This is a genomic window from Bacillus sp. SIMBA_005, assembly GCF_046535585.1.
Lineage (GTDB): Bacteria > Bacillota > Bacilli > Bacillales > Bacillaceae > Bacillus > Bacillus pumilus.
In genome coordinates, this window is sequence record NZ_JAWRWI010000001.1 from 170,822 (window position 1) to 286,164 (window position 115,343).

Below are 115,343 nucleotides of genomic sequence, written 5' to 3' on the forward strand. Positions count from 1 at the left end.
CATATCGCGAGCTTACCAAACGGGGCATGGAGCTTAGTCAAATAGGCTTTCGCTTTTTCATGCTCTTCAATCGATGCTTGAAAATCAACGAGATCCCCTGTGAATACAATGAGGTCTGGAGACTCAGCGTTGATTTGCTGGACGACGGATTCTAATTCCTTCGCAGGAAATGTATCACTTAAATGAACATCACTAAATTGAGCGATTTTAAACTGGTCAAATGAAGCTGGAAGCTGAGCATCCCGAATGGTCATTGACACGGTATCGATCATGCGTGGTTCGATGTATCTGGCATATCCGTACCCACATGTTGTAGCTAAAAAACCGAGAATGCTCGCGCCGGCTGCTCCTTTTAAAAACTGTCTCCGAGAAAGTTGCTTCATATAAGACTCCTTTATAAATAAAATTAAGTATAGCATCATATTTAAAGAATCTCCCATATGGTGCATCTAGGGTCAATCATGATATGATAGAAAATAATGAATGAATAGTCATTCAAAACCACAGAGGGGGAGAACAAATGACGAAACAAACAGTGATTGTCACAGGAGGATCAAGCGGAATGGGGAAGGCGATGGCTGTCCATTTGGCACATGAAGGCTGGAATGTTGTGATTACTGGAAGAACAGAAGAAACGTTAGAAAAAGCGGCAAATGAAATAAAACAAAATGGCGGCTCGATCGCTTACTTCCAAATGGATGTGCGAAACCCAGAAGATGCTGATCAAATGGTCAAGTTTGCCGTAGATACATTTGGCGATGTGGATGCTCTCATTAACAATGCTGCAGGAAACTTTTTAGTTCCAGCAGAAAAACTATCTCCTAACGGCTGGAAGGCTGTCATTGATATTGTATTAAATGGAACATTTTTTTGCAGTCATGCAGTGGGCAATTACTGGATTCGTCAAAAGAAAAGCGGAAGTATGGTCAATATGGTGGCGACCTATGCATGGGGTGCTGGTGTAGGTGTGGCGCATTCAGCGGCAGCAAAGGCAGGTGTTTTATCTCTCACTCGAACGCTTGCAGTGGAATGGGGAAAGCAATATCGAATTCGCGTCAATGCCATCGCGCCAGGTCCAATTGAGAGAACAGGCGGTGCGGATAAACTATGGGAATCGGAAGAGGCAGCGCAAAGAACATTAGATAGTGTTCCTCTTGGCAGACTGGGCACACCAGAGGAAATTGCAGAGCTTGCAAGCTTTTTATTATCTGAACAAGCGTCTTATATAAATGGAGATTGTATCACAATGGATGGAGGACAATGGCTCAATCAATCCCCATTTTGAATGACGATGTAAGACCTGCTTTTGATGTGTTATAATCACACAAAGAGAGAAGCAGGTGATGAAAATGGTCGATCCATTGGATATTTTAACGAATATTGAAGATGTTTTCCCGCACTATCAAGCGATATTCAGTGCGGAAGAGCAAAAAGTGATAGGCTATGAGATTTTAGGAAGAATGAAGCTCGAGTCTGAAACAGTTAGCCTAGGCTCCTTCTTTACGGATTCATCTATTCCTGACGAATATAAAGTGGAAGTAGATCATAAAGTACTGACGCAAGCACTTGATCTTTTCACAACAGCAGATGATGATTTGCTCATTTTTATTAATCATGATGCCAATATCCTGATGCTTGATCATGGTGAAAGCTTTTTAGAACTCTTGAAGCAATATGAAGCAAGGGGCATTCAGCTTAATCGGTTTGTTATCGAATTTACAGAGCATACGTTTAGCGGCGATATTGAACAGCTTTACCATACGTTAACGTATTTTCGTACATATGGTATTAAAATCGCCATCTCGAATATTGGAAAAGAAAGCAGCAATCTTGACCGGATTGCCTTGCTCTCACCCGATCTATTAAAAATAGATTTACACGCATTAAGGGCATCGGCTCCTTCACCTTCCTATGAATATGTCTTGTACAGCATTTCATTGCTTGCGAGAAAAATAGGGGCGGCTTTAATTTATGAAGACATTGAAGCAAATTTTCAGTTGCAATATGCTTGGAGAAATGGCGGCAGATACTTTCAAGGATTCTATCTTCACGAGCCGGCGGCGGAATTAATCGACCGTAATAAACGAAAAGATCAGCTGAGAGAAGAATTCCAGCAATTTATTGCTCATGAGAAAAAGAAACTACAAACTGTCTACGAACATTCTGAAACATTTTATAAACGAATTCACCAAGCTGTCACGACCTTAAAAAAATCATGCAGTACAAATGATGAACTCATCCAAAAGCTGGCATTAGAATTAACGGATTGCAGCTTTCGGATATATATGTGTAATGAAGAGGGATTTCAAATCACTGGAAATGTGTTTAAAAAAGAAAAAGAATGGCTGTTTCAGCCTGAATATATTGAGAAAAACTGGAGCTGGCGTCCTTATTTCCTAGCGAATATTCTCCAAATGAGAATGAGCGGGAAAGGATTTTTCAGTGATATATATAGCGATTTAGAAACTGGTGAGAGGATACGTACGTTTTCTTACCCGTTAGAGGGAGATATGTATTTATTTATAGATCTTCCGTATGCCTATTTATATGAGCAAGATGGATTAATTTAAACGCACAGAGTGAAGATTATATTAGCCATTTATTAACAATCAAAGCAGCCTTTTAGGCTGCTTTTTTTGATTGAAAAAAAGAAATAAAAAATGGTTGACAATGAAACTGATAATCATTATCATTTAGTTATAGAGAGAAGCTACTCTCTGTTCCCCAACCCCTCTATCAGATCAAGATCCAAAAAACTTGGCGCTACCCCCGCCAAGTTTTTTTTGTGCTTTTCATCTTCGCCTCATGCATAGGACAGCCCAATCACTCCATACATCTTAAGTGATGACAGTTAGACGGTAGGAGGGAACGTCATGATCAAACGTGACAAGCGGCTGCTGATTGATTTGCCAAGGCCAGATCACCCACATGCAAATGGTGCTGCTGCTGTGCAAGAATTACTCGGCGGAAAATTCGGTGAAATGTCCACATTAAATAATTACATGTTTCAATCCTTTAACTTTAGAGGAAAACGAAAACTCAAACCGTTTTATGACCTCGTATCCAGTATTACGGCTGAAGAATTCGGTCATGTAGAACTTGTGACAACAGCAGTGAATCTCATGATTACAGGGACCACCCATGGCGGAGATCCAGATACGACACCGATGAAAGCGGCTGTCGATAAACGAAATACACAGCATTTTATTCAAACGGCTCAAACAGGCTATCCGTTTGATTCCATGGCAAAACCTTGGACCGGAGAGAATGTGTTCTCAAGCGGAAACCTGATTCTTGACCTCCTTCATAATTTCTTCCTTGAATGCGGGGCTCGTACGCACAAAATGCGCGTATATGAAATGACAGATCATCCTACAGCAAGAGAGATGATCGGTTATTTACTTGTGCGAGGCGGTGTGCATGTTGTGGCATATGCAAAGGCGCTTGAGGTAGCTACAGGAGTAGATGTAGGGAAAATGCTCCCGATCCCAAACCTCGACAACAAATACTTTGATTCAGCAAGGAAATTTGAAGAACAAAATATTCATACAAAACTGTACACATTTAGTGATACGGATTACAAGGATATCAATAAGATTTGGAAAGGCAGCCATCCGATTGATGGAAAACCGCTCACAGTGATTGAGGGAACCCCGCAAGGAGCACCTGTGCCAGATTATAGAGAATTACCGGAAGAGTTTGCCCCAGGCATTTCCAAAGAGGATTTTGACGAAATTGCCAAACGGCTGATGAGATCTGCGGGTTTATAAAAACATGGTGCATGAGATCAGAAAAAAGACTCAAACTAAAAAAACAGATTCTTTTTCTTTTTTTGAATTCAAGAGGAAAAATATCATCTGAGAACACTTTATGGTATGATGCTTTGTAGGACTTGTGTATAATCAATACGGGTTCATCTTGAGTTGTTTTTTTGAAAGGAGTCTTTTTTTAGAATGTCACAATTAATGGGTATCATTACAAGGCTGCAAAGTCTTCAAGAGACAGCAGAAGCTGCAAACGAACCGGCACAGCGTTATTTCGAAGTGAACGGTGAGAAAATCTGTAGTGTTAAGTATTTCGAAAAGAATCAAACGTTTGAATTGACTGTTTTTCAACAAGGGGATAAGCCAAATACTTTCCCATTTGACAACATTGATATGATTTCGATTGAGATTTTTGAGCTTCTACAATCCTAAGCTGAATCGTATGAAATGTTTTTTCTAAGAATTCCTTCGTTGATTGCGGAAGCATACACTTCATAGGTGATAAGCAAAAGGAAGATGATCATTCAGCGCAATATTCGGATAAGAGACCATTAAAAAGGAGTTCCTTTCTGTGAGTGATTCTTTTTACTACAATCTTTCTGAAGATCATTTAGCGTTTTCTGATGTCGTCATGAGAATGAAAGACTTTATTCGAAAAGACCCTAGATCCGCCTATGTGTTATCAATTGGTACGGACTCGCAGGTCAATCAAAATGTCACAAGATTTATGACTGCAATTCATCTCCACCGGATTGGCAAAGGGGCTTGGGGCTGTCTTACGCAACAAGTGATCAGCAGGCCTGTGCAAAGCCTTAGAGAAAAAATTTCATTAGAGACAGCGTTTAGCCAAAAGGTATGTGCAGACATCCTTGAGGGGCCTTTAACAGAACTGATGGATTTGCTTCTTCCCTTTGCTGAGGAAGGGGCAGACCTCCGTTTTGAAGCTCATCTAGATATTGGCAAAAAAGGAAGTACAAAAGAGCTGATTCAGGAAATGACCGGAATGATCACAGCTATGGGAATTGAAGCTAAAATAAAACCCGACTCATACGCAGCATTTTGCTATGCCAATCGATACACAAAATAAATTCCGTCATTTTTCTCCAAACCTTGTCGAAACGTGCGGTTGACGATTCGATTCTAGTTCCTTATTCTAGCTGTATAGAGAGGAAGCAGACATTCAAAAGCCTGCTAATCAATATAAAAGCATATATGAAACAGGGGGCCTGATGTTGGATGAGCGTCATCGAAAATCGTTTTAATGAAGAAGAGAAAAAGCTATTATTAAACGTATTGCTGAATCAGGAATATGCTGTCGAATTACTAAGCAGTGAGATCAATGATATAGAATGTGGAACAAAAAATGTCGATGACAATACGTATAAGCAATTGATCACATTGTATGACAGAGTAAGGTTTGAGAATTAATATTGATTGAACATTCTATTAGATACTCGGGAGCTGAGTATCTTTTTTATGCAGAAAAAATCTTTCGACAAATTTCGTTTTAGTTTATGCTTAATGGTAAAGGGGAATGTATGATTGATGATTGAGAGAAAAGGGGTCGAAGAAACATGATAGAGATAGAACCAACTCAATTGCTTGAGTCCACAGTAGCTGAGCATATGATTGATGCAGATAAAGTGGCACATGTTCAAATTGGAAATAATCTTGAGCATGCCCTATTGGTCCTTACAAAAACAGGATATACAGCCATTCCAGTATTAGATCCTTCGTATCACCTGCATGGGTTAATTGGAACGAATATGATTATGGATAAGATCTTTGGTTTAGAACGAATTGAATTCGAAAAGCTGGACCAACTGAAGGTAGAAGAAGTTATGCTCACTGATATCCCAAGGCTTAAAACAACGGATCCTGTGCTAAAAGGCGTTCACGCTGTAACGAATAATGGATTTGTTTGTGTCGTAAATGAGGAGCAAGTCTTTGAAGGAATATTTACACGACGTGTTGTATTAAAGCGCTTAAATGAAGTGATTCATGCCGCGAAAAAATGAGCTGAAGCCCAGCTTATTTTTTTTGCCTTCATAAGCTATAATTTATATAATGACCATATGGAATAAGAAAAACTTATAGAGAGAAAGGGGACGCCCATGCAGCTTCAAGAGTTACATATGCTTGTTGTGCTAAGTGAAGAATTGAATATGAGAAAGGCTTCGGAGCGGCTCTTTGTCTCTCAGCCTGCTTTATCCCAAAGATTGCAGACGATCGAAAAAGAGTGGGGTACCAAAATCTTTTTTCGTTCTCAGAAAGGGCTCACCGTAACTTCGGCAGGTGAACAGATCATTCAATTTGCAAAAGAGGTGACGGTTGAGCAAGATCGAGTGAGAGAGAGAATCGATGAACTTGAAGGGGAAATTCACGGTACACTAAAGCTTGCAGTGGCCTCCATTATTGGACAGCACTGGCTGCCGAAAGTGTTAAAGCGATATGTCGAAAAGTACCCAAATGCGAAGGTATCACTTGTGACCGGCTGGAGTAGTGAAATGCTCAAAAGCTTATATGAGGACCATGTGCACATTGGGATCATTCGCGGAAACCCTGATTGGAAGGGAACAAAGGAATATTTGATGACAGATCATTTATATTTAGTCGATTCTGTTATCAAGGACGTGGACGAGTTAATCGAGACAGAACGCCCGTTTATTCAATTTAAAAGCGACAGCACGTATTATCAGGAAATCCAGCACTGGTGGCATCAAAAATTCAAAGTGTCTCCAAAGCAGACGATTCTAGTGGACCAGATTGAGACGTGTAAACAGATGGCCTACCACGGCATCGGCTACGCCATTTTGCCTTCGGTCACCTTATACGACCACGAAAAAAGTGTTCATAAAACACCGCTTGTTGACGTGAATGGAGAACAAATCGGACGTGACACATGGCTGCTAGGCTATGAAGCTTCTTTTCAATTAAAACAAGTGCAAGCATTTGTTGGTGTGGTCAAAGAAATGCTTGAAAGTGATGCGGTGTAAGCACCTTCTTGGAAGAGGAAGGTGCTTTTTTTAGGTAAATAATCAGCTTGATTCAATTTACTTATTGTACGCATATCAAAGCAATAGATAGATGGAGCGAATCATAGAGGAGACCTCGATTTTATGAAAAACAATCAATTAATCAAAATGAACAAACCTGAATGGGGAGATCATTTGCGCGCCAGGTGGCGTGAACGTTTTGCTAGTCATCTTTCAGTTAAAGAACAAAACGATATATCAGTAGATGATTTTTTATGGCATTTATGCAGTTTTGGAATGGTTACATGCCTTGAAAAGGCTGAGGCGATAGACGCATTTCTTCAACAATCAAAGGATAAGTGCACTGTTTTTTATCAATTTGTTGACGAGGCGTATCTTTTCGAAAATGCTAGCTCTCTTTTAATCAATGATTTACCATATCAGTCTAATAATATGGATTATAACGATATGTATGTGATGGATTGGAATGAAAAATGGACATTTGTGATGACGCACGAAACGGATTATGGTCCATATTTTATTCGAATAGATGAAACGAACGAATGAGGAACCGATGATCTCTTCGATACGAAAAACCCGCCTTCCAATTGGATTGAGCGGGTTTTTCATTGGGTTAGAGTATTGATTGGTCAAAGCTTTTTTATGAAATCATTTGACAATGAAAATCATTATCATTTAAAGTGTACATATAATAATTGAAAATGATTATCATTTAGATGAGGTGACCGATAGATGAAAGCACTAATTGCATTTGCGAGTATGTCTGGTAATACAGAAGATATGGCAGCGATTATAAAGCAAACACTAGAAGGAAAAGGGATCGATACTGAGATGATGGAATTTGATGATACAAGCGCAGAGGATCTTTCTTCATACGATTATGTGTTCATCGGTTCTTATACATGGGGTGATGGCGATTTACCTTATGAAGCAGAGGATTTTTATGAAGAGGTCTCCACGCTTGAACTAAGTGACATCAAAGCAGCTGTGTTCGGATCAGGAGATTACAGTTACCCGAAGTTTTGTGAGGCTGTCCATACATTTCATGACATGCTCAAATCAACCGGTGCATCTGTGTTTCCTGAAACATTGAAAATGGAGCTTGCACCTGATACAGATGAGGATGTGGCGTGCTGTCAGGAATTTGCGACAAGCTTTTTAACATGGGCGGCGCTATCTGTGAAACGAGTTGAAAACCATGTTTCATAAAGGAGCGACGGCCGTTGCTGCCTCTAAAAACGGTGGATACTTTGTTGCTGTAAAACGTGAAGGTATTTTTCACTACAGTGTGGAGAGCGGATGGCAGCAACTGTTTAAGCTCAAGCATAAAATTCATGCCATCAGCTATATTGGACCTTATTTATTCGGTGTTGGTGAAAATGGCACAGTGATTAGATCAGGAGATGAAGGTCATACATGGGCGCTATCATCATTTCCAACAAATGCAGTCGTTTGGTCGATTACAGGACGCGAAGACGGGTTTGTGTGTGCACATGGAAAACATAGTATATATGTGTCAAATGATTTCGGGATTTCCTGGGAAATTATGAAGCCGTTTGCTCATGTGAACCATCCGCCTGTCATTCGTTCCTTATGTGCTGCAGGTGATCACCTTTATATTGGAACACAGATTCATGAGGTTCACGGAGGAGTATGGGTGTATGACTTGGAGAGTGAACAGGTTTTCCTTCTAAACAGAGAGGAGCACCGGATGACAGCTTCTATGCTGCTCTGTCAAGAGCATCTGCTTGTTTGCGCATTGGGATCAAAAAAAGGCAAAAAGGGATCTGTTCAAATTTTAGATTTACATACCAATATGCTGCATGATATTCAATCACAAGCCTTTGATAGAGAAGAATCATTTTTGGATGTGTCAGAGGATAATGGCATTGTGTATGTGACTACTTCACAAGACGAATACGGGTTTTCTAAAGTGTATCAGCTTGATATAGAGCAAAAAGAGCTCAAATGGTTTGATACGATCAAAGGACACGGTTTTCGTGTAGCCAATCAAAATGAAAACTTTTTCTGTGCTGGTTTATATGAAAGCAAGTTTGTAAGGCCATATGAGGAGCCGGCATTGATTCATTGATAAGGAGGAAGAAAAAGTGACAGAAAAGGTTTTACTGGTGTATGCCACGATGTCTGGGAATACAGAAGCGATGGCGGATCTAATTGAAAAAGGAATAACAGAAGCAGGAGCTGGCGTGGACCGTCATGAAGCGATGGATATTGATGCAGAACTTCTCAATGATTACAAGCACATTATGTTAGGTGCGTACACATGGGGAGATGGTGACCTTCCTGATGATTTTATTGATTTATATGAAGAAATGGAAGAGCTTGATTTAACGGGAAAAGCATTTGCTGTATTCGGTTCCGGGGATACATCTTATGAGCATTTTTGCGGAGCTGTTGATCTAATCGAAGAAAAAGTGAAGGAACTTGGCGGGGACATTGTCCTGCCATCAGTCAAGATCGAGCTAAATCCAGAAGGAGAAGAAGAAGAGAAATTGATTTCTTTTGGTAAACAATTTGTTCATCTTCACCAGCAGGAAGCGGGGTAATCAGTCCCGCTTGTTTTATTTTCCATTGAAGAGTCAACTCTTTCACTTGTCATTAAAACTCTCCTTTGGTACAGTAATGAAGTATAAATTAAGAGGAGGACATACATACATGAAACAAATGGACGCTAATGAAATTATTTCATTTATTCAAAATAGTACAAAATCAACACCTGTCAAAGTCTACATCAAAGGTGATCTAGAAGGCATTGAGTTTGGTGAACATGCAAAAACGTTCATCACAGGAAACACTGGAGTTGTTTTCGGTGAGTGGAGCGACATTCAAAAAGCGTTAGAAACGAACAAAGACAAAATTGAAGATGTTGTCGTGGAAAATGACCGCCGCAACTCTGCAATTCCAATGTTAGATTTAAAGAACATTAAAGCACGTATTGAGCCAGGTGCGATCATTCGTGACCAAGTTGAAATCGGTGATAATGCAGTCATCATGATGGGGGCTTCTATTAATATCGGTTCTGTGATCGGCGAAGGTACGATGATTGACATGAACGTGGTGCTTGGCGGCCGTGCGACAGTAGGTAAGAACTGTCATATCGGTGCTGGATCTGTTCTTGCAGGTGTCATTGAGCCGCCATCTGCTAAACCAGTTGTCGTAGAAGATGATGTTGTCATCGGTGCGAACGCTGTTGTTCTAGAAGGTGTGACAATTGGTAAAGGTGCAGTTGTAGCTGCAGGTGCGATCGTTGTGAACGATGTAGAGCCTTACACAGTTGTAGCAGGTACACCTGCAAAGAAAATTAAAGACATTGATGAAAAAACAAAAGGTAAAACAGAAATCAAACAAGAACTGCGTCAGCTTTAATTCATATAATTCGCAGCTGAAGACATAGACGTGGATATATATCCACGTCTTATTCGTATAGAGGAAAGGAAGCGAATTCACTTGTTAAATCGTGAGCAATTGATATCCATTCGAAGAGATTTACATCAAATCCCTGAGCTTGGTTTTAAGGAATTCAAAACACAAGCATACCTCATCAAGCATCTTGGTGCTTATTCAAAAGATCGAGTTGAGATAGAAACATGGCGAACTGGACTTTTTGTCAAAGTAAAGGGAACAAATCCTGAGCGCGTATTTGCGTATCGTGCAGATATGGACGGCCTGTCTATTCCTGAGGACACAGGGTATCCATTTCAATCAGTACATGAAGGGAAGATGCATGCGTGTGGACATGACCTTCATATGACCATCGCACTTGGGGTCATTGATCATTTCGTTCATGAGCCAATCAAAGAAGATCTATTATTTATGTTCCAGCCGGCAGAAGAAGGTCCAGGCGGAGCTGAACCGATGCTTACAAGTGATGTGCTGAAAAAGTGGACGCCAGATTTTATTACAGCACTGCATATTGCACCTGAATATCCTGTCGGAACGATAGCCACAAAGCCAGGGCTGCTTTTTGCCAATACGAGTGAGCTTGTGATAGATCTTGAAGGAAAAGGCGGACACGCTGCTTACCCTCATTTAGCGAATGATATGGTTGTGGCTGCGAGTGCACTTGTAGGTCAACTGCAATCGGTTATTTCTCGTAATGTCGATCCTCTTGATAGTGCGGTCATTACGATTGGCACGATTACCGGGGGAACGGCTCAAAATATCATTGCGCAGCATGCAAAGCTTGATGGCACCATTCGTACACTTTCACCAGAGTCTATGGAAAAAGTGAGAAAGCGAATTGAAGCACTAGCAAAAGGGATTGAAATTGGCTACGAATGCAAGGTAACCGTGCGATACCCTTCATCTTATTACGAAGTGGATAATTCAAAGGAACTGACAGAGGAATTTATGTCATATGTTTCTGGAGAAGGGCTTGCGAATGTGGTTGAATGCAGAGAGGCCATGACAGGAGAAGATTTTGGCTACATGCTGAAAAAGTACCCTGGATTTATGTTTTGGTTAGGGGTCGATTCAGAATATGGCCTGCATCATTCAAAACTCATGCCTGATGAAAAAGCGATAGAAACAGCTGTAAACGTTATGACGGCTTATTTCAAAAAGCAAGCAGGTGAATGAATAATCAAGCTGCCTCCTGTACACCTTATGAACAGGAGGTGTTCTTGATTATGACAAGAATTGGTGTAGAACCATCTTTATCCGATGTAGAAGAACTACTGAAGCAAAAAGGGTATGACGTCGTACGTATTCAAAATGAACAGCAAATGGATCAGTGTGACTGCTATGTTGTCACAGGACTAGATTCAAATGTTCTTGGCATTTCAGACACAACGACAAAGGCATCTGTGATTACCGCGTCTGGTATGACGGCTGATGAAATTTGTCAAGAAGTAGAACAGCGTGTTCAATAAAACAAACAAGAAAAAGAACCGGTAGCTTATCATCCCGGTTCTTTTTGCTCTTTTTCTATATCGAGTACTTCTTTCATTTTTTTGCGCAAAATACGTTCTACCCGCCATTGCTCCATTGTTTCAGTTTTTGCAATGATGCGCAGTACAAGGGAAGAGGATCCGAACGCCTCCACCCCGACAACTTGAGGTCCTTCGATAATTTGAGGAATGTCCTCTCGTACCTCATCACACGCCGCTTGAAGGGCTGTAATCATTTGATCCACATTCTCTTCTGGAGACAGCTCGATATCAACGAGTGCCTGCATAGTCCCTCTTGAATGGTTGCTCACGTTCAATATGCTTCGATTTGGAATAAAATGAAGGGTGCCGTCAAAACTTCGAAGCTGCGTGGTCCTAAGTCCAATTTGTTCTACGATCCCATCAAAACCAGCAACTGTTATATATTCTCCCACATCGAATTGTTTCTCTAATAGGATAAAGAATCCTGTCACAATATCACTCACTAGTCCTTGAGCGCCAAAGCCGATCGCAAGCCCCACGACGCCTGCACCAGCTAACAATGCGGTCGGGTTATAATGAAATAAGTCGAGGATCATGACGACTAGAATAAAAATCAATAAGTAGGCGAAAATATTTAACGTAAGACTTTGCAGCGTTTGAGCTCTTGATAAAGAGACATCATGCTTTTCAGAGAATGTAGAATAAGCACGCTTAATCATCTTATTTCCGATGGCTCTGATGATAAAATAAATCGCGAAAATAGCGATGAGCCTTAGCAAAATCATACTGCTATTCAGGATAATGGAAACCCAATCTACTTGTTCAAATGCTTTCATGATCTTCAAAACCTTTCTATGTATGCTCTAATAGAGAAGCTAATCATTTGTTCCCTTCTGCAAGACATGTTAAACTTTCGTTAAGTGGAGTAAGAGATTGTGACAAATCGTTAATTAAATTTATTATTAATTAATATTGACTAAAAACCGCTTAAGTATTATAATTGTAATTGTGAAGTTATTAACTAAATGAGAATTTCAACTTTTGATTCTCATTTTATATACAGCTTAGAAGTCTGTATAAAGATATTATTTTTGGAGGGATTTACATATGGCAGAGCGTTTTGTAGGAAAACAAGCTCCACGTTTTGAAATGGAAGCAGTACTTGCTAACAAGGAATTTGGTAAAGTGAGTCTAGAAGAAAACATGAAGAATGACAAATGGACAGTTCTTTTCTTCTACCCAATGGATTTCACATTTGTTTGCCCAACTGAAATTACAGCAATGAGCGATCGTTATGATGAGTTCGAAGATTTAGATGCTGAAATCATTGGTGTATCTACTGATACAATCCATACGCATCTTGCTTGGATCAACACAGACCGTAAAGACAATGGTCTAGGTGAATTGAAATATCCGCTAGCTGCTGACACAAACCACACAGTATCTAGAGAATACGGCGTTTTAATTGAAGAAGAAGGAATTGCACTTCGCGGTCTATTCATTATCAACCCAGAAGGCGAACTTCAATATCAAACAGTATTCCACAACAATATCGGTCGTGATGTAGATGAGACATTACGTGTTCTTCAAGCATTACAAACTGGTGGACTTTGCCCAGCGAACTGGAAGCCTGGTCAAAAAACACTTTAATTGATAACTGAAGAAACAGGAGGGTCTAACTGATGTTAGACCTTTTTGTTTCGACACATACAATGGATGGAGGCGCTTCATAATGAAATTACGTCAACCAATGCCAGAACTAACTGGTGCAAAAGAATGGTTAAATGGAGAAGTAACAAAAGAAGATCTAATTGGTGACAAACCAACATTGATTCATTTCTGGTCAGTCAGCTGTCATCTTTGTAAAGAGGCAATGCCTCAAGTCAATCAATTCCGTGATGAATACAAGGATCAACTAAACGTGATAGCCGTTCATATGCCGCGTTCAGAGGATGACCTAGATCTGGATAAGATCAAGGAAGTTGCGAAAGAGCATGAAATCACCCAGCCAATTTTTGTGGATAGCGATCATAAACTAACAGAAGCCTTTGAAAATGAATATGTACCAGCATATTATGTGTTTGATAAAACAGGTGCTCTACGCCACTTCCAAGCTGGCGGAAGCGGAATGAAAATGCTTGAGAAACGTGTCAATCGAGTGCTTTCTGAGTCTGAAAAGGCTGCAGAATAGGCTTTCCCCCATAATTGGGGGTTTTTTCATGGACAAAAATAGGCGACCTATTGCACGGAATGGACTTGTCCTTCTTAAGAAAAGAGAAATTGAGGGAGTTTATTAAAAAATATTCCTGAAACAAAAAGGTATAACGACCTATTTACATTTTTGTTTTGAAATGAAAATGTAAAGATTTTAACTTTTTACTATTCAGAACGTTTTTGCACAAAAGAAATTTCAGTTTGGTAAATAACGATGTAAATCAAGTAGTATAAGTGTTTATTCAAATTTTTTACAATATTTTAAGGTTTGTCAAAAGCCTTTAGTGGCAATGAAATGGATGCCGATTGTTCCTCTTTGGCAAAATTTTAGTTGAAAATACCTATCTGATAACAAACTGTAAAATGATAAAAAAATAGTTGATAAAATTAGTTTTCTAATCTAATATTTACTATAGAATATTTTTTATATGATGAGGGGGAAATCCATTGTTTAATGAGAGGGAAGCGTTACGATTACGATTGGAACAATTAAACGAAGCAGAAGTAAAGGTCATCCGTGAATATCAAATTGAGCGAGATGCGATTTATGCAAAATTAAGAGAATTAGACCGTCAAGGAACAGGTCTAGTGTCAGATACAAAAAAAGAAGTGCGTGCAGAAAGAAAAACGGATTCACTGCCTGTATTAGCTGAACTGGCTGCACAAGAAATGAGAAGCTACCAGCCGCCTGCACAATCACAATCAAATTCTGCATCAACTTTAGGAACAGGACAGCTAAACGGTGCACCTGTAGGTATTCCTGAAGGATCTACAAGACGCAGAAGAGGCACAGCTCGCCCTGGTTCAAAGGCAGCTAAGCTTCGTGAAGCTGCGATTAAAACGTTAAAGCGTCATAATGCAGCGATTAAAAGCTCTGAACTTCAAAAAGAAATTGAAAAAGAGAGCGGTCTTGAAATTCCAAATATGACAACGTTTATGCAAAGCTTAATTAAAATGTATCCTGAAGTGAAAAAGCCATATCGCGGACAGTATATTTTAGAAGGCGATATTCAAACAGAAGACGAATAAATAAAAAAGAAACTGCTGACGTCATGCCAGCAGTTTTTTTTATTGCGATAATTACTTTTTTTGATCAACTGTATAGACAATTTTTCGTTCCTTTGACAGGCGATCACGCTGTTTTTTGAAGCCATCAATCTTCACTGTCATGACATCTCCATTTTGGTGCACCGCATCGACTTGTGCTTGTAGCGTTTGAACTTGTTCGTTCAGCTTTTTCAAGATGGGTTCGATTTCTTCCGTTGTTTCCAGGATGCTGTCTCGTGAGAATGGCTGTGAATTTGTTTGGGCTGACTGGTCAATATCAGCAAAATGAGATGCGATCCATTCCTCGCTTTCGGCTAACTGCTTTTGATAGCTTATGAGCGTTTCATAAAAAATCGCTTCCTTTGCTTTTTCGATTTGCAGTAATTTCTCTTGTGTTTCATAAAACCGCTCTTGTAGGTGTCTAACGCCTTCCTGTAATAGATTGAGCTCTGCGTTTTTATGACTTAATGTTTGCTGCAGTTTCTCAATCACAGCGGATAAAGTATTTCCTTTTTTCTCCTCTTTTGCAAGCCGTTTATCTTGATCCTGCATCCGTTCATTTAATTGTTGAGAGATTTCTTTATATTTGATGACTTTTAAATGCAGCCGGTGTTTGTCTTCCGTTTCTTTCCTTCTATGAAAGGTTTCTTTTTGGAGCATTTCATGAAGAAGGACTATTTTATGTAATAATTCAGATTTGCTGTAGGAAAGATCCTGTATTTTTGAGGCTGCATGATCTTGATCAATGGTCAATTCATCCAATTGTTGCTTTAATTGCGTGTAATCCTTTTTCATCTCGTGATATTCTTGAGTTAACTTCTTGTTTTTAGAATACGTATATGAGGACTGTAACTCAGAGATCATTTGTTGATATTTGGCTGTTTCTGCTTTTAAGTATAAATTCTCTTGAGATAGATCATGGAATAGGGGAGAAGCATGGCGCCTGTTCATCGATAGACCCTCCTTATTCATGTTACCAATAAAGTATGCGAGATGAGAGTGATTAGAACAACCATATCAAAGGAGGGTGAGCGGATGGACGTAGTCAATGTCATTTTAGCTGGAGGAGCATCGAGACGTTTTGGAGAGCCAAAGGCAAGTTATATGTATCAAGGAAAACCACTATATGAGCATGTGAAAAAGCAGCTTTTGAAAGGACAGATGGTGATCATCAGCCATTCAACACTTCTGACCTTTTTTAAAGAAAGAGGTGAACGAGATGTATGGTTGGATGATGAACAGGTGCGCGGATGCGGGCCGCTTGCCGGCATCTATACGGCGATGCAAAAGAAAGAATCAGCATGGTATTTAGTGACGGCATGTGACATGCCTTTCATCCGGAGAGAGACCGCCGAAGCATTATCGTCCTATTGCAGCGAGCACGTAGATGCAATTATCCCACTTGTTCAGGGAAGGTTACAGCCTTTATTTGCACTTTATCACCGCCGCTGTCTGCCGTCCATTGATGCGTGTTTAAAAGAGAATCAATTAGCCATGAAAGAGTTACTTCAAAGGCTTAAGGTGCGTATCGTTCCAGAGGAGGAACTGAACGTAACACCAAACGAATTTCGAAATATCAATAAAAGAAGCGATTTACCTGAAAACGGTATGATATGATACATAAAAATGGTGAGGAGAGAGCAGCATTGAATGACCGATATTCAAGACAAATTTTGTTCCCTCCGGTTGGGGAAAAGGGTCAGCGTGCGCTTGCTGACAGTCATGTGTTAATTGTTGGAGCGGGTGCACTTGGAACGGCCTCTGCGGAAGGGCTTGTCCGGTCTGGGATCGGCACGTTGACGATTGTCGATCGTGATTATGTAGAATTTTCAAATTTACAGCGGCAGCAGCTGTACACAGAACATGATGCAAAGGCACATGTGCCAAAAGCAGCTGCGGCAAAAAAACGTCTCCAAGAGATCAATCATGAAGTGACCATACACGCCCTGATTGAAGATGCAGGGGTTGAGCTGTTAAGACCGTTATTTCACAGTGCAAATATTGTCATTGATGCGACGGATAATTTTGAGACGAGAATGGTTATGAATGATTTATCGCAGGAAACGAAGACGCCGTGGATATATGGTGCTTGTGTGAGCAGTCAGGGGATGTATATGACCATTTTGCCGGATAAAACGCCGTGTTTATCGTGTGTCTTTACAGAACTGCCTGTTGGCGGCTTGACGTGTGATACAGCGGGGATTATTTCTCCAGCAGTTCAGATGGTTTCTGCTTATCAGCAAACAGAGGCGCTAAAATATTTAACAGGACATGAAGATCAAATCGAACGGAAATTTGTCACATTTGATCTTTGGCAGGCGACATCGTTTAAAATGGATTTGTCTCTTACTAAGCAGAAGGACTGTCCATCTTGCGGCAAAGATAGAACCTATCCTTATTTACACGAGCAACGTAAAAAAACGACGATTCTTTGCGGGCGAGATACAGTTCAAGTCGTATCTAAGGATTTAGCTAATCTATCATTTCAGCATGTGAAAGAGCGGCTGTCATCTATTTGTGAGGTGGAAGTGAATGACTTCTTAATCCATGTCCGCTATGAATCTTATCGCATTGTCTTTTTCAAAGGTGGACGTGCATTAATTCATGGGACAAATGATGAAAAAGCAGCCAATTCATTACTAGCAAAACTGCTAGGGATATAGGAGTGAAGTGTGATGGAAAGACGTCAGCCAATTCCAGTACAAGAAGCCATTCAGAAAGTCCATCAATATGAAAAGCATGGAGAACAAGAATGGGTGCCCTTAAGAAATAGCCTTGAAAGGTTCATTGCAGAAGACATTTTGGCAGACCATGATGTGCCTGCATTTGATCGGTCCCCGTATGATGGTTTTGCACTTCGGGCAGAAGATACAATAGAAGCGTCAAGTGAGCATCCGATTGAATTTGAGGTCATTGATCACATTGGGGCAGGAGTGGTCTCAGCAAAAACCATCGGTCCCTTTCAAGCCATCCGTATCATGACAGGAGCAAAAATCCCGGATGGAGCAAATGTCGTCATCATGCTTGAGCTCACTAAGTCCTACGAAAAAGAGGGCAAATTATATATGTCACTTAAAAGATCGCTGAAAAAAGGGGACAATATTTCTCGTCAAGGAGAAGAGGTATTTGAAGGGAATGTGATGCTTAAAAAAGGAACCAAAGTAACTCCGGGCGTTACGGCCCTATTGGCGACATTTGGATATGCGGTAGTCCCAGTTGTCAAAAAGCCAGTGATCGGCATCATCTCAACAGGTACAGAGCTTCTTCAAGTGAGTGATGCGATGATGGACGGGAAGATTAGAAACAGTAACCTTAGTATGGTTTATGCCCAGATCCTTAAGGCTGGGGGAGAGCCGCTTGATTTAGGCGGTGTGTCCGATGATTTTGACAATAGCTTTCATGCAGTCAAAGCAGCTTTAAGCAAGGTAGACTACTTAATCACAACAGGCGGAGTTTCAGTAGGTGATTTTGACTTTCTCCCCGCGATTTATGAGAAGCTTGGAGCTCAGGTGCTATTTAATAAAGTGGCTATGAGACCTGGAAGTGTGACAACGGTTGCTGCAATGCCAAATGGTCAACTGCTCTTTGGTCTGTCAGGAAATCCTGCTGCCTGTTTTGTTGGCTTTGAATTATTTGTGAAACCGATGATCTATAAATGGTCTTTGAAGAAACAGCCGTTCCCCGATTTTGCTGAGGCGAAGCTGACACACGATTTTCCAAAAGCCAATCCGTTCACTCGATTTGTCAGAGCAGCACTTCAATTCACGGGGAGTCAGCTCAGTGTAACCCCAACAGGTCTTGATAAATCAAGTGCCGTAACCTCAATTGCAGAGGCTAACTGTTTCATCGTGCTGCCAGGTGGAACAAGAGGTTTTAAGGCCGGTGATCAGGTGCATGTTCTGCTGTTTCAGCCCGAAGGCGAGGGTTCCCCATGCTGGATGACACATTAAGTATATTACAGGTGGTCGGCTATCAAAACAGCGGCAAGACGTCGTTGATTGAAAAGCTCTGTCAGCTGGCTGTACTTGATGGGCTGAAGCTGGGCTGCTTTAAACACCATGGACATGGCGGTAAACCAGATCGTCTTTTGAAAGAAAAAGACACTGATCGATATGTAGGGGCGGGTGCATTTGCCGCTGGCGTAGAAGGAGAGGGTGAATTTCACTTTTCAATGCAGCACATTACGTTAGAGCAATTGCTCAATATGTGTGAGCATCTTCCATTAGACGCGGTCTTGATAGAAGGGTATAAACAGGCACCATACCGCAAAATCGTTTGTGCAAAGAATGAAGAGGAGCTCATTGATCTTTCAACACTTTCCAATATACAAGCAGCTATTTATTTTTCTCAAGAGTTTCAGTTAGCCGAAAATTATTCTTTTCCAGTGTTTTCAGCCTTTGAAAAGGATGCGAACTCATTTTGTTATAACTTATTGAAGGGAGGCGGCTCTATTTGAGTGAACTTTTTAAAATAACAAAAATGCCGATTGATGTGAATGAATTGATTCAGCATGTGACAAAGCGGAAGGCAGGGGCCATTACGACGTTTATCGGGACGGTCAGAGAGTGGACAAACGGTAAGAAAACGCTGCGCTTAACTTATGAAGCTTACATACCAATGGCAGAAAGCATGCTAAGTCAAATTGGACAAGAAATCAAAAAACGGTGGCCTGATACTGAAGCTGCCATTGTGCATAGGATCGGGACACTTGATATAACGGATATTGCTGTTGCGATAGCCGTTTCATCTCCTCATAGGAAGGCTGCATACGAAGCGAACGAATATGCCATTGAGCGAATTAAGGAAATTGTGCCGATTTGGAAAAAAGAATATTGGGAAGACGGGGAAGCCTGGATAGGTGATCAGCTTGAAACAGTTTCATATCCAGAGGGGAAACCTAGTGATCTTCAACTTGCAAAGAAAGAAGGTGATCAGGTTGATTAGTGTATTATTGTTCGCCGGCCTTGCTGAGAAGGCCGGTAAACAACAAATCATCATTCAAAAAGATCGAACAACGGTTGATGAGATTAAATTAGAATTACAGGAGGTATATGGTGTTGATGCTGCACAAAATGTGATGGTTGCAGTCAACGAACGATATACGAGGGGAAACGCTGAAGTGTGTAGCGGGGACACTGTTGCATTCATTCCTCCTGTAAGCGGTGGATAATAGATATTAGAGGATTTGGTTATGGCCAGCGGCTGTAACCAATTTTTTATGTGTGAAAAGATTGTAGAGGTATTTGGGTGTGATCTTCGTAAATAAAACATCCCCTTCGTGCTTTAGAAATGTGAGGATCGAGCTGCTGTATTAGATCATACAATTCGCTAATTCGTCTCACATTGAAATCTGTCTGGGCTTGAAGTTGTTCTTTTAATTCTTTTGTGCTCACAATGCTTCCCTTTTTCTCTTTAATAATATCTACACATCTAGCAGCGTAGTATATTTTGTCATTTGAGGGTCTGCTTTCTTTCATATCAAGTAATTTGAGCTCATGATAAATCAGTTCTCTTTCCTTTCGAAAGTATTGCCATGCTTCTTGTTCCTTTTCATAAAGTAAAATCAATTGCGTTTTCAATTTTTCTCTTAACATTCACTTGACTCCATTTCCACTATCATTTAACCTACCTCTATTTTACATTATATGAAAAAATAACTTTTGATCAAGTAAAATCATTATATTTTTAATTTTTTAATATGAAAGTATTGTTACTAAAGGCTCATTTGTTCTATAAAAGAAACCAATCGTAGTCCTATAAAGCCGGGATTTGTTGAAATTACTAGGATTATTTTAACAAAAAATTGTTGTGTCTCTCAAAGACCATCCGAATTCAAAGGAAAAGGATATTTATTCCGAAAGACATGTGTTTTTTTGATAAAATGTTTTTAGGTCAGAAAAACCTTTATTTATTGATATGAATATGGTCTAGTCATGGTGTCATTTGGAGGATTTCATCCATGATAATAGAATAATAGATAATTTTTCCCTCAATGAAAATAAGAAAATCAAATCATCCATCACTTATTGGCAATCTTTTGATAAAATAGAAAGAATAAGAGAGAGCATGTGCGTTTGCATACTTGCATGACATAGAGAGGATGACATTTGATGAAAGAAAATATGCAAAAGCCTACGATCATTGGAGTGAGCACAAGGCCTTCGGAGCACCTGAAAAGAGTATGGGAAAATCCGGTGGTTTGGTGGCCTTTATCCTGCGTACTTCTTTTAACAGTGATTGTGACTTATTTGTCAGAGCTGGTGAATGAAGGAATGTGGGCAGATTTAAGCTTGCCGGTATCGGTCGTTTATGTGGTGACGCTAATTGGTCTACTTCTCGGGCTTGTGGTTAATGCTGCAATCTATAAGTTCATCGTTTTTTTAGCAAAGGGTGATGCATCGTTTCAGCAGCTGTTTTCAGCGGTCCTGTTTATTACACCAGTTACGATCGTTGGTACGATTATTTCTCATCTGTCCATCATTCTGTTCCATGTACCAAAAAACATCACAATCACCTCATTAAATGCACTCATTCAAACGTCTGGTCCATGGCATGCTGTGCTTGCCAATATTGATCTATTTGTGATCTGGAACCTTGTTTTAACAGGCTTTTTATTGATGAAAGTTGGCCATATATCGCCAAGAATAGCTTGGACCATTATAGGAGTCTTTTATCTCTTATCTATCATTTTTCAATATGTAGGAACTGCAATCACCATATCAGTAAGCTGGGGGTAGAATGTCTTTATGAGAAAGAAAATCATCATCGGATCCATTTTTATTATTGTTATCGGTCTATTTATTGGCTTTAACATTGCGAAAAATCAAGCAAAGCCTGCTTCAACAGCAGCGATCAAAACAGTAAAACCCTCGCAAAAAGAAATCACCACTAAGGTGATGACGCCAGGGATACTTTCATTCTTTGAAGAACAGTTTATTTATGCAGAAGAGGAAAAGGGACACTTGAAGGGAATTTCTGTAAAAGAAGGAGAAAAGGTAAAGCCTGGAACGCCGCTTCTTACATATGAAAATAGAGAGCTGGAGCTTGAAGAAGAGCAGCAAGCTCTTGCGGCTGAATCCAGTACTTTAAAACGCGAACAATTACAAAATAGATTGAGCGAATTAGACAAAAAACAAGAAGGCGAATCCGCCACCAATTCTAGAAACGAGCGAGACCAGCTTGAATTAGAGCTGAAAGCGGCTGAATTAGAACAAAAACAAGCAGAGATCAGCCAAGAAAAAGTAAAAGCACAAATAGAAGATTTAATCGTACATAGTAAAATTGATGGTACAGTGATTTCCATTGAGCAAGAAGAAGGGGCAGGAAAGCCGGAAGAGAGGCAGCCGATCATTCATATTGGCAATGAGAAAAAAATGGTTGTGCGAGGATTGATTTCTGAGTATGACGCCATAAAAGTGAAAAAGAAACAAAAAGTAAAGATAACGTCTGATGTCATTCGCGGAGAGAGCTGGCAAGGAGTCGTGAAAAAAGTGGGGGTTGTACCTGCTCAGGCAGCATCCGAAACACCTGCAGGTGATCAAACGGTGCAATATCCAGTTGAAATCGAAATAAAGGGAAAAAAACCTGAAGCAAAACCTGGTTTTAAAATGATCATGGAAATTGAAACAGATAAGCGTCAAGCCCTAACGATTCCTGAATCAGCTGTAAAAAAAGAGGATGATGGACAATACGTTTATGTTGTCAAAAAGAATGTACTTAAAAAAGTAAAAGTGGTGCTAGGGGAAACGTCAGGTCATGATCTTGAGGTGACAAAAGGTGTCGTAGCAGAGGATCAAATCATTTCTCATCCATCAGATGACATGTATGACGGAATGGAAGTGAATGCTGAATGATTCAGCTTTCAAACGTGACAAAAAGCTATGAGGTTGCCGAGGAATCATTTGATGTATTAAGTGAGATCGATCTTGTCATTGAAAAAGGCGAGTATATGTCCATTATGGGCCCCTCCGGCTCTGGAAAATCGACGTTAATGAATATCATTGGCTGTTTAGACCGGCCAACTACAGGACAATATCATTTTCAAGAAAGAGAGTTGTCAGCAGCAAAGGATCAAGACCTCGCAGTGATTCGAAATCAATTCATTGGATTTGTCTTTCAGCAATTTCATCTGCTGCCGAGGTTAAATGCAAGGCGTAATGTTGAGCTTCCGATGATTTACGCTGGTATCAGTCAAAAGGAAAGAAAAGAACGTGCAGAGATGGCACTTGAAAAGGTTGGTTTGTCAGACCGAATGAAACACATGCCAAGCGAGTTGTCGGGAGGGCAAAAGCAAAGGGTGGCAATTGCCCGTGCAATTGTCAATAAGCCGCAGCTTATCTTAGCAGATGAACCGACAGGCGCTCTTGACTCAAAAACAAGCTTCTCAATCATGGAACAGTTTACGAAGCTGAATGAGGAAGGAACAACGATTGTGCTTGTTACCCATGAAGAAGAAATAGCTGCGTATACAAATCGGACGGTCGTTGTAAGAGATGGGCGACTCGTTGAAGATAGATTGACACAAGGGGACGCTATGAATGAAACTCTTTGAAAATATCAAAATAGCGATGAATTCTGTTTTAGCTCATAAATTACGTTCTATTTTAACGATGCTTGGGATTATTATTGGTGTTGGATCAGTCATTGCGGTCGTGGCTATCGGTCAAGGCGGCGAGCAAATGCTAAAAGGGTCGATTTCAGGTCCAAACAATACCGTTGATATGATGTATACGCCCTCTGACGAAGAGTTAAATGCAAATCCCAACGCTTTATTCGACGCCGCATTTACTGAGGAAGACATCAAAAGCATTAAGACAATCAATGGGGTGAATCAGGTTGCATCTTCGACTGCGCAAGGAATGCAGCTGAGATTTCAAGATACGACAGTGGATGCGACAGTTAACGGTATAAATGAAGGGTATACGAATGTACATTCATTACAAATAGCCGAAGGACAGAATTTAAGAGATATTGACTTTAGAAGCGGCAGAAGAGCCGCCCTTATCTCTGAAGGCTTACAAAAAGAATTATTTAATGGACAGAAGGCATTGGGCGAAATGATTTGGATGAACGGACAGCCGGTTGAAGTCATCGGTGTTTTAGCCAAACAAAAAGGGATGCTTTCATTCGATATGAATGAAATATATGTCCCATTCGCCATGCTCACCTCCACATTTGGGATCAGTGAATACGATAAGTTGTCAATTCAAGTCGCACATGCTGATCAAATGAAGGAAGTAGGAAAGAATGCGGCTGCATTATTAAATGAGAATCATCATACAGAAGATGCTTATGAAATGATCAACATGGAAGAAATCGCAGAAGGCATCGGTCAAATCACGTCTGTCATGACAACAATCATTGGCTCAATAGCTGGAATTTCCTTACTTGTCGGAGGTATCGGCGTGATGAATATTATGCTTGTTTCTGTGACAGAGAGGACAAGGGAAATCGGTATCCGAAAAGCGATTGGAGCAACGAGGGCTCAAATACTCGTTCAATTTTTAATTGAGTCTGTCGTCTTAACCTTGATCGGCGGGTTGATGGGGATTGCACTAGGTATAGGCGGTGCCTCGTTAGTATCACTCATTGCCGGCTGGCCGTCCTTAGTATCTTGGCAAATCATCTGTGTAGGTGTTCTGTTTAGTATGCTAATTGGGATTGTTTTTGGGTTAATTCCTGCGAATAAAGCAGCAAGACTAGATCCTATTGATTCTCTTAGATATGAATAATTTCGAGAAGAACCAAAAGCATACAAACAGTGTGAATTCCGCTGTAATCAAGGATTAAAAGCTTTTATGCACATTGCATAAAAGCTTTTTTTAGTTCTATTGAATGAAATGAAAAATGATAGAAATGCTAAGATCATGACTTTCATCTTAATGTCACATATTTTTCAGTTTACAAATGGTACATATAAAGGTAAGATGACCATGGTGAAAGATTTTGATAGTTATTGAATGTATTTGATTGTTTTATATTGATAATGTTGAAAAAAGCGATTACAATAAAGGTGCGCGCAAAATGAATACGTTTTCAAAAGGGGGTGTTTCCATGTTAACACCGGAAAGACATCAACTCATTATTGACTGTTTAGAAGAAAATGATGTCATCAAAATACAGGACTTAACGATTATGACGGATGCGTCTGAATCTACTATTAGAAGGGATTTATCAGCCCTTGAAGAAAAAGGATTTCTAAAAAGGGTCCATGGGGGAGCAGCCAAGATATCAAGTATCCGTCTTGAACCAGATGTATTTGAGAAATCTGCCAAAAACCTTCAAGAAAAGTCATTGATTGCGGAGGCAGCTGCTTCACTTTTAAAACAGGGAGATTGTATTTATTTAGACGCTGGTACGACCACACAGCAAATGATTGAATATATCGATCCAGATCAAGATATAGTTGTGGTGACAAACGGTGTTATGCACATTGAAGCACTCATGAGAAAAGGCATTTCTTTTTACCTGATAGGCGGATCAGTGAAACATCGAACAGGAGCCATGGTCGGTGCCGCAGCTTTGACGGCGATGGAAAATTACCGTTTTGACAAAAGCTTTGTTGGGACGAATGGCATTCATCCCGAGGCAGGATTTACAACACCTGATCCAGAGGAAGCGCTCATGAAAAAAAGAGCCATGAAGCAGGCAAAAAAAACCTATATCTTAACAGATGCCTCCAAGTTTGGCGAAATATCGTTTTCAACCTTTGCTAGTTTACAGGAAGCCACCATTATCACAAACAACGCAAAAGAAGATTCATTCGATAATTACCATGAAAAAACGGTTATAAAGGTAGTGAAAACATGATTTATACAGTTACTTTAAACCCATCAGTTGATTACATCGTACACGTGGAGGATTTCGCAGTCGGCGGTTTGAATCGTTCAACCTATGACAAAAAATATCCGGGCGGAAAAGGGATCAATGTCTCAAGGCTTTTAAAACGTCACGGTGTGGAATCAAAAGCGCTTGGATTTATAGGCGGATTTACAGGCAAATATATTCAAGACTTTTTACAAAACGAACAATTACAAACAGCCTTTCACGAGGTGTCAGAAGATACACGAATTAATGTGAAACTAAAAACAGGTGAAGAAACCGAAATCAACGGACTCGGCCCATCCATTACTGAAGCACAATTTGAGTCGTTTCTGTCTCAATTTACTTCATTGATTGAAGGAGATGTCGTTGTGTTAGCTGGCAGCATTCCTTCTTCATTGCCTCATAACACATATGAACGTATTGCTGAGGTATGTGAAAAGCAAGGCGTTAGAGTTGTCCTTGATATTTCTGGAGAAGCCCTAAAAAAAGCAGCAGGCTTGAAACCGTTCTTAATGAAGCCAAACCATCATGAACTAGGTGAAATGTTTGAGACGAGCATCTCTACTGCAGAAGAAGCTATTCCTTATGGAAAGAAGCTGTTAGAACAAGGTGCTGAACATGTTATTGTATCCATGGCTGGTAATGGCGCTCTCTTATTCAGTAAGGAAGGGATTTATCAGTCCAATGTTCCAAAGGGTACACTTGTTAATTCGGTTGGTGCAGGGGATTCAGTCGTTGCAGGATTTTTAGCCGGCGTTTCGAAAGGCCTTTCGATTGAAGAATCATTTAAGCTTGGCGTCACATCAGGCAGTGCTACAGCATTTTCTGAGGAGCTTGGGACAAAAGAGCTTGTTGACACACTATTACCACAAGTAAAAGTCACACGCATTTAAAGGAGGAGTCACCATGAAAATAACAGAACTACTCACAAAGCAGACCATTAAGCTTCAATTAGACAGCCAGCAGAAAGAAGCAGTCATTGAAGAACTAGTCACTGTTTTAGATACAGCTGGCAAGTTAAATGATAAAGAGGGCTACAAAGAAGCGGTGATCAACCGTGAAAAACAAAGCTCTACTGGTATTGGAGAAGGCATTGCGATTCCTCACGCTAAAACAGCAAGTGTCAAAGAGCCTGCTATTGCATTTGGCCGCTCGACAGCTGGTGTAGATTATGAATCACTGGATGCGCAGCCGAGTCATCTTGTCTTTATGATTGCAGCAACTGAAGGCGCAAACAACACGCATTTAGAAGCCCTTTCTCGTTTATCAACACTTCTGATGCGTGAAGAAATCAGAAAGCAGCTTCTTGAAGCGGCTACTGAAGATGAAATCATCGATATCATCAATACGCATGACAAGGACGATGAAGAAGAAGAGGAAGTTCAAGAGGAACCAGCTCCAGCAGGTAAACCTGCTAAGATTTTAGCAGTAACAGCTTGCCCAACGGGTATTGCACATACATTTATGGCAGCAGATGCTTTGAAAGAAAAAGCGAAAGAAATGGGCGTTGACATTAAAGTCGAAACAAACGGCTCTGGTGGTATTAAACACGCTCTTACCGCAAAAGAAATTGAAGAAGCACCAGCCATCATTGTGGCAGCGGACAAGCAAGTTGAAATGGAACGCTTTAAAGGCAAACATGTCATTGAAGTGCCTGTGACAGCAGGAATCCGTCGTCCGCAGGAATTGATTGAAAAAGCAGTCAATCAAGATGCACCGATCTATAAAGGCTCTGGCGGCAGTTCTTCAAAAGACGAACATGAGTCATCTGGCAAAGGTAGAAGTGGTTTCTACAAGCACTTAATGAGCGGTGTAAGCAACATGCTTCCATTTGTTGTCGGAGGCGGTATCCTTGTTGCAATTTCATTCTTCTGGGGAATTAACTCAGCAGATCCTAAAGACCCTTCATTTAATTCATTTGCAGCTGTATTAAAAGGAATTGGCGGAGATAATGCGCTTGCCTTAATCGTCGCTGTATTAGCCGGATTTATTGCGATGAGTATTGCAGATCGTCCAGGTTTTGCGCCAGGTATGGTCGGTGGATTTATGGCGTCAGCAGCAGGTGCAGGATTCCTAGGTGGACTCATTGCCGGTTTCCTTGCTGGTTATGTCGTTGTGTTACTTAAAAAAGTATTCACATTTGTACCGCAGTCACTCGACGGGATTAAGCCGGTTCTGCTGTATCCATTGTTCGGTATTTTCTTCACAGGTATCATCATGCATTACATTGTGAACACACCAGTAAAAATGGTGATGGACGGATTAACTCATTGGCTTGAAACTTTAGGTACTGGAAACCTTGTCTTAATGGGCATTATTTTGGCAGGTATGATGGCGATTGATATGGGTGGTCCAATTAACAAAGCGGCTTACACATTTGGTCTTGCGATGATTGCTGCTGGAAACTATGCACCGCACGCTGCCATTATGGCAGGCGGAATGGTACCACCACTAGGTATTGCACTTGCGACAACAATCTTTAGAAATAAGTTCTCAAAACGTGATCGAGAAGCAGGGATTACATGCTACTTCATGGGAGCTGCCTTCATTACTGAAGGGGCAATCCCGTTTGCAGCGGCTGACCCTCTACGCGTGATTCCTTCAGCTGTCATTGGAGCAGCTGTGGCTGGCGGATTAACGGAATTCTTTAGAGTCACGCTTCCTGCACCGCACGGCGGACTATTCGTTTTCTGGGTAACAAATCATCCAATTCTTTATATCATCAGCATCTTAATCGGTGCCGTTGTAACAGCGATTTTACTTGGTATTTTGAAAAAACCAGTGAAACTAGAAGCGTAATTCAGAGGAGAAGCATCGTGAAAAGCGGTGTTTCTTTTTGTTTAATTACGAACAAATTAGGAAAAAATATCTAATTGAATGGTTGTCTTGTGAATTTTTAAATGACATGTGATAAAGTAAAGTTATTCAATTCACGTTTCAAGTCTTTTAGCAGAAAGTCTTAGGAGGAAGCAGTATTTTGAACGAAGAAAACAAACAAAACGAAAATGATATTCAATCTGATGCAAAGCAAGCCAAAACAGAGAAGAAAAGTTCACTGTTTGAATGGATCAAAGCCATTTTAATTGCACTTGCGCTCGTCTTGCTCATCCGTACGTTTATATTTGAGCCGTATGTGGTGGAAGGAGAGTCGATGGAACCGACCCTTCATGATGGGGAAAAGCTGTTCGTCAACAAAACCATTAACTACCTAGGTGGTGTCAAACGAGGTGACATCGTGATTATTAATGGAAAAGACGGCCAGAAAATTCATTATGTAAAACGATTGATCGGTCTTCCGGGAGACACGATTGAAATGAAGGATGATACGCTTTACATTAATGGTAAAAAAGTAGATGAGCCTTATTTAAAAGAGAACAAGGCACATGCGAAAGAGTATGAAGTGCATTTGACAGGGGATTTTGGTCCAGTGAAAGTACCGAAAAACGATTACTTTGTGATGGGGGACAACAGGCTCAACTCCATGGACAGCAGAAATGGACTTGGACTCATTGAAAAGGATCGGGTTGTCGGGACATCAGAATTTGTTTTCTTCCCATTTGGCGACATTCGGCAAACAAAATAAAAGCACCCTTCTCAGATGCATGAGAAAAGTGCTTAAATGGGCGGCCCTTAAAAATAGGGTCGTTTTTAATTTGGCGTGAGCACTGTAACAATGAGCACAATGGCCAGCACAGAAGCGAAGACAGAGCCAGTTATAGCTAAAACGGACCGAAACAATCCGATCTTATGATTTTCTTTCCCTCGCTTTTGTAAAAAGCGTTTCGAAAAGATGTGTACCAGTGTGTAAATAAGCACAAGCCCAATATAAAGGCCGAAATCCCTCGCATTAAATCCTGTTGCAGATAAATAAATACCCATAAAGAAAATCAATAAACAGTATTCCATCAGTGTAAGTAATCTCAAATCGCACGAACTCCTTCAATAAATCATTCCCACTTATTATACCATATTGGACAATTTGCCTTCGTTCTTAGTGAGAGACGTTTCTATCAAACGTTATTCATGTTATACTTCATAATGATGAATGAGTGATGGAGGATTAATAAATGATTGCAGTAAATAATGTTAGTTTACGTTTTGCTGATCGTAAACTATTTGAAGAAGTAAACATTAAATTCACTCCTGGCAACTGCTACGGTTTAATTGGTGCCAATGGAGCTGGGAAATCAACGTTTCTAAAGATTCTTTCAGGTGAAATTGAGGCTCAGACGGGCGATGTTCATATGAGCCCTGGTGAGCGTTTAGCGATCTTAAAACAGAACCACTTTGAATACGAAGAATTTGAAGTATTAAAAGTCGTCATGATGGGTCATAAACGTTTATATGATGTGATGCAGGAGAAAGATGCGATCTATATGAAACCTGATTTCTCAGATGAAGACGGGATTCGTGCAGCAGAGCTTGAAGGTGAGTTCGCTGAGTTAAACGGCTGGGAAGCAGAAAGTGAAGCAGCGATCTTACTAAAAGGTCTTGGCATTCCAGAGAGCCTTCAATCGAAGAAAATGTCTGAGCTTGGTGGTTCTGAAAAGGTTAAAGTACTACTAGCCCAAGCTTTATTTGGTAAGCCTGACGTCCTTCTTCTGGATGAGCCAACAAACCACTTGGACTTACAAGCCATCCAGTGGCTGGAAGAGTTCCTTATTCATTTTGAAAATACCGTCATCGTCGTTTCGCATGACCGTCACTTCTTAAACAAAGTATGTACACATATTGCGGACCTAGACTTCGGAAAAATTCAAGTATATGTCGGAAACTATGATTTCTGGTATGAGTCCAGCCAGCTAGCGCTGAAACTCAGCCAAGATGCAAATAAGAAAAAAGAAGAGCAAATTAAGCAGCTTCAAGAGTTCGTTGCCCGGTTCAGTGCGAATGCTTCTAAATCGAAGCAAGCGACGTCAAGAAAGAAATTGCTTGATAAAATCTCTTTAGACGATATTAAGCCATCTTCACGTAAATATCCGTATGTCCATTTTGCGCCAGAGCGCGAAATCGGGAATGATGTCCTTCAAGTAGAAGGTCTATCGAAAACAATTGACGGTGTGAAAGTACTTGATAACGTCAGCTTTATTATGAATCGCGAGGATAAAATTGCGTTCCTAAGCCGTAATGAGCTTGCTGTGTCTACTTTATTTAAAATTCTTGCTGGTGAGATGGAGCCAGACAGCGGGACATATAAATGGGGCGTCACAACATCTCAAGCCTTTTTCCCGAAAGACAATAGTGAATACTTTGAAGGAAACGATGTCGATCTAGTGGATTGGCTTCGCCAGTATTCTCCTAATGATCAAAGCGAAAGCTTCTTACGCGGATTCTTAGGACGTATGCTTTTCTCTGGGGAAGAAGTAAAGAAAAAAGCAAGCGTCTTATCAGGAGGAGAAAAGGTTCGTTGTATGTTATCAAAAATGATGCTGTCAGGAGCGAATGTACTGCTTCTAGATGAGCCGACGAACCACTTAGACCTAGAATCCATTACGGCGCTGAATAACGGTTTAATGAGCTTTAAAGGAGCGATGCTCTTCTCATCTCATGACCATCAGTTTGTTGAAACAGTGGCAAACCGTATCATCGAAGTGACGCCAAATGGCATCGTCGATAAACAAACAACATATGATGAGTTCTTATCAGATCAAGAGATTCAAAAGAGACTCGTTGAGCTTTATGCGTAAATAAGAAAAGACATCCACTTGTGGATGTCTTTTTTTCGGTTAAATCGCCCAGTTTCCATTACGGAAGATCGGTTCGCGTTTCCCGTCTTTTGTAATACCGTCAATATTCATTTCCTTTGAACCAATCATGAAATCGACGTGTGTAATACTGTTGTTTACACCAGCTGCATCCAATTCTTCACGATTCATCTCTTTTCCGCCTTCGATATTGAACGCATATCCGCTGCCGATGGCAAGGTGGTTCGATGCGTTTTCATCATAAAGGGTATTGTAATAGAGAATATTCGAGTTTGAGATTGGTGAATCATCTGGTACGAGAGCAACTTCACCTAGATAATGAGAGCCTTCATCTGTTTCAACGAGCGAAGTTAAAATGTCTTCGCCTTCCTTCGCTTTCACATCGACAATTCGGCCATTTTCAAATGTTAAAGTAAACTCATCAATGATATTTCCTGCATAGCTGAGCGGTTTTGTGCTTGAGACAGTCCCATTTACACCATCTTTTTTAGGTACGGTAAAAACTTCTTCTGTTGGCATGTTGGCCATGAAAGAGACGCCGCGCTCACTCACGCTGCCGGCACCTACCCAAATGTGCTGCTCAGGGAGCTCAATCGTTAAATCAGTACCAGGAGCATCATAATGAAGCTTGTGGTAGTGGCGCTCATTTAGGATTTTGACCTTTTCATTTAGCGACTCATCGTGCTTTTTCCAAGCTTCCACAGGATCTGCTTGATCAGCGCGAGCGACTTTAAAGATTTGTTCCCATAATAAAGCGACAGCTTCTTCATCTGTATGGTCAGGGAAAATCTTTTTCGCCCAATCTTTTGATGCAGCGCCTACAACCGTCCAAGCCACTTTGTCTGATTGAACGTATTGGCGATATGTATGAAGGGCAGATCCAGCGGCTTTTTGCTGTGCAGCGATTTTTTTCGAATCAATGCCTCGCAGAAGGTCAGGGCTTTCTGACAAGATCGTGATAAAAGCGCCGCCGCGTTTTGCGATGGTTTCCATCATCTGTGCTTCCCATTCAGGGAATTGCTCAAACACATCCTGCGGTGCGTGCTCATATTTTAAACGAGCAAGAACACCGTCAGCCCAGCGGATATGTACGTTTTTCGCCCCGCGCTCATATGCATGTTTCGCGACAAGACGAACAAGGTCTGTAGATTCAGTAGATGCAGATACGACGACTTCTTGTTCTTTTTGAACATTCACACCGACTTCAACGATGGTCTTCGCATATTGATCTAGTTGATTTTCAAATGAACTCATAAAAAAACCCTCCTTTAGTCATGTTCATCATATCAGATTTAAGACCGAAAAGGAAAATGGGGAGCACGCGAAAAGCCAAAATAAAAAAGCCGCTTTCATGCGGCTTTTTTAGCGGTTCAGTTGTTTCACAGGCTGTGCGTTAGAAGGGGGCATATGTGAAAATGACAGGCTCATTCCTCCTAAGATAATACCCGTTAAAATGACTGTGACAACAACCCGTTTACCTAAATCAAGCAACATGTTCTTCCTCCTTCACGTTTATCCATTCCTCACGATATGATCGAAATGATAAAAAAAGAAGTAGAACAAGAAGATTATTTTAATGTTTTTTGCAATTTATGAATGACTTCTAGTGAACGACCTGTTCCGATTGCGACAGATTCAAGTGGATTTGCTGCAATATGAACTGGAACGACAATTTCCTGTGAGAGCCATTCTTGAATCCCGTTTAACAAAGCGCCACCGCCAGTTAAGATCACGCCGCGGTCTACGATGTCACCACTAAGCTCTGGAGGGCTGTCCTCTAATGTGGCACGAATCGCCTCTAAAATATGAAGAAGTGACTCTCGCATGGCTCCTTGAATTTCATGAGATTCAAGTGTGATCGTTTTTGGAAGACCTGTCACTAGATCACGTCCACGTACTTCTAATGACTCTGGCTCATGCTCAATGAGACCATAACCAATTTCCATTTTCACCTGCTCAGCTGTCCGTTCGCCGATTAATAGGTTATATTTCTTTCGCACAAACGTAATGATATCTTCATCCAGCTGATCTCCGCCAATTCGAATGGAATGACAAGAGACAACGCCGCCAAACGAAATGATAGCAACTTCCGTTGTTCCTCCGCCAATATCGACTACGACGTTTGCAACAGGCTCATCTACTGGAAGATCAGCGCCGATTGCGGCTGCAACAGGTTCTTCTATTAAATGCACGTGCTTTGCTCCGCAGTTTTTCACAGCATCACTGATGGCACGGCGCTCAACAGCTGTGGAACCAGAAGGTGTACATACGACGACCGTTGGTTTTCTGAAGGTAAACCCGATATTTTTTCCTGCTTTTTTCATGATTTGTTTGAGTAAATCTGTTGTCATATCATAATCAGCGATGACACCGTCTTTCATTGGACGGATCGCCACAATTTTCCCAGGTGTTTTCCCAATCATTTCTTTTGCTTCTGTTCCGACAGCAAGTACAGTTTTTGTTTCTGTATCGACTGCTACGACGGACGGTTCATTTAAAATAATCCCCTTATTTTTACTATAAACCAATATGTTAGCTGTTCCTAAATCAATTCCAATTTCGGCATTTTGAAACATGTTTTCACCCAATCTCTATTTTTGCTGTTTTAAACAATTTTACATTTAAAAGTTCAGAGGGTTGAGGTCATTTGTGGGGGTTTGTGATGACCTTGAAATGAACTTGTAAAATTCGAGTATCATTTTGACAATCACAATAAATTTTCCCTTTGTTTTTTCTTTTGTGAAAAAAATTTTTATAGAAGAGAAACCTTTTGAGAATCTCTTACGTCTACGATATATCAATTGGTGAAAAACAGATTGATCTTGAGCTAATGAAAGAAAGAGGGAACGAATTTGAAATCTATCGGAGTCGTAAGAAAAGTAGACGAACTAGGGCGTATTGTGATGCCAATCGAATTAAGAAGAGCACTTGATATTGCTATTAAAGACAGTATGGAATTTTTTATAGATGGGGATAAAATCGTCTTGAAAAAATATCAGCCAGAGGGCGTTTGCCTCATGACTGGTGAGATTACATCAGAGAACCATGATTATGGAAATGGTCAAATTACATTAAGCGCTGAAGGCGCAGAATTACTGTTAAAAGAACTTCAAGAAGCTCTTCAGCAGTAATGAAAAAAGCCTGATCTCTTCCTTTGTGCTGAGAACAGGCTTTTTTTCTGAAAAAGTTCTTTAAAAATGCCCCATCTCCCTCAAAAAACAAGTGGAAAATGGTACAATTGACAAAGAATCTCAGGGCGGCAGGTGGAATCATTTGAACAAAACATATCAAGTGCGGATCGTGTTATCTGTTCTTGCATTTATTTTAATTTTAAGCTGGGATTTCTTTTATTATCTAGGTGGCTATCAAATTAATTGGCCGCTCGATCTAGCCTTTACAGTCCTTGTTCTAACAGGAATCTGGGTTGTCTCAGGCTATGTAGACCGCTTAAATCTACTTGTGTCAGACTTAAATACGAGAGAGAAAGAAGCACACGAACTGACAGAGCGGCTGAATCGAATCACAGATAACTTGCAAGAAATCGTCTTTGAAACAAACGAAAAAGGTGAAATTATTTTCTTAAATCAAGCATGGACACAAATGACGGGCTATGACATCGATGAATGTCTAGGCACCATGTACAATCAGTACTTTGATCAAGAGGAACGCGTGGTCCAGCATTTATTGTCTGTGATCAAGGAACATAAGGATGCGGGGCGTGTAGAACTGCAGCTTCTCCATAAAGAGGGAAAGAAGGTATGGGGAGACGTTCATTACAAGCTCTATTTTGATGAGCATCACCAGTTTACCGGAGGAATTGGAACGGTAGCTGATATTACGAAACAAAAGCAGGCAAAGCTTGAGCTTGAAAGATCCAATCAGCAATTGCAAATGCAGGCGCAAAAGCTGGCCGTCGCTGGACAAATAGCCGCTGGAATCGCCCATGAAGTCAGAAATCCACTGACATCAGTAAATGGTTTTTTGCAGCTGATGAAGACTCAATATCCTGAAAGAACCGATTATTTTGACATTATCTTTTCTGAAATTAAACGGATTGATTTTGTTTTAAGTGAGCTGCTTGTATTGGCTAAGCCTCAATCGGTCCATTTTCAAGAAGTCCAGCTTCATGAGCTTCTAGAACAAGTGATTACTTTATTAAAAACAAATGCCGTTCTTTCAAATATTGATCTCAAGCAGCCATTTAAAAGGCAGGATGCCGGCGCAATCCTAGCAGACGCTAACCAAATGAAGCAGCTGTTCATTAATTTAATCAAAAATGCGATTGAGGCAATGCCTGAAGGTGGCAGCATATACATATCTACAGAAAAAGTATTGAATGAATGGAAGATTACCATTCAAGATGAAGGAAAAGGGATGTCTGAAGAAGATATTCAAAAAATATATGATCCTTTCTTTTCCACGAAAAAAGAAGGGACAGGGCTTGGTCTGACCATCTGTGCGACAATTTTAAAAGATCATCACGGAAGGATGGACGTGTCAAGTGAGCTTGGAAAAGGCACAGCTTTTCATATTTATTTGCCTGTGTGTCAAAAAAGCAGACAGCAGCAAGTTGAGAGGACGTGAAGTCATGACGGTAAAAGCTTTATTTGTATATGGGACGCTATTGCAGCATGAAGAGCACCACGAAACGTACTTGAAGGAAAACAAACTATTAGCTAAATCCGCTTGGATGAGTGGAAGGATTTACGATACAGGTCAAGGATATCCAGCGTGTGTTCCTGCAGAAAAAGGCACTGTATTCGGGGAATTGTACGAGGTAACCGCTGACACGTTGAATAAGATAGATGTACTAGAGGAAGGGTATGACAAGCAGGAAATCAATATCATGACGGATCAAGGTCAGGTAGCAGCCGTGACATACACTTTGCCAGAGCAGAAGGCATCAGCGCTGAAAGAAATAAAAAGAGGGTGCTGGAAAGCTTATCAACTTTGGCAGCAGAAGCCATCAACCTTCTATTATTTTGCCTATGGTTCCTGCATGGATGATGCTAGGTTTAAGCTCGCAGAAGTCGATCATCACTTTAAACAAATCATCGGCGGTGGTGTACTAAATGGTTTTACTACGAGATTTACATTGGTGAGGCCAGATGGATCAAGAGCTGATATGGTAGAAGACGGCGGCGAAACAGAGGGTGTTTTATATGAAGTTCCTTTTGATGCCATTCGTTATTTGTATAAACGAGAAGGAGTATATGAAGGTACATATCGTCCAGCATTTGTCGATGTCAAAATAGGTGATCAAATTTATGAGGACTGTTTAACCTTTCTTGTGCTTCAAAAAAGCGAAGAAATCGCTCCGCCAGCTCATTATCGCAGTGAAATCGAAAAAGGAGCAGACCTTTACTTAAGTGAAGCGTTCCGCAAAAAAATTCGTTCACATATGGATTCATTAATCAAACCGTAGTAAAATGCATGGTAAGTGAGATAAAAGGAGTCTGAACATGAAAAAGGAATATGCAGTCATTGGTCTTGGACGCTTTGGTGGAAGTATTTGCAAGGCGCTGAGCGAAGAAGGACTTGAAGTCATGGCAATGGATATGAATGAAGATCGAGTAAACGAGTACGCGAAAATCGCCTCACATGCGGTGATTGGTGATTCGACGGACGAAAACGTTTTAAAAAATCTTGGTATTCGCAATTTTGATCATGTCATCGTTGCAATTGGCGAAAACATTCAGGCAAGTATTTTAACAACGATTATGCTGAAAGAGCTTGGCGTCAAAATGGTCACTGTGAAAGCGCAAAATGATTACCATGAAAAGGTGCTCAACAAAATTGGAGCGGATCGCGTCGTTCATCCAGAGCGAGATATGGGGAGACGGATTGCACATAAAATCATTTCAAATAACGTGCTTGATTACCTTGAGCTGTCAGATGAGTACAGCCTGATTGAGATTGTTGCAAACAACAGGCTTGCAGGGCATTCTCTTTTAGATCTTGATATTAGGGCAAGATACGGTATCAATATTGTTGCGATTAAGCGCGGAAAGGAAGTCATTGTTTCCCCGCTGGCTGATGAAATGATTCAAAAAGAAGATATCCTCATTGTCATTGGGGCAGTAGCCGATATAGGACGCTTTGAAAAACGAGAAATGCAGAACGATTATTAAACACTCCGATGACGGGGTGTTTTTTTATATGAATGTGTTCATGACAGGTGGACATTGAGATGGAAATAGACACTGAAAAGGGCTGCGTTGTTCTGTATAACCGCAAAAATAAGCCTTGATATTTTTCATGCAATTATCACTATTCAGAAATAAAAATCAGTGTTTTGATATGGTTGATTTTCTCTAAATGTCATTGACTGGGGAAACAGATTCGTTTACGATAAGAAACATTATATTGTTTACTTGGAGGAGGCAGTGTCGTTGGATAAGGAGCTTTTCAGACATCAAATTGAGGTAGCAGCAAAGAGAAAAAAAGCAGCCCTCGTGATTAAACATGCGAAAGTCATGGATGTGTTTAACCAGGAATGGATAGACGCAGATGTCGCTGTTGAAAATGGACAAATCGTTGGGATAGGAGAGTACGAGGGAGAACGGGAGCTAGATGCATCAGGTCAAATGCTTGTGCCTGGTTTTATTGATGGCCACGTTCATATCGAGTCTTCTATGGTGACCCCTGCTGAATTCTCCAAAGCTGTCGTTCCTCACGGCGTGACAACTGTCGTAACAGATCCGCATGAAATCGCCAATGTGTCAGGTATAACAGGCATCCGTTTTATGCTGGAAGAAGCGAGGAAAGCTGCCTTACATATTTATTTCATGCTGCCATCTTGTGTACCGGCAGTCAGTTTTGAACGATCAGGTGCTACGTTAAAAGCGCAAGATTTAAAGCCTCTTTATCAAGAAAAGGAAGTGCTTGGTCTTGCTGAGGTGATGGACTATGTTGGTGTGGAGCAGGCAGAAGAAGATATGCTTCAAAAGCTGCTTGATGCTCAAAACGAGAATAAACTGATTGATGGCCATCTAGCAGGCTTAACAGATCGATTAATCAACGTCTACCGGACAGCGAGTGTCCAAACAGACCATGAGGTGACAACAGCACAGGAAGCCCTTGAGCGTGTGAAAAGAGGCATGTATGTGATGCTGAGAGAAGGATCTGTTGCCAAAAACGTGAAAAATGTTTTACCCGCAGTGAATGAGAAGAATGCGAGACGCTTTTTCTTTTGTACAGATGATAAACATTTGGATGATTTAATGGCACAGGGAAGTATTGACGAGCAAGTACGGATGTCCATAAAAGAAGGCTTAGATCCATTTTTAGCCTATCAAATGGGAAGCTTAAATGCCGCAGAGTGTTTTGGTCTTAAAACAAAGGGAGCCATTGCACCAGGCTATGATGCTGATTTTATGCTTGTCTCAGACTTTCATCATGTAGACATTACAAGTGTATTTATCGCAGGTCGATTGGTTGCACAGAACGGAGAGTATAAGCCGAGTGTCGAAAAGATCGCACCGAGCCCAGCATTATTACAATCTGTTCATGCCGTAGATGTTCAAAAGGAAGACATTGCACTACCTATCACAAGCGATCAACCTATGAATGTCATCCGTATTATTCCGAATCAGCTTGAAACAAAGTTAGAACAAGTCTCTCCTTCAGAAATGAACGGACAATTTACAAGTGATACAGGCAGAGATGTATTGAAAATGGTGCTTGTTGAACGTCATCAAGGTTTATCTGAAATGGGCGTAGGGATTGTCAGCGGCTTCGGCATCAAACAGGGCGCCATTGCAACAACAGTTGCACATGATTCACATAACTTAATTGCAGTTGGTACAAATGATGCTGATATCATCAAAGCGATTGAGGCGTTAAAAGAAGCAGGCGGCGGTTTGACTGTTGTGAAAGAAGGGCAGTCACTTCATACGCTGCCATTACCAATCTCTGGTTTGTTGTCAGATCAGCCGGCACATCTCGTCAATGAAAGCCTTCATACACTTCATGAAGCGCTAAAAGAAACTGGTTTTTCCTTAGACTTTAATCCGTTTTTGACGCTGTCCTTCTTGGCACTTCCAGTCATTCCTGATGTGAAAATGACGACAAAGGGCTTGTTTGATGTCAGAAGCTTTCAGCACCTCCCAATTCAATCATAAAAAGTGAGAAACCGTATGTGTACGATGTATATATGCGGCTTTTTTTAATACTTGATGAAAAAAAGAGACACAGCCAGTCGGCTTGTGTCTCTTTTTTGATTACACTTCCATAATAATCGGTAAGATCATTGGGCGGCGTCTTGTTTTTTCGTAAAGGAAAGGAGCAAGTGTGTCCGTAATTTCGTTCTTAATTTCAGACCACTGAGTTGTCTTACGTTCCATTACTTTTTCAAGATGCTTTGAAATGAGATCTTGTGCGTCGTTAATGAGGTCGCCAGATTCTCTCATGTAGACAAAGCCTCTTGAGATGAGATCAGGACCAGCAGAGATTTTGAATTCTTTCATGTCCATGCTGACGACTACAATGACAAGACCTTCTTCTGAAAGAATGCGGCGGTCTCTTAAGACGATATTCCCGATATCGCCAATTCCGCTTCCGTCGATATATACGTTACCTGAAGGAATTTTGCCAGCGACACTTGCTTCGTCACCTTTTAGTGCAAGAACTTCACCATTATCCATGATAAAGCAGTTTTCCTCAGGAATTCCGCAATCATTCGCCAGTTTAATATGCGTTTTTTGCATGCGGTATTCACCGTGAATCGGCATAAAGAATTTTGGTTTAATTAAACGGAGCATCAGCTTTTGTTCTTCTTGTCCGCCGTGACCAGATGTATGAATATTATTAAGTGAGCCATGAATGACCTCAGCGCCAGCACGGTACAGCTGGTTAATGGTGCGGCTTACACTAATATTGTTACCCGGAATCGGTGAAGATGAGAAGACAACAGTGTCTCCAGGATTAATCGAAATCTGGCGGTGAGTGCCGTTTGCAATACGAGAAAGAGCAGCCATCGGCTCACCTTGGCTCCCAGTACAAAGAATCGTCACTTTGTTTGCTGGTAGACGGTTGATTTCATTATGTTCAATGAACGTGTTTTTTGGACATTTAATGTACCCAAGATCTTGTCCAATATCAATGGCAGATTCCATACTGCGTCCAAACACCGCAACTTTTCGGCCATTGGCAACAGCGGACTCGATCACTTGCTGAAGTCTGTGAATGTTTGAAGCAAACGTAGCAAAGATGATACGGCCGTCGACTTTTCTAAAGATGTCATCAATGCTTTCACCTACGCGTCTTTCAGACATCGTAAATTCTGGAATTTCACTGTTTGTACTATCGGATAAAAGACATAGAACGCCTTCTTTCCCGATTTCAGCCATTTTTGTTAAGTTGGCAGGCTCGCCAACAGGCGTAAAGTCAAACTTGAAATCACCTGTATGTACGATGTTACCAGGAGGTGTCTTCACGACAATTCCATAAGAATCTGGAATACTGTGTGTTGTTCTAAAGAAAGACACAGCTGTTTTTCTAAATTTAATGGTATCTTCTTCTTCAAAAATGTGAAGTTTTGTCTGTCTCAAGAGACCATGCTCTTCCAATTTATTACGAAGTAGGCCGATTGCGAGTTTGCCGCCGTAAACTGGAATATTCACTTGCTTGAGAAGGTAAGGGATACCGCCGATGTGGTCTTCATGTCCGTGAGTGATGAAAAGACCTTTGATTTTATCTTCGTTTTTAACTAAGTACGTATAGTCAGGGATGACGTAGTCAATTCCAAGAAGCTCATCTTCAGGGAACTTAATACCAGCATCAATTAAAATGATTTCATCTTGAAATTGAACGCCATACGTGTTTTTACCGATCTCGCCTAAACCGCCGAGCGCAAAAACTGCCGCCTGATCGTTTTTTACAAATTTCATTCCTCTCATAGCTCCAATACTTTAAAATTTTCACTTTCTCGTTCATAGTCTAAAAAAGCACCGTCTACAGGCTGAATGAATTCAATGTTGTAGCTATGTTTTTTCAACTTATCGCGTACGTCTCTTTCAGAAACTGCTTCAACGTATAGTGAATCTGTGTGTTCTCTTACAGGTACCTCAGTAGTAGTTGCCTGAAAAAATACCTTATATATCATCCAAATCTCTCCTTAAATACCGTATGTTACACTCGCTATTTCTATTATATTAAAAAAACGCGCATAAGAAAAGTCTCTGAGAAAAAAGGACCCTCAGCAAATGTGCGGAAGATCCTTTTAAGCGATCGATTTTTTACGAAGCATGTCCTTCCATTGTCTTCTAATTTTCTTGCGCAGACGACGAAGCATCGCAGGTCGCCTCCTTTCGAATTGAAGTGAGATTAGACCTTGTATTCCGTTCTCTCTTTATACTTGTATTATATGACGTTTCCAATGAATGTTACATGGTTATATGTGGGAAATGGGCGTTTTCATCGGAAGTGGTTTCGAAAGCAGAAATCTTTCTGTATGATGAAAGGGAGAGGGTATACATAACAAGAGACAGGAGACGGGATATGAATAAAAAAGTCATCTTCTTTGATATCGACGGTACTTTATATGATCATGATAAAAAAATACCTGAATCAACGAAGAGAGCAGTTCGTTTATTAAAAGAAAAAGGCCATCACCTCTTCATTGCATCTGGGCGTTCACCTTTTTTAATTAAGCCTATTTTAGGGGAATTAGGGCTTGACTCCTTTATTGCTTATAACGGTCAGTATGTCATGTATGAGGGAGAAGTCATTTACGGCAATCCGCTTAAACTGGAGCTGATGGAGAAAATTTATGAAACGGCAGATCGTCATGATCATCCGCTTGTTTTCATGGGGGAAAAAGCGATGAAGGCTTCTGTGCCAAATCATCCGTTTATCCATGAGGGGATTGGGACTTTAAAAACAGAGCATCCTGAACATGATTTGTCTTACTTTAAAGAAAACGAGATTTTTCAAATGCTGTTATTCTGTAAGGCAGAAGAGGAAGTCCAATACGAGGCGTTCCGCGAAGAAATTGATCTTGTCAGGTGGCACGAGTTGTCAACAGATGTCTTGCCAAAGGGCGGTTCGAAAGCTGAAGGCATTAAACGAGTTATCGAAAGACTGCCTTACGAGCAAAAGGATACCGTTGCCTTTGGAGACGGTCTGAACGATCGAGAGATGATTTCGTTTGCTGGTACAGGTGTCGCCATGGGAAATGCTGTGAATGAACTAAAAGATTTGGCTGATTTTGTGACAAAGCCAGTAGATGAAGACGGCATTTTCTATGCAGTGACCCATCTTGGCTTGATTGAAGAATAAAAAAAAGAAGACCCTGAGGTTATTGGGTCTTCTTTTTAATTTATGATCTGCCGATCGCAACAGAGTTGTCTGGCTCAGCGAATGGCTGATCCTTTTGAATATGATCATAAAACATAATGCCGTTTAAATGGTCGATTTCATGCTGAAATACAATGGCTGGAAACCCTTTTAGGCGAATATCAATGTCTTCTCCTTCAAGCGTTGTGGCCTTCACCCTGATCTTTTGATATCGCGGGACAAATCCAGGAATGGCTTCATCAACAGATAAGCAGCCTTCACCTGTCGTTAAATAAGCTCTTTTGACGGAATGACTGACAATGCGCGGGTTGAAAAGGGCATAGCTGTATTCCTCTCCATCTTCATCCTCACAGTGAACAGCGATCATTCGCTTACTGACATTAATTTGCGGAGCCGCGAGTCCAACGCCAGGTCTGAGTCCATACTTTTCAGCCAAGTCAGCATCTTGACTATTTTTGACGAATTCAATCATGTCAGCTAATTGCTGTTTTTCCTCTTCTGTCGGCGGGAGCTCGACCGCTTCAGCTGTTTGTCTTAAGACGGGATGTCCGTCCCGTACGATATCTTCCATGGTAATCACAAATCTTCACTCCTATTTCCTTTGTATGTAAAGTATATAAAATGTTACACAACATATGCAATGAAATAAAGAAGACCGGTCTATGAGACCGGTCAGAGGCTTAAACAGCCATTAGCAACAGCCACCGCCGCCTAAGAATGCTGCGCCAACGATGATTAATAGGATGAAAAGGACAACGATTAAAGCGAATGTGCGTCCTCCACCGTATCCGTAACCACCGCCATAACTTGGGTAACAACAGCCACCACCATATCCGCCACCGTATCCATACCCGTAACCGCCGTATCCACCATACATACTTCCATGACTATAATTAGACATACTTTTGACCTCCTTTGGAAATACACTCGGCCTCTCATAAGTGAAGGCGAAGCGTGTAATATAAACTATGTATGAATGCACTATTTGTATAGTCATGCGCCTATCACTTGAAAAAAATCTTCTTCTGCTCATCATAATGACCTCTTTCCTTGTCACAAACGCCTATAAAAATTATAGTTGTATGTGGAGATATAAAGGGGGAACCTTGTGATGAAACAAATAAGAAGAAGCATGAAAGCAGGTGCTGCTTTAGCGGGGATATGTACCCTTTTGCTGACGGGATGCGGAGGTCAAAGTTCATTTCATGACATGCAAGATGCGATGACGAAAATGAGCGAAAAAGAGGCGTCTTTTGAAAAAGAGCAAGGCACACTGCAAAGCTATGAGAAAAAAGAACAGCAGCTCTATATAAAAATGATTCAAACCACAAAGGATCACACAAAAACAGTGTCAAGCCTTTCTGATCAGGCGTTAGCATCTGCAGCGAAACGAGAAGAACATTTGAAAACAGAAAAAGACAGTATGGATGAATCGAAAAAAGAATTGAAAACGGTCAAAGAATCTGCGGGACGTATACAAGATACGGATTTAAAAGAAAAAGCAGATGAAACGGTCAAATCGCTCGAGAAAAGATATGCGTCGTATGACCAGCTTTACAAGGAATATCAAAAGGCGCTGAAACAAGATCAGCATTTGTATCAATCTTTAAAAAAGAAGGACTTAGGATATAAAGAGCTGAAATCCAAGTTGAAGACAGTGAACCGTTCTTATAGCAAAGTCAGAAAAGAAGGTAAAAAGTTCAATCAATATACAAAGCAATTGAATGAGCATAAACAGGCTTTGTCTGAAGCGGCAGATCAAGAGTCCAAAGAGAGCTGAAAAAACAGCTCTTTTTTTATTTTTCGACAAAAACAAACATTTTCTATTGTAGTACAGTAGTACACTCTATACTAGTACAGTTAGAGTTGTTTGTTAAACAGATTGATACAGCTCACCATAAAAAGTAAAGCGAATACATTTATTTAAATAAAGCCGTTAAATCAATTGACGGACTATTTTTCTTGTTGTAAACTAGTCCTTGTTAACAGAAGTTGTATTAGTTATTTGTGAACTATCGTTAATACAGTTAGAAGAACTCAAAAACGAGTGATCATTCAATGTTTCGACAACGATCCCAGTGGCTATTATATACAGGAGTCATATGCGTATTTTGGGTTATCCTATATCTGTATGTATAAATGGATTCACGACAAATTGACTGTTAAAAGAAAGGAAGAGGTGACTTTAGAATGGCTGCAAAAACAAAAAAAGCAATTGTTGATAGCAAAAAGCAATTTGATGCCATCAAAAAGCAGTTTGAAACGTTTCAAATTTTAAACGAAAAAGGCGAAGTCGTAAACGAAGCGGCAATGCCGGATCTCTCAGATGACCAATTAAAAGAATTAATGCGCCGTATGGTGTTTACACGAGTATTAGATCAACGTTCAATTTCATTGAACCGTCAAGGACGTCTTGGCTTCTATGCGCCAACAGCTGGACAAGAGGCTTCTCAGCTTGCAACTCACTTTGCACTTGAGAAAGAAGATTTCATTCTTCCAGGATATCGTGATGTACCACAATTAATCTGGCATGGCCTTCCATTAACAAAAGCGTTCTTGTTCTCTCGTGGACACTTTGTTGGTAACCAAATGCCTGAAGATGTGAATGCACTTTCACCACAAATCATTATCGGTGCACAAATCATTCAAGCTGCTGGTGTAGCTCTTGGTTTGAAAAAGCGCGGTAAAAATGCTGTTGCAATCACTTACACTGGTGATGGCGGAGCTTCACAAGGTGATTTCTACGAAGGTATTAACTTTGCAGGGGCTTACAAAGCGCCAGCGATTTTTGTTGTCCAAAACAACAGATATGCGATCTCTACTCCTGTTGAGAAGCAATCTGCTGCGCAAACAATTGCACAAAAAGCGGCTGCAGCTGGTATCGTAGGCGTACAAGTTGACGGTATGGATGCATTAGCTGTATATGCAGCAACTGCTGAAGCTCGTGAGCGTGCTGTTAATGGCGAAGGTCCAACATTAATCGAAACTCTTACATTCCGTTACGGCCCACATACAATGGCTGGTGACGATCCAACAAGATATCGTACAAAAGAAGATGAAAACGAGTGGGAGCAAAAAGATCCATTGGTACGCTACCGCAAATTCTTGGAAAACAAAGGCCTATGGTCTGAAGAAGAAGAGAATAAAGTCATCGAAGATGCAAAAGAACAAATCAAACAAGCGATCAAAGAAGCTGACGAACAGCCTAAGCAAAAAGTCACTGACTTGATTGAAAACATGTACGATGTAAAACCATTCAACTTAGTTGAACAGCTTGAAATTTACAAACAGAAGGAGTCGAAGTAAGCCATGGCGCAAATGACAATGATTCAAGCGATCACTGATGCGTTACGCACAGAACTGAAAAATGACGAAAACGTTCTCGTTTTCGGAGAAGACGTTGGTAAAAACGGCGGCGTATTCCGTGCGACTGAAGGATTGCAAAAAGAGTTTGGTGAGGATCGTGTATTCGATACACCACTTGCTGAATCTGGTATTGGCGGTCTTGCAATTGGCCTTGGACTACAAGAATTCCGCCCAGTAATGGAAATTCAATTCTTCGGATTCGTTTACGAAGTATTAGATTCTGTTTCTGGACAAATGGCTCGTATGCGTTACCGTTCTGGCGGACGCTGGCATTCTCCAGTGACAATCCGTTCTCCATTCGGTGGGGGAGTTCACACACCTGAGCTTCACGCTGACAGCTTAGAAGGTCTTATCGCACAACAGCCTGGTATCAAGGTGGTTATTCCTTCAACACCTTACGATGCAAAAGGACTATTAATTTCTGCAATCCGCGACAATGATCCGGTTGTATTCCTTGAGCATATGAAACTTTATCGCTCTTTCCGTCAGGAAGTTCCTGAAGAAGAGTACACAATTGAAATCGGTAAAGCTGACGTGAAACGTGAAGGTTCTGACCTTTCAATCATCACTTACGGTGCAATGGTTCACGAATCACTTAAAGCTGCTGAAGAGCTTGAAAAAGAAGGCGTTTCTGCTGAAGTAATCGACCTTCGTACAGTAAGCCCGCTTGATATTGAAACAATCATCGCTTCTGTTGAAAAAACAGGTCGTGCGATCGTTGTTCAAGAAGCACAAAAACAAGCTGGTATTGCTGCAAACGTAGTAGCTGAAATCAATGACAGAGCAATCCTTAGCCTAGAAGCACCAGTACTTCGTGTAGCTGCACCTGATACTGTATTTGCTTTCTCTCAAGCTGAGAGTGTATGGCTTCCAAACCATAAAGACGTGCTTGAAACAGCTAAGAAAGTTCTTGAATTTTAATTAAATGACTGAGGGGAAAAGAATTTATTTCTCTTCCCCTTTATCAATTACAAGACCGTGTAAACATACACAACAAGGATTCAACAAAATCTAGGAGGCGAAAAACAGTGGCATTTGAATTTAAACTTCCGGACATCGGAGAAGGTATCCACGAAGGTGAGATCGTTAAGTGGTTTGTAAAACCAAACGACGAAATTAATGAAGATGACGTTTTAGCAGAGGTACAAAACGATAAAGCAGTTGTAGAAATTCCTTCACCTGTTAAAGGAAAAGTATTAGAATTAAAAGTTGAAGAGGGAACAGTTGCAACTGTAGGACAAACAATCATTACGTTTGATGCACCTGGTTACGAAAATCTTCAATTTAAAGGCAGCGAAGAAGAAGGCGAAGCAAAAACTGAAGCTCAAGTACAAGGTACTGCTGAAGCTGGTAACGAGCCAGAGAAGAAAGAAGTGGCACAAGAAGAAGCGGCAGCAGCAACTGGTGCAGGCGCACAAGAGCAAGTAGATGCTGATCCAAACAAACGCGTTATCGCTATGCCATCTGTACGTAAATATGCTCGCGAAAAAGGCATTGAAATTTACAAAGTTGCAGGTTCTGGTAAAAACGGACGTGTGTTAAAAGAAGATATCGACAGCTTCGTTAATGGTGGTTCTGCAGCTCAAGAAGCAGCGCCTCAAGCAGCTGAAAGTGCGAAAGAAGAAGCAGCTCCTAAAGCGGCAGCAGCAGCTCCAGTTCTTGAAGGAGAATTCCCAGAAACTCGCGAGAAAATGAGCGGAATCCGCAAAGCGATCGCGAAAGCAATGGTGAACTCTAAGCATACAGCTCCTCACGTAACATTAATGGATGAAGTTGATGTAACGAACCTTGTTGCTCATCGTAAACAATTCAAACAAGTTGCAGCTGATCAAGGAATCAAGTTAACTTACTTGCCTTACGTTGTAAAAGCTCTTACTTCTGCTTTGAAAAAGTACCCAGTACTTAACACTTCTATCGATGATAAAACAGATGAAGTTGTTCAAAAGCATTACTACAACATCGGAATTGCAGCTGATACTGAAAAAGGCTTGCTCGTTCCAGTTGTGAAAAATGCAGATCGCAAAGCAATTTTCGAAGTGTCTAACGAAATCAACGAGCTTGCAACAAAAGCACGTGATGGTAAATTGGCTCCAGCTGAAATGAAAGGTGCATCTTGCACAATCACAAACATCGGTTCTGCTGGTGGACAATGGTTTACTCCAGTCATCAACCACCCAGAAGTAGCGATCCTTGGTATTGGCCGTATCGCTGAAAAAGCGGTTGTTCGTGATGGCGAAATCGTTGCAGCTCCAGTCTTAGCTCTTTCCCTAAGCTTTGACCACCGTATGATTGACGGAGCTACTGCGCAAAATGCCCTTAACCACATCAAGCGTTTATTGAATGATCCACAATTAATTTTAATGGAGGCGTAATGTCATGGTAGTAGGAGATTTCCCAATCGAAACAGATACTCTTGTCATCGGTGCAGGTCCTGGTGGATATGTAGCTGCTATTCGTGCTGCACAGCTTGGACAAAAAGTAACAATCGTTGAAAAAGGAACACTTGGCGGTGTATGTCTAAACGTTGGTTGTATTCCTTCAAAAGCATTAATCAATGCTGGCCATCGTTTTGAAAATGCTAAGCATTCTGAAGGCATGGGTATCAAAGCTGAAAACGTAACAGTTGATTTCACAAAAGTTCAAGAGTGGAAAGCTTCTGTTGTAAACAAATTAACAGGTGGAGTTCAAGGTCTTCTTAAAGGAAATAAAGTAGACATCGTTAAAGGTGAAGCTTATTTCGTAGACAGCAACTCTGTACGTGTAATGGATGAAAATTCAGCACAGACTTACACTTTCAAAAATGCAATTCTTGCAACTGGATCTCGTCCAATTGAATTGCCTACTTTTAAATACACAGACCGCGTGATCAACTCAACTGGTGCTTTAGCGCTTAAAGAAGTACCTAAGAAGTTAGTTGTTATCGGTGGTGGATATATCGGTACTGAGCTTGGTACTGCTTATGCAAACTTTGGAACAGAAGTTGTCATCCTTGAAGGTGGAGACGAAATCCTTCCAGGTTTCGAAAAGCAAATGAGCTCATTGGTTAAACGTAACCTGAAGAAAAAAGGAAACGTTGAAATCCATACAAACGCTCTTGCAAAAGGCGTTGAAGAAAAATCTGATGGTGTCACTGTTACGTTCGAAGTAAAAGGTGAAGAAAAAACAGTTGATGCTGATTACGTACTTGTTACTGTTGGTCGTCGTCCAAACACAGATGAGCTTGGTCTTGAGCAAGTTGGTGTTGAATTGACTGACCGCGGAGTTGTCAAAACAGACAAACAATGCCGTACAAGCGTTTCAAACATCTATGCAATTGGTGACATCGTTGATGGACCACCACTAGCACACAAAGCTTCTTACGAAGGTAAAATTGCAGCTGAAGCAATCGCTGGAGAGCCAGCTGAAATTGATTACCTTGGTATTCCTGCTGTTGTATTCTCTGAGCCAGAACTTGCAACAGTTGGATACACTGAAGCAGAAGCAAAAGAAGAAGGAATCGACATCGTTGCAGCGAAATTCCCATTCGCAGCAAACGGACGTGCACTTTCTCTTGACGCAACTGATGGCTTCATGAAGATGATCACTCGTAAAGAGGATGGTCTTGTGATTGGCGCACAAATCGCAGGTGTTGGCGCTTCTGATATGATTTCAGAGCTAAGCCTTGCAATCGAAGCTGGAGTGACTGCTGAAGATATCGCAATGACAATTCATGCTCACCCAACTTTAGGTGAAATTACAATGGAAACGGCTGAAGTAGCAATTGGAAGCCCAATCCATATCGTAAAATAATGAACTTATTAAAACCCTTTCCATCAAGGAGAGGGTTTTTTTGAGCGCTGCATGAGAAAAACCCCTCATTTCATGAGGGGCTTTTTCATATGGATTATATAAGTGCAAGGTGAGACCATTAATTTGTATTCACGCGGTCTAAAGCGTGGCATAAGGGCGATAAAATATCCTCTTTGCTGCTGACATTTCCTTCAACCTTCACTATGACTTTTTCATTATTTACAAGTAAAATAGCCGGCAATTCGTCTACTTCATTTTTCCAGCCTTTACGATCTTCTTTCACAATCATCTTTGACATTTCCTTCGGGTATTCATTCTTTAAATCGAGGACTGCATCATAATAAGGACTTTCTTTATCAAGATTTTCTGCATCTGTAAAAAAGAGAATTCTTGGTTTTTGAATATGACTGACTTGGTCTGTCTGATTCGGTATGATATACGCAAATGAGCATGAACTAAGTACAAAGAGCATGGGGAATATAATGAGAAGTGTCCTCATAAAATTCAATCTATTCACCTCAAAATCTTTTGGGGTTGTCCCAACATTTTTAGGAGCTGGTTACCTGTTAGTCACTCTAGTGTATCATGTCCTTTTTGACAATTTTCGATTGTTACTCAATTGTTACAGAATTGATATGAAGCAAAATACAATTGAAACGTTCCCTCAATATGATAAGAAAAGAGCACATATTCATAAAAAATAATTAAATGTGCCATACAATTAACCGTTGACAACTTAAATGTGACATCATATTATAGAAGTATGAAATAGATTAAACGCTTTCAAATCATGAATGAAGAAAAGGGGAATGTACGTGGGTACAATTATTTGTCAAGATTGCAATGAGACCATTGATCAATTTGAAAATGAAAAAGTGACAACACTATACGGAACGTGTGGTCACTGTCATTGCTGTGATGAAGCCTCTGAATAAATAAAAAAAGCATGCAGCTCCATTTGGGGCTGCATGTTTCTTTTTTATAAAATTGGTTTCTGTTCTTTAATGACACGGATCATTTCCAGCGTTGAATCTTCTGGTCCTTGGACAGGGAGCCCAATTTCAATGTTTTTAAAGATATAGGAGATATTTTCTTCTGTGATAATCTCTCCTGGTATAAAAATAGGTATGCCTGGCGGGTACACCATGACAAACTCTGCGATGATGCGGCCCGCTGCTTCTTTAAACGGAACCACTTCAGTTGTGGCATAAAAGGCATCACGCGGCGTCATGGCAAGCGATGGAATCTCAGGAAGCAGGACTTCAGTTACCGCTTGTGTGCCGCTCTCACTTTTAGAGGCTGCAGCAATGTCTTTCATAGCCATTATAAGCGTATCGATTGTTTCATCAGAATCACCAGGGGTCACAATACATAAAATGTTGTAAAGGTCAGAAAGCTCCACTTCAATCCGGTAGCTTTCTCTCAGCCATTTTTCCACATCATGGCCATTGAGACCAAGGTCTTTAATTGAAATAATTAATTTCGTTGGATCATAATCGTACGTAGAAGCTGAACCGAGTATTTCCTTACCAATACACGTAATGCCATCAATTTGATTCAAACGGTTTCTCGCTGATTCAGCTAATCGGATGGCTTCATCTGCAAGTGCCTTTCCTTCAGTGGCTAATCGCTTTCGAGCGACATCAAGTGACGCCAAGAGCAAATAAGAAGTAGAGGTTGTTGTCAGCATGCTCAAAATCGATTGCACGCGATCTTTTGAGATAAGCCCTTCCTTCATATTTAAAATAGAGCTCTGGGTCAGGGAACCGCCGAGTTTATGAACACTTGTTGCTGCCATGTCGGCACCTGCCTGCATGGCTGATAGCGGGAGCTTATCATGAAAATGAATATGCACGCCGTGTGCTTCATCAACAAGGACAGGCACATGAAATGAATGGGCAATGTCTACAATCGATTTTAAGTCTGCTGAAACGCCAAAATACGTCGGATTAATCACAAGCAGACCTTTTGCATCTGGATGCTCTGTGAGTGCTTTTTTCGCTGATTCTGGTGTAATGCCGTGAGAGATGCCAAGCTCTTTGTCTATTTCTGGATGAATAAAAACAGGAACTGCGCCAGAAAATACAATCGCGGACATAATCGATTTATGGACGTTACGCGGAACGATGATTTTATCTCCAGGTCCGCATACGGTCATCACCATTGTCATGATGGCACCGCTTGTTCCTTGAATACAGAAAAATGTATGGTCAGCACCGAAGGCTTCAGCAGCTAAATCTTGTGCTTCTTTTATCATTCCTCGAGGTGAGTGTAAATCATCAAGAGGTTCTATATTAATGAGATCAATGCTTAATGCATTGTCGCCAATGAATGCTCTAAATTCAGGGTCCATTCCAGCTCCTTTTTTATGGCCAGGAATGTGAAATTGAACTGGATTGGTTGCTGCGTGTTTTTTTAGTCCAGTATATAAGGGTGTATCATGTTGTGACAATTGCTTTCCCACCTTCGTCGAAATACCTGCTATTATTGTGCCAATAACGACAGATTTCATTGCATAAAACAAAAGAATTATATTATGAACTGATCGGAATGTAAAGCATAAAATCAATCGGTTTCTGATCGAACAGATGCTATAATAAAAGTTCAAATAAGAAATGAGTGTTAAAGTGAGGGACAAGTAAATGGAATATCAATATCCAATGGACGTCGACTGGACGACAGAGGAAAAGATTGCGGTTATTTCGTTTTTTCAAGCTGTTGAAAAAGCCTATGAAAAAGGAATAGCGAAGCAGGAGTTATTAAATACTTATAAACGCTTTAAAGAGATTGTGCCATCAAAATCAGAAGAAAAGACGCATTGTGCAGCGTTTGAAAAGGAAAGCGGGTATTCTCCTTATCGTGCAGTGAAAACGGCAAGAGAGGCAGAAGAGTCCGCCATGATACGTATGTAAGAAAAAACGAGCCTAGATGGGCTCGTTTTTTTTATACAGATTGTTTTTGTGTAAAGCGGTATAGATAAGTCACCGTGCGGAAGGCATCTTCGATTTTTGATAAGAATTCTTCATTATTCATTTGAACGACTTCTTCTCTAGGCAGCTGAATACCGCAAAGGAGCTCGGCTTTTTTCACTGTTTGGACACGTTCAAACAGCGTTTTCAGCTGTTCTGCATCGAGTTCGCTGTGACGCATGACATCTGGTTTCATATGATCTTTAGACCAAACAAAATCTTGCGGTATTTTCTTCTGAATGGTATCTAGTTCTTTTTCGAATAACTGACCATACTCGCCTTTCACAGGAGATTCATAAATAAGAGCAAACCATACAAAGACATGTGTTTTCCAAAGCCCAATTTGAAAATGAGGGAGTTTTTTATACCCACGCTTGCTGTTTGCAAAAGCAACCCACGTATCATTTGGCGGATTGACTGATCTTCTAGCATGCTTTGCGACGTGTACAAACATTTCGTCACCTGTAATAGAAGAAAGAAGTGGTGCAAAGTGTTCTCCAAGTGCTTCAAGCTTTGGACGGACTCTTTCTTTTAATACGGTCATTCGTTCATCTAAACCGTCAACTGTAAATGTCTCAAAATCTTCATCTCTAAAACGCATTTCACTCATAGTATGCCTCCTGTATTCTTTCGCTGATCATATTTTATCATAGCTTGGGTTAAGCTCAAAAAAAGATGCACCGTCAGATCAAAGATTGTAGAGGAAGTAGGGCAGCGTTTAAAAACAACGATTTTGTGGTACATAACAAATAGGTAAAGACACAATTTTCAGAATGTCGTTGCGGTTATGCGATCGCTTCATACGATATAAGCAAGAACCAATTCTCTTATCGATTGAATTTTTTATCAATGAAAACTGACAAGGAATGAATCATTCTCTGGAAGGGGCGTTGACCAAATGAAGCAAATCGTGAAGCAGGGGTATAGACAGGAGAAGAAGAATCGCATCGCTGTGTGGAGATTAGAGGTGGACTATGAGCTTTCTACGCTTCATGAAGCCATCGAGCAAAAAGATGACATCCAAATCGAACGCAGCAAACGAAAGCTTGAGCGCCTAAGAAAAGAATGGGAGCAGCTTAAAGGGTAAAACAAGGTGAGGTAAAAACGAACCAATTCATCGGTTCGTTTTTGTATGAAGCTGCTTTTTTCTTGCTTTTACGTACATAATATCAGTATGCTATTACAAATAGGTATTACATAGAAAAGAGGTTTACAGTCTGATGACAAACTGGGTGGAAATTGACCGTCTTGCAAAGCTTTGGGTAAAAGAAGCAGGAAGCCGTATTAAAGCGTCCATGCAGGAAGGTCTATCAATTGAAACAAAATCAAATCCAAATGATCTAGTCACAAATATCGATAAAGAAACTGAACGTTTTTTCATTGAAAAGATACAATCGACATTTTCAGATCATCATATTTTAGGTGAAGAGGGACAAGGGGAAGAAGTGACCTCACTGGATGGAGTCGTGTGGATCATTGATCCAATCGATGGCACAATGAACTTTGTCCATCAAAAACGCAACTTTGCCATTTCAATCGGGATATTTGAAAATGGCATTGGGAAAATCGGTCTCATTTATGACGTCATTCATGACGAGCTTTACCATGCGATCAAAGGAGAAGGGGCTTATATGAATGATACCCTGCTTCCTCCATTAAAAGATGTAGCGATTGAAAAAGCCATTGTTGGCATTAACCCGACCTGGGCGATCGAAAGCCCTTATTTTGATGCTAAACCGTTCGCCCGTCTTGTGCGTGATGTGAGAGGGACGAGAACGATTGGATCAGCTGCACTTGAGCTCGCTTATATCGCAAGCGGTAGAAGTGACGCATACGTCACGTTAAGGCTTGCACCGTGGGATTATGCAGCAGGCTGTGTGCTTCTGGATGAAGTAGGGGCAGTCTACTCAAATATACACGGAGAACGCCTAACGTTTCTAGACAAAAACAGTATCGTCGCCGGAAATCGATCCGTTTGTGAAAAAATCTTGCACGATTACATAAAAGGCAGTGAAAATAAAAAATAAACCAAATCACTTCATGAGAATGAAGTGATTTTTTGTGTTTAATGAAACTTTTTAATGAAGCACAACTGGCTATCGATATGAAAAGATAGTTGACCATTCTTTATTGGCTGAAATAAAAGACCCCCATCTGGGCGATCCAGATGGGGGTTTTCGTACTTAGCTTAATTTTTCTTTAGCAATTTGGATTGCATCATAGACTGATTTTAATTGCTCTTGGGGAATTTTCTTCAGCATTTGGTTGAAAACAAGTAATTCAGTAGAGCTGAATCCAATACCTTTTGCGATTTTTGAATCAATGACAACATTACCTTTTTTGTCTAAAACAAGTGCATCACCAGCAAGATCAGCAATTCTGATCACTGATTTAAACAGCTTTTCAAATTTAGCTGCTTCTTCTTTTGTAAGACCAAGTTCAACAGCTTTCTCTGCATCAAAAACCAATTTTCCTTTTTCGTTTTTAGTGACGCTCTCACTGAAAACGATTGTCAGAACAGCTGCGCGATCTAAGAATTTCTCAGCAGTCGCCGCTTCTTCTTCAGTTAGTCCGAGCTCAACAGCTTTTTTCACATCAAATGTGTAGTTGTTGTCTTCCTCAACAAATGAGTTGATGAGAATGTTGATGACACGCTCGTTTTTCTCCAATAATTCTTTAATGACTTGCTGCTGCTCAAAAGGAATCCCTTTGAAAGTTGCAGCACTTGCTTGCCCAGGAGCTACTGTTGTGAAAGTAAGAATAATAGCTAAAGCGAAAAATACAACAGAGCTGAGCGATTTGCTCAAAATCTTCTTCATGCTTCTTTTCTCTCCCTTTTTTGTTAAATTTTGTTGCAAGAACAGCATACCACGAGAAACTTTGTGGAAGAATAGGAAAATTGTAACTTTATGTTTGATTTTGGAGAACTATAAATGTTATTGTCGAAAAATGGAGAGGTTCAGATGGCTTACTTTTGCCAAGTCTAAATGATATGTTCTGTCTTATACACGACCTTTCATAGGTGGTTGGTCTTGTTTTTACCTAAAATAAAAGCCTTCTACATATAAAATGTAAAAGGCTTTTGAGAAATCTTATGATTGCACGTTTAATTTTCTTTTTAATGTAAATCCTGTACCCATGAAAATCATGGCAAACACAATACTTAGACAAATACCCAGCAAGTTTTTTTCTGCAAGAGTTACCCCAATAAACGCCATACTGACAACCGCAAGTAATGCACATAATAATAGAAGCCATTTGATTTGTTTCATTTGTCTCCATCCCTTTTTTTAGAGTTAATATAAGTTTACAGAAAAACGATCGGCATTTAAAGGGGATTGTGATATAATATGAAAGTTATCTAATTATTTTAGGAGATGAAAATGTGAAACTTCGAAAAGATCTTCGCAACATCGCAATTATTGCCCACGTTGACCATGGTAAAACGACGCTTGTTGACCAATTGCTCCATCAAGCTGGTACTTTCCGTGCGAATGAAAATATCGCTGAGAGAGCCATGGATTCAAATGATTTAGAGCGAGAGCGCGGTATTACGATTTTAGCTAAAAATACTGCGATCCATTATAAAGATACACGCATTAATATTTTAGATACACCAGGACACGCCGATTTCGGTGGTGAGGTTGAGCGTATCATGAAAATGGTAGATGGTGTACTTCTCGTTGTGGATGCTTATGAAGGCTGTATGCCTCAAACACGCTTTGTGCTGAAAAAAGCACTTGAGCAAAACTTAACACCAATCGTAGTTGTCAACAAAATTGACCGCGACTTTGCTCGTCCGGCTGAAGTAGTCGATGAAGTAATTGACTTGTTCATTGAATTGGATGCAACAGAAGAACAACTTGAATTCCCAGTTGTCTATGCATCAGCAATTAATGGTACAGCAAGTAACGATGCGAGCAAGCAAGATGAAAACATGGAATCTTTGTTTGAAGCCATTGTTAACCATATCCCTTGCCCAGTTGATAACCATGAAGAGCCGCTTCAATTCCAAGTGGCACTACTTGATTACAATGATTATGTTGGAAGAATTGGGATCGGTCGTGTATTTAGAGGAACAATGCAAGTAGGGCAGCAAGTAGCCTTAATGAAAGTTGACGGCAGTGTGAAACAATTCCGTGTGACAAAGATTTTTGGTTTCCAAGGGTTAAAACGAGTGGAAATCAACGAAGCGAAAGCAGGAGATCTTGTCGCTGTATCTGGAATGGAAGACATTAACGTAGGTGAAACGGTTTGTCCGGTTGAACACCAAGAGGCTTTGCCAATCCTTCGTATTGATGAGCCGACACTTCAAATGACGTTTGTTGTGAACAACAGCCCATTTGCAGGCCGTGAAGGAAAATACGTAACATCACGTAAAATTGAAGAGCGCTTAGAGCAGCAACTTCAAACAGACGTTAGTCTTCGTGTTGATCCAACTGATTCACCTGATGCTTGGGTTGTATCTGGACGCGGAGAGCTTCACTTATCCATTCTTATTGAGAATATGAGACGTGAAGGATTTGAATTACAAGTATCGAAGCCAGAAGTTATTGTAAAAGAAGTTGACGGTGTTCGATGTGAGCCTGTTGAACGCGTTCAAATTGATGTACCAGAAGAGCACACTGGCTCTATCATGGAATCAATGGGCGCACGAAAAGGTGAAATGATTGACATGATCAATAATGGTAATGGTCAAGTTCGCCTGATCTTTACAGTGCCATCACGTGGTTTAATCGGATATACAACTGAATTTCTTTCATTAACTCGTGGTTTTGGTATTTTAAACCATACGTTTGACAGCTACCAGCCAATGCAGTCTGGTCAAGTCGGCGGACGCCGTCAAGGAGTACTTGTTTCAATGGAAACAGGTAAAGCAACTGCTTACGGAATCCAAGGCGTTGAAGAGCGCGGTGTGATCTTCGTTGAGCCGGGTGTTGAAGTATACCAAGGAATGATTGTTGGTGAGCATAACCGTGAGAACGATCTTGTTGTCAACGTAAGCCGTATGAAACAACAAACAAACGTGCGTTCAGCGACGAAAGATCAAACGGTGAGCATGAAAAAACCACGTATTATGTCACTTGAGGAATCTCTTGAGTACTTGAATGAGGACGAATACTGTGAGGTTACGCCTGAATCAATTCGTTTAAGAAAGAAAATTCTAGATAAAAACGAACGTGAGAAAGCAGCGAAGAAGAAAAAGCTAGCAGGATTATCGTAATTCCATGAAGAATTAAAAAGATAGAACCCTGAAAGGTAAGGGGAGGGAATCTTTTTGAATGATCAGGAAGTAAGTGAAAATCTATCCTTTTTCGCGATGCTGTTTCGTGTCGATGAAAATCCGCAAACAGGGATGTGGCTCCTATATGGCACCATCCTTGTTTTAGCAATTATTGTTTTTAAGCTCGGCTTTGCTAGACGTTTACCGATTTTAAAAGCACTCGTGATTTACTTGTTTTTGATTTTTGGCTGCACGTTTCTCACATTTCTAGGTATCTTCCTGCCAGTAGCGGAAGGTCTAGTCGTGGCAGCCGCCATTTTGATTATTTATAAAATAAGGCTGCATCGTGCGAAAAAAGAAGGAACAGTGAATACGTAAAAAAAGACCTGAACTTGTGTCAGGTCTTTTTTTATGTCTTTTGTTCTTTTTTTCCTTTTTTCTTCTTTTTCTCTTTCGTCGCAGGATCTTGATAAAGAGAGAATCTGCCAGTTTTGATGCGTGCTTCTGTCTTTACTTTAATACGTTCCTGACAGTCATCGCACATATATGTATGAATCGGTCGATTTCTTAACCGCTTAGCAACGAGTGTATCATCATCAATGGTTTCAAGCTTCTCACATAATGAGCACTTCACTCTCATCCTTTTCACCTCACTTATTGCATTTATTATAGCATGTTTTCCAGCTACTTAAAATCAGCGTAGAAAACGGCTTATATCACAGGAGATATAAGCCGTTCTCTTTATTTCTTCTGATTCATATGATGGTTTGATTGATCGTTTTGCTGTTCGTCTAACTGCTTTTGATCGTTTTGTTTGAGCTGATCATTCGGCTCATTTGTTGGATCTGTTTCGTGGCGATCAATTTCATTTCTCGGCATCTCTGGCATCACGCGGCCGACAATGGCGGCTAGTTCATCCATAATCCCACTGACAGGACGGCCTGCTTGTATTTCTTTACCCATCTCTTTTAACCGGCTGACTGTATCTGGATCAGCGACCACAACAGCATTCGCACCTTCTGGATCATTTTTCAGCGCTTTTGCAACTGAATATTTAATGTTTTCTACCTTGCTTCTATCTAAATCATCTTTTACATCAATACCAACAACAGCATAACGGCCGATAACGATCGCCGTTGCATCATTAACATCTGCTACGTGCTCTGTTACTTTGACAAGATGCTGCGCAACATCTGTAGATGACCGGGCTTGATTGGTCTTTTTCTTAGTCGAGTCTGACACCCGTACTACGTGCTGGCGTCCATCTTGCTGCTTGTCAAGTGCCTCTGGCTTTTCCTGCTGCTGGCAAGCGCCCAACAGAATGATGGCTTGAATCATGAATAATGTCAAAAATAGTCGCATCTGTATTCCCTCCTTCACAAACTGCATGATTTATTTTATTGTTGAATTAACCTTCTAACTTTATTCATGAAAACATATATTTTAACAATCGTTTTGGGAAAGACAGGATGAATGAAACCCCGATCAGGAGGCGAAGGACCTGAGTAAAATTTATGTATTAGACACAAACGTGTTATTACAGGATCCGAATTCAATCTTTTCATTTGAAGACAACGAGGTCGTCATACCCGCCGTTGTGTTAGAAGAAGTAGACTCAAAAAAGAGATATATGGACGAGGTTGGGCAAAATGCCCGGCGCGTCTCACGCCTAATTGACGGTTTAAGATCGAAAGGGAAACTGCATGAAAAAATTACACTAGAGTCAAAAGGGACGCTGCGCATTGAACTGAATCACCGCTCTTTTCATGAGCTTCAAGAAATTTTTATTGAAAAAACAAACGATAATCGAATTTTGGCAGTCGCGAAAAATTTAAGCTTAGAGGAAGAAACAAAACCTCATGGCAGGCCTGTTATTTTGGTCAGCAAGGATGTGTTAGTGCGGGTAAAGGCGGATGCTATAGGGCTTCAAGCAGAAGACTTCTTAAGTGACCGTGTTTTGCAAAATGAAGACATCGATAATGGCTATCATGAGCTCTACATTCCAACTGAGCAATTGAATACATTTTATAAGCAAAATCAATTACCAATAAAAGAGGTCACAAGTGCACCATTCAACCCTCATCAATTTGTCATCATGAAGGGAAATGAAGGTGGTTCTGCTTTAGGAATGCTTGATCAAAAGGCAGAGCATGTAAAGCGTCTCGTTTATGATCAAGAGCATATTTGGGGAATTCGTCCAAAAAACGTCCAACAGACGATGGCGCTTGAGCTGCTTTTGCGACGTGACATTCCGCTCGTGACACTGATTGGAAAAGCGGGGACTGGTAAAACATTGCTTGCACTTGCTGCCGGATTAATGCAGACAGAGGACCTTGGTATGTTTAAAAAGTTGATCGTGGCGCGCTCCATCGTGCCTGTTGGGAAAGATATCGGATATTTGCCAGGAGAAAAGGAAGAAAAGCTAAGACCATGGATGCAGCCGATCTATGACAACCTAGAGTTTTTATTTAATACAAAAAAGCCTGGTGAGCTTGATGCGATTTTGGCGGGAATTGGATCTATTCAAGTCGAAGCATTGACGTACATTCGGGGGAGAAGTATACCTGATCAATTTATTATCATTGATGAGGCGCAGAATTTAACAAAGCACGAGGTGAAAACATTATTAACGCGAGTCGGAGAGGGAAGTAAAATTGTGCTGATGGGAGATCCAGAGCAGATTGATCATCCTTATTTAGACAGCTTAAATAATGGGCTTACGTATGTGATCGAACGGTTCAAAGGGCAGCAAATATCTGGACATGTCAAGCTTGTCAAAGGAGAAAGGTCTGGACTTGCACAGCTTGCCGCTGATTTGCTATAGTCCAGACCCCTTGTCTTATGTAATGTTTAGCTCTTTGACACCTTTTATCGGCTGAGTGAGGTTGGACTGATCTGTGAAATAGACATGGATCGGTCCTTCTTCTGTGATTGGCTTACCATGCTGGCTGAAATGAGCAATGCTTTCCATTGCCTGAGAAAGTGGTACAGCAATAGTACCTGTTTCTGTGACAAATTCGCATGTATCCGCATGTTCAAGCGGCTCAGCATTTTTTAGCATATCGCCAAGCTTCATCCCGAAGCTGCCTGTGACGAGTCTTTCCTTTTCGTACTTCTTCTCTGTTTTTAACGTGGGTGGAAGAGTTTGACCTTCTCTTATCACCCGCTCTTGGTCAAGCTCCTGATCTAGCTGATTCTCTTCACTTGCTGCATTTTTTTCAAAAAATGAATCCATTAAAAATTTGCGGTCATCAAAAATCCATACACTTGGATCAATGGTGATCTTGTACTGTACGTTCCCCTTGATTTGAATGATGCTCATGTTCAAGACAACCCCTTTCCAACATAAATTATAGAAGTTTTCGTCCGCTTTGTCACTTTCATAAACATGCTGCACCTTGTACACACTAATCATACATGAAAGATAGGGAGTGTATGAGGCATGGCATGTCGCGACAATGAAGAGCTTCAACGATTTGTAGAAGAAGCAAAAAAAGTGGCCAAAGATGGTCAAGTAGCATCCTATATTCCCGCTCTCGGCAAAGCGGATCAGACGGATTTATCTGTGGCAGTGTATCATGTGAGTAATACGTGCCACTCAGCTGGAGATGTAGATAAACGATTTACCCTTCAAAGTATTTCAAAAGTATTAGCACTGGCGCTTGTGCTCTCAGAAGAAGGGCCAAAAAAAGTCTTTCAATTTGTTGGACAAGAACCAACAGGTGACCCGTTTAATTCAATGATTAAACTGGAAACAGCGAGTCCGAATAAACCGCTGAATCCAATGATTAATGCAGGGGCGCTCGCAGTCACGAGTTTAATCAGAGGAGCGACTCCGCAAGATCAGCTGAGCCGGTTGCTCAGCTTCATTAGAGAGCTTGCAAATGACAAAAGCATTACATACTGCAAGGAAACAGCTGCCTCCGAATTTGAGACATCCATGATTAACCGGGCGATGTGCTATTATATGAAGCAATATCATATTATTAGAGGGAACGTAGAGGAAGTCATGGACGTCTATACGAAACAATGTGCCATCATGATGAACAGCTTGGATTTGGCAAAAATTGCTTGTGTTTTTTCATTAGACGGCAGACATCCAGAAACGGGGAAGCAGATTCTTTCAAAAGATGTCGCTAGAATTTGTAAAACCTTTATGGTGACGTGCGGCATGTACAATGCGAGCGGAGAATTTGCCATTAACATCGGAATTCCTGCAAAAAGCGGTGTCTCAGGCGGAATTATGGGAGCTGCACCATATGATTTTGGGATCGGTATCTTCGGTCCTGCTCTGGATGAAAGAGGGAATAGTATTGCTGGAATTAAGCTGCTTGAGCTGATGAGTGAAAAATACGAGATGAGTATCTTTTAATGGAGGAAGGCTTCTTTTTATTTTTACAAGCGAACTGTACAAATCTGCTTGCAATTTTGGGCGTTTCGCTTTATGATAAATAGAAGAATTAGGTACTCGCCTGGGGAACGGAGGGATACTTTTGGCGTCAGAAATTTTAGTCGATCATCGGCAAAAAGCACTGGCTTTATTAAAATTGGATGCAGATAAAATTTTAAAATTGATCCAAGTGCAAATGGACAACTTAACGATGCCGCAATGTCCTCTTTATGAAGAGGTTTTAGATACTCAAATGTTCGGATTATCGAGAGAAATTGATTTTGCTGTCCGGCTTGGATTAGTTGATCAACATGAAGGTAAGAAACTACTCGATAAACTTGAGAGAGAGCTTTCCGCACTTCATGATGCGTTCACAAAAAAATAATGATTGAAAACTCAAACTTCCTTAACATAAGTTTGAGTTTTTTTGTCCTCTATTTTTTTCATTGATTCATGTCAAACGGACTTGATTCTTTCATGAATGACGAACAATATAAAAGAGGTAAAACGAGATCAAACGGAGAAAATGTAGTAGAATAAAAACAGCTAAGAGGATATCAAGCAGTAGAAACAGACGTTAGGAAGAGGATTATATGTTAAAGAGAATGCTAAAATCGTATGACTACTCATTATTGTTCGCCATTATTTTAATTAGCGCATTCGGTTTGGTCATGGTGTATAGCTCAAGTATGATTACATCTGTGATTAGATACGATGCCGCGCCAGATAATTTTTTTAAGAAACAGCTTTTATTTATGATCGTTGGAGCGGTCATCTTGCTCTTTACGGCACTCGTTCCATATCAGCTGTTTTCAAATAAGAAATTTCAGATCGGTATGCTGCTGCTATCCGTATTCTCCCTCATCTATGTGTACTTTGGCGGTCATATTGCAGGGAACGCAAGAAGCTGGATTAAAGTAGGCCCATTCAGTCTTCAGCCAGCGGAATTTGTAAAGATTGTCGTCATTATTTATCTTGCTGCTGTGTATGCAAAAAAGCAGCATTATATTGATCATATTTTACGAGGAGTCACACCTCCAATCGTGGTTGTTTCGATCTTATGCGGATTTATCATTTTGCAGCCAGACTATGGGACAGCCTTTATCATTGGGATGATTGCTCTTGCGATGATTTTATGCTCAGGGTTTAGCGGGAAAACACTTGCGAAGCTGCTGGCGTTATTTAGTGCCGTGATGGTCGTCGTGACCCCATTTATTATTCTGTTCTGGGATAAAATTTTCACGCAAAATCGTCTCGGGCGTTTTGAGAGTTTCCAAGATCCCTTTAAAGATGCAGGAGCTACTGGACATCAATTGATTAATTCCTATTATGCCATTGGATCAGGCGGCTTTTTTGGACTGGGTCTAGGAGAAAGCGTTCAAAAGTACGGGTATCTTCCAGAGCCGCACACAGATTTTATCATGGCAATCATTTCAGAAGAGCTTGGCTTTTTCGGAGTATTTTTTGTACTCGCTCTCCTTGGCTTCATCGTCGTGAAAGGATTTTATATTGCAAGAAAGTGTGAAGATCCATTTGGAAGTTTGCTTGCAATAGGAATTTCCTCCATGATTGCGATCCAAACATGCATTAATTTAGGCGGTGTTTCAGGTTTGATTCCGATTACTGGGGTCACACTTCCGTTTATTAGCTACGGGGGATCATCTATCATTTTACTGAGTGGTTGTATGGGAATATTGCTGAATATCAGCATGTTTACTGAATATAAAGAGCGTTACAAAAAGAAAAAATCAATGAGTAAACCACCAGTTCAAAAAAATGGATTGCAGAAAACTTTGAATTTTTAGAAAACAAAAGTGTACAGTTTTCATTTCTTCCTTTATTATAGAGTACATATAAAATTTTAAGGGATATGGAGGAGTGAGAAATGTCACAGAGAACAATTCAAAAGGTTCTAGTTGCAAACAGAGGGGAAATTGCTATCAGAGTCTTCAGGGCCTGTACGGAGCTCAATTTACGTACAGTAGCCATTTATTCCAAAGAAGACTCAGGCTCTTATCATCGCTATAAAGCAGATGAAGCATATCTAGTTGGAGAAGGAAAAAAACCGATTGATGCCTACCTTGATATCGAGGGGATCATCGAAATTGCAAAACGAAATGATGTGGATGCAATCCATCCAGGTTACGGATTTTTATCTGAAAATATTCATTTTGCAAGACGATGCGAAGAGGAAGGCATTCAATTTATCGGTCCAACTTCTCAGCATTTAGATATGTTTGGAGATAAAGTAAAGGCAAGAGAAGAAGCGAAAAAAGCTGGAATACCAGTCATTCCAGGAAGTGACGGACCAGTTGATTCGGTCAAAGAAGTCGAAAAATTCGGTGAAGAATACGGTTACCCGTTTATTATTAAAGCTTCACTAGGCGGCGGCGGCCGGGGTATGCGGATTGTCAGAACGAAAGAGGAGCTGAAGGAAGCCTATGACCGTGCGAAGTCAGAGGCAAAAGCCGCTTTTGGAAATGACGAAGTATACGTTGAAAAACTGATTGAAAATCCGAAACACATTGAGGTGCAGGTGATTGGTGACAATCACGGCAATATCATTCATTTATATGAGCGTGACTGCTCTGTTCAAAGGCGGCATCAAAAGGTCATTGAAGTGGCGCCAAGTGTGTCTCTTACAGATCAACTGCGTGAAGACATTTGCGAAGCGGCTGTTCAGTTGGCTCGGAATGTATCATATATCAATGCAGGCACTGTAGAATTCCTTGTTGCAAATGGAGAGTTTTATTTTATTGAAGTCAATCCAAGGGTACAGGTAGAACACACGATCACTGAAATGATCACAGGTGTCGATATCGTCCAAACCCAAATTCTTGTCGCGAAAGGTCATGACCTTCACAGCAAGGAAGTCGGTATACCAAAGCAAGAAGATATTTTCACACATGGTTTTGCCATTCAATCAAGGGTTACAACAGAAGATCCTTTAAATGATTTTATGCCAGACACTGGGAAAATTATGGCCTACCGTTCAGGCGGGGGATTTGGTGTACGACTTGATACAGGGAACAGCTTTCAAGGTGCAGTCATAACACCTTATTACGATTCACTATTGGTCAAGCTGTCCACATGGGCGCTTACATTTGACCAAGCTGCTGCTAAAATGGTTCGAAACTTACAGGAATTCAGAATTCGCGGGATTAAAACAAACATTCCGTTTCTTGAAAACGTGGCAAAGCATGAGAAGTTTCTAAAAGGGGAATACGATACGTCATTTATCGATTCAACGCCAGAGCTATTTAATTTCCCTAAACAAAAAGACCGTGGAACGAAGATGCTGACTTATATTGGTAACGTGACCATTAATGGATTCCCTGGTATTGCGGAGAAAAAGAAGCCTCATTTTGACAAGCCTGTTGTACCGAAGCTTCCTCTCAAGCAAGAGATTCCATCTGGGACTAAACAATTGTTAGATGCGCATGGACCTGAGGGTCTTGCCAATTGGGTGAAAGAACAAAAGAGCGTCCTTTTAACAGATACAACCTTTAGGGACGCGCATCAGTCTCTGCTTGCGACCCGCTTCAGAACTCATGATTTAAAGAAAGTAGCCCAGCCAACAGCAGGTTTATGGCCAGAGCTGTTTAGTATGGAAATGTGGGGCGGTGCTACATTTGATGTTGCGTACCGTTTCTTAAAAGAAGATCCTTGGCAGCGATTAAAAGAGCTTCGCCAAGAAGTGCCAAACACGTTGTTCCAAATGCTTTTAAGATCATCAAACGCTGTCGGATATACAAACTATGCGGATAATGTGATTAAAGCATTTGTAAAGGAATCGGCCGAAGCAGGCATTGACGTGTTCCGTATTTTCGATAGCTTAAACTGGGTGAAAGGCATGACACTTGCCATTGGTTCTGTTCGTGAATCAGGCAAAGTGGCAGAGGCAGCGATTTGTTATACGGGGGACATTCTCGATCCATCGCGTCCGAAATATGATCTTAAGTACTATGTATCTCTTGCGAAAGAGCTTGAATCTGCCGGTGCGCATATTTTAGGTATTAAAGATATGGCGGGATTATTAAAGCCGCAGGCAGCTTATGAGTTAGTCACTGCTTTAAAAAATGAGCTCACAATCCCTATTCATCTTCATACGCATGATACGAGTGGAAATGGACTGTTCACCTATGCAAGGGCAATTGATGCAGGTGTTGACATTGTCGATGTGGCCGTCAGCTCTATGGCGGGACTCACATCGCAGCCAAGCGCAAGCTCACTGTACTATGCTTTAGATGGGCATGAAAGAAAGCCAGACATGAACGTCCAATCGGTCGAACACCTTTCTCAATACTGGGATTCTGTTAGAAAATACTACAGTGAATTCGAAAGCGGCATGAATTCACCTCATACAGAAATTTATGAGCATGAAATGCCTGGCGGACAGTATAGTAACTTGCAGCAGCAGGCGAAAGGTGTCGGGCTTGGCGACCGCTGGAACGAAGTAAAAGAAATGTACAGACGTGTGAATGACATGTTTGGTGATATTGTGAAGGTGACTCCTTCCTCTAAAGTAGTCGGAGACATGGCACTTTATATGGTGCAAAATGATTTAACAGAGGAAGATGTCTATGAAAAAGGAGCAACTTTAGACTTCCCTGATTCTGTTGTGGAACTATTTAAAGGCTATTTAGGCCAGCCGCATGGCGGATTCCCTGAAAAATTGCAAAAGCTGATTTTAAAAGGAGAAGAGCCGCTCACTGTTAGACCTGGTGAAAAGCTGAAGCCAGTTGACTTTGAAGCTATTCAGCAGCAGTTTAAAGAATCTCATGATCTGACGCTGACAGAGAAAGACGCAATTGCGTATGCCTTATATCCGAAAGTCTTTTCTGAATTTGTCCAAACAGCAGAAAGTTATGGAGACATCTCTGTTCTTGACACACCAACGTTTTTCTACGGGATGAGGCTTGGTGAAGAGATTGAGGTAGAAATCGAAAAAGGAAAAACCCTCATTGTTAAACTCGTGTCAATTGGAGAACCGAATCCAAATGCCACAAGAGTTCTTTACTTTGAGCTAAATGGACAGCCTCGTGAAGTCGTCATTAAGGATGAAAGCATCAAATCATCCGTTCAAGAAAAAATGAAGGCGGACCGTTCAAATCCAAATCACATTGCCGCATCAATGCCAGGCACTGTCATCAAAGTGCTCGTGGAAAAAGGACAGAAAATCTCGCAAGGTGAGCATTTGATGATCAATGAAGCCATGAAAATGGAGACGACTGTGCAAGCTCCATTCACTGCGGTCGTAGATGAAATACATGTGACAAATGGAGAACCGATTCAAACGGGAGATCTGCTCATTGTTTTAAAGCCTGAATAATAATTGAGACACATCCATCGTGATGTGTCTTTTTTTGAGCGCATTAAAATGTGCAGCAGCCTGCGAGAGTGATTACACTATAGAGTGAGGTGAAGAAAGTTGGAAATTGTCGTGATTTGGTTTCGCCGAGATCTGCGATTGGATGATCATATCGCCTTGTCAAAAGCGATCACATATGCAAAAAAACATAAGTGCAAATTATTGGCTCTTTATCATCTAGATCCATTTTTTACTGAAATGGAAATGGATATAAATAACGAACATTTCTTTCAAAGCTTGGCGCATTTCGTCAAGGAAGCGAGAGAATCTCAAGTGTATGTCCACCTTCTCCATGATGATGTCCTGCGCGCCTTTCAGCAGGTCATGGATGTGTATGACATCAAAGCCGTCTTTTTTAATGAAGATGAAGTGGGTATCGGCCAAAGGCGTGACAAGCAAGTAACCGATTTTTTAGGTAAGAAGGGCATTCATGTGTCAATGTGGCAAGATACACATCTTCACGGGGCGCGAGATATTTTAAAAGCAGATGGGTCACATTATCAAGTGTTTACCCCATACTATCAATCATGGCGTAAGCAAGAGAAGCAGTCTGTGATAAAAGTTGACAAATCATTTTTTAGCAGTGGGCATACGATTTGTGATGAGTCACTTTCACAAAAAGGAAATGATAAACTGCGAGAATTGATAAAGGGTTGCTCAAGGAAGTTTGATCAAATTGGCTCAGGCAAAGCGATGAGCACGCTGCATCACTTTATCCAAAAAAGATTAACACGTTACCATGAGAAACGTGATATTCCGTCTGTTTTTGGAACGAGCAAGCTGTCGCGGTTCTTAAAAACAGGTACTATTTCAATTCGAACGGTCTTTCATTCGATATATGAAGAAGCACTCTATGAAGATGAGGGCAGAGAGACCTTTATTAAAGAGCTGGCTTGGCGTGATTTTTATCATATGATTTATGCGCATTATCCCGAGATGAAAGAAAAAGAAATCAATTTGGCGTTTCAAGGGATGAAATGGAATGAAGATGAGACGCTGTTTGAAGCTTGGTGTAAAGGAGAAACAGGCTTTCCACTCGTTGATGCAGGGATGAGACAGTTAAATGAGGAGGGCTGGATGCATAACCGTTTGCGAATGGTCACAGCCTCATTTTTAACAAAGGATTATTTGATTGATTGGAGAAAGGGAGAAGCGTATTTTGCAAAAAAACTTGTGGATTATGATGAGACGTCCAATATCGGAGGATTTCAGTGGGCAGCCTCAGTCGGAACTGATGCGGTGCCGTACTTCCGTATTTTCAACCCGACCACTCAGTCAAAGCGATTTGATCCGAGCGGAGAATATATTAGAAAATATGTACCAGAGCTAGAGCATGTCGATGAAAAATGGATTCATGAACCAAGTAAAATGCCGATTAATGAGCAATTGAAATCGGGATGTGTGCTAGGTGATACATATCCGCTGCCGACGGTAGACCACCAGGAAAGACGCAAAAAAGCCATTTCGCTATTTGAAGAAACAAAACAACAATAAAACAAATCCCCCTTCCATATGGAAGGGGGATACAAATTCTTATTTGAATGGTTCTTTGCTTTCATATTTAAACCGGGCAATAAGTAAGCAGAAGTAACAGAGTACGCCAAACAATCCGGAAATAAATAATGAATGAGCTAGCGCGTAACCAAGTGCGAGATGAGAATACACAGACATCACACCTGAAATCGCTTGAAGTGTAATAAGAATGGCTGAAATAATCCATCCATAATACAGCTGCTTCTGTTCTTTATAATGTTTCATGGCATGAAACATCGCAACAAATATCCAGACGAATAAAAGAAGTGCTGCTGCTCTATGAGACATTTGCACCCACTGATTAAAGTACGCTGGAAGTGCACCGTCTTTTGAACAAAACGGGAAGACAGAGCAAGCAAGACTTGACTTTGTATGCCTCACATAAGCACCCGTGTACACCACGATATACGTATAGGTGATCAAACCATAAATATGAAACTGCATTTTTTTGCCGATATGAAGCGGCTTCACAAGCTTTGTTTCAGATCGGGTTGCCTCGAATACAAGTAGCGCAAGCAATAACACTGAAGCAAAAGAAATGAGTGAAATACCGAAGTGCAGAGCCATGACAAGTGCGTTGGAACCAAACACGACGGCAAGAGCCCCTAACAGCGCTTGTAGCAGTAAGAATATAATCGACATGATGACCAAAAATTTGGTTTCACGGAATACTGGACTAATCTTTTTCCAGCATAAGACCGCCAGTGCCAAGACAAGAATGGTTGAAACCCCTGTTGACATGCGGTGACTCCATTCGATGATGGAAGCAGGGTTCATTTCAGGGAAGAAACGACCGTGGCAAAGGGGCCACTGCCTGCCGCAGCCAAGACCCGAGCCGGTTTTCGTCACAAGCGCACCGCCAATCAAAACGATCAGCATCACAAACGTTGTGATCACGCTCAATAACCTTAAAGCAAATTTCATCAAATTATTTCACCTTCTCTAAAAAACTTCTGATCTAAATGAAAAACCTCACATGCTCTCAAGTTTAAGCCAAATGCGTGTTCTGTTGCAATTCATAATGACCAAAGTTCACAAAAAAATGATATGTTAGTTCACAAAGTTTACAGATTTAGAGTGCTTGATCTTTCTTTCACAGTCTGATAGAAATAGAGGAGAGAATATTTCATTTTGCACCGCCTTCTGAAACACAGATAAATCCTAATAAATTCACGAAAAGTTCACAAATAACTTCGAGATTGTCGTTTATTATTTAATAGGATGTTTTTTTACAGCTGTTTATCTTGTATGATAGAGTTGTAACGAATTTACGTTTCATAGTTCGTTTGAAGGTTTGGCAAGGGAGGTTATACACATTGGCAAATTCCAAAACAGCCGCGGAAGCAGCTATTCATGGACAAATAGAAGAAACAACAGCGTGGAAAGATTTTCTTGCTCTGATTAAAATGGGCATCGTCAATTCCAATTTCATTACGACATTTACTGGAATGTGGCTTGCTTTTTATTTTACAGGGATGAGTTTCCTTGGGAATCTAGATATTGTACTGTTAACAATGATTGGTTCTTCTCTTATTATTGCCGGTTCATGCGCCATTAATAATGCGTTTGACCGTGATATTGATATATTAATGGAAAGAACAAAAACAAGACCGACGGTTACAGGTAAGATTCAGCCGGGGCAAGCGTATGCATTTGGTATTTTGCTTGTTGTACTTGGACTCATCATGCTTCTGATGACAACCATAACATCAGCAGTGATTGGATTTATTGGAGTCTTTACTTATGCGGTTCTTTACACCATGTGGTCTAAACGTCATTACACCATCAATACCGTTATTGGAAGTGTATCTGGTGCAGTGCCGCCATTAATCGGCTGGACAGCTGTCACAGGTACAATCGACACAACGGCTTGGGTTTTGTTTATGATTATGTTCATTTGGCAGATCCCGCACTTCCTGTCACTTGCGATTAAGAAAACGGAAGATTACCGTAAGGCAGGTATTCCAATGCTGCCAGTCGTTTATGGCTTTGAAGTCACGAAACGCCAAATCATCATTTGGACAGCATGTCTTCTCCCGCTTCCATTTTTCTTAGGTGGATTAGGATGGCCGATTGTCGCACTTGGCACATTGCTGAATATTGGATGGCTTGTCATTGGCCTTATGGGCTTTAAAATGAAAGACGTCATGAAGTGGTCAACGCTCATGTTTGTTTATTCATTAAATTACTTAACCATCTTTTTCGTTGCGATGATTATTATTACACTATTCTAGAGTAAAATACACTTTGATCACATCAAAACAAGGCTATATCTTATAACACAACATTTTCTAACAACTATGAAAGCCGCCTGATATTCAGTTCTATTTAGGCGGCTTTCTGTTTATACATAGATGGTATTTTGAGTAAAAACATCATTTTTTTATGAAAAGAGGAAATGTAAGTGCTTTTATAAGAGGCGGGGGTTATGGATGGGTGAAAAGTGATTTTATAAATAAGAGGTAAAAAGCGAAAGGCAAAGGAGATCAAGCAAAAGGGGTTGGGACAAATTATGATAAGAAAATGGCGTGTTTATTCACTGTTTCTCTTATTGACGCTCGTTTTGGCGGGCTGTGGTGAACCATACTTATCAACACTCAAACCAGTTGGGGAAGTAGCAGATAAACAATTCTTCCTAACGGTACTGAGTACACTCATTATGGTTCTTGTCGTCATTGTTGTATCGATCATTTTCTTTTACGTCATCATTAAATTCAAACGTTCTAAAGTGGGAGAAGATACGATTCCAAAACAGGTGGAAGGGAACCGTAACCTAGAAATTACGTGGACAGCGATTCCGATTCTTCTCCTCATTATTCTCGTTGTGCCTGTTGTGGCATACACGCTTGAGCTTGGGGATACAAGCGCTATGGATAAGAAAAAACGAGATCCTGAAAAGACACTTGTTGTCAATGTAAGAGCCAGTTTATATTGGTGGGAATTCGAATACCCTGATTATGGGATTGTCACTAGTCAGGAATTGATTGTACCAACAGATCAAAAGGTCTACTTTAAATTGAAAGCATCTGATGTGAAACACTCTTTCTGGGTTCCATCGGCTGGCGGTAAAATTGATACAAACACAGACAACGAAAACAAGTTTTATTTAACCTTTGATTCAAAACGAACGAAAGATGCAGGGGAATATTTCTACGGGAAATGTGCGGAGCTTTGCGGTCCTTCACATGCTTTAATGGACTTTAAAGTTAAAACGCTTTCTCAAGATGAGTTTTTAGGATGGACGAAAAAAATGGCTGATTACAAGAAGCCTACATCCACAAAAGATCTCGCTCTTGAAGGTGAAAAGTTATTTAAAGAGAAAAACTGCTTGAGTTGTCACGCAGTAGAGCCTGGGGACGAACGCCCGGAAGCGGCAAGGACAGCACCAAACCTTGCCACCTTCGGAGAGCGGACAAAAGTAGCTGGAATTAAAGACATGAACAAAGAAAACGTGAAAGCATGGCTGAAAGATCCAGAGAGCTTTAAACCAGGAAATAAAATGACAGGGACGTACCCTAAATTAAATGACTCAGAAGCAGATGCACTTTATGAGTATTTAAAAGGACTTAAAATCGAGTAATTTCTAATGCAAATGTGCAAGAGGGTATGTAATCGATGTGAAGTTTTTGTTAAGAGCTCCCGAATATGTCTCTACAACCAAGAAGTAGCCATCTGTCAGACACAGTCTGTGTAAAGTTAGACATCTATATGAAAAGGGGCAAATGGGAGATAAGAGGGGGATTTCATGGTGAGTACAATAGCTAAAAAGCGGGGGTTTGGCGCTGTCTTATGGGATTACTTGACGACGGTTGACCACAAAAAAATTGCCGTACTATATTTAGTGGCAGGGGGATTTTTCTTTTTAATTGGCGGCCTGGAAGCGATGATAATCCGTATTCAGCTAGCCATCCCTGAGAATGATTTTGTAAGTGCAGGGTTTTACAATGAAGTCATGACGATGCACGGAACAACGATGATTTTCCTTGCAGCGATGCCGCTTTTATTTGCATTAATGAATGCGGTTGTACCTATTCAAATTGGTGCACGTGACGTAGCATTTCCGTTTGTGAATTCACTTGGTTTTTGGCTGTTCTTTTTCGGAGGAATTTTCTTAAACCTTGGATGGTTTATGGGCGGGGCACCTGATGCAGGTTGGACTGCATACGCTTCTCTCACGCTGAATTCAGAAGGACACGGCATGGATTTCTATATTTTAGGGTTGCAGATAGCGGGTATTGGTACGCTAATTGCCGGAATCAACTTTCTTGCAACGATTATTAATATGAGAACGCCTGGTATGACGTATATGAGAATGCCGCTCTTTACTTGGACGACATTTGTCGCTTCAGCACTGATTTTATTCGCATTTCCGCCGCTTACAGCAGGGCTTGCAATGCTGATGCTTGATAGAATGTTTGATACGAGCTTTTTCAATCCAGAGCTCGGCGGTAATACAATCATCTGGGAGCATTTGTTCTGGATTTTTGGACACCCAGAAGTTTATATCTTAATCCTGCCAGCATTCGGAATATTTTCTGAAATCATTCCAGTGTTTGCAAGAAAAAGGCTGTTTGGCTATTCGTCGATGGTGTTTGCGACTGTATTGATTGGTTTCCTTGGATTCATGGTGTGGGCGCATCACATGTTCACAACAGGACTTGGTCCGATTGCCAATGCCATCTTTGCTGTAGCCACAATGGCGATTGCGGTGCCGACAGGAATTAAAGTATTTAACTGGCTGCTCACCATATGGGGCGGTAATGTGAAGTTTACAACGCCGATGCTGTATTCCGTTGCCTTTATACCGTCATTTTTACTTGGCGGGGTAACCGGAGTCATGCTTGCAGCAGCTGCAGCAGATTATCAGTTCCATGATACGTACTTTGTTGTGGCGCATTTCCACTACGTCATTATCGGCGGGGTGGTATTCGGTATTTTGGCTGGTGTGCATTACTGGTGGCCGAAGATGTTTGGAAAAATACTGAATGAGAAGCTTGGGAAAATTAGCTTTGTGCTATTTTTCATCGGTTTCCATTTAACCTTCTTTATTCAGCATTTCCTCGGTCTTTGGGGCATGCCGCGCCGAGTCTTTACATTCCTGCCAGGTCAGGGGTTAGACCTTGGGAACTTCGTCAGTACGATTGGGGCGCTGTTTATGTTTGTAGCTGTTGTCATCCTGCTGATTAACGTCATCTGGACGACAGCGAAAGGGGAGCGTGTATCGGGCGATCCTTGGGGAGACGGAAGAACGCTTGAATGGGCAGTGTCTTCACCTCCGCCAGAATATAACTTTAAACAGCTGCCACTTGTCAGAGGACTAGATCCATTATGGATTGAAAAAATGGATGGTAAAAAAGGAATGACAGCATCTGAACCGCTCGATGATATTCACATGCCGAATAATTCCATCTTACCTGTCATTATCTCATTCGGTCTATTTGTGTCAGCGTTTGGCTTCATGTATCGTCAAGAGCACAGCTGGGGGCTTCCAGTGATTCTCATTGGTCTTGGCATTACATTTGCAACCATGCTGGTTCGCTCTCTTAAAGACGATCATGGGTACCATATTCACAAAGAAGATCTGACCGATGACGATGATAAAGGGGTGAAAGCATAATGGAACCACAAAAAATGACAGCAGAAACTTTTCCGGCTTCTCCTGAGAAAGCCACTTTAGAAGGAAAGAATAAGTTCGTCGGGTTCTGGTTGTTTCTTGGGGGAGAAACTGTTCTGTTTGCATCGCTCTTTGCCACATATTTGGCGCTGAAAAACTCTAATGCAGGCGGAGCAAAAACAACTGATATGTTTGATCTCACACTTGTCTTTATTGCCACGATGCTTCTACTGACGAGCAGTTTAACGAGTGTGTATGCAATGTATCATATGAAAAACTTTGCCTTTAAAAAGATGCAGCTTTGGCTTGGTGTGACTGTGCTATTAGGTGCTTCATTTCTAGGGGTTGAGATTTATGAGTTCTATCATTATGTGCATGCGTATGATTTTACCATTACCAGCTCAGCTCTTGGTTCCTCCTTCTATACACTTGTAGGAACTCACGGGGCTCACGTCGCCTTCGGACTTTGCTGGATTACCGCTCTTATGATTCGAAATATGAGACGCGGACTCGATTTATACAATGCGCCAAAATATTATGTGGCAAGTCTGTATTGGCACTTCATTGATGTTGTGTGGGTCTTCATCTTTACCGTTGTATATTTAATGGGAATGGTGGGATAAGAATGGGAAATAAAAACACAAATCAGTCTAAAGTCGATCTTGTATACCGTAAAAAGAAAAATGCCGAAGAAATGAAGCATCAGCTCATTTCTTTCGGCTTGATGATTGGATTAACCTTTGTTGCCTTTTTAACAATCGCTTCCGAAGATGTTGGAAACTGGTTCGCAGTACCATTTATTTTACTGCTTGCCGTTATTCAGGTGGCTTTTCAGCTTTATTATTTTATGCACATGAACCAAAAAGGGCATGAAACACCCGCATTGTTTCTTTACTCAGGTGTGTTTGTCGCGTTTATTACCGTATTAGCCTTTTTGACCATTATATGGTGGTAAGCCCGCTTTGCCCTTGAAGGAGGCGCAGCAATGGAGAACTTAGAGATATTCGGATTTCGGGCATTATGGAGCCCTTACTATTTGACTAGTATTGTCATAGCAGCTGCTCTTTATCTGCTTCTTGTGACAAAGGGGAAGCATCGTGCGACGGTAAAAGAGAAAACGTTGTTTCTGACGGGGCTTGTTCTGTTATACGCCGTAAAAGGAAGCCCAATTGATTTAATGGGGCATATTATGTTTAGTGCACATATGGCGCAAATGGCGGTGCTCTATTTAGTCATTCCGCCTCTCCTTATTACAGGATTACCTGCGGTCATTTGGGAGCGAATCATCCAAACACCAGGCATTCAGCAGATGTTTCGTTTGTTTACCAAGCCTTTAATTGCATTGCTGGGGTTTAACGGTTTGTTTTCGATGTACCATATCCCGCTTGTGTTTGATTTTGTGAAAACAGATCCGTTTTATCATGCGCTGATGACAGTGGTCATTTTTATTGCTGCCTTTTTCATGTGGTGGCCGCTCGTTCATAAAGTCCAAAGTCAGCCTCAGATTACAGGCATTTTAAAGCTTGGTTATATTATGGCAGACGGGATATTAATGACTCCTGCATGTGCACTCATTATGTTTAGTGAGACACCGATCTATGCAACCTATTCTGATGCTGGTGCTTGGATACAGGCGCTGCATCTCTGCGTACCAAGTGATACGCTGGCAGGTCTTGCGCTCACAGGTCCTGAAATGTTCCATACCTTGCCGCTGCTAGAAGACCAGCAGCTAGGCGCGATTTTGATGAAAATAATTCAGGAGATTGTGTACGGCTCAATCCTTGCTGTTGTCTTCTTTGACTGGGCAAGAAAAGAAAGAGCGAAAGATGCCGTACCAGATGCGCTGATTCCGAAATATGAATGAAAAAAGCACAGCCATATGGCTGTGCTTTCGTTTATGCTTCTGCTGTCATTGCTTCTAGTTTTTCTTTCAGCTGTTCAAGCGTTTTTTTGCTTGATTGGATGAGAGACTTAGGGAAATCTTCGCCTTCGCCGTATTCAACACCGTGCGGATAATAATGTTTTCCGAGTAAAGGTGTGAGAAGCTGTATGTGTGCTCTTTTTGAACCAACATCTCCTTCGGTGGCGTAGCCGGAAATCCGTAAATAAAAGGTTCCCTCTACCATGTTATACTTTCTGTCGTACGTCACACGCTCATAATCCCATTGATCGGCTCGTACAAATCCTTCACTTTCCATGATGAAATCTAATTTATTTAAGTCAGCTGTTACCTTTTCAATCCCCGTGCCTTCAAATTTCACCCAAAACCCCTCCTTATAAAAATTCCCTTTACTGACAATCATAGTATGAAAGCGTTAAACTTTCAACTGTGAAGGGTATGTTCTTTTATAACCTGGTTACAGTAATAAAGAAAATAACAGATGGAGGAATCAACGTGAAAACGAAAAAAATCAAAGATATTATGACAAAAAAAGTAGTGACATGTCAGCAAGATGACAATACGTATGAAGCGGCAGTCAAAATGAGAGACGCAGACATTGGGGCCATTCCGGTGGTTAACGGAGATCAGCTCGTTGGTATCGTGACAGACCGTGACCTTGTACTCAGAGGTATTGCAGAAAAAAAGCCAAACTCACAGGAAGTAGGCTCGTTGATGACGAAGGAAGTACTGACAGCAGAAGAAGATGCAACGCTTGAAGAAATTGTCCGGCTGATGTCAGAGCACCAGCTCCGCCGCATTCCTGTTGTGAAAAACGGTGCATTAACAGGGATTGTCGCTCTTGGAGATTTATCCGTCGAAGATTTATCGAATGATCGCGCAGGAGATGCACTGACAGAAATCTCTCAACAGGATCAAGATCATGGGCAAGGATTTCTTCATTAAGAGGGGCATATTTTAAATTCGTGTTAAATAGGCTGTATTGTCGTTGATAAATGAAGCGAGTTTTGTTTAAATGACAGTAGAAGGTACTTTTTTTGTACCTTGCCAATTTAACGGAGGTGTTTATTTGAAAACTGTGCTCAAAACACTCCTCATCCTCCTGATTATATCTGGAACGTACGTTCTGTTTATTCAATATGGATCTTCACCAGAAAAAGAAAACAGCAATGAACCGAAGGTGTCTAATGAAGAAACATCTAGCGATAAGCCGATCAATATCCCGAAAAAGGGGCTCATGTCCTTTATGGGAAAATCTTCAAACGAAGTGCTTAAACAGCTGGGAGAACCAGATCGCATTGATCCTTCCGCATATGATTATGACTGGTGGATATACAATCAATCGAAGAAGCACTATATTCAAGTAGGGGTAAAGGATAGTAAAGTGGTGACATTGTTTGCAACAGGAGACGGACTCAATGTTGAACCATTTAAAATCGGTCAAGCCACAAGTAAGGTATTTAAAAAAACACAAATTGCACCTTACATTCATGTAGAGGATGAACAAAATTCATACCGCTTTGAATTCTCAGAAGATGATATGAATACAAGGCCCACCGTGAAAGTGGACGATGATGTATATGTTCAGCTTTACATGGATAAGTTTGAAAGCACCCTTTCAAGTATCAGGGCGTTTAACGCGGATACATTTGTGAAACAAAAGCCATACGAAGTCGTCTATCGTGGTGAATTGATAGAACCAGAAGCAATATCGGGTGAAAAATGGAAAGAGATCGAAGCTTCCAGTCAAAAACAAATTTTTGATATGACCAATATTATTCGTCATAAGTACAAACTGCCGACCTTAAAGTGGGATGATGAAACCTCTGAAGTGGCATTCATGCATAGTGAGGACATGAAAGAGAATCATTATTTCTCCCATGAATCTAAAAAGTACGGTACGCTGAAAGACCGATTAGAAAGAGGCGAGGTGGCATTTCAACTCGCAGGTGAAAACATTGCCTATAATTATGTAGATGGACCTGCAGCGGTAGAAGGCTGGCTCAATAGTGAAGGTCATAGAAAGGCGTTATTAAATAAAGATTACTCACACCTTGGCGTCGGTGTGAAAGAAAAATACTACACCCAAAACTTCATCAAAAAAACATCTTAAACGAAAACAGCTGCATCATCGCAGCTGTTTTTTTGCTTCAAAAAGGGGCTCACCAAAATAACTGCTGGTGTATATAGTATAGTAGGCATTTGTATGGGGGGTGAGGATATGACAAACAAGCAAAAACAAACATCCATTGATGAATTTAAACAATTCGTCAGACGCCATCCGAAGTTAATTCAAGAAGTGCAAACGCAAGAAAAAAGCTGGCAAAGTGTATACGAAAATTGGGTCATGTTTGGTGAGGAAGATGAGATGTGGTCTCCTTACCGGCAAACGCAATCTGAGGACATGAAAGAAGAAAAAGCCTCAAAGCCAAGTGAATCGGGAAAAGCAGATTTTATGTCTAAAATGGTTTCTGCAGTGAAAAAAATGGACGCTGATCAAATGAATGAACAAATCAACAAAATGAGCCAGTCTATTTCCTCTTTACAAAGCTTACTCGGACAATTTTCATCAAATGGCTCGAAGAAAGGTTCATCTGGAGGCAGTCAGCACCCATTCTCCTTCAGGAAAGATTAATTGAAAGGGGATGCTTTTGGTGCGGAAAGAAGTACAGGAGTTTGTCATGGCCGAAGAGGAACGAATCAAATTCATCAGACAGCGTCCTCTCTGGTACAGACAGCTGACTCGACATCCTGATAAGCTATCGTCCTTTGAATTAGATAAAATGAATTTTTACGAAAAAACCATTCCTCATCGTGTGAGTCAGTTGAGTAACAGTGTCCAAATGGCTGAAATGATGATTCAAATGTTCCAAGCAATGCGCAATCAAAATGGAGCCGGGTGAGGCTTTTTTGAGTTGATTAAGATGTCTATTTCCTGAGCATCCTATAAAAGTAGATGAAAGGAGAATCAGATGATGAAATGGATGCTGTCAATGTGCGCATTGCTTTTTCTTGCCACCGGGTGTCAAAGTCAACATGAAGAGAAGCAAATCACGAAGCAAGATCCAGCTGTACCAGTGATGCAGCAAGCCGAAAGTGAAATGAAGCAGCAAGGCTTTTTTAAATACAAAGTGCAGGGGTCTTCAGTCTATATAGAAAGTACACTTCAAGATTTTCATCTTGAGTCTAAGCGACTAAAAAAAGATGAGAAGGCGGGATATTTTACAGTGTATGTAGACGGAAAACGTGCTGGCAATGAGTGTACTGCTGCATTTGTGGTCAAGCATCTTTCAAAAGGAAAACATAAAATCACCGTTGTGCTCAATTCTCGTCATCCAGAATATAGGCATAAAAGAGAGACATGGGATGTATTTGTGACGTAAAAGCATTTTCTGATCCATAGGTTTCGTGGTAAACTATGAATTGGAGGTGCAACATTTATGTATGCGACAATCGAATCTGTGGAGCTCCAAGAGGAAGCAAATCAATTGGCTGCCATGATTCTTCAGTCGGAGGAGGCTGAACATTACCGCAACTGCTTTAAGCGTCTCCAGCAAGACGAAGAAGCCCAACAAATTATTGCCCATTTTACAAAAGTAAAAGAGCAATATGAGGATGTGCAGCGGTTCGGCAAATACCATCCGGACTATAGAACGATCTCAAAGGAAATGCGTGAGGTCAAAAGAAAGTTAGATCTTCACGATACAGTGGTTGATTTCAAAAAAGCAGAAACAGCGATTCAATCCATCTTAGATGAGATTAGTATTGAAATCGGTCAAGCTGTATCAGCATATATCAAAGTTCCAACAGGGAACCCATATTTTGATGGTCTATCATCATGCGGCGGTGGCTGTGGATCTGGTGGCAGCTGTGGCTGTAAAGTATCTTGACGAGACTTGAATGTCTCGTCTTTTACATAATAACTGAAAAGAATTGAAAAAGCGGCAGGTGAAAAGATGGAAACCAAACGTCAAGGGATGGTCGTTTGGCTGCATTCGTTAAAGCAGTCAAAGGCGCTAAGAAAATTTGGAAATGTTCACTATATTTCAAGGAAAATGAAATATGCAGTGATCTATTGTGATATGAATGATCTCGAGCGCCATATGGCTAAGCTCAGCTCATTGCCATTTGTGAAGCGTGTTGAACCTTCATATAAACCTTTTATTAAACTAGAGTACGAATCCAAATTGGACAAAGCAAAAGAGTATGATTATAAAGTGGGCTTTTAAAGACACAAAAAAACCCCCGCGGCATCACCCGCGGGGTCCTTCTATTCTTAATGATTCATTAAGGAGAAGGCAAAGGGAGAGGAGAAACCGGAGGAAGAACTTATGGGGAAACGTAAGTCTTCTCCGCGGTTGGCAACAGCACCACATCAGATGCTGTTATAAGTAGTATGACCCCGCTTTCCTTGATCTATACATAGAAAATGAATGAAAGTCCGCACATTGTCCATTGCGGAGTGTTGTGGTAAGATAATGTTGGATTTTTTGTCATACTCAATAACCAATAGAAGCAAGCAGAAAAAGTGGTGGAAAAATGAGAGTCATCTCTGGAACGAGAAAAGGCCGCACACTTAAAGCGGTACCAGGTCAATCAACAAGACCGACGACAGATAAAGTGAAAGAATCGATATTTAATATGATCGGTCCGTATTTTGATGGCGGATGGGCGCTTGATTTATTTGCGGGAAGCGGTGGTTTAGGGATTGAAGCGCTTTCTAGAGGATTCGATCACTGCATATTCGTTGATCGAGATATGAAGGCGATTCAAACGATAAAAGGAAACCTCAATCAATTGGAGCTGATTGATCAAAGTGAAGTGTTTCGAAATGAGGCAAAGCGTGCACTCGCTGCCGTTGTGAAACGAGAGGAATCCTTTCAAGCGATCTTTCTTGATCCGCCTTATAAAGATCAACAGCTGAAGGCACTTCTTGACATGATTGACGAGCATGCCTTATTAACAGATGACGGAGTGATCGTGTGTGAGCATGATAAGGACGTCACACTGCCAGAGGAAGCTGGACAGCTTTACATATCAAGACAGGAACTGTACGGGTTGACTGGTATTACGATCTATAGAAAGCGGGGAAATTAAAGCATGGGGAACATAGCCGTTTGTCCGGGTAGCTTCGATCCAGTCACATTGGGCCATTTGGATATCATCAAAAGAGGTGCAAAGATCTTTGATGAAGTGTATGTATGTGTACTAAATAACTCATCCAAGAAACCGTTATTTACCGTTGAAGAACGGTGTGAGCTTATTCGCCAAGCGACGAAGGATCTGCCAAATATCAAAGTTGAATCCTTTCACGGTCTGCTTGTTGATTATGCGAAACAAAAAGAAGCCAAAGTCATTTTACGCGGATTAAGAGCTGTGACAGACTTTGAATATGAAATGCAAGGCACATCAATGAATAAAGTGTTAAACGATGACATTGAAACATTTTTCATGATGACCAACAATCAATATTCCTTCTTAAGCTCAAGCATTGTCAAAGAAGTAGCTAAATATGATGGTTCAGTCAAAGACCTTGTGCCAAAAGAGGTAGAAGAAGCGCTGATAGAAAAATTTAAAGGATGAGTGTACCGTGCACTCATCCTTTTTTTAATTTCTGATAGTATAGCGCCGTATACAAGATCAAGCTGCATAGCGTGATCAAAGGGCCAGCTGTCACAAGCTGATTCCAAAGCACACTGCTGTACATGACGACCTGCTGACTTGCTTCAAAGGCACCTGCTGGAAGAGCCATGTCAGATCGAGAGACATAAAGAGGCTTGAACAATAAAAAGGCAAAAATAGCTGCATAAATCCCGTGGAGCAAACGAGCGAAGAAGAACGGTTTAAAGCGTATATCTGTTGCCGCCAGAATGCCGGCGACCTGAGCTTGAACAGAAAACCCGCTGAATCCTAATATAAAGCTGACGACAATTGTTTTAGCAAGAAGGGTGACTTCCTGTGACCCTGTCAGCTGACTTCCTAACGTGATTTCAAATAAACCAGCAATCATCGCAAGATCTAATTCTGGCGGAAGATGCATCGTTTGCAGCATATATCCGATCCCTATGGATAAGAGGTCCGTCACATGAACAACTGATAACATTTTGCTAAAAACAGAAAATAAGATAATAAAGCCGCCAATCATAAAGAGTGTTTGGACTGATGACATGACCGCATCACTTAAAATTTGGCCGAGCGGTCTTTTCTCTGCGAGTCTTGCTGTATGAAGAGCACTGAATGCCTCTTGAAACGGTGGGAATAAAAATCGCTTACCGCTTCTCAGATGTGCATCTTGCCGCGCTTTATATCCCCGCATCGTCACACCAACAGCGAGATTCCCTAAATAATGTGCGCAGGCCAAAACAATTCCTAAAGCTGGATGATGAAAAAAACCAACAGCCACCGCACCAAAAATAAACAATGGGTTCGATGAATTTGTAAAAGAAACGAGGCGCTCTGCTTCGATTTGTGTCAGTTGTCCTTCCTGTCTGAGTCTTGTGGTCAATTTCGCACCAGAAGGAAAGCCTGATGCCATTCCCATCGCTAGGACAAACCCGCCTACACCAGGCACTCGAAAGATGGGACGCATAAATGGCTCTAATAATACCCCGACAAATCTGACAATCCCGAAACTAATTAATAGCTCGGACAAAATAAAAAAAGGAAGCAATGATGGAAATACAACCTCCCACCACATTGCAAGTCCATTTTTAGATGCTTGCAAAGAGGCTTGTGGATGTGTAATCACAGTGGCTGTTAAAAAGATAAAAAAAGCAGCGATGAACAGAGTGTTCCATTTTTTCATGGAGATTTCGCCCCTTGCCGTTATGATCTATTGGCGAGCTCGTGATCAAAAAAGAAAGAAACTAGCCGAGCCTGTCTTCTATTACTATACGAGCAGAAGGGGCATGTTTAGACCAATAGATTCGTATATATGCATAGAAAAGAGGAGGGTGGATTTTCATGAAGCGACCAGTCATCGGGCTTGCGTTAGGCTCTGGGGGTGCGAGGGGAATGGCACATATCGGCGTTTTATCTAGTCTTGAGAAACAAGGTATTCAGGTAGATATGATCGCTGGCAGCAGTATTGGCGCACTTGTTGGGAGCTTTTATGCGGCAGGACAAGACGTAGAAAAAATGAAAAAACTTGCACTTGTCTTCAGAAGAAAGTATTATGCTGACTATACACTGCCAAAAATCGGTCTTTTAAAAGGACATCGAATTTTGCAGCTGATTCACACTTTTACATATGGGAAAAAATTCGAAGAATTAAGAATGCCCCTTGCGGTGGTTGCCTGTGACCTCGAGACAGGGGAGAAGGTCGTGTTTAAAAAAGGGTCTGTCTCACAAGCAGTGAGAGCAAGCATCAGCATTCCGGGCGTGTTTGTTCCTCATGAAATGGGCGGCAGACAGCTAGTGGATGGAGCGGTTGTGGACCGCATTCCTGTGTCTGTTTTAAAAGATATGGGTGCAGACCTCATTATCGCCTCTGATGTATCAAGGGTGAAAAAAACAGAAAAGGCGACGAGATTATCGGATGTCATTATGCAAAGTTTGGACATCCTTCAAAATGAATTGGTCCGTCATCAAACCATTCACGCTGATGTCATGATCCGGCCGAGGCTTGAAACATTTAGCTCGAGTGCGTTCACACAGGTGCAGGAGATGATTGAAGCAGGTGAGCTCGCCGCAGATCAACTAACAGGTAAACTGAAAGATGTCATTGATAAATGGGAGTGTTAATCGAATGAAAAAATTGAATATTCGCTGGCTCAGCTTTTTTGTCGTTATCCTTGTATTATGTGGCTTAACCTTTGTCAAACTGCCATATTACGTGACAAAGCCGGGTGATGCAACCGAGATTGCCCCCCACATTCAAGTAGACGGCGGATATGACGAGAAGGGAAGCTTCTCTCTTATGACAATTAAAGTAGGTCCAGCCAATCCGTATACGTATTTGCTTGCGAAAATGAATAAATATGACGAAATCGTCCCAGAAGAAAACATTAAAGCGGACGGGGAGTCGGATCAAGATTATATGAAAAGGCAGCTTCAGCTGATGAAAAGCTCTCAAGAAAATGCCATGATTGCAGCATATACAAAAGCAGGAAAAAAAGTAGATTATACGTTTAACGGCGTATATGCAAGCTACGTGATGAAAGGAATGCCTGCTTACGGCAAAATTGAAGTGGGCGACCGAATCAAAAGCGTTGATGGCAAAACCTATGATTCTGCTGATAAAATGGTTTCGTATATCAGCAGCAAAAAAGCAGGTACACCTGTCCGTTTTATCCTTGAACGAAATGGCAAAGACATCACGGAGAAAGTGACGTTAAAACCATTTAAAGAAGAGCCGAATCGAGTTGGAATTGGCGTATCATTATTTACAGACCGAAATGTGAAAGTCTCACCGTCCATTAAGGTGGATATTGAAAATATCGGCGGACCGTCAGCGGGTCTTATGATGTCACTTGAAATTTATAACCAGCTGACAAAAGAAGACGAAACACATGGCTACGCGATTGCAGGGACGGGAACGATTGATGCCGATGGAACGGTCGGTCCAATTGGCGGAATCGATCAAAAGGTCGTGGCGGCAGATAAAGCCGGAAAAGATATATTCTTTGCACCGAACGATAAAGGTGATCCAAACTCAGACTACCGAAATGCTGTCAAAACAGCAAAAGATATTAAAAGTGATATGAAAATTGTGCCTGTAGATACAATGCAAGATGCGCTGAACTATTTAAACAAATTAAAAGAGAAAGCATCTTAATTAAAAAAGAGCAGCCTTCATAAAGGCTGCTCTCAGCATGTAGACAAACCCTTGTATTCTTTGTCAGGACTGCGTGCCGGTGCTCGCGAATGTCAAATTCGCTCCGGTACTTGTCCTTCCTAGACTTCAAAGGTTTTCTATCATGCTGAAAAGAAGACAAAGGGCTAAAATAAAGATCATTTTAGCCCTCTGTCAACGATATGGAGCAGCCTTCGTAAAGGCTGCTCTTTTTGCTAAGACTGGAAGAGACCAGTCTCTTCATCATATCGGATCGGTGAGGTTTTAAATTCCGCTTCCGTTAAGTTCGTTTGCATTGGTTCACTAACGGGCAGGCTGAAAACGCGGGATGCGCGTATATCAAGATCAAGAGCGGGATGTGAAAAGGCAGACAGTTTACTGACGAGCGGCACGTCCAATTCTTTTTTCACAAGGGATAAGTATTGCTGCCCTTTCTTTGACATACCAAGTAACCGAATATAAGGTGCTTTTTTCTCTTTCAGCAGCTCATGCATGGCATTCTTTTTCACCCTCATTAAGAGATGTGTATTCATCCGCTGTAGCCTTGTCCACGTATAGCGTTTTGTTTTCACAAGTGATAGATATTCCTCGTAGGAGGACGCATGTGTAATCGCCTTTTGCATGCGGTGTTCGATGCCTTCTTCAATTTCATAGATGCTTTCTAGTTCTGCCGTATCCATTGTGTGAAAGACGTGTTTTAAGAAGCTAAAGTAGGCTTCTTGTGTATGTAGAAGACCATATGAAGAATGATAGTCATGTAATTGCTTGAGCGTAGCATCTGGGAGATAAGGGGCGACTGTTTCAAATGCACCATAATCTTTTAAGGCTTTTCGTATACTTGTTGCACTTGCGATTTTCTGATTTTCAGGTAGTTCTTCATCATGATAACCAGATGAAATCCTTTGAGAGGTAAAGGGCTGCATGTGAGGGGATCGCTCCATGATGGCTTTGACATAATGGAAACCTAAAATGTTATTGGGCCGAGACAGATCCAGTAAGTGCTTAGGATCAATCACCTCTTGAAACGCAGCAACAGCAGCTGCTGGATAACTAAGGCCTTCTTTCACCTTTTCTTTTGTGAAAAAGTCAATTTCTTCTTTTTTTTCATGCCAAGCACGAGCTGTTCGCTCAAATGCTTTGATGTCACCATCCTCGCTGCCGAAAAAAAGGGAGCGGCATTTTAAAGCATCTAGAATCGCCACAGCACCGTTTGCAAAGGTTTCTGCCTTTTGCACTGCGTATATGTATGGAAGCTCACACACAATGTCTACACCGTTTTGCAGTGCCATTTTTGTCCGCGCCCATTTTGAGACGATGGCAGGCTCACCGCGCTGAAGGAAGGAACCGCTCATAACGGCAATGGCAACATCTGAGGAGGTATGTGTTTTCGCCTGACGAACATGATAGGCATGTCCATAATGAAATGGATTATACTCGACAACGACTCCTGTTGCTTTCAATAGATGTTCCGCCTTTCTTGCTATGGTTAAATGGTCTATGCTACAGTAGCATAAGGGAAAAATGAAGCCCATTTTTTTCAGTGTAGGCATTCCGAGAACTGATGTCAAACAACGCTCTGGCATCACAAAGGACTGTAAAGAAAAAATATTGACAAATAACATGATGAAAGCTATAATCATGTTTGTTGCTCTTAGAGGTGATACAATTGAAATGGACAGTTTATCAGTTACATCAAAAAGCTAAAAACAGCTTCGATTTTCATGAGACGGTTGACTTAAATGAACTTACTAGCCTTCATTCAGATATACGTCGCATTTCACCGGTAGAGGTGAAAGGGACTGGAGTGATCGAATCAAAGCAAGTCGCATTTGATTTAACCATCACAGGTGAAATGACATTGCCTTGTTCAAGAACGCTTGTTGATGTAAATTATCCATTTGCGATTTCAACGAAAGAACTATTTGTACTTCATAAGACAGACGACATAGAAGATGAAGACGTTTCTATTGTAGAAGACGACATCATCGACTTAACGCCTTTAGTCAAGGAAGAAATTCTTCTTGAAGTGCCGATGCAAATCTTTTGCGACCAAACTGACGTAAAAGGTGCTGCACCACAAGAAGGGAATGACTGGGCAGTCATTTCGGAAGATGCACATCAAAACCGAATTGATCCGCGTCTGGAAGGCTTGAAGAAGCTCTTAGAAGAAAATAATGAATCTTAACTCTTTAAGGAGGTGGGAATAATGGCTGTACCTTTTAGAAGAACTTCTAAAATGAAAAAAAGATTGCGTCGTACGCATTTCAAACTACAAGTACCTGGTATGGTAGCTTGCCCAGAATGCGGTGAAATGAAAATTTCTCATCGTGTCTGCAAATCTTGCGGAACATACAAAGGCAAAGACGTAAAAAGCAACTAATGCTTGATAAAAAAACGTGAGGGAACCTTCCCTTACGTTTTTTTATTTGTCTATTTTTTAGGTTTCTCCCCTGCAAATAGTCTATCTACTCTAGTAGGCGCATATGATGTGGTATTCAGATTCAGGGGGGATGATCAATTGACGATTACAAGGCAGGACGCATGGACACAGGATGAAGATTTACTTTTAGCAGAAGTCGTTTTAAGGCACATTCGAGATGGAGGAACGCAGCTTTCCGCATTTGAGGAAGTCGGGAAAGCATTGTCAAGAACAGCGGCAGCATGTGGTTTCAGGTGGAACTCATACGTTAGAAAACAATATCAGGCAGGCATAGAGCTGGCAAAAAAACAGCGGAAAGAATTGCGTAAAAAAATAGGTATTCATTCCTCTGGTTTACCACAGCATGCGTTAACCATAGAAGAAAAGACTTCTTCAAACCAGGCTGAATTGACCCTTCGAGAAGTGATTCAGTTTTTAGAGCAGCTTGAAAAAGAACCTGATGGACCCGCTCATTTACGCGAAGAACTGGCAGATGCACAGTATCAATTGAAGTCACTTACAGAAGAAAATGAACACTTAAAGCGGCAATTAAAAATGACAGAAGAAGATTACCGGGCACTCATAAGTATTGTTGAAAGAGTCAAACAGAATATTAGCTTAAAAGAATATGCTAAATAAAGAGACGCCCCTCACAGAGAAAGGAGGGGCGTTTTGTGATCAGCCTTTAAGCGGATTCACCTGTATTTTTTTGAATATGTGCGGGCTCCCAGATAAGTGGATTTTCACCCTTATCGCGCTCCATATCATATTTGACTGCTTCAAAGCCCATTTTATCCCAAAAACCGGCAGATTTGACACGCGGATTGGTCCGAATTGGCAATCCGAATGATTTAGCGAATTCAACAAGTGCTTCGCCGTACCCTTTGCGCTGATATCCAGGAAGCACTTCCAGCTTCCACAGCTCTAAATAATCATGGTTGTGGTTAAAATACGTAGTTGTTGAGCCGTCCACTTGATAAAGACTCATACGTGCCACTAGCTTATCTCCAAAATAAATCCCGTAAAATGGAGAGTTGCTGTCATTTTCAATCATATTGCTTTCAAGGTCTTCAAGCATGGATAGTTCTTGTATGCCATATTCCTTAAATTGTTTAAATTCCTCTAAAGTTTTGTAATTAATTAGAAGTCGTTTTACTTGTGCCATATGATCTTCCCCCTTACACACATAATGTCGACAGTGATGTCATTGAAGGCGTTTTCATCCCATCCGCCTCAAAAAGTTTTTACACTTATTATTATAGTTTTTAAATTAAAAAAATTCAATCATAGCGCGCCATCTGCTTTTTGCATCACGACATGAACCTGTTAAAATAGTTGATATCATAAAGTAAACGAAAAAGGGATGTGCGGAAGTTGAACATTGGAATCATTGGTGGCGGTGCGATTGGTCTGCTTTGTGCTAGTTATTTAACGCAGCATCATGACGTCACAGTCTTTACAAGAAGAAACGAACAGGCAGAAGAGATTCGAGCATTCGGCATTGAGCGAACAGGAAAAGGAGATACATGCCAGGCGACTGTTCATGCACAGACAGGAATAACAGGAGAATTTGATTTGCTCATCGTGACAGTGAAATATCATCATTTGCAAGATGTGCTGCGTGAACTATCGACATTACCTCCTCATCGTATCTTATTTTTACAGAACGGAATGGCTCACTTATTAGATTTGGAGAATTGGAAAAGAGGACATTCATTATACATAGGTGTGGTAGAGCACGGTGCTATGAAGATGTCAGATCATGAAGTGAACCATACAGGTATCGGTGTCATCAAGTGGGGGGCATATCAGCATGAAGAAGCAGCAGATATAAAAAATGCATTGAATGAGACATCATCTCATTTTCAGGTGATCTATACGGATGAATGGATAAAGGTGCTGGAGGAAAAACTGCTTGTCAATGTCTGTATCAATCCGCTCACGGCTTTGCTGCATGTGAGGAACGGGGAATTAATCGCAAACTCCTCATATGAACACATGATGAAATGTGCATTTGAAGAAGCAGTTTCCATCTTGGGCTTGTCTGAAAAAGAGCGGCTTTGGCCTTATGTGGTTTCTATTTGTGAGAAAACCGCTGAGAATCAGTCCTCGATGCTTCAAGATATAGTGAAAGGCCGCCAAACCGAAAGAAAAGCCATCCTTGGTTATCTTTTGAAAAAGGCTCAAGCTCATGGCGTTGCGGCGCCACATCTCACTTTCTTTGATCGAAGCTTGGAAGTATTGGAAAAAAAGCAAACAAAATCTTTTGAGTGAGCTCATTTACATGCTATACTTTTTTCGGGAAACTAACTATTTATTGAAGAAAGGAAGTTCTAAACATGCAATTGACTGAACTTTCCATCCGAAGTCAGAATTTATTCATACGTGATTATATAGAAGAAAAAAAAGAAATGACGACTTTTTTTGATTATGATATACATTCTGAGCACACATGGAAAAAGAGATACGACGATCTCATGGAAATGAGCTTCCCGCGCGAGGCTTTAGCGGATTATATGAGCGCATACCACGCAAAGTTTGAATCGGCAGCGATGCGACAGAACATTGAAAAGATCCGTGATGAACGGAGTGTCATGGTGGTCGGAGGACAGCAGGCTGGTCTATTAACAGGACCGCTTTATACCATACATAAAATCATATCCATCATTCAGTTTGCAAAAGAAAAAGAAACAGAGCTTGGCGTCCCAGTGATTCCGGTCTTTTGGGTAGCCGGTGAGGATCATGACGTAGATGAAATTAATTTTGTGTACACATCTGGCGAAAAAGGGCCAGTGAAACAAAAGCTGTCATTACATAACGTCAAAAAAGCGGCTGCGAAAAGAATCCCGCTTGATCAAGAAAAAACCGAGACATGGCTCCGTGATGTGTTTTCAACGTATGAAGAATCTGCATACACCAATGACTTGCTTGATCAGCTTCTTCGATGTTTACGCAAATCACAAACGTTTACTGATTTCTTTGAATGGATTGTATGTGACCTCTTTGAAGAGGATGGACTGCTTTTACTTAATTCAGGTGACTTAGGTGTTAAACCACTCGAGCGTGCGTTATTCAAGCACATTGTCGAGACAAATGATGCGGTTACTACTCGCTTAAATGAATCACAGGCTGCTATGAAACGAGCAGGATATCAGCCGATTATTGAAGCTGGTGACAATCAGGCGAATCTGTTTTACGAATATGATGAGGAACGTTTCCTGATTGAAAAAGAGAACGGCCGGTTTTCTATATCAGAAGTGGGGCTTACATGGACGAAGGAAGAGCTTTTGCAGGAAGTGGAGGAGCACCCAGAACGGTTTAGCAACAATGTGGTGACGCGTCCCTTGATGCAGGAAACCCTTCTCCCGACACTTGCCTTTATGGCAGGACACGGTGAGGTTAACTATTGGGGAGAGCTGAAAGGAATCTTTGAGCATTTTAAATTAAAGATGGCGCCTGTTCTTCCGAGGCTGCATGTGACCATTCTTGAAAGGCATATCGACAAGAAACTGCCAGTTAGAGAACTGTCGGTAGAAGAAGTGCTGACAAATGGAGTAAAAGAAAAGAAAGAAGCGCACTTTCAGCAAAGTCTTCCAGACAGCTTTGTTCAAGCGGTTCAACACGCCAAACGTGAATTAGCAAATGCTCATGGCGTGATGAGACAAGAAGCACTGGAGATTGAACCAAACTTCGAGCAGCTGCTAGATAAAAATGCCAAATTTATTGAAGACCAGCTTCAATTTGTTTATCAAAAGGTGGCGCAGCGTGTGGAAGAGAAGGAAGGATATATCCTTCGGGACTTTGAACGAATTGAAAATAGTTTAAAACCACTAGATGCCCCGCAGGAAAGAATTTGGAATATCATGTACTTTTTAAACAAATATGGTCCAGAATTCTTCAAAACGTTCAAAAATCTGCCATTTTCATTTCAAAACAAGCAACAAATTGTCAAACTTTGAAATAAAGTTTTAATGAACCCTGACTAGTTCAGGGTTTTTTTTTATGTAGAAACAGTGTAGAATAAGTTTTGTGGAGAGAAGTGGTGGATAGTGGAGAGTATGGGTGAGAAAGTGGGGCTCTGATTATCATGTTCATGGGTGAATACCAACATACGATTGATACAAAAGGGCGCATGATCATCCCTGCTAAATTTAGAGACGGACTCGGAGAACAATTTGTGCTGACGAGAGGGCTTGATCAATGTTTATTTGGCTACCCTATGAGTGAGTGGAAATTAATCGAAGAGAAACTCAAAGCACTACCGCTAACGAAAAAAGATGCACGTGCGTTTACACGGTTCTTCTTCTCTGGCGCAGTAGAATGCGATCTGGACAAGCAGGGGCGTATTAACATCGCATCAAACCTACTCCAATATGCAAAACTCGAAAAAGAATGTGTGGTCATCGGCGTTTCAAATCGAATTGAGTTGTGGAGTAAGTCGATCTGGGAACAATATACAGAAGAGCAAGAAGATTCTTTTGCTGAAATTGCTGAAAACATGATTGGATTTGATATATAATAATCCCTTGTGCAGCAAGCTTTCTACACATTCATTTCTATTTGAAAAAGGTGGGACCATAACATCATGTTTCAACATGAGACAGTATTATTAAAAGAAACAGTTGACGGTTTAAACGTAAAAGAAGACGGTACATATGTGGACTGCACGCTAGGCGGAGCAGGTCATAGCTCATATTTACTATCTCAATTATCAGAAAAAGGAACATTGATTGGATTTGACCAAGATGATGCTGCACTGGATCATGCACGAGAGAAGCTCGCAGATTTTAAAGCGAACATTCTTTTCATAAAAAGCAACTTCCGATATTTAAAAGAACGTCTGAATGAACAAGGTATTACGAGCGTAGACGGTTTGATTTTTGACCTTGGGGTATCATCTCCTCAGCTCGACACACCAGAGAGAGGCTTTAGTTATCACCATGATGCACCTCTTGACATGCGAATGGATCAATCAGCCGCATTGTCGGCAAAAAAAGTGGTGAATGAATGGCCATTTGAAGATCTAGTTCGGATTTTCTACAAATATGGGGAAGAAAAGTTCAGCAAGCAAATCGCACGCAAAATTGAAGAAGCAAGAAAAAAAGCGCCAATTGAAACAACGGGTCAGCTTGTCGACATTATCAAAGAAGGAATTCCGGCACCTGCAAGACGAACTGGCGGACATCCAGCGAAAAGAGTATTTCAAGCGATCCGAATTGCCGTAAATGATGAATTGAAAGTATTTGAAGAAGCACTAGAACAAGCAATAGAGTTACTCAATCCGAAGGGGAGAATTTCTGTCATTACATTCCATTCACTTGAAGACCGGATTTGTAAAAGTACATTTAGAGAAATGTCTTCTCTTCCAGAACTTCCGCACGGACTACCAGTGATTCCAGAAGGACTTGAACCAAAACTCAAGCTGATCACGAGAAAACCGATCGTTGCATCAGAACAAGAGCTGGAACATAACAACCGTGCCCGTTCAGCGAAGCTCCGAATTGCAGAAAAAAAGTAAAACGACACCATAGATGATGATAAAAAGGAGGTTTCTTATGAGTAATTTGGCTTACCAAAGAGAAGTGAAGCAACATCAAACAGAGCAGCAAGGCCAATCGGTTGTCATTAAAAGAAGAGGGTCTATCACCCTTGGTGAAAAAATCTTACTTGTCATGTTTGTTATGGCTCTTATGTGCAGCTCGATTCTCATCATTTCTAAAGCTTTTGCTGTCTATCATGCCAATATCGAAGTGCAGAAGTTAGAACAGCAAGTATCTTTAGAATCGAAGAAGATCACTGAGCTACAAAAGGAAAAAGACTTGCTGAGTGAACCAGAAAGAATCATTGAGGCTGCGAAAAAAGCAGGCTTAAGCATATCGAAAGATGTTAAGAAGGTCGATTAACATGGCGATGCCTAAAAAGAATAAAATGATGAACAGAGGCGCGGCAATTGCAAGTATTTGCTTCGCCCTCTTTTTCTTTATCATCCTAGCACGTTTTATTTATATTCAAATTACTGGAACAGTTGATGGACAAGTATTAGCTGCTAAGGCAAATGAACAATATCAATCGAAGAAAACACTTGAAGCCAAAAGAGGATCTATTTTAGACCGGAATGGAAATGTGATCGCTGAGGATACATCTGTGTATAAGCTCATTGCGGTCATGAGCAAGAAAATGACAGTGGACCCTAAGCATCCTATGCATGTCGTCGATAAAGAAAAGACGGCAAAAGAGCTCTCAAAAGTCATCGATATGAGTGAAAGCGAAATTTTAAAGCGTCTCAATACAAAAGATGCATTCCAAGTGGAGTTTGGGAAAGCGGGGAAGGATATTAGTTTTTCAACGAAGGAAAAAATTGAAAAGCTAAAGCTTCCAGGGATTGCATTTGAAAAAGACACGAAGCGATATTATCCAAACGGCATGTTTGCTTCTAACCTCATCGGTTATGCCAGGTTAAATGAAGCGACAAAGGACATGTCGGGTGCAATGGGACTTGAGAAGGCATTGAACAAATTTTTAAAAGAAAAAGACGGCTATGTGACATATAACAGTGACAGAAGCGGATGGGCTTTGCCGAATAGCAAAGAAGACATCGTCGCCCCGAAAGACGGGAAAAATGTCACGCTGACCATCGATCAGAAAATTCAAGCGTTTCTTGAAGAAAGTATGACCCAGGTTGCCAAAAAGTATAAGCCGAAGAAAATCATTGCCACAGTCGTTGATCCGAAAACTGGAAAGGTTCTCGCGATGGGGCAGCGGCCAAGCTTTAATTTAAATGAACTAGACATTACGAATTATAACAATGATGTGATTTCATATGCGTTTGAACCAGGTTCAACGATGAAGATTTTTACCCTCGCTGCGGCGATCCAAGAAGGAGTCTACCAAGGCAGTGAAAAATATCAATCTGGTACTTATAAAGTAGGCGGCGGCCTTGTGCGAGACCACAACAACGGAAATGGCTGGGGGAAAATTGACTTTCACCAAGGGGTTCTTCGCTCGTCAAATGTGGCCTTTGCAAAGCTGGCAAAAGAAAAGCTAGGCTTCACACGCTACGAACAATATTTGCAGAAGTTCCATTTCTATGACAAAACGGGGATTGACTTGCCGAACGAAGCGTCTAGCAAAATCAATTATAGATACGAATATGACAAAGCATCGACAGCTTATGGTCAAGCATCAGCCATCACACCGATTCAACAAATCGAAGCAGCCACAGCGATAGCAAACGGCGGAACGATGATGAAGCCATATGTCATTGACCATATTACAGACCCGAACACAAACAAAACGATTTTGCAGCATGAACCAACAGCAGCAGGCAAACCGATTTCATCTGATACAGCGAAGCAAGTCCGCGACATTTTAGGTGAGGTTGTTTCCTCGAAAATTGGAACAGGCCAGCCTTATCAAATCAAAGGCTTTGACGTTGCTGGGAAAACAGGAACGGGACAAATTGGCGGTGCCGGCGGTTACCTCCAAGGAAGAAACGATTATGTCTTTTCATTTATGGGAATGGCACCAAAAGATGATCCGAAGCTGCTTGTTTATGTGGCTGTTCAGCAGCCGCAGCTGTCTGAAACAGAAACGGGGTCTGCTCCGGTTTCTCAAATCTTTAACCCTGTCATGAAAAATAGTTTGCTATATTTAAATATTGCACCAACAAAAACAGACGATAAAAAATCAGGCGAACAAAAAGTGAAACAAGAAACGATGCCTTCATTCTTGGATTTAGAAGTGAAGCAGGCAGAAACAGAAGCCAAAAATAAACACTTAACGCCTGTTGTCATCGGCGACGGCCTCTCCATTAAACGCCAGTGGCCGAGTGCGGGCTCTGAATTCTCTGAAAGCCAGAAAGTCTTCTTAAAAACAGCAGGAAAAACCATTAAGATGCCTGATATGACAGGCTGGTCCAGAAGGGAAGTTCTTCAATATGCTTCGATTGCCGGTGTGCATATAGAAACAAATGGACAAGGATATGCTGTGAAACAAAGTGTCAAAAGTGGAGCGGAGATTTCAGACAAAGTCGTTACCGTGACATTTAAAAGCCCAAATTAACTTTAAACCTAGCAAAGCATTTGCTAGGTTTTTTCTTTTGCTCCAGCAGAATATCACGGTGCGTTCTACAAAAGGACGGGCCTGCATATGATGAAAATAAGCCATATGTAAGGAGTGAACCGGGCGTGCGAGTGTCGAGTGTAACAGTGAGAAAACGATTGCTTTTCGTGCTGCTGTTTGGGGTGATCATTTTTTTCATCATAGATACTAGATTAGGATATGTGCAGTTTATTATGGGCGAGAAGCTAACAAGCTTAGCTAAAGATTCATGGAGCCGAAACCTTCCATTCGAACCGGAACGAGGAGATATTTTGGACCGGAATGGAGTAGAGCTTGCGACGAACAAAAGTGCTCCATCTATTTTGGTTGTACCTCGGCAAATTAAAGACCCTGCAGAAACAAGTAAGAAGTTGGCAGCAGTGCTGAATATGTCTGAAGAGAAAGCGTACAAGCACGTCACGAAGAAAACATCAATTGAACGAATTTCTCCTGAGGGCAGAAAGGTATCACATGAAAAAGCAAAAGAAGTAAGAGAGCTTGATTTAGAAGGTGTGTATGTAGCAGAAGACAGCATCAGACATTATCCGTTTGGCAGCTTTCTTTCACATGTACTGGGCTTCGCTGGAATCGATAATCAAGGCTTACTTGGACTTGAAGCCTACTATGACGATGACCTAAAAGGCGAAAAAGGCTCTGTGAAATTTTATTCTGATGCCAAGGGACAGAAAATGCCAGATGAAGCAGATGATTATACACCGCCTAAAGATGGTCTTGATATGAAGTTAACAGTTGATGCAAAAGTACAAACTATTATAGAGCGGGAATTAGACAACGCACAGGCAAAGTATCATCCAGATGGTATGATTGCGATTGCGATGAATCCGAAAAATGGTGAAGTGCTGGGAATGTCAAGCAGACCAGATTTTGATCCAGCTGACTATCAATCAGTTGATCCAAAAGTGTTCAACCGAAATCTACCGGTGTGGAGCACATATGAGCCGGGTTCGACATTTAAAATTATTACACTTGCAGCAGCATTAGAAGAGAAGAAAGTTAATTTAAAACGCGATTCATTTTTTGACAGCGGATCTGTGACAGTTGATGGTGCGAGACTCAGGTGCTGGAAAAAAGGCGGACACGGATCACAGTCATTCTTGGAAGTAGTTCAAAATTCCTGTAACCCCGGCTTTGTAGAGCTAGGAGACCGTCTTGGTAAAGAAAAATTATTTTCCTATATCAAAAATTTCGGATTTGGCCAAAAAACTGGGATTGACCTTCAGGGGGAGGGGCGGGGAATTTTGTTCCCGCTTGATCGTGTAGGTCCTGTAGAGCAGGCGACCACCGCCTTTGGTCAAGGTGTTTCTGTTACACCGATTCAGCAAGTAGCTGCAGTAGCAGCTGCAGTAAATGGCGGGACACTTTACACGCCTTATATTGCAAAAGAATGGATAGATCCAATCACAAAAGAGGTCGTGAAAAAGCAATCGCCAATTGCCAAAAAGAAAGTGATATCAGCAGAAACATCTAAAGAAATCAGGTATGCACTTGAAAGTGTAGTCGCCCAAGGAACTGGCCGAAATGCATTTGTTGAAGGGTATCGGGTCGGCGGAAAAACAGGAACAGCACAGAAGGTAAAGGACGGAAAGTATATGGAGAATAACCACATTGTGTCGTTTATCGGATTTGCGCCTGCAGATGACCCGAGTATTGTAGTCTATGTAGCTGTGGATAACCCAAAAGGCACCATTCAATTTGGTGGTACCGTTGCCGCACCAATCGTTGGTCATATTATGCGGGATAGCCTGCCTGAGATGAGTGTGAAAAAAAGAAAAGGCCAAATTGAAAAGAAGTATCAGTGGCTGGACACAAAAACCATTGAAGTACCGAATCTTGTAGGAGGATCTGTTTCAGATCTTGAATCCCTCTTGATCAACCTAAAGATCGATGCCTCAGGAACTGGCAGTAAAGTAGTGAAGCAATCACCTGCTGCTGGGACAAAAGTCAAAGAAGGTTCCACGATCAGATTATACTTAAACGATGAATAATAAAGAATGAACAGAGGGTAGCCGCACTCATTTGGCTGCCTCTTTTTGTTGAAAGAGAAGGACAGTTTGAAAAAAAGAGTCCAAAGTGTGTTTTTTCCAACAGAAACTTAAGGAATACGCTGGATGTATCCTTTTTTTTACGATAAAATATAGACTGTGTGTTTTTTTCACAAGACATGCACGTGAACGAATTTGAGAGGTTTGATATGAAAATGAAATTACAAGAACTGCTTACATACTTTAAAAGTGAAAACAACGAATTGATAAACGAAAATCCTGATATCACTTCCATTGAAATGGATTCAAGAGAGGTGAAAGAGGGAAGCCTTTTTGTCTGTATAAAAGGCTATACAGTAGATGGACACGATTATGCTGAAAAAGCGGTGAAAAGTGGGGCTGCAGCCATTGTAGCAGAACACCCTCTTAACATAACAGGTGTACCAGTCATTATTGTGAAACACTCTCAAAGAGCACTAGCAAGAATAGCTGATGCGTTTTATGAACAGCCCACTCATAAGCTGAATCTCATAGGGATCACAGGCACAAATGGAAAAACCTCAACAACACACATGATCGAACAAATGATGAGAAAAGCCGAGAAGAAAACAGGCTTAATCGGTACGATGTATATGAAGGTGAATGATGACATTCTCGACGTGAAAAACACCACACCTGAAAGTGTCACACTTCAGAAAACGTTTAAACAGATGCTTGATCAAGATGTAGACACAGCCATCATGGAAGTATCATCACATGCACTCCATCTTGGCAGAGTACATGGATGTGATTATGATATTGCTGTTTTCACAAACCTTACGCAGGACCATCTTGACTACCACAACACAATGGAAGAATATAAACATGCGAAAAGCTTGCTGTTTTCTCAGCTTGGAAGTGCCTTTCATCACAATAAACCGAAGCATGCGATTTTAAATGCAGATGATGAGGCTTCGAGTTATTTTGAAAAAGTCACAGCTGCTGAAGTCATGACGTATGCATTAGAGCAAAAAGCGGATGTCATGGCAAAAAATATTCAAATCATGCCGAAGGGAACTCAGTTTGATCTGGTCACTCCAATCGGCACCAAAAAAGTGACGGTTGCCCTCGTCGGAAAGTTCAATGTGTATAATATCCTTGCAGCTGTATCAGTTGGCATCGTATCTGGCTTAACATTTGAGACGATCGTGAGTGCGATTGAAGAGCTGGAAGGAGTCAAAGGCAGATTTGAACTTGTAAACTGCGATCAAGACTTCCCTGTCATCGTCGATTACGCGCATACACCTGACAGCTTAGAAAATGTCCTCACAACATGTAGAGAATTAACAGAGGGGAAAATTTTCTGTGTAATTGGCTGCGGCGGCGACCGTGATAAAACAAAGCGTCCTCAGATGGCTCAAATCGCTGTGAAATATGCAGATGAACCTGTATTTACATCAGACAACCCAAGAAGTGAAGATCCTTCAGCCATTTTAAAAGATATGGAAAACGGGGTACAAGACGCATATTATCATAGCTTTGTGAATCGGAAACAAGCGATCTTTTTTGCCATTGCCAATGCGAAAAAAGGCGATACAGTCTTAATAGCGGGTAAAGGTCATGAGGCCTATCAAATTATTGGCGATCAAGTCTATGACTTTGATGATGCAAAGGTTGCTGTTGACGCTATTTTAGATCTAAACAAATCTTAAAATGATGAAAAGAGTGTAATGAAATGAAGCATTTTGTACAAAAACAACATATGAAGAACGAGAATGAATACCATAATAATGAATGCAATTTTTTGATGGAAAACGGCTTTGGAAATTCGGAAGGAGTAAAGAACGATGCTTGAACAGGTGATATTGTTTACAATCATAATGGGATTTTTAATCAGTGTTCTTTTATCCCCGATTTTTATACCGTTTTTAAGAAGACTTAAATTTGGTCAAAGTATTAGAGAAGAAGGTCCGCAGTCTCACCAAAAGAAATCTGGGACGCCGACAATGGGCGGCATCATGATTATCTTTTCTATTACTATTACAACGATTGTGATGATCAACAAATTTTCTGAGATTAGTCCAGAAATGTTTTTACTGTTATTTGTCACACTTGGTTACGGCCTATTAGGATTTTTAGATGATTATATTAAAGTAGCGATGAAACGAAACCTTGGTTTAACATCGAAACAGAAATTAATCGGTCAAATTGTGATCGCTGTGATCTTTTATGCAGTTTTCCATTATTATCAGTTTGAAACGACGATTCGCATTCCAGGAACAGACGTCAGCTTTGATTTAGGATGGGCTTACTTTATCCTTGTTGTTTTCATGCTTGTCGGAGGTTCTAATGCTGTGAATTTAACGGATGGACTGGATGGTCTTTTATCTGGAACCGCTGCTATTGCTTTCGGAGCATTTGCTATACTGGCTTGGAATCAATCCCAGTATGATGTAGCGATCTTTTCAGTAGCTGTTGCAGGAGCCGTCCTTGGCTTCCTTGTGTTTAACGCACATCCTGCAAAAGTATTTATGGGGGATACAGGTTCTCTAGCATTAGGCGGAGCCATTGTAGCAATTGCGATTTTAACGAAGCTTGAAATTTTACTTGTCATTATTGGTGGAGTATTTGTTGTTGAGACGTTATCCGTTATTCTTCAAGTCATCTCCTTTAAAACAACCGGCAAAAGAATCTTTAAGATGAGTCCGCTTCACCACCACTATGAGTTAGTTGGCTGGTCAGAGTGGAGAGTAGTTGTCACCTTCTGGACAGCTGGTTTATTACTTGCTGTTTTAGGAATTTACATCGAGGTGTGGTTATAATTGAATAAGATGCAAATGTTAAAAAACGAACATGTACTAGTATTAGGTCTTGCTAAAAGTGGATATGCGGCAGCTTCAATTCTTCATGAACATGGAGTAAATGTGACGGTAAATGATCAAAAACCGTTTGAAGAAAATGAACCTGCTCAGCTACTTTCTGAAAAGGGGATTGATGTCATTTGTGGCAGTCATCCTCTTCGTATATTCGAAGATAAAGACATTACAATTTTAATTAAAAATCCAGGCATTCCATATGAAAATGTGATGGTTCAAGAAGCGCTTCGCCGCCAAATTCCAGTTTGGACGGAAATAGAATTAGCGTATCATTTAACCTCATCTCCTTTTATTGGGATTACTGGATCGAATGGAAAAACCACTACCACGACATTGATTTATGAAATGCTGAAACAAGACAGCCAAAAAACATTAGTGGCGGGTAATATTGGAACAGTTGCTTGTGAAGTCGCTGCAAATGCAGCTGGCGATGAGTGGATCGTAACAGAACTCTCTTCTTTTCAGTTAATGGGAACAGATGAATTTAGACCTAAAATCAGCTTAATATTAAATATTTTTGATGCACATTTAGATTATCACCACACTCGTGATGAATATGAAAAAGCAAAGCAGAAAGTATTCGCACATCAACAGGAAGATGACATCGCTGTAATTAACCTAGATGATCCTTCCGTTGTAAAACTAGCAGAAGGTTCAAAAGCAAAAAAAGTGTTTTTCTCAGTGAAAGAGCCAGTAAAACATGGTGCGTTTATTCAACATGGTGCAATTTACTACATGAATGAACATATCATTGATGTAAAGGATGTTGTCCTTCCTGGTGAGCATAATCAAGAAAACATTCTGGCAGCTATTTGTGTTGTAAAAAATGCAGGCTGCTCAAATGAAGCGATCGTTCACGTTCTCACGACATTTGGTGGAGTGAAGCATCGTCTGCAATTTGTAGATACAATCCAGAGTCGTAAATTTTATAACGATAGTAAAGCAACTAATATTTTGGCAACAAGTAAAGCATTGTCAGCCTTCGAACAACCGACTATTTTATTAGCAGGTGGACTTGATCGAGGTAATGAATTTGATGAGTTGAAACCTTTTATGAAACATGTAAAAGGAATTATCACATTTGGTGAGACTGCACCTAAGTTTGTGAAGCTTGGTGAAGAGCTTGGAATACATCACGTAAAACATGTCGATAATGTTGAACAAGCAGTACCTGCGGCGTTTAACATATCTGAAGAAGAAGACGTGATTTTATTATCTCCAGCTTGTGCAAGCTGGGATCAACATAAAACATTTGAAGAACGTGGAGACATGTTTGTAAACGCCGTGCATATGCTTAAATAAGGGCTTGTCTCTCGTATGACTGACAGCCCAAATGAAATTATGCTTGGGGTGTCGGTCTCTTGACGAATAAGAAAACTTCTCCGGATTTTTTGCTTGTTGTCATTACGTTACTTTTATTGACGATTGGTTTAATTATGGTGTACAGCGCTAGTGCTGTGTGGGCATCGTATAAATTTGATGATTCGTTTTATTTTGCAAAAAGACAGCTTTTGTTTGCCGGAATCGGAGTTATCGCAATGTTTTTCATTATGCGAGTCGATTATTGGACGTGGCGGACTTGGTCAAAGATATTGATTGCTGTTTGTTTTCTCCTTTTGCTGCTTGTACTTATCCCTGGCATCGGGATGGAGAGAAATGGATCAAGAAGCTGGATCGGTGTCGGTGCGTTTAGTATTCAGCCCTCTGAATTTATGAAGCTTGCGATGATTGCGTTTCTTGCAAAATTCTTATCTGAAAAACAAAAAAATATCACATCCTTTCGCAAAGGTTTTGCCCCAGCTTTAGGCATTGTCTTTTCTGCATTTGCCATCATTATGCTTCAACCGGATCTGGGAACAGGAACGGTGATGGTTGGAACCTGTATTATTATGATATTTGTTTCAGGTGCGAGAATTGCTCACTTTATATTTCTCGGTCTTATAGGGCTCAGCGGGTTTGCTGCACTTGTCTTATCAGCACCCTACCGAATAAAACGAATTACATCTTATTTAAATCCTTGGGAAGATCCACTAGGCAGTGGGTTTCAAATTATTCAATCCTTATACGCTGTTGGTCCAGGTGGTCTGTTCGGAATGGGACTTGGTCAAAGTAGACAAAAATTCTTCTATTTACCTGAGCCCCAAACGGACTTTATCTTTGCAATATTGTCTGAAGAGCTTGGCTTTATAGGGGGATCACTCATTTTGCTCCTCTTTAGTGTTCTATTATGGAGAGGCATACGAATAGCACTTGGAGCTCCAGACTTATATGGGAGTTTCCTAGCAGTTGGTATTATTTCAATGGTTGCCATTCAAGTAATGATTAACATCGCAGTTGTCACTGGACTTATTCCTGTGACAGGTATCACGCTCCCATTCCTTAGTTATGGCGGCTCATCATTGACATTAATGCTGATGGCGATTGGTGTACTTCTGAATGTAAGCAGGTACGCAAGATATTAGCGTGCTGAAGCTAATGAAACCATGTTGACGTTTATTTTGCAAAAGTATAAAAAATGATTTGAAGAGTGAAAATGACAGTTTTTGTTTAGAAAACGTGTATTTTGACTCTTCTTTACAGGTTTTAATGGAGCCCTGTTGTTTAAAACAGGGTTTATACTTTGTTCAGAGCAGAAAAAAAATGAGGGGAAATGGTATAATGCGTATAGTAATCAGTGGAGGCGGAACAGGCGGTCATATTTATCCGGCCTTAGCCTTTATTAAAGAAGTGAAAAGACTACATCCTGATGTGGAATTTTTATATATCGGTACTGAAAATGGACTTGAAAAGAAAATTGTAGAAAGAGAAAATATCCCTTTCAAGGCGATAGAAATTTCAGGTTTTAAACGAAAGCTTTCCTTTGATAACGTCAAAACGGTGATGAGATTTTTGAAAGGCGTTCAAAAAAGCAAATCTTACTTAAAAGAATTCAAGCCTGATGCGGTTATTGGAACAGGCGGTTATGTGTGTGGGCCTGTGGTTTATGCGGCTTCTAAGCTGAAGATCCCAACTATTATACACGAACAAAACAGCCTGCCTGGTATTACAAATAAGTTCCTAGCGAGATATGTTAATAGAGTAGCCATATGCTTTGATGAAGCAAAGGCACATTTTCCTTCTGAAAAGGTTGTATTTACGGGAAACCCTAGAGCCTCTGAAGTCGTCTCTATAAAAGAGGGGAAATCTCTTAAAGAATTCGGGCTCGACGAAAAGAAAAAAACGGTTCTTATTTTCGGAGGGAGTCGAGGTGCTGCTCCTATCAATAGAGCAGTGATCGAAATGCAAGATGATTTAAAGGCTAAAAACTACCAGCTTTTATATATCACAGGTGAGGTTCATTATGAAAAAGTGTTGAATGAACTAAAGGAAAAAGGTGCAGCACCTAACATGATCACAAAACCTTTCTTGCATCAAATGCCTGAGTACCTGAAATCGATCGATGTGATTGTTGCAAGAGCAGGAGCTACAACAATTGCTGAAGTAACGGCTCTTGGAATCCCAACCATTTTTATTCCGAGCCCATACGTGACGGCAAATCATCAGGAAATCAATGCAAGATCACTTGAAAAACATGAGGCTGCGATTGTTTTAAGAGAATCAGAGCTTTCAGGGGATCGTCTGCTTCATGCCATTGATGAAATTGCTGGTAATGAAGAAAAACTCAATCAAATGAGCCGTTTAACGAAAGAACTTGGAGTACCAGATGCGGCTACACGTTTATATAATGTGTTAAAAGAAATTACGACTACATGATGGAATGATATTAGGTAAGGCGGAGGGTAATATGGAGAACTTGAAGAATGAATTATTAGAAGCGCAAGTTGGTAAAGTACTTGAAAATGAGCCGCTTGCGAATCATACAACAATGAAAATTGGCGGACCAGCAGATCTTTTGATCATCCCAAAAGATATCGATGCAGTGAAAACGATCATGGATCATGTGAAAAAACACCATACGAATTGGACGGTTATTGGAAGAGGGTCGAATTTACTTGTACTCGATAAAGGAATTCGAGGAGTTGTCCTAAAGCTGGGTGCTGGACTGGATCACCTAACTGTAAATGATGAAGAAATTACAGTCGGCGGCGGCTACTCTGTCGTAAGGCTCGCAACATCACTTAGTAAACAAGGTCTTTCAGGACTGGAATTCGCAGCTGGTATTCCGGGATCTATTGGCGGAGCTGTTTATATGAACGCAGGTGCACATGGATCTGATATCAGTAAGATTCTTGTGAAAGCTAGAATCTTATTTGAAGATGGAAGCATCGAGTGGCTTACAAATGAACAAATGAATTTTAGCTATCGGACGTCAGTCCTACAAAAGGAACGACCTGGCATTGTTCTAGAAGCTGTGTTTAAGCTCAAGCAGGATGACCGCGAGAAAATCACAAAGAAGATGCAGCAAAATAAAGATTATCGCAAAGAAACCCAGCCTTATAATCGGCCATGTGCTGGCAGTATTTTTCGAAATCCACTGCCTGAATATGCAGGACAGCTTGTAGAAAAAGCGAATTTAAAAGGATACCAAATCGGCGGAGCTAGAATTTCTGATATGCACGGCAACTTTATTGTCAACGCTGGTGGAGCCACTGCTCAAGACGTGCTGGACTTAATTCAGTTCATCCAAAAGAAAATTAAAGAAGACTACAACGTAGAGATGCATACAGAAGTAGAAATTATCGGTGAAGAAAATTAACAGGTAGTTTTTATGAATGATGACATCAGAGGAAAACAAACGGCATTCTTTCATGCCGTTTGTTTTCTCATCAAAATGATGACCCAAAGGTGTGGACAAGCAGCTTTGAATGAGGTGAAGAGTATATATGCGGCCTGATCATGAAAATGAAAAGATCGTCAATATAGAAGAGCGAATTCCTAAAATTAAAGAACAAAGGAAGCAAAAAGCGAATCGAAGACTGATCTCTTTTATACTACTGTTTTTTATCATGGTTTTAATTATTGTTTATTTGCAGACACCTATCAGCAAGATATCTTCTTTAACCATCACAGGTAACGAACATGTCTCAACAAAACAGCTTGTTAAACTTTCACAAATTAAAGAAGGCGAAACAGAGTTTTGGAATTTAAATAAAGATTTAACAGCAGATCATATGAAGCAAAATAAATTGATTAAAAGTGTCAGTATAAAAAAGCATTTCCCAAATAAAGTGAGTATTGCTGTCAAAGAATATGCAAATATTGCGTATCTTCAAAAGGGAAATCTATATTATGAGCTTCTTGAAAATGGGACCGCTTTACCAGAAGAAGTGACACCGAGTCATGCAGGACCTATTTTTGTTGATTGGGACAATAAGGAGAAGCTGAAGCAAACCGTTAAATCTTTAAATCAGCTGCCAGCCTCTATTCAGGAACTCATCTCAGAAGTATATTATGTGCCGACCAATTCAAACAAGTGGCTAGTTAAATTTTATATGAATGACGGAAACACTGTGATTGCTTCAATTAAAACTTTCGGTGATAAAATGAAAACCTATCCAGCCATTGTAAAAGAGCTTTCGTCATCTGAAAAAGGCACAATTCATATGGAAGTCGCTACGTATTTCGAAGCGTTTAAATCTAAGAAAAAGGAAGATGAGCGTTGAGGGGCAAAACAGTTATATTCTCAATTGTCATGCTTGTTCTTGGTTTTCTGATATCTTTTTCATACCAATATACAAAGCAGCATCAGGCAGATGTCATTCGGACAGAGCAATGGAAAAAAGAATACTCTCTGAAAAGTCAGCTCACAACGCAAGAAAAGGCGAATCAGAAACTCGAAAAAGAATTATATAGTCTTCAATCAAAGGTACAAGCAACAGAGTCCAATTTGAAAAATGAAAAAGAGCAGTATTTTAATGTACTGGAAGATGTTGAGAAATACAGAATGTTTACAGGAGAGATCGGTGTAAAAGGAAAAGGGGTAAAAGTGTCTCTTGAAGATGCATCTTATATCCCGAGTGGACAAAATGTCAATAATTACATTGTGCATGAGAGCCATATTTTTCATGTGATAAACGAACTATTTATATCAGGTGCTTCTGCTGTATCTATTAATGGACAAAGAATCACACACCAATCATACATACATTGTAACGGTCCAGTTGTCACAGTAGATGGTGTTCAGCATCCAGCACCATTTGTCATATCTGCTATTGGTGATCCAGCTGTGTTAATACCTGCTTTAAATATTGCAGGGGGAGTGGTCGATCAGCTGACAAGTGATCACATTTCAATGACGATTGAGAAAACGGATATTCGTATGAACCCTCTTTTAAGAAACAAAGATTAAAAGTGAAAAGGTGAGTGGTGTTGAGGAAAAAGAAGCCTTTACTTAGTTTAACAGCTTTAATGATCATATTTGGCATCATGGTCTCCATCCAATTTAATTCCTTACAAAAGCCCAAAGTTCGAGATACTCGTGATGTGTGGGAACTGAGAGAGGATTTATCCGCATCTAAAAGTAAGGAATTGGATTTACTGAAAGAAATTGATAAATATGACGAGATGCTAAAAAAATATGGTCATCAAGGAGATCGATCAAAAGAAGCACAATTAACAAAAACGTTAAAAGATTTAAAAGAAAAGGCTGGTTTTACAGAAGTGGAAGGGGAGGGGATTGAAATTGAAATATCTCAGCTTTTTTCCAAGGACCTTACCGGAGAAGAAGTGAAAAATATCCCACCGGATCTTCTGAAAAAATTAATTAATGAAGCCAATATGTTTGGGGCAAAACATATTTCCATCAATGATCGCCGTGTCATTAATACAAGTGTCATTCGAGATATTAATGGCACGACAAAAATGGATGGCTACAGCTTAGATAGTGATGAAGTCATCATTAAAATGATTAGTGAGCAAGCCGACAAATTATACAGCCGTTTAAATGTATCAGATATTGGTGATTTGTTTGCTCAGGAAAACCTCAGCTTGAGAATGAGCCAGCCGAAGAAAAAAATCCACTTAAAAGCATATGACGGTGCAATTCAAGTAAACGAATTGAAGCCTCTTGACGATGTAAAGGAGGGAAAATCTTAATGTGGCTACCTGTACTTGGCTTAATCATAGGAGTTGCGATCGGTTTCTTAACTAATTTTACGATACCGAATGAGTATTCTAATTATCTTTCCCTCGCTGTACTTGCTGCGCTTGATACATTGATTGGTGGAATCCGGGCACATCTGCAAGGGGCATACGATGAACTAGTGTTTGTATCAGGCTTCTTCTTTAATATTATACTGGCAATAAGTTTAGCTTTTCTGGGCGTCCATCTTGGTGTAGACTTGTACTTAGTCGGAATGTTTGCATTCGGCGTTAGATTGTTTCAAAATATAGCAGTTATCAGAAGAATTCTACTAACAAAATGGACAATTTCTAGAGAAAAAAAGAAAAAAAGTGAGTCATAAAAAAGGATATACATATGATGTAACGAATATTTTCAGTAATCCTAATAAAAAATGTTGATTTTTTAAGTTTTGTTACACACTTGTAAAAACACATTCATTGTATTGTTGTTCAGCAAATAATAGAATAGAAAGTATTGATATGTGAGGAGGTGCCATAGAATGAACAACAATGAAATATACGTCAGCCTTGACATCGGTACATCCAATATAAAAGTCATCGTCGGAGAAATGGCGGATGATTCGCTTAACATTATAGGTGTTGGAAATGTCCCTTCAGAGGGGTTAAAAAAAGGATCGATTGTTGATATAGATGAGACAGTTCATTCTATTAGACAAGCATTTGAACAGGCTGAGAGAATGGTAGGTTTTCCTTTACAAAAGGCGATTGTCGGAATTAACGGAAACCACATTCATATTCAGAATACGAGCGGCGTAGTCGCAGTATCTAGTGAAAACAAAGAAATACATGCTGAAGATGTGAGACGTGTCTTAGATGCTGCACAAGTAGTATCTATTCCTCAAGAACATCTCGTCGTAGACGTGATTCCGAGACAATTTATCGTCGACGGAAGAGATGAGATCACAGATCCGAAAAAAATGCTTGGTGTTCGGCTAGAAGTGGAAGGATCGTTAATTACAGGTTCTAAAACGATTCTACATAACTGGCTCCGATGTGTAGAAAGAGCTGGAATTGAAATAATGGATATATGCTTGCAGCCACTCGCATCGGGCTCAGCAGCATTATCGAAAGATGAAAAAAATCTCGGAGTAGCTCTTGTCGATATTGGCGGCGGTTCTACAACGATTTCCGTATTTGAAAACGGGCATCTCTATTCTACTCACAGTATCCCTTTGGGCGGAGAGAACATAACAAAAGATTTGTCTATAGGACTTAGAACTTCCACTGAAGAAGCTGAACGAATCAAAAAACAATTTGGGCATGCGTTTTATGATGAGGCATCGACTGAGGAGACATTTGAAGTTTCTGTGATCGGTACCGATCAAAAACAAACGTATACACAGCTTGATGCGGCTAACATTATTGAAGCGCGGCTGGAGGAAATCTTGCTCTTTGTGGCAGAGGAATTAAGAAATATGGGTGTCCATGATTTGCCTGGTGGATTCGTTCTAACAGGTGGACAAGCAGCCATTCCAGGTATCCTTTCTCTTGCACAGACGGTTTTGCAAAACAATGTTAGGATTGCAAGTCCGAATTATATCGGGGTGAGAGAGCCTCAATATATGACAGGAGTAGGTCTGATCCACTTTGCTTATCGCAATGCAAAGATTCAGGGCAGACAGGTTGGATTCCAAATGCCAGATGAGGCGTTTCATGAAGTAGGCGCATCCATGGAGCCGGTTTCTTCTGCACCACAAGTGAAAGAAGCGCAGCCAAGACCGAAAGTAAAACAAAAAGCACAACAAGAGACAAATAAAAAACCGGGCAAAATGAAAAAACTATTTAATATGTTCTGGGAATAGAATTAGATTTTCGACGGATTAGGAGGATTCAGCATGTTGGAGTTTGAAACAAATATAGACGGCCTAGCATCAATTAAAGTAATCGGAGTAGGTGGCGGCGGGAATAACGCTGTCAACCGAATGATTGAAAATGACGTACAAGGTGTCGATTTTATTGCAGTCAATACTGATGCACAGGCATTAAATCTATCAAAAGCAGAAACTAAAATGCAAATCGGTGCTAAGCTGACAAGAGGGCTTGGAGCAGGTGCGAATCCTGAAGTCGGTAAAAAAGCTGCTGAGGAAAGCAAAGAGCAGATTGAAGAAGTATTAAAAGGCGCAGACATGGTCTTCGTTACAGCTGGTATGGGCGGTGGAACTGGTACGGGTGCTGCACCTGTCATTGCAAAAATCGCAAAAGATTCTGGTGCATTGACAGTTGGAGTTGTGACTCGTCCTTTCACATTTGAAGGAAGAAAACGTCAGCTTCAAGCAGTTGAAGGAATTGCTTCTATGAAAGAAGCAGTTGACACATTAATTGTGATTCCAAACGATCGCTTGCTTGAAATTGTTGATAAAAACACGCCAATGCTGGAAGCATTCCGCGCGGCAGATAACGTTCTTAGACAAGGTGTTCAAGGGATTTCCGATTTAATTGCAACACCAGGTCTGATTAACCTTGACTTTGCTGACGTGAAAACCATCATGTCCAATAAAGGTTCGGCTCTAATGGGTATTGGCGTCGCAACAGGCGAAAATCGTGCTGCGGAAGCCGCGAAGAAAGCCATTTCTTCACCACTTCTAGAAACAGCGATCGATGGTGCTCAAGGTGTCATCATGAACATTACGGGTGGTACAAACCTAAGTCTTTATGAAGTGCAAGAAGCAGCGGATATTGTGGCTTCTGCATCTGACGAAGATGTAAACATGATTTTCGGGTCTGTCATCAACGATAACTTGAAGGATGAAATTGTGGTGACTGTGATCGCTACTGGATTCATTGAGCAAGAACCAGAAGTGACAAAATCACAAAGAAACCCATTAGGACAAGGATTAAAGCAAAATCAATCCATTCCTCAAAAACGTGAAGTGAAACGTGAGGAACATCAACAGCCATCATCTCAGCCAAGACAAAATACACAATCAAGTGATGATACGCTAGACATTCCAACGTTCTTACGCAACCGCAATAAACGCTAATCGAGTATCGCTTAACCCCTTCCATTGGAAGGGGTTTTTTCATGTTTCAACGTATAAGAGGATCTAATCAAAAAGTCTTAAATGAGTGAAAGTCACTTCAATCTCCATATGTAATTTGACTTATGGTATTTAAGAAAAAAGAATCATTTTCACTCACTCTTACAAAAAACGACAAAATGATGAACTTTATTTGACTACATTAAATAGAACACCATGAATCTTGTCATGAACAACAGAAGGAAAGGAGTGAGACCTATACTCTGTTTGGCCATTTGAGGAGGAGGGATTTGATTGAAATTGAAGTTTCGCAAGACCGCCGGCTATCGTTTGATGAGTCTTTTGGTGATTGGTACTTTAACGATGACAAGCTTTGGGATGGTTCAAGCAAAATCGACTTCTACCTCATATCAGGAGGAAGCTGTCTCCTCTAAGACAACAAAAGCAAAGATCTCATCTAGATTAATGAAACAGTTTCAGCAGGATGATCAGGTGACATTTTTAATCAAAATGAAAGAGCAAACAAATACGCAAAAAGTGGCGAAGGAAGCGGTATCCAAAGCCAAAAAACAGAAATTAACAGCGGCTAAAACGCAATACGCCAAAAGATCAGCTGTCGTATCTGAATTAAGAGCAACGTCTGAGGAGACGCAGCAAGCGCTTCTTACGTATTTACAAAAAGAACAAAAGAAAAAGCAAGTGAAGGAGATTCATTCGTACTATATTGTGAATGGTTTAGCGGTGACGGGAACGAAAGAAGTTATGGAACAGGTGGCTGCCTTCCCAGAAGTAGATCAAGTGCTGCCAAACGAAACCCGTCAAATTCACCGGCCGGTTGATTTGAAGACGAAGCAGAAAAAACAAAAGAAAGCAGTAGATGGGGTCGAGTGGAACATTTCTCAAGTTCATGCTCCAGAAGCGTGGGCTTTAGGTTATGACGGTACTGGTACAGTTGTGGCAAGTATTGATACAGGAGTGGAATGGGATCATCCTGCTTTAAAGGAAAAATACCGCGGATTTGATCCAGCACATCCGAATGAACCAACTCATGAATTCAATTGGTACGATGCTACGACAGGATCTGAAGCGCCATATGATGATTTAGAGCATGGTACACATGTAACGGGAACGATGGTTGGCTCTGAGCCAGATGGAAAGAATCAAATCGGAGTCGCACCGGGAGCAAAATGGATTGCGGTGAAAGCTTTCTCAGAAGATGGTGGTACAGATGCTGATCTGCTTGATGCAGGTGAGTGGATTTTAGCACCAAAAGATGACGTAGGAAACCCGCATCCAGAAAAGGCACCTGATGTCGTCAATAACTCTTGGGGCGGTGGGCCTGGTATTGATGATTGGTATAAAGATGTCGTCAATGCTTGGAGAGCGGCGGACATCTTCCCAGAGTTTTCAGCTGGCAATACTGATTTATTCAACCCTGGTGGTGAAGGCTCCATTGCGAATCCTGCGAACTATCAAGAGGCCTTTGCAACGGGTGCTACGGATCAAAATAACAAATTGGGGTCTTTCTCACTGCAAGGTCCGTCTCCATATGGTGTCATGAAACCAGACATAACGGCCCCAGGGGTAAACATTCGTTCATCCATTCCTGGGAAAGGGTATGAGGATGGCTGGAATGGGACGTCGATGGCTGGTCCGCATGTTTCAGCTGTTGTGGCTCTTCTTCGCCAAGTACAGTCAGATCTTTCTGTTGAACAGATTGAACAAATACTGATTGATACTGCGAAGCCGTTAACTGATCAGCAATTCCCGGAGTCTCCAAACAATGGCTATGGGGCAGGTTTAGTTGATGCAAGAGCAGCAATTACGGCATTAACAGATGGAATTGGCATGATTGAAGGACAGGTGACAAACGAAGATGTTCATTTAGATGAGATGAAAATACCAGATCAAGCCATGCCTAAAAAAGATAAGGCTGTACATCCACATAAGAAGCCTGCGAACATAAAAGAAAAGAAAAAGGAAAAAAATCTAGCTTCTCCGTCCATCAAAGCTCTTCCTATGAAAGCGGAAATCAGTGTTCTTGAAAGCGGCAAGTCAACGTACACAGATGAAGCGACAGGGAGATATCAGCTTCCTCATAGTGCAGGAGAATTCACAGTGAAAGCCGAAGCTTACGGATTTGAATCACGCACACAAACCGTCCATATTTCTTCAAAAGAAACAGTAGAGGCGAATTTCGCCTTACAGCCACTAAAGAAACGAACGATATCTGGCACAATTGCCAATGAAACAACGGGTGAAAAAGTAAAGGATGCCACGGTTTACCTTGTAGAGGATGCGAAAATTAAGCCGGTGAAAACAAATGAATCTGGTGAATTTTCCCTAGAGGCATTAAGCGGTGTCTATACCGTCAAAGTATTTGCCAAAGGGTTTAAAGGATATTCTTTTACAGCAGATGTGACAGAAAAGCCGGTGGAAAAAGCCATTCAGCTAGAACCATTCATCGGCTTTGCTGGGGAAATTGGCTACGATGACGGAACAGCTGAAAATGCGAGAGCTTTCTATGATCCTGGCAATGGCTGGGCTGTGAAGTTTTCATTAGAAAAGGGGAAGAAACAAGCGCAACTCACAGGAGGGCTTTTCCGTTTCTGGTCATCAGAGTGGCCAGCTCCTGGAGGGAATGACTTTGCGGTTGAAGTGTATGACGCTTCTGGGAAGAACGGAGCTCCAGGGGAGAAAATTGCAGGACCTCTCAAAGCGAAGGCGCTGCGTAACGGGGAATGGACAAAAGTAGATTTAGAAGATCAAGCCATTACAGTGGATGGAGATTTCTATCTTGTCTATATTCAAACGAAAAAGAATACGGAATCTCCAGGCCTTGCAACTGATGAGGATGGACCAAATGCTGAAAGAAGCTGGCAGCTGACAAGCGGTGCTTTTTCTCCTTCTCCAAAAGAAGAGGGGAATTATATGATTCGTGCGCTTGTTGACTATGAAGCAGATGTGCCAGAGATTACATCTCCAAAGGCAGGAATCATTACGAACAAAGATGAACTAGAAATTGAAGGCAAAGCCTCTCCAGGGCTTGATGTAGCGATCTATCAAAACGATGAAGAGATTGCCAAAGTGAAAGCAGATCAGTCAGGGGCTTTCAAAGAAAAGGTCACAGTATCAAATGGAGAGCATGTATTCACCGCTGCAACTGTTACGGATAAAGGCGCAACAAAACGATCCAAACCAGTAAAGGTGATCATTGATCAAACAGCTCCACTGCTCACCATCGATACACCGAAAAAAGGGGAAAAGACAAATAAAGAATCGTTCACTGTAGAAGGAAAGGTCATAGATGATCATCTTGATCAAGTCACTGTAAATGGAAAAAAGGCAACCATAAAAGAAGGGAAGTATTCCGCAAGAATACTGCTTGAGAACGGGGAAAATGCGATCAAAGTCACAGCGAAAGATGAAGCAGGAAACAAAACGACTAAAAAAATCAATATCGATGTTCAATACGATGCACCTGAGATTTCTAAGCTGACTCCAGCAGATAATGTCCATCTGGCATCAGGGGAGTCTGTTAAGATTTCATTTCATAGTAGAGAAAAGTTAGACGCAACGTTTGTCATTCACATGCCGCTGACAAACGCGAGATCAAAGCTTCAAAATACTACAGAGCTGCCGCTTCGCGAAGTATCGAGCGGAACGTATGAAGGTTACTGGACTGCAACTTCTACTGCTAAAGCAAAAGGTGCGGTCGTAGAAGTCATTGTGCGAGATGATTATGGAAATGTCACAAGACAAAAAGCTTCAGGTACATTAAACATCAATGAAAAGTAATATAAACAAAAGACACGACTTCTAGGAGCGTGTCTTTTTTCTTTCAAACAATTGTTGATGGCTTGTCCAGAAGAATACTCTCTCTCATTCCTCGACAAAAACAATAACAATCCACCAAAAGTTCTCTATCATCCCCAACAAGAATTGACAGACTTCCATGTCATGACTGTTTTATACTGGTACAAACAAGTGCAAGTACTGCTTTTGATTCTTTGTTTCAGATGAAAGGAGCAGAAGGTGGTCATTTATTTAGATGTGATTTGGCTGTTAAACTTTTGTTTTGATCTATTGCTTCTCTTACTCACTGCATTTATTCTCAAACGACAAGTAAAAAAAAGGCGATATATGTTAGGAGCTCTCATTGGATCGAGCATTGTTCTCTTGCTCTTTACACCATTTGCAATGGTTGTGTCACAC

General features: G+C 40.9%; 122 protein-coding genes (2 of these 122 running past the window's edge). 97 read left to right on the forward strand and 25 right to left on the reverse strand.

Translation table 11 applies throughout. The annotated features are described in order from the left end of the window. Nucleotides 1-383, reverse strand: partial view of a metallophosphoesterase gene (locus tag SB660_RS00965; protein ID WP_339165664.1) — the beginning only. The gene continues 475 nt to the left of window position 1, outside the view; only the first 383 of its 858 coding nucleotides appear in the window; the start codon lies at nt 381-383; its stop codon lies beyond the left edge, outside the window. 137 nt (nt 384-520) lie between these two features. Between SB660_RS00965 and fadH the strand changes: the two genes are divergently transcribed. The 15 genes from fadH to SB660_RS01040 all read left to right on the forward strand — a co-directional run bounded on the left by fadH (nt 521) and on the right by SB660_RS01040 (nt 11,652). After that, nucleotides 521-1,285 carry a 2,4-dienoyl-CoA reductase gene (fadH, locus tag SB660_RS00970; RefSeq protein WP_180309083.1) on the forward strand — a complete coding sequence of 255 codons (765 nt, stop codon included), beginning with the start codon at nt 521-523 and terminating at the stop codon, nt 1,283-1,285. Between the two features lie 64 nt (nt 1,286-1,349). Continuing rightward, nucleotides 1,350-2,570: an EAL domain-containing protein gene (locus SB660_RS00975; RefSeq protein ID WP_058014488.1), complete on the forward strand. Its 1,221-nt coding sequence runs from the start codon at nt 1,350-1,352 to the stop codon at nt 2,568-2,570. A 303-nt stretch (nt 2,571-2,873) separates the two neighbouring features. Next, entirely contained in the window at nt 2,874-3,770 is an 897-nt protein-coding gene (locus SB660_RS00980) for a manganese catalase family protein (RefSeq protein ID WP_410580979.1), read from the forward strand. A gap of 183 nt (nt 3,771-3,953) precedes the next feature. Next, nucleotides 3,954-4,196: a YkuJ family protein gene (locus SB660_RS00985; RefSeq protein ID WP_003212254.1), complete on the forward strand. Its 243-nt coding sequence runs from the start codon at nt 3,954-3,956 to the stop codon at nt 4,194-4,196. 139 nt (nt 4,197-4,335) lie between these two features. After that, a complete protein-coding gene (locus SB660_RS00990; RefSeq protein ID WP_058014116.1) occupies nt 4,336-4,851 on the forward strand; it encodes a ribonuclease H-like YkuK family protein in 516 nt (171 codons plus the stop codon). A gap of 149 nt (nt 4,852-5,000) precedes the next feature. Further along, the gene (gene abbA / locus SB660_RS00995; RefSeq protein ID WP_003210802.1) at nt 5,001-5,192 is read left to right on the forward strand and encodes an antirepressor AbbA; all 192 of its coding nucleotides are present in this window, start codon (nt 5,001-5,003) and stop codon (nt 5,190-5,192) included. A gap of 146 nt (nt 5,193-5,338) precedes the next feature. Continuing rightward, entirely contained in the window at nt 5,339-5,782 is a 444-nt protein-coding gene (gene cbpB / locus SB660_RS01000) for a cyclic-di-AMP-binding protein CbpB (protein WP_003210874.1), read from the forward strand. Nucleotides 5,783-5,878: 96 nt separating this feature from the next. Next, nucleotides 5,879-6,760, forward strand: a complete 882-nt coding sequence (gene ccpC / locus SB660_RS01005) for a transcriptional regulator CcpC (protein WP_003211236.1) — start codon at nt 5,879-5,881, stop codon at nt 6,758-6,760. Between the two features lie 123 nt (nt 6,761-6,883). Further along, complete coding sequence (locus SB660_RS01010) at nt 6,884-7,306, forward strand: DUF4275 family protein (protein ID WP_058014115.1); 423 nt, start codon at nt 6,884-6,886, stop codon at nt 7,304-7,306. Between the two features lie 186 nt (nt 7,307-7,492). After that, nucleotides 7,493-7,969 (forward strand): flavodoxin, encoded by a 477-nt coding sequence (locus tag SB660_RS01015; protein WP_268467030.1) that lies wholly within the window; start codon nt 7,493-7,495, stop codon nt 7,967-7,969. Beyond that, nucleotides 7,959-8,852: a WD40/YVTN/BNR-like repeat-containing protein gene (locus SB660_RS01020; protein WP_410580984.1), complete on the forward strand. Its 894-nt coding sequence runs from the start codon at nt 7,959-7,961 to the stop codon at nt 8,850-8,852. Before SB660_RS01015 ends, SB660_RS01020 begins: the two co-directional genes overlap by 11 nt. A 16-nt stretch (nt 8,853-8,868) precedes the next feature. Further along, nucleotides 8,869-9,327: a flavodoxin gene (locus tag SB660_RS01025; RefSeq protein ID WP_410580986.1), complete on the forward strand. Its 459-nt coding sequence runs from the start codon at nt 8,869-8,871 to the stop codon at nt 9,325-9,327. 109 nt (nt 9,328-9,436) lie between these two features. After that, complete coding sequence (gene dapD / locus SB660_RS01030; protein ID WP_058014112.1) at nt 9,437-10,147, forward strand: 2,3,4,5-tetrahydropyridine-2,6-dicarboxylate N-acetyltransferase; 711 nt, start codon at nt 9,437-9,439, stop codon at nt 10,145-10,147. 81 nt (nt 10,148-10,228) lie between these two features. Beyond that, nucleotides 10,229-11,359, forward strand: coding sequence for an N-acetyldiaminopimelate deacetylase (locus SB660_RS01035; RefSeq protein WP_061407611.1), 1,131 nt, complete (start codon nt 10,229-10,231; stop codon nt 11,357-11,359). A 50-nt stretch (nt 11,360-11,409) separates the two neighbouring features. Further along, nucleotides 11,410-11,652, forward strand: a complete 243-nt coding sequence (locus tag SB660_RS01040; RefSeq protein ID WP_003211408.1) for a YkuS family protein — start codon at nt 11,410-11,412, stop codon at nt 11,650-11,652. A 29-nt stretch (nt 11,653-11,681) separates the two neighbouring features. Here the strand turns inward: SB660_RS01040 and SB660_RS01045 are convergent, their stop codons facing one another. Continuing rightward, nucleotides 11,682-12,488: a mechanosensitive ion channel family protein gene (locus SB660_RS01045; RefSeq protein WP_410580989.1), complete on the reverse strand. Its 807-nt coding sequence runs from the start codon at nt 12,486-12,488 to the stop codon at nt 11,682-11,684. A gap of 271 nt (nt 12,489-12,759) precedes the next feature. Here SB660_RS01045 and ahpA point away from each other — a divergent pair, with 271 nt between their 5' ends. The 3 genes from ahpA to rok all read left to right on the forward strand — a co-directional run bounded on the left by ahpA (nt 12,760) and on the right by rok (nt 14,895). Next, nucleotides 12,760-13,302, forward strand: a complete 543-nt coding sequence (ahpA, locus tag SB660_RS01050; RefSeq protein WP_003211758.1) for a biofilm-specific peroxidase AhpA — start codon at nt 12,760-12,762, stop codon at nt 13,300-13,302. An 82-nt stretch (nt 13,303-13,384) separates the two neighbouring features. After that, on the forward strand, nt 13,385-13,843 hold the full coding sequence (locus SB660_RS01055; protein WP_003211884.1) for a TlpA family protein disulfide reductase: 459 nt from the start codon (nt 13,385-13,387) through the stop codon (nt 13,841-13,843). A 470-nt stretch (nt 13,844-14,313) separates the two neighbouring features. After that, nucleotides 14,314-14,895, forward strand: a complete 582-nt coding sequence (gene rok, locus SB660_RS01060) for a transcriptional regulator Rok (RefSeq protein WP_058014107.1) — start codon at nt 14,314-14,316, stop codon at nt 14,893-14,895. Nucleotides 14,896-14,946: 51 nt separating this feature from the next. Here rok and SB660_RS01065 read toward each other — a convergent pair whose 3' ends face one another. Continuing rightward, complete coding sequence (locus SB660_RS01065; RefSeq protein WP_058014106.1) at nt 14,947-15,864, reverse strand: coiled-coil domain-containing protein; 918 nt, start codon at nt 15,862-15,864, stop codon at nt 14,947-14,949. Between the two features lie 84 nt (nt 15,865-15,948). Here SB660_RS01065 and SB660_RS01070 point away from each other — a divergent pair, with 84 nt between their 5' ends. From SB660_RS01070 to moaD, 6 genes are read left to right on the forward strand one after another with little or no spacing between them, the layout of a single operon-like run. Next, nucleotides 15,949-16,530: a molybdenum cofactor guanylyltransferase gene (locus SB660_RS01070; protein ID WP_058014105.1), complete on the forward strand. Its 582-nt coding sequence runs from the start codon at nt 15,949-15,951 to the stop codon at nt 16,528-16,530. 29 nt (nt 16,531-16,559) lie between these two features. After that, nucleotides 16,560-17,576: a thiazole biosynthesis adenylyltransferase ThiF gene (locus SB660_RS01075; RefSeq protein ID WP_144462146.1), complete on the forward strand. Its 1,017-nt coding sequence runs from the start codon at nt 16,560-16,562 to the stop codon at nt 17,574-17,576. A 9-nt stretch (nt 17,577-17,585) separates the two neighbouring features. Beyond that, a complete protein-coding gene (locus SB660_RS01080; protein ID WP_260850288.1) occupies nt 17,586-18,863 on the forward strand; it encodes a molybdopterin molybdotransferase MoeA in 1,278 nt (425 codons plus the stop codon). Further along, nucleotides 18,845-19,369: a molybdopterin-guanine dinucleotide biosynthesis protein B gene (gene mobB / locus SB660_RS01085; protein WP_180309074.1), complete on the forward strand. Its 525-nt coding sequence runs from the start codon at nt 18,845-18,847 to the stop codon at nt 19,367-19,369. The genes SB660_RS01080 and mobB overlap by 19 nt, the downstream gene beginning before the upstream one ends. A 23-nt stretch (nt 19,370-19,392) precedes the next feature. Continuing rightward, the gene (locus tag SB660_RS01090; RefSeq protein ID WP_180310807.1) at nt 19,393-19,857 is read left to right on the forward strand and encodes a molybdenum cofactor biosynthesis protein MoaE; all 465 of its coding nucleotides are present in this window, start codon (nt 19,393-19,395) and stop codon (nt 19,855-19,857) included. Continuing rightward, nucleotides 19,850-20,083: a molybdopterin converting factor subunit 1 gene (moaD, locus tag SB660_RS01095; RefSeq protein WP_061407631.1), complete on the forward strand. Its 234-nt coding sequence runs from the start codon at nt 19,850-19,852 to the stop codon at nt 20,081-20,083. The genes SB660_RS01090 and moaD overlap by 8 nt, the downstream gene beginning before the upstream one ends. A 46-nt stretch (nt 20,084-20,129) precedes the next feature. On the opposite strand, the gene SB660_RS01100 is transcribed toward moaD, so the two are convergent. Further along, nucleotides 20,130-20,507 (reverse strand): Rok-like winged helix domain-containing protein, encoded by a 378-nt coding sequence (locus SB660_RS01100; protein WP_003211488.1) that lies wholly within the window; start codon nt 20,505-20,507, stop codon nt 20,130-20,132. A gap of 516 nt (nt 20,508-21,023) precedes the next feature. On the opposite strand from SB660_RS01100, the gene yknW reads away from it, so the two are divergent. From yknW to lepB, 8 genes are all read left to right on the forward strand, one after another. Continuing rightward, on the forward strand, nt 21,024-21,650 hold the full coding sequence (gene yknW, locus SB660_RS01105; protein ID WP_058014100.1) for a YknW family membrane protein: 627 nt from the start codon (nt 21,024-21,026) through the stop codon (nt 21,648-21,650). 9 nt (nt 21,651-21,659) lie between these two features. After that, the gene (locus SB660_RS01110; RefSeq protein ID WP_268497782.1) at nt 21,660-22,766 is read left to right on the forward strand and encodes an efflux RND transporter periplasmic adaptor subunit; all 1,107 of its coding nucleotides are present in this window, start codon (nt 21,660-21,662) and stop codon (nt 22,764-22,766) included. After that, a complete protein-coding gene (locus tag SB660_RS01115) occupies nt 22,763-23,464 on the forward strand; it encodes an ABC transporter ATP-binding protein (protein ID WP_061407637.1) in 702 nt (233 codons plus the stop codon). The genes SB660_RS01110 and SB660_RS01115 overlap by 4 nt, the downstream gene beginning before the upstream one ends. Further along, nucleotides 23,451-24,644 (forward strand): ABC transporter permease, encoded by a 1,194-nt coding sequence (locus SB660_RS01120; RefSeq protein WP_058014097.1) that lies wholly within the window; start codon nt 23,451-23,453, stop codon nt 24,642-24,644. Before SB660_RS01115 ends, SB660_RS01120 begins: the two co-directional genes overlap by 14 nt. A gap of 322 nt (nt 24,645-24,966) precedes the next feature. Further along, nucleotides 24,967-25,722, forward strand: a complete 756-nt coding sequence (locus tag SB660_RS01125; RefSeq protein WP_410580996.1) for a DeoR/GlpR family DNA-binding transcription regulator — start codon at nt 24,967-24,969, stop codon at nt 25,720-25,722. Further along, nucleotides 25,719-26,630, forward strand: coding sequence for a 1-phosphofructokinase (gene pfkB, locus SB660_RS01130; protein ID WP_061407646.1), 912 nt, complete (start codon nt 25,719-25,721; stop codon nt 26,628-26,630). The genes SB660_RS01125 and pfkB overlap by 4 nt, the downstream gene beginning before the upstream one ends. A 13-nt stretch (nt 26,631-26,643) precedes the next feature. Continuing rightward, entirely contained in the window at nt 26,644-28,536 is a 1,893-nt protein-coding gene (locus tag SB660_RS01135; protein WP_058014094.1) for a PTS fructose transporter subunit IIABC, read from the forward strand. A 211-nt stretch (nt 28,537-28,747) separates the two neighbouring features. Next, nucleotides 28,748-29,320 (forward strand): signal peptidase I, encoded by a 573-nt coding sequence (lepB, locus tag SB660_RS01140; RefSeq protein WP_029706712.1) that lies wholly within the window; start codon nt 28,748-28,750, stop codon nt 29,318-29,320. Between the two features lie 65 nt (nt 29,321-29,385). Here the strand turns inward: lepB and SB660_RS01145 are convergent, their stop codons facing one another. Beyond that, the gene (locus SB660_RS01145; protein WP_034619939.1) at nt 29,386-29,661 is read right to left on the reverse strand and encodes a hypothetical protein; all 276 of its coding nucleotides are present in this window, start codon (nt 29,659-29,661) and stop codon (nt 29,386-29,388) included. A gap of 143 nt (nt 29,662-29,804) precedes the next feature. Here SB660_RS01145 and SB660_RS01150 point away from each other — a divergent pair, with 143 nt between their 5' ends. Next, on the forward strand, nt 29,805-31,424 hold the full coding sequence (locus SB660_RS01150; RefSeq protein ID WP_003212114.1) for an ABC-F family ATP-binding cassette domain-containing protein: 1,620 nt from the start codon (nt 29,805-29,807) through the stop codon (nt 31,422-31,424). Nucleotides 31,425-31,463: 39 nt separating this feature from the next. Here SB660_RS01150 and SB660_RS01155 read toward each other — a convergent pair whose 3' ends face one another. The 3 genes from SB660_RS01155 to mreBH all read right to left on the reverse strand — a co-directional run bounded on the left by SB660_RS01155 (nt 31,464) and on the right by mreBH (nt 34,018). Beyond that, nucleotides 31,464-32,696 (reverse strand): aminopeptidase, encoded by a 1,233-nt coding sequence (locus SB660_RS01155; protein WP_410580999.1) that lies wholly within the window; start codon nt 32,694-32,696, stop codon nt 31,464-31,466. A 108-nt stretch (nt 32,697-32,804) separates the two neighbouring features. Next, nucleotides 32,805-32,936, reverse strand: a complete 132-nt coding sequence (locus SB660_RS01160; RefSeq protein ID WP_003210922.1) for a protein YkpC — start codon at nt 32,934-32,936, stop codon at nt 32,805-32,807. A gap of 74 nt (nt 32,937-33,010) precedes the next feature. After that, the gene (gene mreBH / locus SB660_RS01165; RefSeq protein WP_012009812.1) at nt 33,011-34,018 is read right to left on the reverse strand and encodes a rod-share determining protein MreBH; all 1,008 of its coding nucleotides are present in this window, start codon (nt 34,016-34,018) and stop codon (nt 33,011-33,013) included. A gap of 276 nt (nt 34,019-34,294) precedes the next feature. On the opposite strand from mreBH, the gene abhA reads away from it, so the two are divergent. From abhA to ade, 5 genes are all read left to right on the forward strand, one after another. Further along, nucleotides 34,295-34,573: a transcriptional regulator AbhA gene (gene abhA / locus SB660_RS01170; RefSeq protein ID WP_012009813.1), complete on the forward strand. Its 279-nt coding sequence runs from the start codon at nt 34,295-34,297 to the stop codon at nt 34,571-34,573. A gap of 142 nt (nt 34,574-34,715) precedes the next feature. After that, nucleotides 34,716-36,026, forward strand: a complete 1,311-nt coding sequence (locus SB660_RS01175; RefSeq protein ID WP_180309068.1) for an ATP-binding protein — start codon at nt 34,716-34,718, stop codon at nt 36,024-36,026. Nucleotides 36,027-36,030: 4 nt separating this feature from the next. After that, nucleotides 36,031-36,867 (forward strand): gamma-glutamylcyclotransferase family protein, encoded by an 837-nt coding sequence (locus SB660_RS01180; protein ID WP_410581003.1) that lies wholly within the window; start codon nt 36,031-36,033, stop codon nt 36,865-36,867. A gap of 37 nt (nt 36,868-36,904) precedes the next feature. After that, complete coding sequence (locus tag SB660_RS01185) at nt 36,905-37,573, forward strand: potassium channel family protein (RefSeq protein ID WP_012009816.1); 669 nt, start codon at nt 36,905-36,907, stop codon at nt 37,571-37,573. Between the two features lie 261 nt (nt 37,574-37,834). After that, nucleotides 37,835-39,565 (forward strand): adenine deaminase, encoded by a 1,731-nt coding sequence (gene ade / locus SB660_RS01190; protein WP_410581005.1) that lies wholly within the window; start codon nt 37,835-37,837, stop codon nt 39,563-39,565. A gap of 99 nt (nt 39,566-39,664) precedes the next feature. Here ade and rnjA read toward each other — a convergent pair whose 3' ends face one another. Both rnjA and SB660_RS01200 read right to left on the reverse strand, forming a co-directional pair. Then, on the reverse strand, nt 39,665-41,332 hold the full coding sequence (gene rnjA / locus SB660_RS01195) for a ribonuclease J1 (protein ID WP_012009818.1): 1,668 nt from the start codon (nt 41,330-41,332) through the stop codon (nt 39,665-39,667). A gap of 5 nt (nt 41,333-41,337) precedes the next feature. Continuing rightward, nucleotides 41,338-41,547, reverse strand: coding sequence for a DNA-dependent RNA polymerase subunit epsilon (locus SB660_RS01200; RefSeq protein WP_058014087.1), 210 nt, complete (start codon nt 41,545-41,547; stop codon nt 41,338-41,340). A gap of 395 nt (nt 41,548-41,942) precedes the next feature. Between SB660_RS01200 and SB660_RS01205 the strand changes: the two genes are divergently transcribed. Next, nucleotides 41,943-42,722, forward strand: coding sequence for a Cof-type HAD-IIB family hydrolase (locus SB660_RS01205; protein WP_180309066.1), 780 nt, complete (start codon nt 41,943-41,945; stop codon nt 42,720-42,722). Between the two features lie 40 nt (nt 42,723-42,762). Here the strand turns inward: SB660_RS01205 and def are convergent, their stop codons facing one another. Beyond that, nucleotides 42,763-43,320, reverse strand: a complete 558-nt coding sequence (gene def, locus SB660_RS01210) for a peptide deformylase (RefSeq protein WP_044142028.1) — start codon at nt 43,318-43,320, stop codon at nt 42,763-42,765. A gap of 111 nt (nt 43,321-43,431) precedes the next feature. After that, nucleotides 43,432-43,617 carry a YjcZ family sporulation protein gene (locus SB660_RS01215; protein WP_151282361.1) on the reverse strand — a complete coding sequence of 62 codons (186 nt, stop codon included), beginning with the start codon at nt 43,615-43,617 and terminating at the stop codon, nt 43,432-43,434. 234 nt (nt 43,618-43,851) lie between these two features. On the opposite strand from SB660_RS01215, the gene SB660_RS01220 reads away from it, so the two are divergent. The 5 genes from SB660_RS01220 to lpdA all read left to right on the forward strand — a co-directional run bounded on the left by SB660_RS01220 (nt 43,852) and on the right by lpdA (nt 49,895). Beyond that, nucleotides 43,852-44,520: a YkyA family protein gene (locus tag SB660_RS01220; RefSeq protein WP_410581009.1), complete on the forward strand. Its 669-nt coding sequence runs from the start codon at nt 43,852-43,854 to the stop codon at nt 44,518-44,520. A gap of 410 nt (nt 44,521-44,930) precedes the next feature. Then, nucleotides 44,931-46,046, forward strand: a complete 1,116-nt coding sequence (pdhA, locus tag SB660_RS01225) for a pyruvate dehydrogenase (acetyl-transferring) E1 component subunit alpha (RefSeq protein WP_007498599.1) — start codon at nt 44,931-44,933, stop codon at nt 46,044-46,046. Nucleotides 46,047-46,049: 3 nt separating this feature from the next. After that, on the forward strand, nt 46,050-47,027 hold the full coding sequence (pdhB, locus tag SB660_RS01230) for a pyruvate dehydrogenase complex E1 component subunit beta (RefSeq protein WP_012009824.1): 978 nt from the start codon (nt 46,050-46,052) through the stop codon (nt 47,025-47,027). A 107-nt stretch (nt 47,028-47,134) separates the two neighbouring features. Beyond that, on the forward strand, nt 47,135-48,478 hold the full coding sequence (locus SB660_RS01235; protein WP_061407668.1) for a dihydrolipoamide acetyltransferase family protein: 1,344 nt from the start codon (nt 47,135-47,137) through the stop codon (nt 48,476-48,478). 4 nt (nt 48,479-48,482) lie between these two features. Further along, complete coding sequence (lpdA, locus tag SB660_RS01240; RefSeq protein WP_410581012.1) at nt 48,483-49,895, forward strand: dihydrolipoyl dehydrogenase; 1,413 nt, start codon at nt 48,483-48,485, stop codon at nt 49,893-49,895. A 118-nt stretch (nt 49,896-50,013) separates the two neighbouring features. Here lpdA and SB660_RS01245 read toward each other — a convergent pair whose 3' ends face one another. Continuing rightward, nucleotides 50,014-50,394 carry a hypothetical protein gene (locus tag SB660_RS01245; protein WP_223250645.1) on the reverse strand — a complete coding sequence of 127 codons (381 nt, stop codon included), beginning with the start codon at nt 50,392-50,394 and terminating at the stop codon, nt 50,014-50,016. 316 nt (nt 50,395-50,710) lie between these two features. Between SB660_RS01245 and SB660_RS01250 the strand changes: the two genes are divergently transcribed. Further along, entirely contained in the window at nt 50,711-50,830 is a 120-nt protein-coding gene (locus SB660_RS01250) for a GapA-binding peptide SR1P (RefSeq protein ID WP_003212464.1), read from the forward strand. A gap of 44 nt (nt 50,831-50,874) precedes the next feature. Here the strand turns inward: SB660_RS01250 and SB660_RS01255 are convergent, their stop codons facing one another. Beyond that, nucleotides 50,875-52,347 carry an aminotransferase class I/II-fold pyridoxal phosphate-dependent enzyme gene (locus tag SB660_RS01255; protein ID WP_180309064.1) on the reverse strand — a complete coding sequence of 491 codons (1,473 nt, stop codon included), beginning with the start codon at nt 52,345-52,347 and terminating at the stop codon, nt 50,875-50,877. A 190-nt stretch (nt 52,348-52,537) separates the two neighbouring features. On the opposite strand from SB660_RS01255, the gene SB660_RS01260 reads away from it, so the two are divergent. After that, the gene (locus tag SB660_RS01260; protein ID WP_061407673.1) at nt 52,538-52,807 is read left to right on the forward strand and encodes a UPF0223 family protein; all 270 of its coding nucleotides are present in this window, start codon (nt 52,538-52,540) and stop codon (nt 52,805-52,807) included. Nucleotides 52,808-52,838: 31 nt separating this feature from the next. On the opposite strand, the gene SB660_RS01265 is transcribed toward SB660_RS01260, so the two are convergent. Then, complete coding sequence (locus SB660_RS01265; RefSeq protein WP_012009830.1) at nt 52,839-53,474, reverse strand: DUF1054 domain-containing protein; 636 nt, start codon at nt 53,472-53,474, stop codon at nt 52,839-52,841. Nucleotides 53,475-53,762: 288 nt separating this feature from the next. On the opposite strand from SB660_RS01265, the gene SB660_RS01270 reads away from it, so the two are divergent. Beyond that, entirely contained in the window at nt 53,763-53,951 is a 189-nt protein-coding gene (locus tag SB660_RS01270) for a hypothetical protein (protein WP_003211901.1), read from the forward strand. A gap of 133 nt (nt 53,952-54,084) precedes the next feature. After that, entirely contained in the window at nt 54,085-54,891 is an 807-nt protein-coding gene (locus SB660_RS01275; protein WP_137054683.1) for an inositol monophosphatase family protein, read from the forward strand. A 156-nt stretch (nt 54,892-55,047) separates the two neighbouring features. Here SB660_RS01275 and SB660_RS01280 read toward each other — a convergent pair whose 3' ends face one another. Together SB660_RS01280 and SB660_RS01285 are read right to left on the reverse strand one after the other, a co-directional pair. After that, a complete protein-coding gene (locus tag SB660_RS01280) occupies nt 55,048-55,683 on the reverse strand; it encodes a hypothetical protein (protein WP_410581016.1) in 636 nt (211 codons plus the stop codon). 273 nt (nt 55,684-55,956) lie between these two features. After that, nucleotides 55,957-56,136 (reverse strand): DUF5325 family protein, encoded by a 180-nt coding sequence (locus tag SB660_RS01285; protein ID WP_410581017.1) that lies wholly within the window; start codon nt 56,134-56,136, stop codon nt 55,957-55,959. A gap of 113 nt (nt 56,137-56,249) precedes the next feature. Between SB660_RS01285 and typA the strand changes: the two genes are divergently transcribed. Continuing rightward, nucleotides 56,250-58,088 carry a translational GTPase TypA gene (typA, locus tag SB660_RS01290; RefSeq protein ID WP_012009833.1) on the forward strand — a complete coding sequence of 613 codons (1,839 nt, stop codon included), beginning with the start codon at nt 56,250-56,252 and terminating at the stop codon, nt 58,086-58,088. Nucleotides 58,089-58,184: 96 nt separating this feature from the next. Then, nucleotides 58,185-58,466, forward strand: coding sequence for a YlaH-like family protein (locus tag SB660_RS01295; protein WP_044334035.1), 282 nt, complete (start codon nt 58,185-58,187; stop codon nt 58,464-58,466). 31 nt (nt 58,467-58,497) lie between these two features. Here SB660_RS01295 and SB660_RS01300 read toward each other — a convergent pair whose 3' ends face one another. Then, nucleotides 58,498-58,728: a YlaI family protein gene (locus SB660_RS01300; protein ID WP_012009835.1), complete on the reverse strand. Its 231-nt coding sequence runs from the start codon at nt 58,726-58,728 to the stop codon at nt 58,498-58,500. Between the two features lie 101 nt (nt 58,729-58,829). After that, nucleotides 58,830-59,450, reverse strand: coding sequence for a YhcN/YlaJ family sporulation lipoprotein (locus SB660_RS01305; protein ID WP_058014078.1), 621 nt, complete (start codon nt 59,448-59,450; stop codon nt 58,830-58,832). A 139-nt stretch (nt 59,451-59,589) separates the two neighbouring features. Here SB660_RS01305 and SB660_RS01310 point away from each other — a divergent pair, with 139 nt between their 5' ends. Beyond that, nucleotides 59,590-60,912 (forward strand): PhoH family protein, encoded by a 1,323-nt coding sequence (locus SB660_RS01310; RefSeq protein ID WP_034619937.1) that lies wholly within the window; start codon nt 59,590-59,592, stop codon nt 60,910-60,912. Nucleotides 60,913-60,927: 15 nt separating this feature from the next. Here SB660_RS01310 and SB660_RS01315 read toward each other — a convergent pair whose 3' ends face one another. Then, nucleotides 60,928-61,410 (reverse strand): peptidyl-prolyl cis-trans isomerase, encoded by a 483-nt coding sequence (locus SB660_RS01315; protein WP_180309062.1) that lies wholly within the window; start codon nt 61,408-61,410, stop codon nt 60,928-60,930. 120 nt (nt 61,411-61,530) lie between these two features. Here SB660_RS01315 and glsA point away from each other — a divergent pair, with 120 nt between their 5' ends. The 5 genes from glsA to SB660_RS01340 all read left to right on the forward strand — a co-directional run bounded on the left by glsA (nt 61,531) and on the right by SB660_RS01340 (nt 69,343). Continuing rightward, nucleotides 61,531-62,460, forward strand: a complete 930-nt coding sequence (gene glsA / locus SB660_RS01320) for a glutaminase A (protein WP_410581021.1) — start codon at nt 61,531-61,533, stop codon at nt 62,458-62,460. Between the two features lie 121 nt (nt 62,461-62,581). Then, entirely contained in the window at nt 62,582-62,863 is a 282-nt protein-coding gene (locus SB660_RS01325; protein WP_003212509.1) for an Fpa/YlaN family protein, read from the forward strand. A 208-nt stretch (nt 62,864-63,071) separates the two neighbouring features. After that, on the forward strand, nt 63,072-64,283 hold the full coding sequence (gene ftsW / locus SB660_RS01330) for a putative lipid II flippase FtsW (RefSeq protein WP_410581023.1): 1,212 nt from the start codon (nt 63,072-63,074) through the stop codon (nt 64,281-64,283). Nucleotides 64,284-64,363: 80 nt separating this feature from the next. After that, complete coding sequence (pyc, locus tag SB660_RS01335) at nt 64,364-67,810, forward strand: pyruvate carboxylase (protein ID WP_410581025.1); 3,447 nt, start codon at nt 64,364-64,366, stop codon at nt 67,808-67,810. Nucleotides 67,811-67,909: 99 nt separating this feature from the next. Then, nucleotides 67,910-69,343, forward strand: coding sequence for a cryptochrome/photolyase family protein (locus tag SB660_RS01340; RefSeq protein WP_410581027.1), 1,434 nt, complete (start codon nt 67,910-67,912; stop codon nt 69,341-69,343). Nucleotides 69,344-69,382: 39 nt separating this feature from the next. Here SB660_RS01340 and SB660_RS01345 read toward each other — a convergent pair whose 3' ends face one another. Further along, on the reverse strand, nt 69,383-70,306 hold the full coding sequence (locus SB660_RS01345; protein WP_058014073.1) for a COX15/CtaA family protein: 924 nt from the start codon (nt 70,304-70,306) through the stop codon (nt 69,383-69,385). Nucleotides 70,307-70,698: 392 nt separating this feature from the next. Here SB660_RS01345 and cyoE point away from each other — a divergent pair, with 392 nt between their 5' ends. The 6 genes from cyoE to ctaG all read left to right on the forward strand — a co-directional run bounded on the left by cyoE (nt 70,699) and on the right by ctaG (nt 76,860). Then, the gene (gene cyoE / locus SB660_RS01350) at nt 70,699-71,616 is read left to right on the forward strand and encodes a heme o synthase (RefSeq protein ID WP_003211774.1); all 918 of its coding nucleotides are present in this window, start codon (nt 70,699-70,701) and stop codon (nt 71,614-71,616) included. 278 nt (nt 71,617-71,894) lie between these two features. Beyond that, nucleotides 71,895-72,962, forward strand: coding sequence for a cytochrome c oxidase subunit II (coxB, locus tag SB660_RS01355; protein WP_003212202.1), 1,068 nt, complete (start codon nt 71,895-71,897; stop codon nt 72,960-72,962). Between the two features lie 165 nt (nt 72,963-73,127). Next, a complete protein-coding gene (ctaD, locus tag SB660_RS01360; RefSeq protein WP_169056454.1) occupies nt 73,128-74,999 on the forward strand; it encodes a cytochrome c oxidase subunit I in 1,872 nt (623 codons plus the stop codon). Further along, the gene (gene ctaE / locus SB660_RS01365; RefSeq protein WP_003210862.1) at nt 74,999-75,619 is read left to right on the forward strand and encodes a cytochrome c oxidase subunit III; all 621 of its coding nucleotides are present in this window, start codon (nt 74,999-75,001) and stop codon (nt 75,617-75,619) included. Before ctaD ends, ctaE begins: the two co-directional genes overlap by 1 nt. A gap of 2 nt (nt 75,620-75,621) precedes the next feature. Further along, a complete protein-coding gene (ctaF, locus tag SB660_RS01370; RefSeq protein WP_003211520.1) occupies nt 75,622-75,951 on the forward strand; it encodes a cytochrome c oxidase subunit IVB in 330 nt (109 codons plus the stop codon). Between the two features lie 30 nt (nt 75,952-75,981). Next, entirely contained in the window at nt 75,982-76,860 is an 879-nt protein-coding gene (ctaG, locus tag SB660_RS01375; RefSeq protein WP_410581031.1) for a cytochrome c oxidase assembly factor CtaG, read from the forward strand. Nucleotides 76,861-76,891: 31 nt separating this feature from the next. Here ctaG and SB660_RS01380 read toward each other — a convergent pair whose 3' ends face one another. Next, on the reverse strand, nt 76,892-77,257 hold the full coding sequence (locus SB660_RS01380) for a YugN family protein (RefSeq protein ID WP_169056456.1): 366 nt from the start codon (nt 77,255-77,257) through the stop codon (nt 76,892-76,894). 161 nt (nt 77,258-77,418) lie between these two features. Here SB660_RS01380 and SB660_RS01385 point away from each other — a divergent pair, with 161 nt between their 5' ends. From SB660_RS01385 to coaD, 9 genes are all read left to right on the forward strand, one after another. Continuing rightward, nucleotides 77,419-77,841, forward strand: coding sequence for a CBS domain-containing protein (locus SB660_RS01385; RefSeq protein WP_044142103.1), 423 nt, complete (start codon nt 77,419-77,421; stop codon nt 77,839-77,841). 124 nt (nt 77,842-77,965) lie between these two features. Then, nucleotides 77,966-79,009: a CAP domain-containing protein gene (locus SB660_RS01390; RefSeq protein ID WP_169056457.1), complete on the forward strand. Its 1,044-nt coding sequence runs from the start codon at nt 77,966-77,968 to the stop codon at nt 79,007-79,009. A gap of 108 nt (nt 79,010-79,117) precedes the next feature. After that, nucleotides 79,118-79,531, forward strand: coding sequence for a YlbD family protein (locus SB660_RS01395; protein WP_180309057.1), 414 nt, complete (start codon nt 79,118-79,120; stop codon nt 79,529-79,531). A gap of 19 nt (nt 79,532-79,550) precedes the next feature. After that, nucleotides 79,551-79,799, forward strand: a complete 249-nt coding sequence (locus tag SB660_RS01400; RefSeq protein WP_058014067.1) for a YlbE-like family protein — start codon at nt 79,551-79,553, stop codon at nt 79,797-79,799. A 72-nt stretch (nt 79,800-79,871) separates the two neighbouring features. After that, complete coding sequence (locus SB660_RS01405) at nt 79,872-80,279, forward strand: hypothetical protein (protein WP_410581034.1); 408 nt, start codon at nt 79,872-79,874, stop codon at nt 80,277-80,279. A gap of 57 nt (nt 80,280-80,336) precedes the next feature. Further along, entirely contained in the window at nt 80,337-80,786 is a 450-nt protein-coding gene (gene ricF / locus SB660_RS01410; RefSeq protein ID WP_007499807.1) for a regulatory iron-sulfur-containing complex subunit RicF, read from the forward strand. A 66-nt stretch (nt 80,787-80,852) separates the two neighbouring features. Further along, the gene (locus SB660_RS01415) at nt 80,853-81,125 is read left to right on the forward strand and encodes a YlbG family protein (RefSeq protein ID WP_003212137.1); all 273 of its coding nucleotides are present in this window, start codon (nt 80,853-80,855) and stop codon (nt 81,123-81,125) included. A gap of 310 nt (nt 81,126-81,435) precedes the next feature. Continuing rightward, nucleotides 81,436-81,993, forward strand: coding sequence for a 16S rRNA (guanine(966)-N(2))-methyltransferase RsmD (gene rsmD / locus SB660_RS01420; RefSeq protein WP_144462125.1), 558 nt, complete (start codon nt 81,436-81,438; stop codon nt 81,991-81,993). A 3-nt stretch (nt 81,994-81,996) separates the two neighbouring features. Further along, nucleotides 81,997-82,479 carry a pantetheine-phosphate adenylyltransferase gene (gene coaD, locus SB660_RS01425; protein ID WP_044142001.1) on the forward strand — a complete coding sequence of 161 codons (483 nt, stop codon included), beginning with the start codon at nt 81,997-81,999 and terminating at the stop codon, nt 82,477-82,479. 13 nt (nt 82,480-82,492) lie between these two features. Here the strand turns inward: coaD and ylbJ are convergent, their stop codons facing one another. After that, nucleotides 82,493-83,701 (reverse strand): sporulation integral membrane protein YlbJ, encoded by a 1,209-nt coding sequence (gene ylbJ / locus SB660_RS01430; protein ID WP_058014063.1) that lies wholly within the window; start codon nt 83,699-83,701, stop codon nt 82,493-82,495. 158 nt (nt 83,702-83,859) lie between these two features. Here ylbJ and SB660_RS01435 point away from each other — a divergent pair, with 158 nt between their 5' ends. Both SB660_RS01435 and SB660_RS01440 read left to right on the forward strand, forming a co-directional pair. After that, the gene (locus SB660_RS01435) at nt 83,860-84,639 is read left to right on the forward strand and encodes a patatin-like phospholipase family protein (protein ID WP_058014062.1); all 780 of its coding nucleotides are present in this window, start codon (nt 83,860-83,862) and stop codon (nt 84,637-84,639) included. Between the two features lie 4 nt (nt 84,640-84,643). Beyond that, a complete protein-coding gene (locus SB660_RS01440; protein WP_169056461.1) occupies nt 84,644-85,672 on the forward strand; it encodes a SepM family pheromone-processing serine protease in 1,029 nt (342 codons plus the stop codon). A gap of 233 nt (nt 85,673-85,905) precedes the next feature. Here the strand turns inward: SB660_RS01440 and SB660_RS01445 are convergent, their stop codons facing one another. Further along, nucleotides 85,906-87,150: a nucleotidyltransferase gene (locus SB660_RS01445; protein ID WP_410581039.1), complete on the reverse strand. Its 1,245-nt coding sequence runs from the start codon at nt 87,148-87,150 to the stop codon at nt 85,906-85,908. A 206-nt stretch (nt 87,151-87,356) separates the two neighbouring features. On the opposite strand from SB660_RS01445, the gene SB660_RS01450 reads away from it, so the two are divergent. From SB660_RS01450 to gerR, 3 genes are all read left to right on the forward strand, one after another. After that, nucleotides 87,357-87,875: a YceD family protein gene (locus SB660_RS01450; RefSeq protein ID WP_003210956.1), complete on the forward strand. Its 519-nt coding sequence runs from the start codon at nt 87,357-87,359 to the stop codon at nt 87,873-87,875. Between the two features lie 21 nt (nt 87,876-87,896). Next, nucleotides 87,897-88,070, forward strand: coding sequence for a 50S ribosomal protein L32 (gene rpmF / locus SB660_RS01455; RefSeq protein ID WP_008354700.1), 174 nt, complete (start codon nt 87,897-87,899; stop codon nt 88,068-88,070). Between the two features lie 138 nt (nt 88,071-88,208). Continuing rightward, nucleotides 88,209-88,748, forward strand: a complete 540-nt coding sequence (gene gerR / locus SB660_RS01460; protein WP_180309053.1) for a sporulation-specific transcriptional regulator GerR — start codon at nt 88,209-88,211, stop codon at nt 88,746-88,748. 46 nt (nt 88,749-88,794) lie between these two features. Here gerR and SB660_RS01465 read toward each other — a convergent pair whose 3' ends face one another. Continuing rightward, a complete protein-coding gene (locus SB660_RS01465; RefSeq protein WP_003211702.1) occupies nt 88,795-89,274 on the reverse strand; it encodes an N-acetyltransferase in 480 nt (159 codons plus the stop codon). Between the two features lie 209 nt (nt 89,275-89,483). Here SB660_RS01465 and SB660_RS01470 point away from each other — a divergent pair, with 209 nt between their 5' ends. From SB660_RS01470 to spoIIGA, 21 genes are all read left to right on the forward strand, one after another. Next, nucleotides 89,484-90,383, forward strand: coding sequence for a 2-dehydropantoate 2-reductase (locus SB660_RS01470; RefSeq protein WP_180309052.1), 900 nt, complete (start codon nt 89,484-89,486; stop codon nt 90,381-90,383). A 65-nt stretch (nt 90,384-90,448) separates the two neighbouring features. Continuing rightward, nucleotides 90,449-92,068, forward strand: a complete 1,620-nt coding sequence (bshC, locus tag SB660_RS01475) for a bacillithiol biosynthesis cysteine-adding enzyme BshC (RefSeq protein WP_339165677.1) — start codon at nt 90,449-90,451, stop codon at nt 92,066-92,068. Nucleotides 92,069-92,196: 128 nt separating this feature from the next. Then, nucleotides 92,197-92,628, forward strand: a complete 432-nt coding sequence (gene mraZ / locus SB660_RS01480; RefSeq protein WP_003211163.1) for a division/cell wall cluster transcriptional repressor MraZ — start codon at nt 92,197-92,199, stop codon at nt 92,626-92,628. Between the two features lie 66 nt (nt 92,629-92,694). Beyond that, nucleotides 92,695-93,627: a 16S rRNA (cytosine(1402)-N(4))-methyltransferase RsmH gene (gene rsmH, locus SB660_RS01485; protein ID WP_180309051.1), complete on the forward strand. Its 933-nt coding sequence runs from the start codon at nt 92,695-92,697 to the stop codon at nt 93,625-93,627. A gap of 37 nt (nt 93,628-93,664) precedes the next feature. Further along, nucleotides 93,665-94,012 (forward strand): cell division protein FtsL, encoded by a 348-nt coding sequence (gene ftsL / locus SB660_RS01490; RefSeq protein WP_012009864.1) that lies wholly within the window; start codon nt 93,665-93,667, stop codon nt 94,010-94,012. A 7-nt stretch (nt 94,013-94,019) separates the two neighbouring features. Beyond that, nucleotides 94,020-96,170, forward strand: coding sequence for a penicillin-binding protein (locus tag SB660_RS01495; RefSeq protein ID WP_058014486.1), 2,151 nt, complete (start codon nt 94,020-94,022; stop codon nt 96,168-96,170). Nucleotides 96,171-96,295: 125 nt separating this feature from the next. Next, complete coding sequence (locus SB660_RS01500) at nt 96,296-98,215, forward strand: stage V sporulation protein D (RefSeq protein WP_410581045.1); 1,920 nt, start codon at nt 96,296-96,298, stop codon at nt 98,213-98,215. A gap of 212 nt (nt 98,216-98,427) precedes the next feature. Then, complete coding sequence (locus SB660_RS01505) at nt 98,428-99,903, forward strand: UDP-N-acetylmuramoyl-L-alanyl-D-glutamate--2,6-diaminopimelate ligase (protein ID WP_410581219.1); 1,476 nt, start codon at nt 98,428-98,430, stop codon at nt 99,901-99,903. Between the two features lie 135 nt (nt 99,904-100,038). Then, complete coding sequence (gene mraY / locus SB660_RS01510) at nt 100,039-101,013, forward strand: phospho-N-acetylmuramoyl-pentapeptide-transferase (protein ID WP_410581047.1); 975 nt, start codon at nt 100,039-100,041, stop codon at nt 101,011-101,013. A 9-nt stretch (nt 101,014-101,022) separates the two neighbouring features. Next, entirely contained in the window at nt 101,023-102,369 is a 1,347-nt protein-coding gene (murD, locus tag SB660_RS01515; RefSeq protein WP_410581221.1) for a UDP-N-acetylmuramoyl-L-alanine--D-glutamate ligase, read from the forward strand. 59 nt (nt 102,370-102,428) lie between these two features. Next, nucleotides 102,429-103,529, forward strand: a complete 1,101-nt coding sequence (gene spoVE / locus SB660_RS01520; RefSeq protein WP_003212197.1) for a stage V sporulation protein E — start codon at nt 102,429-102,431, stop codon at nt 103,527-103,529. A 196-nt stretch (nt 103,530-103,725) separates the two neighbouring features. Continuing rightward, nucleotides 103,726-104,820: an undecaprenyldiphospho-muramoylpentapeptide beta-N-acetylglucosaminyltransferase gene (gene murG / locus SB660_RS01525; RefSeq protein WP_180309048.1), complete on the forward strand. Its 1,095-nt coding sequence runs from the start codon at nt 103,726-103,728 to the stop codon at nt 104,818-104,820. A gap of 31 nt (nt 104,821-104,851) precedes the next feature. Next, nucleotides 104,852-105,763 (forward strand): UDP-N-acetylmuramate dehydrogenase, encoded by a 912-nt coding sequence (murB, locus tag SB660_RS01530; RefSeq protein ID WP_003212095.1) that lies wholly within the window; start codon nt 104,852-104,854, stop codon nt 105,761-105,763. Nucleotides 105,764-105,890: 127 nt separating this feature from the next. Further along, nucleotides 105,891-106,670: a cell division protein FtsQ/DivIB gene (locus SB660_RS01535; RefSeq protein ID WP_058014052.1), complete on the forward strand. Its 780-nt coding sequence runs from the start codon at nt 105,891-105,893 to the stop codon at nt 106,668-106,670. Next, entirely contained in the window at nt 106,667-107,356 is a 690-nt protein-coding gene (locus SB660_RS01540; protein ID WP_003211621.1) for a DUF881 domain-containing protein, read from the forward strand. The genes SB660_RS01535 and SB660_RS01540 overlap by 4 nt, the downstream gene beginning before the upstream one ends. A 20-nt stretch (nt 107,357-107,376) precedes the next feature. After that, nucleotides 107,377-108,102 carry a DUF881 domain-containing protein gene (locus SB660_RS01545; RefSeq protein WP_180309047.1) on the forward strand — a complete coding sequence of 242 codons (726 nt, stop codon included), beginning with the start codon at nt 107,377-107,379 and terminating at the stop codon, nt 108,100-108,102. Further along, entirely contained in the window at nt 108,102-108,470 is a 369-nt protein-coding gene (locus SB660_RS01550) for a small basic family protein (RefSeq protein ID WP_003210988.1), read from the forward strand. The genes SB660_RS01545 and SB660_RS01550 overlap by 1 nt, the downstream gene beginning before the upstream one ends. Before the next feature lie 159 nt (nt 108,471-108,629). After that, a complete protein-coding gene (gene ftsA / locus SB660_RS01555) occupies nt 108,630-109,952 on the forward strand; it encodes a cell division protein FtsA (RefSeq protein ID WP_012009874.1) in 1,323 nt (440 codons plus the stop codon). Between the two features lie 33 nt (nt 109,953-109,985). After that, entirely contained in the window at nt 109,986-111,131 is a 1,146-nt protein-coding gene (gene ftsZ, locus SB660_RS01560) for a cell division protein FtsZ (protein ID WP_003211613.1), read from the forward strand. 291 nt (nt 111,132-111,422) lie between these two features. Then, on the forward strand, nt 111,423-114,926 hold the full coding sequence (locus SB660_RS01565; RefSeq protein ID WP_180309046.1) for a S8 family peptidase: 3,504 nt from the start codon (nt 111,423-111,425) through the stop codon (nt 114,924-114,926). A gap of 237 nt (nt 114,927-115,163) precedes the next feature. Then, on the forward strand, nt 115,164-115,343 hold the start of the coding sequence (spoIIGA, locus tag SB660_RS01570; protein WP_180309045.1) for a sigma-E processing peptidase SpoIIGA. The gene runs 750 nt beyond the window's last position; the window shows 180 of its 930 coding nt (coding positions 1-180); its start codon is at nt 115,164-115,166; its stop codon lies beyond the right edge, outside the window.

Bases quoted from the DNA above. Each gene is read 5' to 3' on its own strand.
- fadH (WP_180309083.1), top strand. From the start codon at position 521: ATGACGAAACAAACAGTGATTGTCACAGGAGGATCAAGCGGAATGGGG.
- SB660_RS00975 (WP_058014488.1), top strand. From the start codon at position 1,350: ATGGTCGATCCATTGGATATTTTAACGAATATTGAAGATGTTTTCCCG.
- SB660_RS00980 (WP_410580979.1), top strand. From the start codon at position 2,874: ATGATCAAACGTGACAAGCGGCTGCTGATTGATTTGCCAAGGCCAGAT.
- SB660_RS00985 (WP_003212254.1), top strand. From the start codon at position 3,954: ATGTCACAATTAATGGGTATCATTACAAGGCTGCAAAGTCTTCAAGAG.
- abbA (WP_003210802.1), top strand. From the start codon at position 5,001: ATGAGCGTCATCGAAAATCGTTTTAATGAAGAAGAGAAAAAGCTATTA.
- cbpB (WP_003210874.1), top strand. From the start codon at position 5,339: ATGATAGAGATAGAACCAACTCAATTGCTTGAGTCCACAGTAGCTGAG.
- ccpC (WP_003211236.1), top strand. From the start codon at position 5,879: ATGCAGCTTCAAGAGTTACATATGCTTGTTGTGCTAAGTGAAGAATTG.
- SB660_RS01010 (WP_058014115.1), top strand. From the start codon at position 6,884: ATGAAAAACAATCAATTAATCAAAATGAACAAACCTGAATGGGGAGAT.
- SB660_RS01015 (WP_268467030.1), top strand. From the start codon at position 7,493: ATGAAAGCACTAATTGCATTTGCGAGTATGTCTGGTAATACAGAAGAT.
- SB660_RS01020 (WP_410580984.1), top strand. From the start codon at position 7,959: ATGTTTCATAAAGGAGCGACGGCCGTTGCTGCCTCTAAAAACGGTGGA.
- dapD (WP_058014112.1), top strand. From the start codon at position 9,437: ATGAAACAAATGGACGCTAATGAAATTATTTCATTTATTCAAAATAGT.
- SB660_RS01040 (WP_003211408.1), top strand. From the start codon at position 11,410: ATGACAAGAATTGGTGTAGAACCATCTTTATCCGATGTAGAAGAACTA.
- SB660_RS01045 (WP_410580989.1), bottom strand. From the start codon at position 12,488: ATGAAAGCATTTGAACAAGTAGATTGGGTTTCCATTATCCTGAATAGC.
- ahpA (WP_003211758.1), top strand. From the start codon at position 12,760: ATGGCAGAGCGTTTTGTAGGAAAACAAGCTCCACGTTTTGAAATGGAA.
- SB660_RS01055 (WP_003211884.1), top strand. From the start codon at position 13,385: ATGAAATTACGTCAACCAATGCCAGAACTAACTGGTGCAAAAGAATGG.
- SB660_RS01065 (WP_058014106.1), bottom strand. From the start codon at position 15,864: ATGAACAGGCGCCATGCTTCTCCCCTATTCCATGATCTATCTCAAGAG.
- SB660_RS01070 (WP_058014105.1), top strand. From the start codon at position 15,949: ATGGACGTAGTCAATGTCATTTTAGCTGGAGGAGCATCGAGACGTTTT.
- mobB (WP_180309074.1), top strand. From the start codon at position 18,845: ATGCTGGATGACACATTAAGTATATTACAGGTGGTCGGCTATCAAAAC.
- SB660_RS01090 (WP_180310807.1), top strand. From the start codon at position 19,393: ATGCCGATTGATGTGAATGAATTGATTCAGCATGTGACAAAGCGGAAG.
- SB660_RS01100 (WP_003211488.1), bottom strand. From the start codon at position 20,507: ATGTTAAGAGAAAAATTGAAAACGCAATTGATTTTACTTTATGAAAAG.
- yknW (WP_058014100.1), top strand. From the start codon at position 21,024: ATGAAAGAAAATATGCAAAAGCCTACGATCATTGGAGTGAGCACAAGG.
- SB660_RS01110 (WP_268497782.1), top strand. From the start codon at position 21,660: ATGAGAAAGAAAATCATCATCGGATCCATTTTTATTATTGTTATCGGT.
- SB660_RS01115 (WP_061407637.1), top strand. From the start codon at position 22,763: ATGATTCAGCTTTCAAACGTGACAAAAAGCTATGAGGTTGCCGAGGAA.
- SB660_RS01120 (WP_058014097.1), top strand. From the start codon at position 23,451: ATGAAACTCTTTGAAAATATCAAAATAGCGATGAATTCTGTTTTAGCT.
- SB660_RS01125 (WP_410580996.1), top strand. From the start codon at position 24,967: ATGTTAACACCGGAAAGACATCAACTCATTATTGACTGTTTAGAAGAA.
- pfkB (WP_061407646.1), top strand. From the start codon at position 25,719: ATGATTTATACAGTTACTTTAAACCCATCAGTTGATTACATCGTACAC.
- SB660_RS01135 (WP_058014094.1), top strand. From the start codon at position 26,644: ATGAAAATAACAGAACTACTCACAAAGCAGACCATTAAGCTTCAATTA.
- SB660_RS01150 (WP_003212114.1), top strand. From the start codon at position 29,805: ATGATTGCAGTAAATAATGTTAGTTTACGTTTTGCTGATCGTAAACTA.
- SB660_RS01155 (WP_410580999.1), bottom strand. From the start codon at position 32,696: ATGAGTTCATTTGAAAATCAACTAGATCAATATGCGAAGACCATCGTT.
- SB660_RS01160 (WP_003210922.1), bottom strand. From the start codon at position 32,936: ATGTTGCTTGATTTAGGTAAACGGGTTGTTGTCACAGTCATTTTAACG.
- mreBH (WP_012009812.1), bottom strand. From the start codon at position 34,018: ATGTTTCAAAATGCCGAAATTGGAATTGATTTAGGAACAGCTAACATA.
- SB660_RS01180 (WP_410581003.1), top strand. From the start codon at position 36,031: ATGACGGTAAAAGCTTTATTTGTATATGGGACGCTATTGCAGCATGAA.
- SB660_RS01185 (WP_012009816.1), top strand. From the start codon at position 36,905: ATGAAAAAGGAATATGCAGTCATTGGTCTTGGACGCTTTGGTGGAAGT.
- rnjA (WP_012009818.1), bottom strand. From the start codon at position 41,332: ATGAAATTTGTAAAAAACGATCAGGCGGCAGTTTTTGCGCTCGGCGGT.
- SB660_RS01200 (WP_058014087.1), bottom strand. From the start codon at position 41,547: ATGATATATAAGGTATTTTTTCAGGCAACTACTACTGAGGTACCTGTA.
- SB660_RS01205 (WP_180309066.1), top strand. From the start codon at position 41,943: ATGAATAAAAAAGTCATCTTCTTTGATATCGACGGTACTTTATATGAT.
- SB660_RS01215 (WP_151282361.1), bottom strand. From the start codon at position 43,617: ATGTATGGTGGATACGGCGGTTACGGGTATGGATACGGTGGCGGATAT.
- SB660_RS01220 (WP_410581009.1), top strand. From the start codon at position 43,852: ATGAAACAAATAAGAAGAAGCATGAAAGCAGGTGCTGCTTTAGCGGGG.
- pdhA (WP_007498599.1), top strand. From the start codon at position 44,931: ATGGCTGCAAAAACAAAAAAAGCAATTGTTGATAGCAAAAAGCAATTT.
- pdhB (WP_012009824.1), top strand. From the start codon at position 46,050: ATGGCGCAAATGACAATGATTCAAGCGATCACTGATGCGTTACGCACA.
- lpdA (WP_410581012.1), top strand. From the start codon at position 48,483: ATGGTAGTAGGAGATTTCCCAATCGAAACAGATACTCTTGTCATCGGT.
- SB660_RS01245 (WP_223250645.1), bottom strand. From the start codon at position 50,394: ATGAGGACACTTCTCATTATATTCCCCATGCTCTTTGTACTTAGTTCA.
- SB660_RS01260 (WP_061407673.1), top strand. From the start codon at position 52,538: ATGGAATATCAATATCCAATGGACGTCGACTGGACGACAGAGGAAAAG.
- SB660_RS01265 (WP_012009830.1), bottom strand. From the start codon at position 53,474: ATGAGTGAAATGCGTTTTAGAGATGAAGATTTTGAGACATTTACAGTT.
- SB660_RS01270 (WP_003211901.1), top strand. From the start codon at position 53,763: ATGAAGCAAATCGTGAAGCAGGGGTATAGACAGGAGAAGAAGAATCGC.
- SB660_RS01275 (WP_137054683.1), top strand. From the start codon at position 54,085: ATGACAAACTGGGTGGAAATTGACCGTCTTGCAAAGCTTTGGGTAAAA.
- SB660_RS01280 (WP_410581016.1), bottom strand. From the start codon at position 55,683: ATGAAGAAGATTTTGAGCAAATCGCTCAGCTCTGTTGTATTTTTCGCT.
- SB660_RS01285 (WP_410581017.1), bottom strand. From the start codon at position 56,136: ATGAAACAAATCAAATGGCTTCTATTATTATGTGCATTACTTGCGGTT.
- SB660_RS01295 (WP_044334035.1), top strand. From the start codon at position 58,185: ATGCTGTTTCGTGTCGATGAAAATCCGCAAACAGGGATGTGGCTCCTA.
- SB660_RS01300 (WP_012009835.1), bottom strand. From the start codon at position 58,728: ATGAGAGTGAAGTGCTCATTATGTGAGAAGCTTGAAACCATTGATGAT.
- SB660_RS01305 (WP_058014078.1), bottom strand. From the start codon at position 59,450: ATGCGACTATTTTTGACATTATTCATGATTCAAGCCATCATTCTGTTG.
- SB660_RS01315 (WP_180309062.1), bottom strand. From the start codon at position 61,410: ATGAGCATCATTCAAATCAAGGGGAACGTACAGTACAAGATCACCATT.
- glsA (WP_410581021.1), top strand. From the start codon at position 61,531: ATGGCATGTCGCGACAATGAAGAGCTTCAACGATTTGTAGAAGAAGCA.
- ftsW (WP_410581023.1), top strand. From the start codon at position 63,072: ATGTTAAAGAGAATGCTAAAATCGTATGACTACTCATTATTGTTCGCC.
- pyc (WP_410581025.1), top strand. From the start codon at position 64,364: ATGTCACAGAGAACAATTCAAAAGGTTCTAGTTGCAAACAGAGGGGAA.
- SB660_RS01345 (WP_058014073.1), bottom strand. From the start codon at position 70,306: ATGAAATTTGCTTTAAGGTTATTGAGCGTGATCACAACGTTTGTGATG.
- coxB (WP_003212202.1), top strand. From the start codon at position 71,895: ATGATAAGAAAATGGCGTGTTTATTCACTGTTTCTCTTATTGACGCTC.
- ctaD (WP_169056454.1), top strand. From the start codon at position 73,128: ATGGTGAGTACAATAGCTAAAAAGCGGGGGTTTGGCGCTGTCTTATGG.
- ctaE (WP_003210862.1), top strand. From the start codon at position 74,999: ATGGAACCACAAAAAATGACAGCAGAAACTTTTCCGGCTTCTCCTGAG.
- ctaF (WP_003211520.1), top strand. From the start codon at position 75,622: ATGGGAAATAAAAACACAAATCAGTCTAAAGTCGATCTTGTATACCGT.
- ctaG (WP_410581031.1), top strand. From the start codon at position 75,982: ATGGAGAACTTAGAGATATTCGGATTTCGGGCATTATGGAGCCCTTAC.
- SB660_RS01385 (WP_044142103.1), top strand. From the start codon at position 77,419: ATGACAAAAAAAGTAGTGACATGTCAGCAAGATGACAATACGTATGAA.
- SB660_RS01395 (WP_180309057.1), top strand. From the start codon at position 79,118: ATGACAAACAAGCAAAAACAAACATCCATTGATGAATTTAAACAATTC.
- SB660_RS01405 (WP_410581034.1), top strand. From the start codon at position 79,872: ATGAAATGGATGCTGTCAATGTGCGCATTGCTTTTTCTTGCCACCGGG.
- ricF (WP_007499807.1), top strand. From the start codon at position 80,337: ATGTATGCGACAATCGAATCTGTGGAGCTCCAAGAGGAAGCAAATCAA.
- SB660_RS01415 (WP_003212137.1), top strand. From the start codon at position 80,853: ATGGAAACCAAACGTCAAGGGATGGTCGTTTGGCTGCATTCGTTAAAG.
- rsmD (WP_144462125.1), top strand. From the start codon at position 81,436: ATGAGAGTCATCTCTGGAACGAGAAAAGGCCGCACACTTAAAGCGGTA.
- coaD (WP_044142001.1), top strand. From the start codon at position 81,997: ATGGGGAACATAGCCGTTTGTCCGGGTAGCTTCGATCCAGTCACATTG.
- ylbJ (WP_058014063.1), bottom strand. From the start codon at position 83,701: ATGAAAAAATGGAACACTCTGTTCATCGCTGCTTTTTTTATCTTTTTA.
- SB660_RS01435 (WP_058014062.1), top strand. From the start codon at position 83,860: ATGAAGCGACCAGTCATCGGGCTTGCGTTAGGCTCTGGGGGTGCGAGG.
- SB660_RS01440 (WP_169056461.1), top strand. From the start codon at position 84,644: ATGAAAAAATTGAATATTCGCTGGCTCAGCTTTTTTGTCGTTATCCTT.
- rpmF (WP_008354700.1), top strand. From the start codon at position 87,897: ATGGCTGTACCTTTTAGAAGAACTTCTAAAATGAAAAAAAGATTGCGT.
- SB660_RS01465 (WP_003211702.1), bottom strand. From the start codon at position 89,274: ATGGCACAAGTAAAACGACTTCTAATTAATTACAAAACTTTAGAGGAA.
- bshC (WP_339165677.1), top strand. From the start codon at position 90,449: ATGCAATTGACTGAACTTTCCATCCGAAGTCAGAATTTATTCATACGT.
- mraZ (WP_003211163.1), top strand. From the start codon at position 92,197: ATGTTCATGGGTGAATACCAACATACGATTGATACAAAAGGGCGCATG.
- rsmH (WP_180309051.1), top strand. From the start codon at position 92,695: ATGTTTCAACATGAGACAGTATTATTAAAAGAAACAGTTGACGGTTTA.
- ftsL (WP_012009864.1), top strand. From the start codon at position 93,665: ATGAGTAATTTGGCTTACCAAAGAGAAGTGAAGCAACATCAAACAGAG.
- SB660_RS01495 (WP_058014486.1), top strand. From the start codon at position 94,020: ATGCCTAAAAAGAATAAAATGATGAACAGAGGCGCGGCAATTGCAAGT.
- SB660_RS01505 (WP_410581219.1), top strand. From the start codon at position 98,428: ATGAAATTACAAGAACTGCTTACATACTTTAAAAGTGAAAACAACGAA.
- mraY (WP_410581047.1), top strand. From the start codon at position 100,039: ATGCTTGAACAGGTGATATTGTTTACAATCATAATGGGATTTTTAATC.
- murD (WP_410581221.1), top strand. From the start codon at position 101,023: ATGCAAATGTTAAAAAACGAACATGTACTAGTATTAGGTCTTGCTAAA.
- murG (WP_180309048.1), top strand. From the start codon at position 103,726: ATGCGTATAGTAATCAGTGGAGGCGGAACAGGCGGTCATATTTATCCG.
- murB (WP_003212095.1), top strand. From the start codon at position 104,852: ATGGAGAACTTGAAGAATGAATTATTAGAAGCGCAAGTTGGTAAAGTA.
- SB660_RS01535 (WP_058014052.1), top strand. From the start codon at position 105,891: ATGCGGCCTGATCATGAAAATGAAAAGATCGTCAATATAGAAGAGCGA.
- SB660_RS01550 (WP_003210988.1), top strand. From the start codon at position 108,102: ATGTGGCTACCTGTACTTGGCTTAATCATAGGAGTTGCGATCGGTTTC.
- ftsA (WP_012009874.1), top strand. From the start codon at position 108,630: ATGAACAACAATGAAATATACGTCAGCCTTGACATCGGTACATCCAAT.
- ftsZ (WP_003211613.1), top strand. From the start codon at position 109,986: ATGTTGGAGTTTGAAACAAATATAGACGGCCTAGCATCAATTAAAGTA.